Here is a 102,128-nt window from a genome sequence, read left to right as displayed (position 1 = left end):
TTCTGCGGGGGGCTCTCCCGATGGGCACGCGCCCCCGGGGGGGCGCCACCCTGTGGGGGGGCCGCGGGGGGCGTGGGCGGGGCGGGGCGGCCCGCGGGGCGGCGGGGGCGGCCCGCCGGGAGTCCCGGCGGCCGGGAGGGGCGGTACGGCTGGTGGGCGGCATGGTCTCTCCCCGTGGTCTGGTGCGGCATCCCGCACGTCGATATGCCTACTGGGCGGTAACTTCCACCCCGGTTTCTACTGGGCCGCCCGCCGGGCGGCAACGACCACCGGGCGGTGGCGGCGGACTCCGTGTGTTTCACCTGTCCGATGGAGAATCCGCCGGGGCTTGACGGCAGGGGCCGCTGACCTGCGCCGTCGTCCGATGTGGGCGAGCGGGGCGGAACGGGGCCGGGGGAATCCGGCGCGCGGGAGCCGCCGTATGCTGTCGGGGCACCCGGAGCGGCCTTACACGAAAGTGGTGGCGATGCGCGTCTATGTCCCCCTCACCCTGCCCGGCCTGGCGGCCGCGCACCGGGCGGGCGAGCTCGGCCCCGGCCCGCTGACCGCCTACGCGGTCACCCCCGGGCTGCGCGAGTGGTACGTCTCGGACGACGTCGAGGAGCTGGAGTACGCCGCGCTCGGCCGCGCCGCGCAGGCCTCGCTGCGGCTCCTGGCCGTCGCCCCGGACGCCCCGCGCCGCCGGGTCGTGGTCGCCCTCGACGTGCCCGACCGCGAGGCCGTGGCCGATCCGGACCGCGGTCTGGACCCGGCCGCGCTGGGCGAGGTGCGCATCGAGCGGGCCGTACCGCTGGACCGGGCCGCCGCCGTGCACGTGGACGGGGACGAGGCGGAGGCGGACGTCGCCGCGGCGGCACAGGCGCTGGGCGCGGCCGACCAGGGAGACGACGACGCCCGCTTCACGGTGGACGGTGCGGACGACCACGAGCTGCTGTGGTACGCCACCCAGGAGATCGGCGACATCGTGGAGAAGCCGGCCTGAGCCCGCTCCCGGCCGGCGCCCCGGCCCGGTCCCGGGGCCCGGGCGCACCGGCCGCGCCTGTCGCCTGTCACACCCACCCCTTACCGTCGTGGGTATGGACTCGGGCACGGGGAGAGCCCACATCGTGTGGGACTGGAACGGCACACTGCTGCACGACATCGACGCGGTCATCGCCGCGACCAACGCGGCCTTCGCCGAGATAGGGCTGCCGCCCATCACACTGGAGCGCTACCGGGAGCTGTACTGCGTACCGGTGCCGCGCTTCTACGAGCGGCTGATGGGGAGGCTGCCCACCGACGAGGAGTGGGCCGGGATGGACGAGGTCTTCCACCGGCACTACTTCGCGCGCGTCGAGCAGGTGGGGCTTGCCGACGGCGCGGCGGAACTGCTCGCCGCGCGGCGGGAGGCCGGGCTGACCCAGTCGCTGTGCTCCCTGGCCCCGCACGACCACCTGGTGCCGCTGGTGCGCAGACACGGCATCGAGGAGCACTTCGTCCGGGTCGACGGGAACCTCGGGGGCGGCAGCGGGTCGAGCACCGGCAAGGCCCGGCAGATGGCGGCGCACGTGGCGGCGCTCGACGGATTCGATCCCCGCCGCACAGTGGTGGTCGGCGACGCGGTGGACGACGCGGTGGCGGCCGCCGCCGTGGGCGCGCGGGCCGTGCTGTACACCGGCGGCTCGCACAGCAGGAGCAGCCTTCGGGCGGCCGGGGTGCCGGTGGTGGACAGTCTCGCCGAGGCGGTGGAGGTGGCCGAGCACGTGATCGGGGGGCAGTGACCCCGCCGGACAGCGCCCGGCGCCGTGCCCTCCGAGGCCTGCCGGATGCTGTCCACAACGTCCAACTCCGACCCCTGGTTTTGTACACATACTGGCCATGACGGGGTCCGGCCGGAGAGGGGTAGCCTAGCCGCGTGATCAGCGAGACACCCGCGGGAGGCAGTGCCGCCTCCGACCCCGGGCACCCGTGCGGCGCTGCCGGGGCCGGGGATGCCGCGGATCACACCGCCTCCGGGCATGACGCCCCGCTCCGGCGGACACTTGGTGTGCCGGCGTCAGACCCCCAGAACCCTCAACGCCTTGACGTCACGCAACGGCGCGCGACAGGAGCCAGACGACATGCAGACCAAGCTGGACGAAGCAAAGGCCGAGCTGCTCGAACGAGCCGCCCGGGTGGCCGATAGCGGTCCCGCCGGCAGCCAACCCGTACCGGGGCTGGACGCCGGGGCCCTCGGCCCGTACCTCCAGCGCTACTACCTGCACACCGCTCCCGAGGACCTCACCGACCGCGACCCGGTCGACGTCTACGGGGCCGCGGTCTCTCACTGCCGGCTGGCCCAGCAGCGCCCGCAGGGCACCGCGAACGTCCGCGTCCACACCCCGTCCGTCGAGGAGAACGGCTGGACGTGCACCCACAGCGTCGTGGAGGTCGTCACCGACGACATGCCCTTCCTGGTGGACTCGGTCACCAACGAGCTGACCAGGCAGGGGCGCGGCATCCACCTGGTGGTCCACCCCCAGGTCACCGTCCGCCGAGACGTCACCGGCCGGCTGCTCCAGGTCCTGGACTCGGGCGCCCGGCCCGGGAAGGAGCTGCCGGACGACGCGCTCACCGAGTCCTGGATCCACGTCGAGATCGACCGCGAGACCGACCGCGAGGACCTCGGGCGGATCACCGCCGACCTGCGGCGCGTCCTGTCGGACGTGCGCGAGGCCGTCGAGGACTGGCAGAAGATGCGGAACGCCGCGCTGCGGATCGCCGACGGCCTGCCCGACGAGCCGCTCGCCGGCGATCTGCCCGAACAGGAGGTGGAGGAGGCGCGCGAGCTGCTGCGCTGGCTCGCGGACGACCACTTCACCTTCCTGGGCTACCGCGAGTACGAGCTGACCACCGAGACCGTGGACGGGACCGAGGAGCTGCTGCTCAGCGCCGTCCCGGGCACCGGCCTGGGCATCCTGCGCTCCGACCCCCACCACGAGGACCGGGGCGGCGGGGACCCGGGCGGGGAGCCGGACGGCGCCTCCGCACCTCCCCACGCGCCCGCCCACACCCACGCCCACCCGGTCTCGCCCTCCTTCAACCGCCTCCCGGCCGGTGTCCGCGCCAAGGCCCGCGAGCACCGGCTGCTGGTGCTCACCAAGGCCAACAGCCGGGCCACCGTCCACCGCCCCTCCTACCTCGACTACATCGGGGTGAAGAAGTTCGACGAGGGGGGCAACGTGGTGGGGGAGCGCCGCTTCCTCGGACTGTTCTCGTCGGCCGCGTACACCGAGTCGGTGCGCCGGGTGCCCGTCATCCGCCGCAAGGTCGGGGAGGTGATCGGATCCACCGGCTTCGTCCCCGACAGCCACGACGGCCGCGACCTGCTCCAGATCCTGGAGACGTACCCGCGCGACGAGCTCTTCCAGATCCCGGCCGACGAGCTGCGCGAGATCGCCACCTCCGTGCTGTACCTCCAGGAGCGCCGCAAGCTCCGGCTCTACCTGCGGCAGGACGAGTACGGCCGCTACTACTCCGCGCTGGTCTACCTGCCGCGCGACCGCTACACCACCGCCGTGCGGCTGCGGATGACCGACATCCTCATGGAGGAACTGGGCGGCACCAACGTCGACTTCACCGCCTGGAACACCGAGTCCGTCCTCGCCCGGCTGCACTTCGTCGTCCGTGTCCCGCAGGGCACCGGGCTGGTGCAGCTGACCCACGCCGACGCCGAGCGCATCGAGACCCGGCTGGTGGAGGCCGCCCGCTCCTGGGCCGACGGCTTCTCCGAGGCGCTGGTCGCCGAGGTCGGCGAGGAGCGGGCGGCCCGGCTCGCCCACCGCTACGGCGGCGCCTTCCCCGAGGGCTACAAGGCCGACTTCCCGCCCCGCACCGCCGTCGCCGACCTCCAGTACATCCAGGGCCTGGAACGGGGCGAGGGTGTCAGCGACTTCGCGCTCAGCCTGTACGAGCCGGTCGGGGCCGGCCCCGGCGAGCGCCGCTTCAAGATCTACCGCACCGGCGAGCCCGTCTCGCTCTCCGCGGTGCTGCCGATCCTCCAGGCCATGGGCGTCGAGGTCGTCGACGAGCGCCCCTACGAACTGCGCTGCGCCGACCGCTCCCCGGCATGGATCTACGACTTCGGGCTCCGGCTGCCGGCGAACCACGCGCAGAACCTGGAGGGCGACGCCCGCGAGCGCTTCCAGGACGCCTTCGCCGCCGTCTGGAGCGGCGAGGCCGAGAGCGACGGCTTCAACGCGCTGGTGCTGTCGGCCGGACTGACCTGGCGGCAGGCGATGGTGCTGCGCGCCTACGCCAAGTACCTGCGGCAGGCCGGCTCGCCCTTCAGCCAGGACTACATGGAGGACACCCTCCGCCGCAACGTCCACACCACCCGGCTGCTGGTCAGCCTCTTCGAGGCCCGCCTCTCCCCGGACCGCACGGGTGCCGGCCACGAGCTGACCGACGGCCTGCTGGAGGAGCTGGACGGGGCGCTGGACCAGGTCGCCTCGCTGGACGAGGACCGCATCCTGCGCTCCTTCCTCACCCTCATCAGGGCCACCCTGCGCACGAACTACTTCCAGCCGCGCGACGAGGAGTCGGGCCGGCCGCACGCGTACGTGTCGATGAAGTTCGACCCGCAGGCAATCCCGGACCTGCCCGCGCCCCGCCCGGCGTACGAGATCTGGGTGTACTCCCCGCGGGTGGAGGGCGTGCACCTGCGCTTCGGCAAGGTCGCCCGCGGTGGCCTGCGCTGGTCCGACCGGCGCGAGGACTTCCGCACCGAGATCCTGGGTCTGGTCAAGGCGCAGGAGGTCAAGAACACGGTGATCGTGCCGGTGGGGGCCAAGGGCGGCTTCGTCGGCAAGCGGCTGCCCGATCCCTCGGCGGACCGCGACGCGTGGCTGGCCGAGGGCGTCGCCTGCTACAAGACCTTCATCTCCGGCATGCTCGACATCACCGACAACCTCGTGGGCGGCCAGGTCGTACCGCCCGAGCGCGTGGTGCGGCACGACGGTGACGACACCTACCTGGTCGTCGCCGCCGACAAGGGCACCGCCTCCTTCTCCGACACCGCCAACGAGGTCGCCACCGCCTACGGCTTCTGGCTCGGCGACGCCTTCGCCTCCGGCGGCTCGGCCGGCTACGACCACAAGGCCATGGGCATCACCGCCCGCGGCGCCTGGGAGTCGGTCAAGCGGCACTTCCGCGAGCTCGGCCACGACACCCAGACCGAGGACTTCACGGTCGTCGGCATCGGCGACATGTCCGGGGACGTGTTCGGCAACGGCATGCTGCTGAGCGAGCACATCCGGCTGGTGGCCGCCTTCGACCACCGCCACATCTTCCTCGACCCGGACCCGGACGCGGCCACCTCCTACGCCGAACGCCGCCGGCTGTTCGAGCTGCCGCGCTCCTCCTGGGCCGACTACGACACCTCGCTGCTGTCGCCCGGCGGCGGCGTCCACCCCCGCAGCGCCAAGTCCATCCCCATCGGCGCGCAGGTGCGCCAGGCCCTGGGCATCGAGGACGGCGTCACCAAGATGACCCCGGCCGAGCTGATGAGGGCCATCCTCAAGGCCCCGGTGGACCTGCTGTGGAACGGCGGTATCGGCACCTACGTCAAGGCCTCCACCGAGACCGACGCCGACGTCGGCGACAAGGCCAACGACGCGATCCGCGTCAACGGCCGGGACCTGCGGGTGCGGGTCGTCGGGGAGGGCGGCAACCTGGGCCTGACCCAGCTCGGCCGCATCGAGTTCGCGCACGAGGGCGGCCGGATCAACACCGACGCCATCGACAACAGCGCGGGCGTGGACTCCTCCGACCACGAGGTCAACATCAAGATCCTGCTCAACTCGGTCGTCTCCGACGGGGACATGACCGTCAAGCAGCGCAACAGACTCCTGGCGGAGATGACCGACGAGGTCGCCGAGCTGGTGCTGCGCAACAACTACGCGCAGAACGTGGCGCTGGCCAACGCGATGCGGCAGGCGCCCGACCTGCTCCACGCCCAGCAGCGCCTCATGCGCAGCCTGTCCCGCCAGGGACGGCTGGACCGGCAGCTGGAGTTCCTGCCGGCCGACCGGCAGATCCGCGAACGGCTGGCGCACGGCCGCGGACTGACCCAGCCCGAGATGGCGGTGCTGCTGGCTTACGCCAAGATCACCGTCACCGAGGAGCTGGCCGACACCGATCTGGCGGACGACCCGTACCTGCAGCGGCTGGCGCACGCGTACTTCCCCAGCGCACTGCGCGAACGCTTCCCCGAGCAGATCGAGCGCCACGCCCTGCGGCGCGAGATCGTCACGACCCTCCTGGTCAACGACACGGTCAACACCGGCGGTTCGACCCTGGTGCACCGGATGAAGGAGGAGTCGGGCGCCTCGGCGGAGGAGATCGTGCGGGCGCACACCGCCGCCCGGGAGATCTTCGGCCTGGCCCGGGTCTGGGACGAGGTCGAGGAACTGGACAACACCGTTGCCGCCGACGTCCAGACCCGGATGCGGCTGCACGCCAGGCGGCTGGTCGAGCGGGGCACCCGCTGGCTGCTGAACAACCGGCCGCAGCCGCTGAAGCTCGCCGAGACCATCGAGGTCTTCCGGGAGCGGGTGGAGGTGGTCTGGTCCCAGCTGCCCAAGCTGCTCAGGGGCGCCGACCTGGGCTGGCACCAGAGCGTCGAGGACGAGCTGACCGGCGCCGGGGTCCCCGGCGACCTGGCACTGCGGGTGGCGGGCTTCTCCTCCGTCTTCCCCGCGCTGGACGTGGTGGCCGTCGCCGACCGCACCGGCCGCGAACTGCTGGACGTCGCCGAGGTCTACTACGACCTGGCCGACCGGCTGGGCATCACCGAGCTCCAGGACAGGGTGAGCGAGCTGCCGCGCTCCGACCGCTGGCAGTCGATGGCCCGCGCGGCGATCCGCGAGGACCTCTACGCCGCCCACCAGCTCCTCACCGCGGACGTACTGGCCTCCGGGGACGGCAGCGCCACGCCCGAGCAGCGCTTCGCGGCGTGGGAGGAGAAGAGCGCCGCCGTCCTGGGACGGGCCAGGGCCACGCTGGAGGAGATCCGCGAGTCGGACACCTTCGACCTGGCGAACCTGTCGGTGGCGATGCGCACGATGCGCACACTGCTGCGCAGCAACCGCTGACGCGCCGCGGCGCGGGAAGCACGGTGAGGGGGGTGGCCGGCCGGCCGCCCCCCTCACCGTGTGCGGCGCCCGGCCGGCCCTACTTCACCGCGCCGGCCATCACACCCGAGACGAACTGCCGCTGGAAGGCGAAGAACACCACCAGCGGGATCACCATCGACACGAACGCGCCCGAGGCCAGCACGTCGATGTTGTTGCCGAACTGGCGCACCTGCTGCTGGAGCGCGACCGTGACCGGCGGATCGCCCGCGTCGGCGAAGATCAGCGCCACCAGCATGTCGTTCCACACCCACAGGAACTGGAAGATGCCCAGGCTCGCGATCGCCGGGCCGCCCAGCGGCAGTACGACACGGGTGAACAGCCGCACCTCGCCGGCGCCGTCCAGCCGAGCGGCCTCCAGCAGTTCACGCGGGATCTCGGCGAAGAAGTTGCGCAGCAGGAAGATCGCGAACGGCAGGCCGAACGCCGTGTGGAAGACCACCACGCCGACGGTGGTCTCGAAGATCCCCAGGGTGTTGAAGAGTTTCGCCACCGGGATCAGAGCCACCTGCACCGGCACCACCAGCAGCCCGACGACGACCAGGAACCACCAGTCCCGGCCGGGGAAGTCCAGCCAGGCGAAGGCGTATCCGGCCAGTGAACCGATCACCACGACCAGCACCGTGGAGGGCACGGTGATGACCAGGGTGGTCAGCAGGGAGCCGGTGATGGCGTCGTTCTCCAGCAGGGAGCGGTAGTTGGAGGCCGTCAGCTGGGACCAGTCGCCCAGCGCCGTCCACCAGCCGGAGGATGAGACGTCGGAAGGATCCCGGAGGGAGGACAGCAGCAGCCCGGTGGTCGGCAGCAGCCACAGCAGGGCGACCACGACCAGGACGAAGCGCACCGCCCAGTGCCCGGTGAACGCGGCGATCCGCGCGCCGAGCGGCTGCCGGGTCCGCCCGTCCGGCTCTGGCCGTACGGGCGCGGGGGCGGGCCCGGGCGCCGGCTCGGGGCCGGACGCCGCCTTGGAGAGAGTGCTCACCGTCGGTTCTCCCTCCTCAGCCGCCTGATGTTGAAGACCATCACCGGCACCACCAGCAGCAGCAACAGCACCGCGATGGCGCTGCCCACGCCCTGGTCCGCACCCGTGCCGAAGGAGGACAGGTACAGCTGGAGCGCCAGTACGTTCGCGTCGGACTGGGTGGCGCCCGGGGCGATGATGTAGACGAGGTCGAAGATCTTCAGCACGTTGATCATCAGAGTGACCAGGACCACCGCGAGGACGGGGGCCAGCACCGGCACCGTGACTCTGCGGAAGACCTGCCACTCGTTCGCGCCGTCGACCCGCGCCGCCTCGAGCAGTTCGCGCGGCACCCCCGCCAGGCCCGCCGCGATCAGCACCATCGCGAAGCCCGCCCACATCCAGACGTAGGACGCGATGATGGCCGGGGTGATCAGTGACGGTCCGAGCCAGTCGACCCCGTTGTAGGCCTCGGTGAAGTTGGAGGCGGGCAGCCGCAGACGGGCGCCGTCCGCCTCGGCGGGCAGGGCGAAGACGCCGTCCTCGCCGGTGGTGGCGGTGGCCACCACCCTGCCGTCCCGCACGGCCTCGACCACCACCCCGGCCAGGGCCTTCTCGCCCGGGTCGACGACGTTCGGCTCGCCCCCGCCGCCCTTGGCGAAGTCCACCCAGACCGTGCCGGTGACCTTGCCGTCGCCCGCCGGCCGTGCGGGCGACGCCTCGGCGGCGTCGGCCAGGTCCTGGGGAGGCACGCCCACCAGCGGCAGGTTCGCCGGATCCGCGGCGTCCACCGCGGACCTCGTGGTGTACGAGCCGCCGCCGGCCTTCTCCAGCCCTCCGTCCGGCCGCGGGCGGGCGCCGGGCCAGGCGGAGGCCTCGTCGAAGGTGTCGTGGACCGAGACCCAGACGGCGTTGGCCACCCCGCGGTCCGGGTCCTGCTCGTACACCAGGCGGAAGATGATGCCCGCGGCGAGCATCGAGATGGCCATGGGCATGAAGACGATCAGCTTGAACGCGGTGCCCCAGCGCACCCGTTCGGTCAGCACCGCGAAGATCAGCCCGAGGGCGGTGCAGACGGTCGGGGCGACGATCACCCAGACCGTGTTGTTCCTGATCGCCGTCAGGGTGTCGCCGTCGGTGAACAGCTCGATGTAGTTGCCCAGGCCGACGAATCCGGTGCCGGAGGCGTCGAAGAGGCTCCGGTGGACCGAGTAGACGATGGGATAGACCACCAGCGCGCCCAGCAGTACCAGGGCCGGCAGCAGGAAGCAGACCGCGGCCCAGGGCCGGGTGCGGACGATGGAGGAGCGGCGGGTCACGGGGGCGGGCGGGCCCGGCGGGCCGGGGGCCGCCGGGCCGCCCGCTGTGGCGGTCGACATGGCAGTCGTGCCTCCGTCCCGGCCCGTCAGTCGCCGTACGCCTTGGCCGCGGCGGCCTCCAGCTCCCGCTGGGCGCCGGCCACGTCCCCGGGGTCGGCCAGGAAGTCCTGGAGCGCCTTCCACTCGCCCTCGCCCTTGGTGCCGCCGAAGGCGGCCGGGGCCTGGTCGGACATGTCGAAGCGGAAGTCGTCGCCCGCGGCGATCAGCGCCTCGGCGATGTCGCGCTGCACGTCGTCGGGGTAGACGGCGAGGTCCAGTTCCTTGTTGGGCGAGATGAAGCCGCCCTGCTCCGCCCAGATCGCGGCGGCGTCGGTGGAGGCCAGGAAGGTGAGCAGGGCGTGGGCGCCCTCGCTGTCCTTCAGCGCCACCGCCGCGTCGCCCGCGCTGACCACGGGGGAGTCCTCACCGACGGCGGGGAAGGGGAAGACCTTGGCGTCCCGGCCGATCTCCGCCTCGGTGTCGCCGATGTTGACGGCGACGAAGTCGCCCTCGTAGACCATCGCGGCCTGGGGCTCCTGGACGTCGGCGAAGACCTGGGTGACGGACTTGGGGAACTCCGTGCGCAGCGCGCCCTGGTTGCCGCCCGCCAGCAGCTCCTTCCTGCCGAACAGCTCGCCGAGGGTGGTCAGCGCCTCCTTGACGGAGGGATCGGTCCACTTGATCTCGTGCCTGGCGAGCTGGTCGTACTTCTCGGGCCCGGCCTGGGAGAGGTAGACGTTCTCGAACCAGTCGGTGAGCGTCCAGCCGTCCGCGCCGCCGACCGAGACCGGTGGCACACCGGAGTCGGAGAGGGTCTGGGCCGTCTCGAGGAACTCGTCCCAGGTCTTCGGCTCGCTCACGCCCGCGTTCTCGAAGGCGGTGGTGTTGTACCAGACCAGGGACTTGTTGGCGGCCTTGAAGTAGACGCCGTACTGCTCGCCGTCGTGGGCCCCCAGATCCCGCCAGCCCTGGGAGAAGTTCTTCTCCAGCTGCTCGCGCGTCCCGTCCTTGAGCGGTTTGATCCAGCCCTTCTCGGCGAACTGGTGGAGCACGCCGACCTGCGGCAGCATCGCCACGTCCGGCGGCGCGCCGCCCTCGATCTTGGAGCCGACGAAGGTCGCCACGTTGTCACCGGTCGGCACGGAACCGACCTCGGCGCCCGTGCGCTTCTCGAACTCGTCGAGGACCCTGCGGAAGTTCTTCTGCTCCGGGCCGGTCCACACGGCCGCCACCTGGAGCTTCTGCCCCTTCAGGTCCGGTAGCTCGACGGTGGCCTCCCGTCCGTCGCCCGCCCCGTTCCCGGAGCCACCGGACTTGTCGCCCCCGCCGTCACCTCCGCCGCAGGCGGCCGTCAGCGACAGTGCCAGCGCCGCGGCCAGCGCGATACCCGCTCTGCGGGCCCGCGATCGAGTTGTACGGACAGAAGTGCGCATAGCTCACCGTCCCCACTGTGGGCACAGCCGGTCGTCGGACGGCCGCGCCGTACGTCCCGTTCGGTCAGTCCTACGCCTGAACACATTGCCCGGCAACAGGGCTTCACATGTCAACTCGCCGTTCGTGACGGGCTCGTGACCTTGTGTCCGCGACTCCTCGTTCGGAAAGGGCTGTTGATGTCACATCCGATGTCACATCAGCGGGGCGGGGGCGGGGGCGCCGGCCTCGCGGGCCGCGCGCTCGACCGCGCTGGCGAGCAGCGCCAGATCGGTCGGGCCGTTGCCCAGCTCGCGTACGGGCCGGCGGGTGGGGGGATCCCCGGCGCGCGCCCAGTCCAACGGGACCACCGTCGGCCGCAGAGTCGCCGTGCGGGGTATGCGGCCCGACACCCGGCCCGCCTGGAAGGCGGTCACCGAGCCGTCCGGCCGGTGCAGCGTCCCCCGCCCCGGCAGCGGCCCCTCCGCGGAGCCGCCCGGATCCTCCGGGCCGCCCGGAACGCCGGAGCCCAGAAAGGCCCGCAGGGCCGCTCCCTGCCCGGTGGCCGTCCGTCCGGTGTGCTCCGGCCGCCCGGTGGCGGCCACCAGATGCACCCCCAGCCGCGCTCCGTCCCGCGCCACGGCCTCCAGCGCCCTGACCACCGAACCGGCCGCCGGACGGCCGGGGTTGCCCAGGGCGGGGGCGACCAGCGTGTCGAAATCGTCGACGAGGACCACCAGCCTGGGCAGCGCTCCCGGCCCCGGCTCCGGTCGCGCGGCGCCGGCGGCCTCGGCGGGACCGGTCTCCCCCGGGGCCCGCAGCTTGAGGGCGCCGGACTCGGGGCCCGTGCCGGAAACCGTGCCCGGGACCGTGCTCGCCAGGGGAGCACCCGGGGCCCGGCGCTGGGCGACCACCCGGGCGGCGGGGCCGCCTGCGGCTCCACCGGCGGCATGGTGCCGCGCCTGCGACACCTCCGCCGCGTACGCCTCGTACGTGCGGTCGCCGAGCAGTTCCGCGCGGCGCTTCAGCTCGCCGCCCAGTGCCTGGGCGAACTCCCGCATCCGCACCGGGTCCCCCGCGGCCAGGTACGTCGTGGCGTGCGGCAGGTCCCCGCAGACCCGCAGCCCGTCCCCGTCCCCGTCCACCAGGACCAGGGCCAGCCGGTCCGGCCGCTCCCCGGCCGCCAGCGAGGCGGCCGCCGAGCGCAGCAGCTCGGTCTTGCCGGAACCGGCCGGACCGGAGACCAGGAAGGGGCCGTGGCCGGCGGCGAGATCGGCGGTGACCGGGCCGTGCCGGCCCGCGCCCAGCACGGCCTCGGCCCGCGGGCCGGCGGGTGCGCCGGGTCCGGCGGGATCGTCGGCCCAGCGGGCCAGCAGCGCGGCGGGAGTGGCCCGGGCCAGGCCCAGCTCCTCCAGCAGCCGGGAACTCGGCGGCAGCGGCACGGGACGGTCCGGGGACGGGCCCCTGGCCGCGTCCGCCTCGCGCAGCGGCGCCAGTGCCCGGGCGAAGCGCTCGGCCCAGGCCGAGGACACCCCGTCCACGGTCGCGACCGGGGCGTTCGCCGGATCCGTGCCGCGCGCCACCACCCGTATCGCCGTGGCGACGGCGCCGCTGAGAAGGCCGACGGCACCGCAGAAGCGGAAGGCGGGGGAGGCGGTGGCCGCCGCCTCCAGGGTCACGGCGAGCGGGGAGGTGGGGGTCGCGGCCGAGGTCTCGGCCAGGCACAGCAGATGGACGCCCGCGGCCGGTCCGTGCGCCGCCAGCCGGGCCACGGCGTCGCGCAGCTCGGCCGGGCCCGGGTCGCCGTCGACCACGGCGACCGTCAGCGGGCCGCGGCGCGCGCCCGCACCCGCGCCCGGCTCCGGTCCGTCCAGTCGCCTCAGCAGCTCCTCGGTGCGGGCGGCGGCCTGCTCGCGGTCGTACGCCAGCAGCAGGCGGCAGTCCTGGCCGTGGGCCGGGCGCAGGTGCGGCAGCCAGCCCAGCCAGGACCAGTCGCCGCCCTCCGCCGCGTCGTGCGCGCCGCCGCGGGGCGCTCGGCCCGGAGCGATCAGCACGATCTCCAGGGTGCCCGGCCCGTGCAGCGCGGTGAGCTGGGCGAGGACCGAACGCACCAGCGGCAGCAGCCGGGCCCGGGGGCCGGCCAGCCCCAGCGAACCCGTGCGCCGCAGATCCACCGTCACCGGCTCGACGGCCCCGGCCGCGCCGCGGACCGAGCCGAGCCGGACGGTCAGCGCGTCGGGGTGGCCGGTGCCGCGCTCCCACAGCCGGGGGCCGGGGCCCAGCGCGGTGAGCAGGATCTCCGACGGATCGGGCCGGCGCTCCTCGCCCGGCGCGGCCGCCGCTGTGGGCACGGCGGGCGGGGTGGGCCGCGCACGCCCCGCCCCGTCGGCGTCCGCGCCGCCGTCCTCCGGCCGTCCTCCGGTGAGCCGCCGGGCCCAGGCGCCCAGACCGCCGCGCCGGGGCCGCCCGGCGGCGGGGCCGCCGCCCGGGGGCGCGATCCCGGCTCCGTGGGTGCCGCCGCCGGAGGGGAAGGGGTGGTCGGCGCGGCCGTGTTCGATCTCCTCGGCGTCCCCCGGGCCGCCGGGGACGTAGGGGGTGGCCGCCGCGCCGGGGCCGCCCGGTCCGCCGTCGCCGGGCCCGTAGGGCGGGAGCGTCGCGCGGCCCAGCCCGCTGACCGTCTCGGCGGTGGGAGCGGCGGGGCCCGCGGGCGCGCCGGGCGGGGCGGGAGCGGCCGAGGGCGCCCGGCCCTGCTCCGGCAGCAGCCCGGCCGTGCCGGGACCGCCCGCGCGGACCCGCAGATGCCCCTCCCCGTCCGGAAGCGCGGGCACGCCCGGCAGCTCCTCCGCCCCGGCCCGCAGCCGTATGGCGGACTCGCCCAGCCGCAGCGTCGCGCCCGGCGGCAGCGGCACGGGGCGGTCGTGGACCGCGGCGCCGTCGACCGTCGTGCCGTTGGTGGAGGCCAGGTCGGTGACCGTCACCACCCCCGACTCCGCCACGGTGACGGTGCAGTGCAGCCGGGAGACGTCCGGATCGTCCAGCGGCACGTCCGCCTCGGCGGAGCGGCCCACTCGCACCTGCCCGCCGCGCAGCAGATGGACCCCGCCCGCGTCCGGCCCGGCGACGACGTGCAGCCGGGCGCGCGTACCGGCGGGGGCCAGGCCGTGGCCCCAGGGCGCGGTCGGCCCGTACAGGGAGACCACCGCGCCGTCCACCAGCGGTGGCACACCCAGCATCTGGCGCCCGGCGTCCAGCCGCTGCGCGCCGGCGAACACCGCCACCGCCTCCCCGGAGCCGGCGGCGGGCGCGGCGCCGGCGGAGGCGGCCGCCGCGGCGAGCGCACCGGTCACCGCCGAGAGGGTGGTGCCGGCGGGGGCGGTCACCAGCACGTCGCAACCGCCGGTGCTCTGCTCCGCGTGACCGCCGCGCGGTCCGAGGACGGTCAGCCGGATCTGCATCGACATCGGCCCCTTCAGTCCCGTGATGCTGGATGCATCCTCGCACCGACCACTGTCACAGCGCCCACGATCCTCCGTCGAATGATCTTGATTGGTCTGCTGTGCACGCAAATGTGGCCGGTAATTGCCCGTCCCCCCGTGCGTTTCGCTCCGATGCGAAACCCCGGGCGGCCGCTCACCGGCAACCGTCCGCCCGCGCGGCGCGTCCGACAGGAAGCAGGGGACGGAGCACGGACGGCGGGGAGGAGGAGGCGCGGGGCGGTGCGCGGAGAACAGGGCGGGGAACGGGCCGGACGGACGGAAGGCCGACCGGGCGGAACGGCCCGGACAGGCGCCCGCGCACACCCGTGCCCCGTCGTACACGGCACTACAGTGAGCCGCCGGAGCGCCGTACAGTGGCGGCTTGGGCAGTTCGGACGAACCAGGGAGCGCATGACGTGCGGCCGGTAGGCAGCAAGTACCTGCTCGAGGAGCCGCTCGGGCGCGGCGCCACGGGCACCGTCTGGCGCGCGCGCCAGAAGGAGACGGCGGGCGCCGAGGCGGCCGTGGCCGGGCATCCCGGCGAGACCGTGGCCATCAAGGTCCTCAAGGAGGAGCTGGCGAGCGACCCGGACGTGGTGATGCGCTTCCTGCGCGAGCGCTCCGTCCTGCTCCGCCTGACCCATCCCAACATCGTCCGCACCCGCGACCTGGTGGTCGAGGGCGAACTCCTCGCCCTCGTCATGGACCTGATCGACGGCCCCGACCTGGACCGCTACCTGCGGCAGAACGGCCCCTTCTCGCCGGTCGCCGCCGCGCTGCTGACCGCCCAGATCGCCGACGCGCTGGCCGCCAGCCACGCCGACGAGGTCGTCCACCGCGACCTCAAGCCCGCCAACGTGCTGCTCGCCGGCTCCGAGGACGACCCGGCGGGCCTGCGCCCGATGCTCACCGACTTCGGCATCGCGCGCCTGGCCGACTCCCCGGGTCTGACCCGCACCCACGAGTTCGTCGGCACCCCCGCCTACGTCGCGCCCGAGTCCGCCGAGGGCCGGCCGCAGACCTCCGCCGTGGACGTCTACGGCGCGGGCATCCTGCTGTACGAGCTGGTCACCGGCCGTCCCCCCTTCGGCGGCGGCACCGCGCTGGAACTCCTCCAGCGCCATCTGACCGAGGAGCCGCAGCGCCCCGGCAACGTGCCCCTGCCGCTGTGGACGGTCATCGAGCGCTGCCTGCGCAAGAACCCCGGGGAGCGGCCCGGCGCCGAGAACCTGGCCCGCGCGCTGCGGACGGTCGCCGAGGGGATCGGGGTGCACGCCACGCCCGCGCAGGCCGAGGCCGCGATGGGCGTCGCCGCGCTGCTGGACCCCGACCCCTCGCCCGCCCCGGTGCCGGGGCAGACCCCGGCCGGCGCCTCGGACGCCACCCAGGTGCTGCCGACCACGGGCCGGCCCGGCGACGGCGCCCCCGCGTACGACCCCGACGCCGCCACCAGCTTCCTGCCGCACGCCGGCGCCGCCGGCCCGTCAGGCCCCGGCGCGGGCGGTTCCGACGAGGGCGCCACCCAGGTCATGCCGCCCATGCCCCCGGGTGCGCCCGCCGGCGGGGACGGTCCGGGCCCCGAGGATCCGCATCCCTGGCAGACCCAGCTGCGCGCCGCCCGGGACCGCAACGAGCAGACCCAGATCCAGCCGCTCGACCCGGAGCACGATCCGCTGCGCCGCCGCCCCCGGCGCCGCGTCGCCCCGCAGCAGTACCAGCAGTCCGAGTACCAGCAGCCCCCGCACCAGCAGCAGCCCCAGCCGCAGCGGCGCGAGCGGCCGCAGCAGCCGTACGCCCCCGCGCCGCAGCACCGGCCGGAGCCGCAGCCGCAGCGGTACGAGCCCCCGCGCCCGCCCGCGCCCCGGCGCGAGCCCCGCCCGCCGCGGCAGCGCACCTCCAGCCCCATGCGCATCCCGGGGCTCGGCTGCCTCAAGGGCTGCCTGTTCATGGTGCTGATCTTCGCGTTGATCTGCGTGCTGGTCTGGAACTTCACCCCGCTGCCCGAGTGGTGGGACCAGGGCCGGCAGTTCTGGGAGGACACCAAGGACTGGGTGGGCGAGGCCTGGACGTGGATGACGGAGTTCGGCAACGCGGCCGAGGAGCTGCCCACCGAACTCCCCTCCGACGTTCCCACGGAACTGCCCGTGAACAACTGACGGACGGCCGGAGGCGGCGACCCGGTCACTTTGTCGACTTTCGGGGCGGATTTCCGCCCCGGAGGTGGTGGTTGCCGCCATCCGGGGGGCGCGGCGGCCCCGCGGAAGCGTAGCTTTGTCGCCATGTCACGGAAGATCGGCAGTCGGTACACCGCCCATCGGATCCTGGGCCGGGGCAGCGCCGGCACGGTGTGGCTGGGTGTGGGGCCGAAGGGCAGCCCCGTCGCCGTCAAGCTGCTGCGCGAGGACCTGGCCTCGGACCAGGAGCTGGTGGGCCGCTTCGTGCAGGAGCGCACCGCGCTGCTCGCCCTCGACCACCCGCGCGTGGTCAAGGTGCGCGATCTGGTGGTCGACGGCAACGACCTCGCCCTCGTCATGGACCTCGTGCGCGGCACCGACCTGCGCACCCGGCTGGAGCGCGAGCGCCGCCTGGCCCCGGAGGTGGCCGTGGCCGTGGCCGCCGACGTCGCCGACGCGCTGGCCGCCGCCCACGCGGCCGGGATCGTCCACCGCGACGTCAAGCCCGAGAACATCCTGCTCGACGTCCACGGCCCGGCCGGGCCCGGCGGCGCCCCGCCCGCGCTGCTCACCGACTTCGGCATCGCCAAGCTGATCGACGCGCCCAGCCGGGGCGGCGGCAGCAAGGTCGTCGGCACCCCCGACTACGTCGCCCCCGAGATCGTCGAGGGCCTGCCGCCGCGCGCCTCCGTCGACGTCTACGCCCTGGCCACGGTGCTGTACGAGCTGCTGGCCGGTTTCACGCCCTTCGGCGGAGGCCACCCCGGGGCCGTGCTGCGCCGCCACGTCACCGAGCGCGTCGCCCCGCTGCCCGGCATCCCCGACGAGCTGTGGCAGCTGATCAACCAGTGCCTGGCCAAGGCCCCGGCCTCCCGGCTGCGCGCCTCCGAGACGGCCGCGCGGCTGCGGGAGATCCTGCCGGCCCTGGCGGGACTGCCGCCGCTCGACATCGACGAGCCCGAGCCGGAGACCGGCGCCCACGGCGGCGGGCGGCAGGGCGCCTACGGGCACCACGACGGCCCCGCGTACGACGACGGGGGGTACGGGGCCGGTGCGGACACCGACCCGTACGGCGCGCCCGCCCGCGGAGCCGTACCGCTCGTCCACGGCGGTCCCGCTCCCGACTCCACCCGCGACACCCACACCAGCATGCGCGTCCCCGGCGCGGACGAGCTGGCGGGGGGCGCCCACGGCACCGCCCGCGCCCCCCGTGCCCCGGGCAGCCCGCGAGCCGGCTCGGCCCGCCACCGGGCGGCCGAGCGCCGCCGCAGGGTCAGGCAGGGCGTCACGGCCACGGCCGTCGCCGCCGTGCTCGGCATCGGCGGCTGGCTGGTCCTGTCCGGGGGCGGCGAGGAGGGCGGCGGCCCCGCGGTCCCCTCGCACGGTGAGGAGGACCGCCCGCGGGAGCCCTGAGGAGCGGCCAGCGGGGAGCGGCCCCCCGGCAAGCCCGGGGCGGGCGGGCCCGGCGCCGGGCGGCCGCCCCCCGTCCGACGGGGCGGCGGCAAAGGTCCCGGCAACCGTTAGTCTGGAGGGCGTGGCAGTCGTCGACGTATCCGAAGCACTGAAGTCCCTCACCTCGACCATGGAGTCGATCGAGGCCGTCCTGGACCTCGAGAAGCTGAGGGCCGAGATCGCCGTGCTCGAAGAGCAGGCGGCGGACCCGGCCCTGTGGAGCGACACCGAGAACGCCCAGCGGGTGACCAGCAAGCTGTCCCTGCTCCAGGCGCAGGTCCGCAAGGTGGAGGAGCTGCACGGCCGGATCGACGACCTCGGGGTCCTGTTCGAGCTGGCCGAGGCCGAGGACGACGCGGACACGCGCACCGAGGCCGAGAGCGAGCTCCAGGCCGTCCAGAAGGCCGTGGACGAACTGGAGGTCCGCACCCTCCTGTCCGGCGAGTACGACCCCCGCGAGGCGATGATCAGCGTTCGCGCGGAGGCCGGCGGCGTGGACGCCGCCGACTTCGCCGAGCAGCTCATGCGCATGTACCTGCGCTGGGCCGAGCGCAAGGGCTACCCGACCGAGGTCCTGGACACCTCGTACGCCGAGGAGGCGGGCATCAAGTCCGCCACCTTCTCCGTCAAGGCCCCCTACGCCTACGGCACCCTCTCCGTGGAGCAGGGCACCCACCGCATGGTGCGCATCTCGCCCTACGACAACCAGGGCCGCCGCCAGACGTCCTTCGCGGGCGTCGAGGTGATGCCGGTGGTCGAGCAGACCGACCACATCGAGATCCCCGAGAACGAGATCCGCGTCGACGTCTTCCGCTCCTCCGGTCCCGGCGGCCAGTCGGTCAACACCACCGACTCCGCGGTCCGGATGACGCACATCCCGACCGGCATCGTCGTCTCCTGCCAGAACGAGAAGTCCCAGATCCAGAACCGCGCCGCCGCCATGCGCGTCCTCCAGGCACGCCTTCTGGCGCACCGCCGGGCGGAGGAGCAGGCCAAGATGGACGCCCTCAAGAGCGACGGCGGCAACTCCTGGGGCAACCAGATGCGTTCGTACGTCCTGCAGCCGTACCAGATGGTCAAGGACCTGCGCACCGAGCACGAGGTCGGCAACCCCCAGTCCGTCCTCGACGGCGACATCGACGGCTTCCTGGAGGCCGGTATCCGCTGGCGCAAGCAGCAGGAGCAGCAGAACGCCGGCTGACCCGCGGCGGGCCCGCCGGGTCGGGCTCTCCCCGGAAGATCCCCCTCCTGTGTGTCGGTTCTGTCACAACCCGGTCCGCCGGAGTCCCAACTACCCGCCCAGCGTGGACATTTCGGGTTGGCCCGGCTTGACGGCGGTGTCGGGCCTGGGAAAGCATTCTGGCCGGCACGCGCGTGTTCGGGGCGCGTAGGTACGGGGGTGGACAGAGCCCGACCGCTGATCGGTCGCCGGCTCGGCACGACGGACCCCGGCACGCAGGAAGCTCCGCACGGCTGCCCCATTGACGAAGACCACTACTGGGGGTAGTTGGCATATGACAAATTCCAGGACGCGAGTGCGCGTCGCGCGGGTCGCCGCCGGTGCGGTGTTCCTCGCGGGTGTGTCGCTGACGGCCGTCGGCACGGCCTCGGCCGTCACCGGCGACGCCGACGGAGGCCAGACCCAGGGTCAGACCGAAGGCCAGACCGAGGGCGGCGGGAACGGCGGCGGTGACACCGACGGCGCCAACGGCGGTGGCGATGACGAGGGAGTCATCCAGGGAGTCGTCGAGGGCCTGACCGAGGGTTCGACCTCGGAGGGCGCCACCTCCGAGGGGGCGACCAGCGAGGGTGCCACGAGTGAGGGTGGCACCTCCGAGGGAGCGACCAGCGAGGGTTCGACCTCGGAGGGCGCCACCTCCGAGGGCGGCACCTCCGAGGGTTCCACCAGCGAGGGCGCCACCTCCGAGGGCTCCACCAGCGAGGGCGGCACCAGCAACGGTTCCACGAGTGGCAACGGCGGCTCGACCGGCGGCACCGGCGGTTCCGCCGGTGGCCCGGGCACCGCCACCACCGGCGGCACCGGCGGCGAGGACGGTGGCCCGAACACCTGCATCCTCGACGAGTCCACCGTGGACTGCGGCCCCGACACCGACTCCGTCGGCACCAGGCCGATCAGCCAGGAGAAGCCGAAGGAGGAGCTGGCCGAGACCGGCGCCGCCGAGACGACCTTCCTGCTGGTCGGCGCGGCCACGATGATCGCCGGTGGTATCGGCTTCCGCCTGATGCCGCGCATGGTGAACCGCAACACCGTCGCCTGAGCGAACGGCGCGGCGCCGCACACGCGTAACGGCGTGTGACGGCATACGGGAACAGCGCACACGAGGAGCCCGGGACGCATCCGGCGTCCCGGGCTCCTCGTACGTCTCGGGTGCCCAGCAGGCCTCGTGGGCCACGCGGTGGCGTACGCGCCCGCGCGCGGCGCCGCGACGCGCCCTACACGGCGGCCTGGCGGGCCAGCAGGGCCACGGCGATCAGGGTCAGCAGCAGCGCCGCCAGCGCGGCCGGGGAAAGGGAACCCAGGGAGAACGGCCCGTTCTCCCGGTGCAGCCGCTCACGGTGCGCGCGGCACACCGGGCAACGGCCCTCGCTCACCGGCCCTGCGCAGTTGGCGCACACCAGTCGGTCGCACGTCATGCGATGTCCTCCTCATGGAACACCAACGACACCGGGCGGTCCTCTGTTCCCGCTTCCGCCTCCGCGGGCCGGAAGCTCTGCCTCCACTGTGCCAGCACCGGGGCCGGAGCGCAGAAAGTCGTGGCCAATGCCTGGTTTGCGCCTGATGCGCAGCCGGACAAAACCCCCAACCGCGGACGCGGACTGCGGCCCTCGCGCGGATTCGCGTAGGGTCACCACACCGACGGGGATCCACTCCGCGGTTTCCGCTGCCCCTACCCAGGTCGACGTGGTGTAAATCCGTGATCCGATTCGACAACGTCTCGAAGTTCTACCCCAAGCAGAACCGCCCCGCCCTCCGCGACGTGTCGCTGGAGGTCGAACGCGGCGAGTTCGTCTTCCTGGTGGGCTCCTCCGGCTCCGGCAAGTCCACCTTCCTGCGGCTGATCCTGCGGGAGGAGCGCACCAGCCACGGGCAGGTGCACGTCCTCGGCAAGGACCTCGCCCGCCTGTCCAACTGGAAGGTGCCGCACATGCGCCGCCAGATCGGCACGGTCTTCCAGGACTTCCGGCTGCTCCCCAACAAGACGGTGGGGGAGAACGTCGCCTTCGCCCTGGAGGTGATCGGCCGGTCGCGCGGCGACATCCGCAAGTCCGTTCCCCAGGTGCTCGATCTGGTCGGTCTGGCGGGCAAGGAGGACCGGATGCCCGGCGAGCTGTCCGGCGGTGAGCAGCAGCGGGTGGCCATCGCCCGCGCGTTCGTCAACAAGCCGAAGCTGCTGATCGCCGACGAGCCCACCGGCAACCTCGACCCGCAGACCTCGGTCGGCATCATGAAGCTGCTGGACCGGATCAACCGCACCGGGGCGACCGTGGTCATGGCCACCCACGACCAGCAGATCGTCGACCAGATGCGCAAGCGCGTGATCGAACTAGAAAAGGGCCGTCTCGTGCGCGACCAGTCGCGCGGTGTCTACGGCTACCAGCACTGAAAGGACGCCATGCGCGCCCAGTTCGTACTGTCGGAGATCGGCGTCGGTCTCCGCCGCAACCTCACGATGACCTTCGCGGTGATCGTCTCCGTCGCCCTGTCGCTGGCCCTGCTCGGCGGTGCGCTGCTCGCCCGTGAACAGGTGAACAGCATGAAGGGGTTCTGGTACGACAAGGTCCAGGTGTCGATCTACCTCTGCAACGAGAACGACGCCGACTCCGACCCCAACTGCGCCAAGGGAGCGGTCACCGCGCAGCAGAAGCGCCAGATCAAGGCGGACCTCGACAAGCTGGACATAGTCGAGACGGTCTACCACGAGTCCGCCGAGCAGGCGTACAAGCACTACCGGGAGCAGTTCAAGGACTCCCCGCTGGCCGACTCGCTGACCCCGGACCAGATGCAGGAGTCCTACCGGGTCAAGCTGAAGGACCCGACCAAGTTCGAGGTCATCAGCACCGCCTTCTCCGGCCGCGACGGCGTCCAGGAGGTCCAGGACCAGCGGAACCTGCTGGAGAACCTCTTCCGGATGCTGGAGGGCATGAACTTCGCGGCGCTCGGGCTGATGGGGCTGATGCTGGTCGTGGCCCTGCTGCTGATCGTCAACACCGTGCGGGTGGCGGCGTTCAGCAGGCGCAGGGAGACGGGGATCATGAGACTGGTGGGCGCGTCCAGTTTCTACATCCAGATGCCGTTCATCGCGGAGGCCGCGTTCGCCGGGCTGCTGGGCGCGGTCGGCGCCACGGTGCTGCTGGTGGTCGGCCGTTACTTCCTCATCGACGCCGGCCTGTCGCTGGCCGAGCAGATGCCGCTGATCGACTTCATCGGCTGGGAGGCGCTGCTCAAGGTGCTCCCGCTGGTGTTCGTGGTCGGTGTGCTGATGCCGGCGCTGGCCGCCTTCATCACGCTGCGTAAGTATCTGAAGGTGTGATGTGACCGCGTTCCGGGAGCGCCCGGGGGCCGTTCAAACGCCCCCGGGCGCGCTCGGTGTGTGACGAAGGACGCCGCGGCCGTTCGTGCGACCTCCCGTGCGGCGCCCGCCCGTGTCCTAGACTCCGCAGCATGTCGGGTACGTCGAAGTTCGTCCCCCACGGTTCCGCCAGGGCCGCGGCCCCGGCCCTGGAAGGCGGGCGCCGTTCCCGGCGCATCCTCCGGGGGACGGGGCTGACCCTGGTCTTCGTGGCCGTACTGGGGGCCGGGGCCGTCACCGAATCATGGGGAGACGTCACCGAGGGTGACACATCGTCCGCGAGCCCGGAACCGGTCGGTGAGGGGGCGGAGAGAGGGGCCCCGCCGCACGACACCGCACACGGCGCCGCGCACGACGCCGAGGAACTGGTCAGCCGCAGCGGGGACCGCTGGGCCGCCGCGTACACCGCCCGCGAGTACGAGGGCCTGAGGCAGTCCCTGGACGGCCGGTACGTCGGCGTGGGCGTCTCCGTGCGCCGTACGGGTGCCGACCGGATCGAGATCGCCCGCGTCCAGCCCGGCAGCCCCGCCGCGGAGGCGGGCGTACGCGCCGGGGACCGGCTGGTCACCGTCGACGGCACCAGCGCCGAGGGCCGCCCCGTCACCGATGTGGTGGCCCTGCTGCGCGGCGGCGCGCCGGGGGAGGGCGCCCCGCCCGGCAGCCGTGTCGTCCTCGGCCTGAGCCGCGGGAGCCTGCGCTGGGAGGAGGGGCTGGAGCGGGCCCGGCTCAGCGTCGAGACCGTCACCGTCACCACTGTGGGCGCGGGCGCCTCCGGCGCGCCGGAGGAGCCGGGCGATCCGGCCGCCGGCGCCGCCCGCGTCAGGATCGACTCGTTCACCCGGGGCACGGGGGAGCAGTTGCGGCGCGCGGTGGAGGACCTTCCCCCGGGTGGGGGGATCCTGCTCGACCTGCGCGGCAACTCCGGCGGTCTGGTCGCCGAGGCCGCCGAGGCCGCCTCCGTCTTCCTCGACGGCGGTCTGGTGGCCACCTACGGGGACGGCGAGACCGAGCGCGCGCTGTACGCCGAGCCCGGGGGGAACACCGCGTCCCCCCTGGTGGTGCTGGTCGACGGCGGCACGATGAGCGCCGCCGAACTCCTGGCCGGCGCCCTCCAGGACCGAGGCCGGGCGGTCGTCGTCGGCACCCGCACCTTCGGCAAGGGCTCGGTCCAGGAGCCGAGGGAGCAGCCGGACGGCTCGGTCGCCGAGCTGACCGTCGGCCACTACACCACCCCCGGCGGACGGACCTTCGAGGAGGAGGGGCTGCGGCCGGACCTGGAGGTGCTGCCGGGGCAGGACGCGCAGGAGGAGGCCCGCACGGTATTGAGTGGCCTCGCCACCCGGTCGTAGTGGAACAATGGCGGTGCTATGGCTAAAGAGACGGGGCGCAAACTCATCGCGCAGAACAAGAAGGCGCGGCACGACTACCTCATCCTCGACACCTACGAGTGCGGGCTGGTGCTGACCGGCACCGAGGTGAAGTCGCTGCGGCAGGGGCGGGCGTCTCTGGTGGACGGCTTCGCCCAGCTCGACGGCGGTGAGGCGTGGCTGCACAACGTGCACATCCCCGAGTACAGCCAGGGGACGTGGACCAACCACAGCGCGCGGCGCAGGCGGAAGCTGCTGATGCACCGCGCCGAGATCGACAAGCTGATCGGCAAGCTCCAGGAGTCGGGCCTGACGCTGGTCCCGCTCCAGCTGTACTTCAAGGACGGCCGCGCCAAGGTCGAGATCGCGCTGGCGCGCGGCAAGAAGGAGTACGACAAGCGGCAGACGCTGCGGGAGAAGCAGGACCGCCGCGAGGCCGAGCGCGCGGTCTCGGCGGCCCGCCGGCGCCGGCGGGCCTGACGGCCGCCGCCCGGGCCGGGGCGGCCGGGCCGTCCGGGGGCCGTCGGGGAACAACCCCGGCCGGGGCGCTGTTGGACCGCGTGTACGGGATGTACGGGGACCGCGTGGTCCGGTCGGCGGCTCCCCGCCGGGGAATACGCTGGCAGCCCTGCGCGTTGACCCGTACAATGGCACCAGCGCCGCCCGGTTCAGGCCGGGCGAGCTTGTCAAATGAACATGGGGATGATCGGTTTCGACAGCGGCTGTTGAAGCAGGGGAAGCGAGCCGAGGAACGCGGCAATGATCTCGTTAACCATGTGCCGCAAAAAAATAATCGCCAACACCAAGCGCGATTCCTTCGCCCTCGCTGCCTGATCAGCGACTCGCGAAGTGTCAGCCCAGGGGCGTTCCCGCCCTGGATCCTGGCATCAGCTAGGGAACTTCACCGTTAACCCCGGTCACGGGGGTTGGCGGGACATCAAACAGTGACTGGGCCCGTCGGCGGCTTGTCCGCGTGACCGCCGGGGCCGAGAAAATCACAGTGGACTGCGCTCGGAGAAGCCCTGGTTCTGCACCGTTGGACGCGGGTTCGATTCCCGCCATCTCCACTCACCCCATGTGGGCCGAAGGCCCCGCCGTCCCAGGACGGCGGGGCCTTCGGCATGTCCCGGGCCGGGCGGGCGGCCGGGCGGATGGACCACGGTTCAGCGCTTTCCGGCCGCCGTGGCCGCCGTGGCCGCCGTGGTGGTCGCGGTCATCGCGGTCAGAGCCACGACGGTCGCGACGGTGGCCGCCGCCGGGAGTACCGCGTACCCCCACGAGCCGCCCAGGTGCTCCGCCGCCCAGCCGCCCACCGCCGAACCGGCGGCCACACCGCCCAGCAGGGCGGTGACGGCCAGGGTCATGCCCTCGTTCAGCCGTCCGGGCGGGGTCAGCCGCTGGACCAGGGTCATGCCTGTGACCATCGCGGGGGCCGTCGCCATCCCGGCGACCAGCAGCGCGGGGGCCAGCACCAGCAGGCTGCCGGTGGTCGAGGCGAGCAGCGGCAGCGTCATCAGAACGGCCATCGAGCCCACGCAGACCGCGAAGCGCCGCCCCGGCGGTCCCGTCGGGCGCAGGGCGCCGAAGGCGAGTCCGGCCGCGCCCGAGCCCAGGGCCTGGAGGGCGAGTACGGCGCCCGCCGCGCCCTTGTGGCCCAGCTCGTCGGCGTACGCCACGGTCACCACCTCCAGGGCGCCGAAGACGGCCCCGGTGGCGAGGAAGACGGCCAGCAGCCTCGGCAGGCCCGGGGTGCGCAGCAGGGCGGTCGCACGGGCGGCGCCGTCGTGCGGTGCGACGGGCGGCTCGGTGCGGCGCTGGGCGGCGAACAGCAGGACGCCGCCCAGCAGCAGGACGGTGGCGGTCAGGGTGCCGGCCTCGGGGAAGAGCGAGACGCACAGGAAGGTGGCCAGCACCGGGCCGAGCATGAAGCACAGCTCGTCCAGGGCCTGTTCGAAGGAGTTGGCGGTGTGCCGCGCGGCCTCGGCCTCCGGCGAGGCGCCGCGGTACAGGTGCGCCCAGCGGGCCCGGGCCATGCCGCCGGTGTTGGGGGCGGTGGAGCCGGCCGCGTAGGCGGCGAACAGCGTCCAGTCGGGGGCGTCGTACCGCACGCACAGCAGCAGCGTCAGCGAGGCGGCCGCGGACAGGCAGACCGCGGGGACGGCGATCCGGGCCTGCCCGTGGCGGTCCACCAGCCGTGCGACCAGCGGCGCCAGGACGGCGGTGGCGACCAGCCCGGTGGCGGTGACGGCTCCGGCCAGGGCGTACGAGCCGCGGGTGGTGGCGATCATGATGACCGCGCTGATGCTCAGCATTCCCATCGGCAGCCGGGCGAGGAAGCCGGCGAGGGCGAACGCCCGTGTCCCCGTGGGCGTGAACAGTTTCGTGTAGGGCGTGAACCAGTGGGTGCGCGCGGGGCGGTCCCCGCGCTCGGCGGGCCTGCCGCGCAAGGCGGCGGCCGGCTCGCCGAGCTCCGCCGCGGGCGGTGGGACGGGCGCGGGTCCGGTGGGCGAGTTCGGCATGTACACACCCTGGGCCGGGCGTCTGTGAGGTGTCCAACACTTTGTGGCTGGTCATTGACGCGTCTGTGTTGTCACCATGGGGCGTGCCCCGAGACACCGACCCCCGGCTGCTGCGTGCCTTCGTCGCCGTCGCCGACGAGCTGAACTTCACCCGTGCCGCCGCCCGGGTGTTCGTCGCCCAGCAGTCCCTGAGCCGCGACATAAGGCGGCTGGAGGAACAGCTCGGCACCGTGCTGTTCGTCCGTACGACCCGGCGGGTGTCCCTGACCCCGGAGGGGGAGCGGCTGCTGCCGTACGCCCAGCGCGTGCTGGCGGCGCACGACGAGCTGAACGCCGCGGCCGTACGCGAGGAGCGCCCCCTGATCGTCGACGTGGGCGCCCCGGCCTCCACCGGGCAGCGGGTGCTGGACGAGGCCCGGCGGCTGGCGCCCGACCTGGAGTTCGTCGCCCGCTACCACAGCGGACTGATCGGAGCCGCCGCGGAGATCTCCGGCGGACGGCTGGACGTCTCCTTCGGCCGGGTCGCCGGGCTGGACCCGGCCGCGCTGGGCGGGCTCGACCACCGTCTGATCCGCTACGAGAAGGTGGCCGTGCTGCTGCCGGAGGGGCACCGGCTGGCCCGGCTGCCCAGGGTGCCGCTGGACGCGCTGGCGGGGGAGGTCCTGTACGCGGGGGCCGGCAACCCCGAGACCGCGGAGTGGACCGACTACGCCCGCCGCCTCTTCGCGGGCCGCGGGATAGAGCTCGCCGCTCCCTTTCCCAAGATCGAGGGGGAGGCGGAGTTCGGCCGGGTCGTCCGCAGGCGCGGCTGGTCGGTGCTGGCCAGCGAGGTCTTCGCCACGGTGCCGGGCATGGTGCTGCGTCCGCTGGTGGATCCCGTGCCGCTCTCCCCGGTCTCGATGGTCTGGCGGCGCGGCCTGCGTCACCCGGGAGCGGACGCGCTCCGGGCGGCGGCGCGGCGGCTGGCGGAGGCGGGGCGCTGGCGGGAGCGGCCCCACGGCTCCTGGCTGCCGGAGCCGGACGCGCGTGTGCTGGGGGTGGCCGCACCGTCCGTGCGCTGATCCCGCCACGGTGCCCGGCCGGGTACCGGAGCGGAGCGGACGGTCGTCCCACCGGAGTACCGGAGCGCCGTCGGGGTCTCCTGTGAGCGGGTGAAACCGTACCGGGGCGGCGGCGGCCCGGCACGGCCGGGTGCAGCCGGTCACTCCCGAACTCCCCTCGCGCACGGCCCTGTTGAGCGCCGCTGGGCGGCGCGGGCGAGGGGCGGCGCCACCCGCGCCGCCCAGGCCCCGGATTCCTCCCCCCGACCCTTGGTCAGCATTTGTCCGTTTATGGGATATTTTCTTGGCGAGGGGTGCCGGGGAAGAACGGAGCACGGCCGGTGTCATGCACCGGCCCTTTCGCATGTGGTGCCCGGCGCGCGTGAAGAACCAGAGGAGGTGTTCCTGAATGGCGTGTGCTGACCCAGTGGCCGGCGGCCACCGCGGGAGACCGGTCTTCGTGGACGCGACCGGCAGACGCGGGCGCGTGCTGCGGCTCCTCGGCTGGTCGTTCGGAACCCTGTGCGGAGGCTGCGTGGCCGTACTGGCCGTCGCCCTGACGGGAGGCAGCCCCGCGGTCGCCGACAGGCCCGCGCCCGGCGGTGCCACCGCGGAGGCCGGGCTCCCCGCCCTCCTGGCCGACACCCAGGGCTTCGGCGCACGGAGGCACTGGGGCGGCCACGAAGGCCCGGCCATGCGCTGGACCGGGAGCGGGGGAGCCGCCATCGACTGGTCGGTGGGAACCGTGAGCGACACCGCGACGACCGCCCCGCTTCCCGCCGGGGGGACCTCTCCATGACCCTGGAGGGACACCGGCGCGGTCTTCCGCGCCCGCGCCGGCGCGGAAGACCGCGCAGGCTGCTGGTCCTGCCGCTGCTGCTGACCGCCTTCACCGTGCTGATGCTGCGCGGCTACGTGCACAGCGAGTTCCTCGCGGACCACCGGGTACGGCCCGAGGCCCCCTCCGACCGGGTCCCCGGAGAGGTCCGCGAGGGCGGCCCGGTCGTGGACGCCGCCGGCCCGCGCCCGGCCGGTCACCGGGTGCCCGACCACATGATCGTGCTCACCTTCGACGACGGCCCGGACCCGGTGTGGACGCCGAAGGTGCTGGACAAACTGGCCGAGCACGACGCGCGCGCGGTCTTCTTCGTGACCGGCGCCATGGCCGCCCGCCACCCCGGGCTGGTCAGGCGGATGGTGGCGGAGGGCCACGAGATCGGCCTGCACACCTTCAACCACCCCGACCTGTCCTACCAGTCGGAGTCCCGCATCGACTGGGAGCTGGCGCAGAACCAGCTGGCCCTGGCCGGCGCGGCCGGGGTGCGGACCTACCTGTTCCGGCCGCCGTACTCCTCGCACGCGCACGCCCTGGACAACGAGTCCTGGCCGGTCGTCCGGTACGTCGGCGGCCGCGGCTACATCACCGTCCTCAACGACACCGACAGCAAGGACTGGGCGCGCCCGGGAGTGGACGAGATCGTCCGCCGGGCCGTTCCGGAGGAGGCCGGCGCCGGCGCCGTGGTGCTGATGCACGACGCCGGCGGCGACCGCTCGCAGACCGTGGCCGCCCTGGACCGGCTGCTGCCGGAGCTGAAAGCGCGCGGCTACGCGTTCACCAACCTCACCGAGGCGCTGAGGGCCCCCAGCGCCCTCACCCCCGTCAGCGGTCCCGAACTGTGGAAGGGCAGGTTCTTCGTCTTCGCCGTCGGCGTCGCGGAGCGGGCGACGTCCCTGTTCATCGGGGCGCTGACGGTGGTCGGCCTCCTGGTCTTCGCCCGCCTCGGGCTGATGCTGCTCCTGGCCAGGGTGCACGGCCGCGCCGCGCGCCGGAGAGCCGCCCTGGCCCCGGAGCCGGTCACCCGGCCCGTCAGCGTGGTGGTCCCGGCGTACAACGAGGCCGAGTGCATCGCGGGCACCGTGCGCTCCCTGGTCGCCGGGGAACACCGGATGGAGGTCGTCGTCGTCGACGACGGCTCCCGCGACGCGACGGCCGACATCGTCGAGGGCCTGCGGCTGCCGGACGTACGGGTGGTCAGGCAGGCCAACGCGGGCAAGCCCGCCGCCCTCAACAACGGCATCGCCCACGCCTCGCACGACATCATCGTGATGGTGGACGGCGACACCGTCTTCGAGCCCTCCACCATCCGCGAACTGGTGCAGCCCTTCGCCGACCCGGCGGTCGGGGCCGTCGCCGGCAACGCCAAGGTCGGCAACCGCGACACCCTCATCGGGGCCTGGCAGCACATCGAGTACGTGATGGGCTTCAGCCTGGAGCGGCGGATGTACGACGTGCTGCGCTGCATGCCCACGGTCCCCGGAGCGGTGGGCGCCTTCCGCCGCGAGGCGCTGGAGCGCGTCGGCGGCGTCAGCGACGACACCCTCGCGGAGGACACCGACCTCACCATGGCCGTCCACCGCGACGGCTGGCGGGTGGTCTACGCGGAGAACGCCCGCGCCTGGACCGAGGCGCCCGAAACCGTCCGGCAGCTGTGGTCCCAGCGCTACCGCTGGAGCTACGGCACCATGCAGGCGATGTGGAAGCACCGCCGGGCGGTGCTGGAGCGCGGCCCCTCGGGACGCTTCGGCCGTGTCGGACTGCTGTTCATCTCGCTGTTCACCGTCCTGATGCCGCTGCTCGCCCCGCTGATCGACGTGTTCCTCCTCTACGGCCTGCTCTTCGGGCCGGCGCAGCGGACGGCGGCGGTCTGGCTGGGCGTCCTGGCCGTCCAGGCGGCGTGCGCCGCGTACGCCTTCCGGCTGGACCGCGAACCCCTGACCCATCTGGTCTCGCTGCCGCTGCAGCAGATCCTCCACCGGCAGCTGATGTACCTGGTACTGCTGCGCTCCTGGGCCACCGCGCTCACCGGCGGCCGGCTGCGCTGGCAGAAACTGCGCCGCACCGGCGCCGTCGACTCCGCCCCCGTGGGCATCGCGAAACCCCGTCACACGCAAGGGAGCACCACCGTATGACCGAGACGGCGACCCCCTCCCCGGCACAGCCCCCGGGCGCGGGCACGGGCGCGGGAAGCCGTGCGCCGGGAGCCGGGCGCGACCGCTACCTCGACCTGCTGCGCACCCTCGCGCTGCTGCGCGTGGTGCTCTACCACACCTTCGCCTGGGGCTGGCTGACGTTCCTCTTCCCGTCGATGGGCGTGATGTTCGCGCTGGCCGGCGCGCTGATGGCCCGCTCCCTGGCACGCCCCGGATCCGCCCTCGGGGTGCTGCGCGGCAGGATCCGGCGCCTGCTGCTGCCGCTGTGGCTGTACGGCCTGGTGGTCCTCGGCGTGCTGTTCGCGCAGGAATGGCGGCCGGCCAGAGGGGAGGAGGCCGCCCTGTGGTGGCTGAAGCTCGCCTTCTGGGTGGTGCCCGTGGGCACCCCGCCCTTCCCGATGCGCATCGGCGAGGACGGCGGGATGCTGGACGCGGGCTGGGCCCAGCAGGCAGCCGGCCCCCTGTGGTACCTGCGCGCCTACTTCTGGTTCGTGCTGCTCTCCCCGCTGCTGCTGAAGGCGTTCCGCGCACTGCCGTGGGCCACCCTGCTCGCCCCGCTCGGCCTGACCGCCGTCGTCGGCACGGGCCTGGTGGAGATCCCCGGCGCCACGGGCGAGGCGGTGCGGGACTTCGCGGTCTACGGCGCCTGCTGGGTGCTCGGCTTCGCCCACCACGACGGGGTGCTCTACCGCATCCCCAGGTACTTCGCGCCCTCGGTCGGCCCGGTCTTCATGGGTGTGGGCCTGTGGTGGAGCGCCCGTCACCCGGGCCCGGACGGCTGGAACCTGGGCGACATCCCCCTGGGCCAGGCCCTGTGGTCCTTCGGGTACTGCGTCCTGCTGTTCCAGGTCAGCCCCGCCTGGCGGCGGCTGCCCGAACGGCTCCGGCGCTTCGACGGCACGATCACGCTGGCCAACAACCGGGCGGTGTCGGTCTACCTGTGGCACGAGATCGCCCTGATCGCCACCGTGCCCCTGATCGACCTGCTGTGGAGGATCCCGGCCGTATGGCGCTCCCCCGCCCTCTCCGGGCTGCTGGAGAACTTCTACCCGGTGCTGATGTTCCTGCTCGTCTGGCCGCTGCTCGCCGTGCTCGTGGCGGCCTTCGGCTGGGCCGAGGACCTCGCCGCCCGGCGCCGGCCCCGGCTGTGGCCCTACGGCCCGTACCGCCGGGAGGGCGCGGGCCGTAAGGAGGACGCGGGCCGTAAGGAGGGCGGCGTGAGGGCGGTCCCGGGCGCGCGCGGGGCGGTCGGCGAGGGCTCACACAGGCCCTGATCCCCGGGTGAGAGCAAGGTTGCGCGGAGGTCACCTGGCGGCACCGGGGTGAAACGCGCCGTCCATAGCGTCGGGAGCCGACACCCGAGGCTGTGGAGGCGCCATGACCGCTCCGACGACCGCTCCGAAGACCGCACCCGAAGTCCCCGAAGTCCCCGGGGTGTCCGATGCGTCGGACGGGTCCGGGGCGTCCGGGAGGGGGCGCTGGATCGAGCACTGGGACCCGGAGGACGAGGGCTTCTGGGAGAGGACGGGCCGCCGCGTCGCCCGCCGCAACCTCGTGCTGTCGGTGGTCTCCGAACACATCGGCTTCTCCGTGTGGAGCATGTTCTCGGTCCTCGCCCTGTTCATGGGCCCCGAGTACGGCATCGACCCGGCGGGGAAGTTCTTCCTGGTCGCCGTCGCCTCACTGGTCGGCGCCGCGCTGCGGGTGCCCTACGGCTTCGCGGTCGCCCGTTTCGGCGGCCGCAACTGGACGGTGGTCAGCGCCGCGATGCTGCTGGCGCCCACCACCGCCCTGCTGGTGGTCATGGAACCGGGCACCTCGTACACCACCTTCATGCTGGTGGCGATCCTCACCGGGGTCGGCGGCGCCAACTTCGCCTCCTCCATGACCAACATCAACAGCTTCTACCCGCTGCGCCTGAAAGGCTGGGCCCTGGGAATGAACGCGGGCGGCGGCAACATCGGCGTCGCCGTCGTCCAGCTCGCCGGCCTGCTGACCATCGCCGTCGCCGGAGCCGAGCGGCCCAGGCTGCTGCTCGCCGCCTATCTGCCGCTGATCGTCGTCGCCACCGTGCTCAGCGCGCGGCACATGGACAACCTCACGTCCGTGCGGAACGACACGGGCGCGGCGAGGGAGGCGGCACGCGACCGCCACACCTGGATCATGTCGTTCCTCTACATCGGCACCTTCGGCTCCTTCATCGGCTACGGCTTCGCCTTCGGCCTGGTGCTCCAGAGCCAGTTCGGCCGCACCCCCCTCCAGGCCGCCTCGCTCACCTTCATCGGCCCGCTGCTGGGCTCGCTGGTCCGCCCCGTCGGCGGCCGGCTCGCCGACCGGCTGGGCGGCGCGCGGGTCACCCTGTGGAACTTCGGGGCCATGACGGGCGCGGCCGGCATCGTCGTGGCCGCGTCGGTGCGGGAGTCGCTGCCGCTGTTCATCACGGGCTTCGTCGTCCTGTTCGTCCTCACCGGACTGGGCAACGGCTCGGCCTTCAAGATGATCCCGGGGATCTTCCGGGCCAGGGCCCGTGAGGCGGGCCTGACGGGGGAGGCGGCCGTCGTCCGAGCCCGGCGGCTGTCGGGCGCGTCCATGGCGCTGATCGGGGCGGTCGGCGGGTTCGGCGGGGTGGGCATCAACATGGCCCTGCGCCAGTCCTTCGTCGAGTCCGGCACCGGCACCGGGGCCTTCGCCGTCTTCCTCGGCTACTACGTGGTGTGTGCGGTGGTCACCTGGGCCGTATACATGCGGCGGGGGGTGAGGGTCTGAGGGGGCGGGTGCGGGTGCGTGCGGGGGGCGGGGCCGGTCCGGGGCGGACGTTCCGGACGGCATGATTTACGGGCCTGGACGTGCACCGCTCTCTGGAACTCCCATTGCCCGCAAATCACTCCCCTGGCCTCCGGCATGGGGGACCCCAGAGTGTCCGGAACATCCGCCCCTCCCCGTCCCCTCCCGCCGTCGCCCGGCTGCGGGTGGGCAGCTTCTGCCCGGTTTTCTTCCGCCGTCGTCCGGGTGCGGGTCAGGTCCCGGGTGTGGGAGGGGCCGCTCCCGGCCGCGGGTGCGGAGCTGGGGTGTAACACCGGGGAAACCGGGGGGAACCGGGAGCGTCATGCATTCTTGTCAGGCTCGGTTTCCCACAACGACTGCGGACGAGGAGCCCATGCACCGGGTCGGACCACTGGAAGGCTTCACCGTCGGTGTCACCGCGGCCCGGCGCGCCGACGAACTGGGCGCCCTGCTGGAGCGGCGCGGCGCGGCGGTGGTGCACGCGCCGGCCCTGCGCATCGTGCCGCTGGCCGACGACGGCGAGCTGCTCGGTGCCACCGAGGCGCTGATCGGCCGCGCCCCCGACACGGTGGTGGCCACCACCGCCATCGGCTTCCGCGGCTGGGTGGAGGCGGCCGAGGGCTGGGGGCTGGGGGAGGAGCTGCGGAGTGTGCTGGGCGGGGTGGAACTGCTCGCCCGCGGCCCCAAGGTGCGCGGCGCGGTACGGGCCGCCGGGCTGACCGAGGCGTGGTCGCCGCCGTCGGAGTCGCTGGCCGAGGTCCTGGACCGGCTGCTGGCCGAGGGCGTCGCCGGGCGGCGGATCGCCGTCCAGCTCCACGGCGAGCCGCTGCCCGGCTTCGTCGAGGCGTTGTCCGAGGCGGGGGCGGAGGTCGTCGGCGTGCCCGTCTACCGGTGGCTGCCGCCGGAGGACATCGCCCCGCTGGACCGGCTGACCGACGCCGTGCGGGCCCGCTCGGTGGACGCGGTCACCTTCACCTCCGCCCCCGCCGCCGCCTCGCTGCTGGAGCGCGCGGAACGGCGGGGGGTGCGGGAGGGGGTGCTGGAGGCGCTGCGGGGGGATGTGCTGGTCGCCTGCGTGGGGCCGGTCACCGCACTGCCGCTGGCCGCGCACGACGTGCCGGTGGTGCGGCCCGAGCGCTTCCGGATCGGGCCGCTCGTCCAGCTGCTGTGCCGCGAGCTGCCCGCCCGCGCGCGGGTTCTGCCCGTGGCCGGGCGGCGGCTGGAGATCCGCGGCCACGCGGCGGTCGTGGACGGCGAGCTGCGGCCCGTACCGCCGGCCGGGATGGCGCTGCTGCGGGCCCTGGCCCGGCGGCCCGGCTGGGTGGTCTCCCGCGCCGACCTGCTGCGCGCCCTGCCCGGCGCGGGGCGTGACGAGCACGCGGTGGAGACGGCGGTGGCACGGCTGCGTTCGGCGCTGGGCGCGCCCCGGATGATCCAGACGGTGGTCAAGCGCGGCTACCGGCTCGCCTTCGATCCGGCGGAGGGGAGGTCCGAGTCGTGAGGCGGGAGCGCCGGGGGCGTGTTGCCGGGAGCCGGGACAGGGGGAGGGGGACGCCGCGCGCTCGCCCGCGCCGTCCGCCGGGTGGCGGCCGACTGTGAGGGCCCGGCGGCGTGCGCGCCGCGATCCTCTGGCGTACGGTTGACGGCTGCCCTGAGTACAGCAGAAGGGGGCCGTGCGTTGGGAGCGCAGGAGACAGTGCCGTCGGTTCCGGGGACCGCCGCCGCCGGCGGCGCCGGCGACGGGCACGAGGTGCACGACGGCGTACGGGAGCGGGAGATCCGCGGGGAGCAGGAGCATCTCGACCGGGTCTACCGGCGCCTCGGGGAGAAGATCCACGAGGCGGAGTTCCTCATGGCGGACGCCGCCAAACGCGCCCAGGTCGGCACGCCGGGGGCGCTCGCCGAGCGGGACGCGCAGGTCTTCCGTGCCGGTGTGCACCTCAACCGGCTCAACAGCGAGTTCGAGGACTTCCTCTTCGGCCGGATCGACCTGCTGCGGGGCAAGGACGGCGTACGCGGACCCGACGGCGCGTACACCTCCGTCGAACCGGCCGACGACGCCGTGCGCGACGGCGGCGCCCTCGCCGACATCGCCGAGACCCTGCACATCGGCCGGCTCGGCGTGCTCGACGCCGACTACACCCCGCTGGTCATCGACTGGCGCGCCCCGGCCGCCGCGCCCTTCTACCGGGCCACTCCGGTGGCGCCGGGCCGGGTGGTGCGGCGGCGGGTGATCCGCAGCCGGGGCCGCCGTGTACTGGGTGTGGAGGACGACCTGCTGCGCCCGGAGCTGACGGCGTACCTGGACGGCGAGGAACTGGCCGTGGTCGGCGACGGGGCCCTGATGGCGGCGCTGGGCCGCTCCCGCGGCCACACCATGCGCGACATCGTCGCCTCCATCCAGGCGGAGCAGGACGAGGTGATCCGGGCCCCCGCCGTCTCCGTCACCGAGGTCGAGGGCGGCCCCGGCACGGGCAAGACGGCCGTCGCGCTGCACCGCGCCGCGTACCTGCTCTACCAGGACCGGCGGCGCTACGCCGGGGGCATCCTCGTCGTCAGCCCCACCCCGCTGCTGGTGTCCTACACCGAGGGTGTGCTGCCGTCGCTGGGCGAGGAGGGCCAGGTGGCCGTCCGCGCGCTGGGCTCGCTGTTGGAGGGCGCCGAGGCGGGCACCTACGACGAGCAGGCCGTCGCCCGCGTCAAGGGCTCCTCCCGCATGGTGCGGGTGCTGCGCAGGGCGGCGCGCGGCACGCTGGAGCTCGGTGCGCCGGGCTCCGCGGGGGTGCCCGGCCGGCTGCGGGTGGTCGCCCTCGGCACCCGCCTGGAGCTGGACGCCGACGACCTGCGCCGGATCCGCGAGCAGGCCCTCGGCGGCACCGCGCCCGTCAACCTGCTGCGCCCGCGCGCCCGGCGGCTGCTGCTGGACGCGCTGTGGGAGCGCTCGGGGGCGGGCCGCCGCCACACCGACCCGGAGCTGGCGGCCGAAGCCCGCCAGGGGTTCGACGAGGACGTCTCCACCGAGACCGACTTCACCGGCTTCCTGGACGCCTGGTGGCCCGAGCTGACCCCGCGCCGCGTACTGGCGGCCATGGCGGACGAGAAGAGGCTGTCGCGCTGGGCGCGCCGTGTGCTCCAGCCCAGGGAGGTACGGCGGCTGGCACGCTCGCTGGCCCGGCTGGACGCCGGCGGGTCCGGCCCGCTGTCCGTCCACGACGTCGCGCTCCTGGACGAGCTGCGGGTCCTGCTGGGCACCCCCGCCCGCCCGCGCAGGCGGGAGATGGACCCGCTGGACCAGCTCACCGGCCTGGAGGAGCTGAGCACCTACGCCGACCGCCTCGCCGGCCGCGCCGCCCGCGCCGAGCGCCGGGAGGAGGAGGAACGCACCGACTACGCGCACGTCATCGTCGACGAGGCGCAGGACCTCACACCGATGCAGTGGCGGATGGTGGGCCGGCGCGGCCGCCAGGCGACGTGGACGGTGGTCGGCGACCCGGCGCAGAGCTCCTGGTCGGACCAGGAGGAGGCCGCCGCCGCCCGCGACGAGGCGCTGGGCACCCGCCCGCGCCGCCGCTTCGAGCTGACGGTCAACTACCGCAACCCGGCCGAGATCGCCGAGCTGTCCGCCCGGGTACTGGCCCTGGCCATGCCGGGGGTGCGCCCGCCCCGCGCGGTCCGCGCCACGGGCCTGGTGCCGCGCTTCGCCACGGTGACGGGCGGAGCGGGCGGCGCGGACGAGGCGGTGGAGCGGGCGGTGCGCACGGAGGCCGAGCGGCTGCTGGCGGAGGTGGAGGGAACCGTCGGCGTCGTGGTGGCGATGGGCCGCCGCGAGCAGGCCCGCGCCTGGCTGGCCGGACTCGGCGACCGGGTGGTGCCGCTGGGCAGCCTGGAGGCCAAGGGCCTGGAGTACGACGCGACGCTCGTGGTCTCACCCGCGGAGATCGCCGACGAGTCCCCGGCGGGCCTGCGGGTGCTGTACGTGGCGCTGACCCGGGCCACACAGCGGCTGACGATCCTGTCGCGGGAGAAGGACCTGCCGGACGCGGAGGGGGTCCCGGACCTGCTGCGGGAGTGAGGCCCGCGGGTTTCTCCGATCGCCGGGGCCGAACGGAATCACCTTCGCCGATCGTTTGTTAGCCTGGCTGTGGCACCGGCCCGATCCAAGCCCCCGGGCCCAACCTTCGTCGCTTCGAGCGACCACTTGCCGCGAGGCGAGCATGGCGGGTCGGTGTCACAGACGTGGATCCGAGGGGTCCGCACCGCCGGAAGGCGGTGCGGACCCCTCGTCCGTGCGCGCGGGGCCCGGCGCCCGCCGCGTGCGGCGTGTCACACGGTGGACCGCGCCGCGCGGTCCATGGCGGAAACGCTTTCCGACCTCCGGAACCGGTTACCTGCTACCGGTCGGTAGGTGCGACGATCGGGTGACGCGATCCGGCGATGAGGCCGGATGCGCGGCACAGCACCACGGAAAGCAGAGGAACCCGGCCATGGCAACGGCGCCCAGCGTCTCGTACTCGATGACCATCCGCCTGGAGGTGCCCGCCGGAGGCGCGGCGGTCAGCCAGCTCACCACGGCCGTGGAGTCCTCCGGCGGCTCGGTCATCGGCCTCGACGTCACCGCCTCCGGCCACGAGCGGCTGCGCATCGACGTCACGATCGCGGCCTCCTCCACCGCGCACGCCGACGAGATCGTCGCCAAGCTGCGGGAGGTCGAGGGCATCGCCATCGGCAAGGTCTCCGACCGGACTTTCCTGATGCACCTGGGCGGCAAGATCGAGATGGCCTCCAAGCACCCCATTCGCAACCGTGACGACCTCTCCATGATCTACACGCCCGGTGTGGCCCGGGTCTGCACCCAGATCGCGGCCAACCCCGAGGACGCCCGCCGGCTGACCATCAAGCGCAACTCCGTCGCCGTCGTCACCGACGGCTCGGCCGTGCTGGGCCTGGGCAACATCGGGCCCAAGGCCGCGCTGCCGGTCATGGAGGGCAAGGCGGCCCTCTTCAAGCGCTTCGCCGGCATCGACGCCTGGCCGCTGTGCCTGGACACCCAGGACACGGACGCCATCGTCGAGATCGTCAAGGCCGTCGCCCCCGGCTTCGCGGGCATCAACCTGGAGGACATCTCCGCGCCCCGCTGCTTCGAGATCGAGGCGCGGCTGCGCGAGGCGCTGGACATCCCCGTCTTCCACGACGACCAGCACGGCACCGCCATCGTGGTACTGGCCGCGCTGACCAACGCGCTGCGCGTCGTCGGCAAGCACGTCGAGGACGTGCGGGTGGTGATGTCCGGCGCCGGGGCCGCCGGCACGGCCATCCTCAAACTGCTGCTGGCCGCCGGAGTGAAGCACGCGGTGGTCGCCGACATCCACGGCGTGGTGCACTCCGGGCGCGCGGACCTGGTGGACGCCGCCCCCGACTCGCCGCTGTGCTGGATCGCCGACAACACCAACCCCGAGGGCGTCACCGGCACGCTGAAGGAGGCCGTCGTCGGCGCCGACGTCTTCATCGGCGTCTCCGCCCCGGACGTCCTCGGCGCCGAGGACGTGGCGGCGATGGCCGACGGCGCCATCGTCTTCGCGCTCGCCAACCCCGACCCGGAGGTGGACCCGGCGGTCGCCCGCCGGACCGCCGCGGTGGTGGCCACCGGCCGTTCGGACTTCCCCAACCAGATCAACAACGTGCTGGTCTTCCCCGGCGTCTTCCGGGGCCTGCTCGACGCCCAGTCGCGCACGGTCAACGAGGAGATGATGCTGGCCGCGGCGCGGGCGCTGGCCGACGTGGTGCACGAGGACGAACTGAACGCGAACTACATCATCCCGAGCGTCTTCAACGACAGGGTCGCGGGCGCGGTCGCCGGAGCGGTGCGGGAGGCCGCCATCGCGGCCGGTGAGTCTGTGACGACCGCCACGGTGCCCTGACCGCATGGGACCGGCGCGTCGGGGGCATCCCACCCGGATGGCCCCTTAGGGTGGCGAAAGCCGCACCAAGGGTGGCTACGGAGTGTGATCGTAGCGTGTCACGGGCGTCCCCCGGGTGATGCCGCAGGGCGCCGGATTGGCATTACCACCGCAGGTGGGGGCAGGATGCTCCCCCGAGGGCTGCGTCCTGGGGGCGCCCCCGCGGACGCAGAAGGTCTGGCAGCAGACCCGGGTCCGGGGACTGTCCGAGGGCCCTGGCAGCATCGGCTTCGATCTCATGCCTCACAGGCAAGAAAAACACGGGAGTACGAATTATGAACCGCAGTGAGCTGGTGGCAGCGCTGTCCGAGCGCGCCCAGGTGACCCGCAAGGACGCCGACGCTGTGCTGGCCGCGTTCGCCGAGACCGTCGGCGAGGTCGTCGCCAAGGGCGACGAGAAGGTCACCATCCCCGGCTTCCTGACCTTCGAGCGCACCCACCGTGCCGCTCGCACCGCGCGCAACCCGCAGACCGGCGACCCGATCGAGATCCCCGCCGGTTACAGCGTGAAGGTCTCCGCGGGCTCCAAGCTGAAGGAGGCCGCCAAGGGCAAGTGAGCCCTGGCGCGGCACCACACAGGCGCATGCACGAGGGCGGTCACCCCGAAAGGGGTGACCGCCCTCCGCGTTGCCCGGGCCCGGCCCGCGAGCCGGGGGCCGGTGGGGGTCAGGCGGGCAGTTCCACGCGCGCGCCCAGCGCCGGCAGCTTCTCCATGCTGTGCTGTCCCGGGGGACCACCCCCGGACCCCCGGCCGGGGGCCGATGGGGGTCAGGCGGGCAGTTCCACACGCGCGCCCAGCGCCGGCAGCTTCTCCATGAAGTTCTCGTAGCCCCGGTTGATCAGGTCTATCCCGTGGACCCTGGAGGTCCCCTGGGCCGCCAGGGCGGCGATCAGGTACGAGAAGCCGCCGCGGAGGTCCGGGATGACCAGATCGGCCCCCTGGAGCTTCGTGGGGCCGGACACGACCGCCGAGTGGAGGAAGTTGCGCTGGCCGAAGCGGCACGGCATGCCGCCCAGGCACTCGCGGTAGAGCTGGATGTGCGCACCCATCTGGTTGAGGGCGGAGGTGAAGCCCAGCCGCGACTCGTACACCGTCTCGTGGACGATCGACAGGCCCGACGCCTGGGTCAGGGCCACCACCAGCGGCTGCTGCCAGTCGGTCTGGAAACCGGGGTGGACGTCCGTCTCCAGGGCGATGGCCTTGAGCGCGCCGCCGGGGTGCCAGAAGCGGATGCCGTCGTCGGCGACCTCGAACTCGCCGCCCACCTTGCGGTAGGTGTTGAGGAACGTCATCATCTCGCGCTGGCTGGCGCCGCGCACGTACACGCTGCCCTCGGTCGCCAGCGCCGCGCTCGCCCAGGAGGCGGCCTCCAGGCGGTCGGGCAGGGCACGGTGGTTGTAGCCGCCGAGCTTGTCCACACCGGTGATGCGGATCGTCCGGTCGGTGTCCATGGAGATGATCGCGCCCATCTTCTGCAGTACGCAGATGAGGTCCTCGATCTCCGGCTCCACGGCGGCGTTGGAGAGTTCGGTCACGCCCTCGGCCAGCACGGCCGTCAGCAGGACCTGCTCGGTGGAGCCGACCGACGGGTACGGCAGCTTGATCTTGCAGCCGCGCAGCCGCTGCGGGGCCTCCAGGTACTGGCCGTCGGCGCGCTTCTCGATCGTCGCGCCGAACTCGCGCAGCACGTCGAAGTGGAAGTTCACCGGGCGTCCGCCGATGTCGCAGCCGCCCAGGCCGGGGATGAAGGCATGGCCCAGACGGTGCAGCAGGGGGCCGCAGAAGAGGATCGGGATGCGGGAGGAGCCCGCGTGGGCGTCGATGTCGGCGACGTTGGCGCTCTCCACGTGGGAGGGGTCGAGCACCAGCTCACCGGATTCCTCGCCCTTGCTCACGGTGACGCCGTGAAGTTCGAGCAGGCCCCGGACGACCCGCACGTCGCGGATCTCGGGGACGTTGCGCAGCCGGCTCGGTTCGCTGCCGAGCAGTGCGGCGACCATGGCCTTGGGCACGAGGTTCTTCGCGCCCCGGACTCTGATCTCGCCCTCCAGCGGTGTGCCGCCGTGGACAAGGAGTACGTCGTCGGTGCCGGTCATGGGCCTCGCGTTCCAGGATGAAGAAGAGCAGGGGCACAGGGAATGGTAATGGCCCCGCACCCGGGCCGTATCCGTCCGTCCGGGGTGCGGACGGGGCCGGGGGCCGGCGGGCGCCTCCCGCACCGGCGCCGGGCCGCGTCCGATCGCACACCGTTTCCGGGCCGCTGCGCGGTGTTGTCCGGGATTCGGGCCCCCGTCCGGGCCCGGAGTGGGGGATCATTGGGACATGACCGAGGTGACCTCGCTCACCGGGCGGCTGCTCGTCGCGACGCCGGCGCTGACCGACCCGAACTTCGACCGTGCGGTGGTGCTGCTCCTCGACCACGACGAGGAGGGCTCGCTCGGCATCGTCCTCAACCGGCCGACACCCGTGGACGTCGGCGACGTGCTGGAGCCCTGGGCCGCGCTGGCGGGTGAGCCGGGGGTGGTCTTCCAGGGCGGACCCGTCTCGCTGGACGCGGCGCTCGGGGTGGCCGTCATACCGGGGAGCGAGGGCCCGCTGGGGTGGCGGCGGGTGCACGGGGCCATCGGCCTGGTGGACCTGGAGGCGCCGCCCGAGCTGCTGGCCGCGGAGCTGGGCTCGCTGCGGATCTTCGCCGGCTACGCCGGCTGGGGGCCGGGCCAGCTGGAGAACGAGCTGGAGGAGGGCGCCTGGTACGTGGTGGAGTCCGAGCCCGGCGACGTCTTCGCGCCCGAGCCGGAGCGGCTGTGGCGGTCCGTGCTGCGCCGCCAGCGCAGCGAGCTGGCGATGGTGGCCACCTATCCCGACGATCCCTCGCTGAACTAGCGGCCCGGCCCGCTGCTCCGGGCGGGGCGGGTCCGGGTGCCCGCGGGGGCGGTCGCAGTACCCTTGGGGCCCATGAGCACTCCTGAGCCCGAGCGCGGGACGGGCACCGGCACCCTCGTCGAGCCCACCCCGCAGGTGTCCCACGGCGATGGCGACCACGAGCGCTTCGCCCACTACGTCCAGAAGGACAAGATCATGGCCAGCGCGCTCGACGGGACCCCCGTCGTCGCGCTCTGCGGCAAGGTCTGGGTCCCGGGGCGCGACCCCAAGAAGTACCCGGTCTGCCCCATGTGCAAGGAGATCTACGAGTCCATGGGAGCCGGCGGCGACAAGGGCAAGGACGGCGGCGGCAAGAAGTGACGCCGCCCTCCGTCGGCCCCGCCTCCTGCCCCGTCCGGCCCTGATCCGCCCCGCACAGGGTCCGTCACTCCTCCAGCGGCCCCCGGAACGCACCCCGGTGCGTTCCGGGGGCCGCCGTGCGTCACGGGCAGGTGTCGGGGACCGGCCGGGGCGTCTTGTCGGCCGCCCCGGGTTGCCCTACCCTCCTGCGCAGTTGTGCATGACGAAACGGGTGTTGCGCAGAATGCAACGCCACTTCTTCAAGGCCGCCCGGGAGCGGGACGCCGAGGACGAGGGCACGCGCCGACGGCTCGCGCGGCCCGCGGAACACACGAGGAGAACCGGGCATGTACGAGCCCGATCTGGTCCCCCTGCCGCGCTCCGTCGAGGACGGCGGCGGACAACTGGCGCTCGACGAGCGGACGGCGCTCGACGCCGGCCCCGGCACCGGGCGGGCCGCCCACTGGCTGCGCACCGTCCTCGCCGCGGCCACCGGCCTGCCCCTGCCACCGGCGGGCCGGGACGGCGGAGGCGGCGGGGAGGGCGCGGGCGGTGGCCGCGGCGCCGTCGTGAGGCTGCGCGTGGACGAGGCGGTCGCCGCCGAACTCGGCCCCGAGGGCTACCGGCTGGACGTGACCGGCGGCGGCGCCGAGATCCGCGGCGGCGCGGCCCCCGGCGTCTTCTGGGGCGCCCAGACGCTGCGGCAGCTCCTCGGCCCCGCCGCGTACCGCCGCGCGCCGCTGCCCGGCCGCACCTGGTCGCTGCCCCGCGTCCGGGTGGCCGACGCGCCCCGCTTCGCCTGGCGCGGCTTCATGCTGGACACCGCCCGGCACTTCACGCCCAAGGAGGGCGTACTGCGCTGGATCGACCTGCTGGCCGCGCACAAACTCAACGTGCTGCACCTGCATCTGACGGACGACCAGGGATGGCGCCTGGAGATCGGGCGCTTCCCCCGGCTCACCGAGGTCGGCGCATGGCGCCGGCGCACGAGGCTGGGGCACCGGGCCTCCCCGCTGTGGGACATGCGCCCGCACGGCGGCTTCTACACCCACGACGACATCCGGGAGATCGTCGCCCACGCCGCCGGGCGGCACATCACCGTCGTCCCCGAGATCGATCTGCCCGGCCACTCGCAGGCGGCGATCGCCGCCTACCCGGAGCTGGGCAACGCCGACGCCCGGGAGGGGGCTCCCGGGGTGTGGGACGACTGGGGCGTCAGCCCCGAGGTCCTGGCCCCCACCGAGGACGTACTCCGCTTCTACGAGGGGGTGTTCGAGGAGGTGCTGGAGCTGTTCCCGGGCGAGTTCGTGCACATCGGCGGCGACGAGTGCCCCGCGGACCAGTGGCGGCGCTCGCCGGCCGCGCGGGCGCGGGCCGAACTGCTCGGCCTGGACGGTGTGGACGCCCTCCACGGCTGGTTCGTGAGGCACTTCGACCGCTGGCTGGCCGAACGCGGGCGCCGCCTGGTGGGGTGGGACGAGATCCTGGGCGCCGGCGCGGACGGCGAGAACGGCGCGGACCGCACCGGCGGCACGGCCGGCGCGGGCACCGGGCTCGGCCCCGGCGCGGTGGTCTCCTCCTGGCGGGGCCGCGCGGGCGCGGTCGCCGCCGCACGGGCCGGGCGCGACGTGGTGATGTGCCCCGAGCAGGAGGTCTACCTCGACCACCGGCAGGACGGCGGCGAGGACGAGCCGGTGCCCATCGGGTACGTGCGCACCCTGCGCGACGTGTACGGCTTTGACCCCGTGCCGCCCGAACTCGCCGGCACCGGCGCGGCGGAGCACGTCCTCGGCGCGCAGGCCAACCTGTGGACGGAGGTCGTGGACGACCAGCGGCGCGCCGACTACCAGGCCTTCCCGCGCCTGGCCGCCTTCGCCGAGGCGGTGTGGTCGGGGCCGGCAGCCCGGGACGGGGCGGACGGCCCCGGGGGCTTCGGGAGGCGGTTCGGGGACTTCGAGCGGCGGATGGCCACCGCCCACTACGCACGCCTCGACGCGCTGGGCGTGGCCTACCGGCCGCCGTCCGGGCCGCACCCGTGGCAGCGCCGCCCCGGCATCGCGGGACGGCCGTTCCAGGAGCCGCCGCGGATGTCCTGAGGGACGGCCACCGAGCATCCCCGGCCCACCCCGCCCGGACTTCCGGGCCGAGCCCCGGACCACTCCAAGGCGGTGCCCGAAACGGTCCTTATAAAGTAGTACAAGGTCTCCCAGGAGTGGCAAGGCACCTGTGTCGGTGACAACCGCCGAAAGCGGGCCATCGGCCAGGTCAGGGACGGATGGTCCCTTCACGGACCCCGGCTCCGGCGGCCCCCCGGAATGTGCCAGAGTTGCCACGTCCGGGTTCCCAGCGCGTACGGTACGGCTGGGCAGCCGGGACGACCGGGGAAGGGGCGCTGGATTGAGCACGCACGCACCGCACGCACCACGGGCGGCGCAGCCGGTCATGCTGCCGGCCACGCTCGACGAGGCCGTGGCCGCTCTCGCCGCCACGCCGGCCGCCGTGCCCGTCGCGGGCGGCACCGATCTGATGTCCGGGGTGAACTCCGGGCTGCTGAGGCCCGCCGCGCTGGTCGGCCTGGGCCGGATCAGCGAGATCCGCGGCTGGGAGTACCAGGACGGCCACGCGCTGCTCGGTGCCGGCCTCACCCACGCCCGGATGGGACGCCCCGACTTCGCGGCCCTCATCCCCGCCCTGGCCGCCGCCGCCCGCGCCGCCGGACCGCCGCAGATCCGCAACGCCGGGACGCTCGGCGGCAACATCGTCACCGCCGCGCCCACCGGCGACTCCCTGCCCGTCCTGGCCGCGCTGGAGGCCACGGTGCTGATCGCGGGCTCGGGCGGCGCGCTGCGCGAGGTCCCCGTCAGCCATCTGCTGACCGGCATGGAGATGCTGCGGCCCGGCGAGATCGTCGGCTATGTGCGCGTGCCGCTGCTGCACGCCCCGCAGACCTTCCTCAAGGCCACCGGGCGCACCGGCCCCGGACGCGCGCTGGCCTCGGTCGCCGTCGTGCTCGACCCCGTCCGCCGAGGGGTGCGCTGCGCGGTCGGCGCCGTCGCGCCGATGCCGCTGCGCCCGGTGGAGGCCGAGCGGTGGGTGGCATCGCTCATCGACTGGGACGGACGACGGGCCCTGGCCCCCGAGGTGCTGGCCGCGTTCGGCGACTACGTCGCCATGGCCTGCATCCCCGATCCCCCCGCCCCGGAGGGCGGGGGAGAGGCCCCCGTACTTCCGCCCGCGGCACTGCACGTACGGCGTACGGTGGCGACACTGGCCCGACGCGGGCTCGGGAGGGCACTCGCATGAGCAACGACCAGCAGGAGCCGTTCCGGCAGGACGGCCGGCCCGTGCCTCCCGCGGCGCCCGAGGGCGGCTGGGGAGGCGAGTACGACGGCGACTCCACCGCCTTCATACAGCTTCCCGAGAACCTGCCGGGCCCGTACCAGTACGGGCCCGCCGACGGGCCCGCCGACGGGCCCGGCGGCATGCCCGAGCCGCTCGCCGCGCCGGGCACCGGACACGGCTGGGAGCCGCCCGCCATCGACCCCGGCGCCCATCCGCCGCCGCGGGTCCAGGCGCCGCTGACCCCGGAGGCCACCACCGACCCGGCGGCCCCGGTGCAGTGGACCATGCCGTTCGCCGGAAGCCGGGCGGAGCCCGCGGACCCCGCCTCCTCCGGGGAGCCCCCGCGCCCCGCGCGGGAGCAGACCCCGGAGCCGGGCGCGGCCGCCGCCATGGGGCAGGGCGCCGCGGCGGCCCTGGCCGGCTCGCACGAGGCACGGCAGCAGCGCCGTCCGCAGGAGGACGGCGCCCATCAGGCGCAGACACAGGGGCCGGCGGAAGGTTCCGGCGGCGACTGGAGCGCGGTGCCCGCGCCCGGCGCGACCGGCCAGTGGTCGGTCCCGTTCGCGGCGGCGGGCAGCCCCGACGACTCCGGCGAGTACCTGGCCGCCGCGGCGGCCGGGCGGGTACCCGAGCCGCCGCCGGTCCGCGAGCCGGAGGAGACGCACGAGCCGGAGACGGCGGAGACCGCGGAGCCGGGCCCCGAGAACGCCCCGGAGGCCGAGGACGCGCCGGACGGGCCCGACGCCTCCGGCGCCGCGGAGCCGCCGGCCGGCCGGCCCGCCGACCCCTCCGCGCCGCGCGCCGCCGAGGTCGACAGCGAGCACCCGCACGTCTCCTACGTCCTGCGCGTCAACGGGACCGAGCGTCCCGTGACCGACGCCTGGATCGGCGAGTCCCTGCTCTACGTGCTGCGCGAGCGCCTGGGCCTGGCGGGCGCCAAGGACGGCTGCTCGCAGGGGGAGTGCGGAGCCTGCTCCGTCCAGGTCGACGGGCGTCTGGTCGCCTCCTGCCTGGTGCCCGCCGCGACCACCGCCGGATCCGAGGTCCGCACCGTCGAGGGGCTGGCCCGGGGCGGCACACCGTGCGACGTGCAGCGGGCGCTGGCCGCGTGCGGCGCCGTGCAGTGCGGCTTCTGCGTGCCCGGCATGGCGATGACCCTGCACGACCTCCTCGAGGGCAACCACGACCCGACGGAGCTGGAGACCCGCCAGGCCGTCAGCGGCAACCTCTGCCGCTGCTCCGGCTACCGGGGCGTGCTCGACGCCGTCCGCACGGTCGTCGCCGAGCGCGAGGCCGCGGCCGCCGCGCTCGCCGAGGCCCGTGAGGCCGAGGCCGCGGGCCGCACCGGCGACGGTGGGGAGCGGGGCGACGGCTCCCGCATCCACATCCCGCACCAGGCCGGACCGGCCTCGCCCCGCACCCACCACGACCCGCCGCAGGACGGAGGCGCGCAGTGAGCAGTGACGCGGTGACCGCCACCCCGGCCCAGGGAGTGCCCCTCACCGGTACGGCCGGGGGAGGGGAGAACGAGCAGGCGCGGTACGGACTCGGGGCCTCGCTCCAGCCCGCCGACGCGCTCGCCAAGGTCCAGGGGACCTTCCCCTACGCCGCCGACCTGTGGGCCGAAGGACTGCTGTGGGCCGCCGTGCTGCGCTCCCCGCACCCGCACGCCCGCATCGTCTCCATCGACACCGCGCCGGCCGCCGGGATGCCCGGGGTGCGGGCCGTCATCACACACGAGGACGTGCCCGGCGACGCCACCCACGGCCGCCGGGTCGCCGACCGGCCCGCCTTCGCCCGGGACACGGTGCGCCACTACGGCGAGCCCATCGCCGCCGTCGCCGCCGACCACCCCGACACCGCGCGCCTGGCCGCCGCCGCCATCGCGGTCGAGTACGAGGTCCTGGAGCCGGTCACCGACCCGGAGAAGGCCTTCGAGGCCGAGCCCATCCACCCCGACGGCAACCTGATCCGGCACATCCCCCTGCGCTACGGCGACGAGTCCGCCACCGGAGAGGTGGTCGTCGAGGGCCTGTACCGCATCGGCCGCCAGGACCCGGCCCCCATCGGCGCCGAGGCCGCGCTCGCCGTGCCGCGCACCGACGGCGGAGTGGAGATCTACACCGCCTCCACCGACCCGCACACCGACCGCGACCTGGCCGCCGCCTGCTTCGGGCTCCGCCCCGAGCAGGTCAAGGTCGTCGTCACCGGTGTCCCCGGAGCCATGGCCGACCGCGAGGACCTGAGCGTGCAGCTCCCGCTGGGCCTGCTGGCGATGAGGACGGGCTGCCCGGTCAAGCTCGCGGCCGGCCGCGAGGAGTCCTTCCTCGGCCACGCCCACCGCCACCCCACCCTGCTGCGCTACCGCCACCACGCCGACTCCGAGGGCCGGCTGGTCAAGGTCGAGGCGCAGATACTGCTGGACGCCGGAGCCTACGCCGACGACTCGGCCGACGCGCTGGCCGCCGCCGTCTCCTTCGCCGCCGGCCCGTACGTGGTGCCGCACGCCGCGATCGACGGCTGGGCCGTGCGCACCAACAACCCCCCGTCGGGCCATGTGCGCGGCGAGGGCGCGATGCAGGTGTGCGCCGCGTACGAGGGCCAGATGGACAAGCTCGCCGCCAGGCTGGGCATGGACCCGGTCGAACTGCGGATGCGCAACGCCATGGCCACCGGCGACCTGCTGCCCACCGGCCAGACCGTCACCTGCCCCGCGCCCGTGGCCGAACTGCTGAGCGCGGTGCGCCAGGCGCCCCTGCCGCCGCTGCCCGCCGACGGCGCGGACGGCGCCCCGGGCCCGGAGGAGTGGCTGCTGCCCGGCGGTCCCGAGGGAGCGGGCGATCCGGGCGCGGTGCGGCGCGGCATCGGCTTCGCGCTGGGCATGGTCCACATGCTGGGGGCGGAGGGCACCGACGAGGTGTCCACGGCCACGGTGAAGGTCGACGGGCCCGTCGCCACGGTGATGTGCGCGGCCGTGGAGACCGGACAGGGCTTCTCCACCCTCGCCCGGCAGATCGTCCAGGAGGTCCTCGGCGTCGAGGAGGTGCGCGTCGTCGCCGTCGACACCGACCAGCCCCCGGCCGGGCCGGGCGCGCGCGGACGCCACACCTGGGTCTCGGGCGGCGCGGTGGAACGGGCCGCGAAGATGGTCCGCACCCAGCTCCTCCAGCCGCTGGCCGCGAAGTTCGGGATGTCCACCGAGCTGCTGACCATCGCCGACGGCAAGATCACCTCCTACGACGGGGTGCTCAGCACCACCGTCGCCGAGGCGCTGGAGGGCAAGGAGCTGTGGGCCACCGCCCAGTGCCGCCCCCACCCCACCGAGCCGCTGGACGACACCGGCCAGGGCGACGCCTTCGTCAGCCTGGCCTTCGCCGCCATCCGGGCCGTGGTGGACGTGGACGTGGAGCTGGGCACGGTCCGGGTGGTGGAGATGGCCGTGGCCCAGGACGTGGGCCGGGTCCTCAACCCCCAGCAGCTGCGCGCCCGGATCGAGGCGGGTGTCACCCAGGGCGTCGGCGCGGCCCTCACCGAGCATCTGCGGGTCTCGCGCGGCGTGGTGCGCCACCCCGACCTGACCGCCTATCCGCTGCCGACCGCGCTGGACGCCCCGGACATCCGGATCGTGAAGCTGGTCGAGGAACGGGACGTGGTCGCGCCCTTCGGCGCGAAGTCGGTCAGCGCGGTGCCTGTGGTGGTCTCCCCGGCGGCGGTGGCGGCGGCGGTGCGCGCGGCGACCGGCCGCCCGGTCAACAGGCTGCCGATCCGCCCGCAGGCCGCGGTGGCCGACCCCTGACCCTCCGCCGGCCTCCCGCCCGGGCGGGAGGCCCGGTCCGGGTCCGGTCCAGGCCGGGCATCACCCCTCTCCGTCCCGCGCCGCGCTCCCCGGCGGGGCCTGTGAAGCGCCCCGTGCCGAGGCCCTGGGACGCGGCGCGTGGGCGGCGACGGCGAGACCGGCCGCCACCAGCACCACGTTCTTGAGCACGTACTGCCCGGCCATGGTGGGGAAGGCGATGCTCCCGTGCCACATCTCGGCCGGCAGGACGGCCAGGGCCGTGAACGTCCCGGCCATGTGGACGAAGAAGGCCAGCAGCGTCAGCCGCAGCAGCAGTCCGGTGACCAGGCCGGCCCCGATCAGTATCTCCGCCGTCGCCAGCAGCGGCCGGGACAGGTCCACCGGTAAACGGCCGGAGGTCAGCTCGCTCATCACCCGGGTGGCCATGTCCTCGGCGGGGCTGGCTCCCGGCATGAGCTTGAGCGTCCCGAACCACAGGAACAGCAGCCCGACGGAGACCCTCAGCACCGTGAAGCTGTGCCGCCGGCAGAGAGCGGCCAGGGCGGCCGGGGAGACCAGGGCGCGCGGGCCGCGCGGGAGGCGGATGTCCGGGTGACCGGGCCCGCTCACGGCCGCCGCCGACGCCGACGCCGCCCTTCCCGGTCCGGCGGGCCGGGGACTCCCGCGGTGGGTCTCCTCGTGTGCGGGGGGACGCAGGTCGGAACTCGTGTGTGCCTCCGTGGGGGGAAAGGCGGCGGCCGATCGTGGGAGCGCTCCCACGCACCGTTGCGCGGACTGTACGGTCGTGCTCGGATACCTGGCAAGACACCCCGCGCGGCGGTTTTCGGCCTTTCGGCGGCACTCTCCGCCCACCCACGGGGCCGCCGGTCCACGGACCCCGCCGGACCCGGGTTCCACCGGGGCCGGGCACGGCGGTGCTCAGCTCCGGGGGCGGGGGAACAGGGAGGGGGAGGCCTGGGTGAGGCTGGCGCCGGTCTGCGCGTCGCGGCGCGCCGGCTCGGGGCCGTACCAGTCCAGGCACATCACGGTCGCGTCGTCCTTCAGCTCGCCTCTGTTGGCGTCCAGGACCGCCATGGTCAGGATCTGGGTCGCCTCGCGCGGATGGAGCTCCTGGGTGTCCTTGAGCAGCGCGGGCAGGTCGACGAGCCGGGAGCGGCGGTCCAGCATCCCGTCGGTGAGGATGACCAGCCGGTCGCCCGGCCGCAGCTCCATCCCCTGCACCTCGTACGGGCGCTGCGGCTGGACCCCGAAGGGCAGGTTGACCTTCAGCCCGACCTCCTCCACCCTGCCGTCCCGCAGCAGCAGGGGCCAGGGGTGACCCGCGTTGACGAGCAAGACCCGCCCGTCGCGCAGGCCCACCCGCAGCAGCAGCCCCGTCGCCATGGCACCGCCGCTGTGGTCGACCATGGCCCGGTGGGCCCGCAGCGCCTGCTCGGCCAGGTCGCGCCCCGCGCGGCGTGCGCCCCGCAGGGCGCCGACCAGCAGGGTGGCCAGCATGGCGGCGTTCACCTCGTGGCCCATGGCGTCGGTGACGGACAGGTGCAGGGTGTCGCGGTCCAGGGCGTAGTCGAAGGTGTCGCCGCCGACGTTGCCCGCCGGCTCCAGCGCTCCGGCCACCGCGAACTGCGCGGCCTCGCACGACAGTGAGGAGGGCAGCAGATTGTGCTGGATCTCGGCCGCCAGGCTGAGCGGGGCCGTCCGCTGCCCCCACTGGTAGAGGTCGGTGAAGCGCTGGTTGGCGATGACGATGTAGGCCAGCGTGTGGGCGGCCCGGCTGATCTCCCGCAGCGTCCTGCGGTCCGGACCGGCCGGAACGCGCACCTCCAGCACACCGATGGAGTCCCCGCGGTTGGTGACCGGGGCGATCACCCGCTGCCCGCCGTCCCCGTCGACGGCCTCCGCCAGCCGCAGCCGCTGGGTGCGGATCACATCGCCGTAGACGGTGCCGAACAGCGGGACGGCCTCCATGCTCTCGCCCGTGCCCACCTCGCCCGCCGTGCTCATCCGCACCACCGACTGCCGTGCCAGGTCGGTGATGAGGAACGACACCGAGGTCGCGCCGAAGCGCCGCTTGAGTTCCCGGGCCACCACGTCGACGGAGTCCACCGGCGAGGCTGCCTCCGCCGCCGCCAGGATCCCCGTATGGGTGCCCCGCTCGGTGTCGTACTCGACCGTCATCGTCAACTCCCCTCGCCGGAACACGCTCGTTCCGGGCCGTAGTCGGCGCGCCCCGGCCCTCCACCCCGGATGCCGCGCCCGTCAAGATCCGCCGCCGTGCCTTCTGTGGTCCGTATGCCCCGGCTTTCCGTTTCAGTGCCTGCGGCCGTGCGGCGCGGCCCCGCGACCGGTCGCGCGGCGGCCGTACGGGCGCCGCCGGAGCGGGGCGAAGCGCCCGGGGCGCGCTCTCCAGGGACTGGGGAGGACCTCCTCCCGGCCCCCCTCCCAGGGCTCCTTCCCAGGACCTGGGTCCGAAGGACGAGCCGGTCACCGACCTGTGACAGGTGCCAGTGTCGGAGACGGGCCTTACTCTGAGCGCATGACCGCACTCGACGACGAGCTCGACGGTCCCCAGGGCGGGGACCTCGGCACAGTGGCCCCCGTCACCCCCGTCCTCACCCCGGTGCCCACACCGGAGGCGGACGGCGGGGTGCTCGGCCGCACCTACCGGGCGCTGACCCTGGGCATCGTCTCCGTCGTCCTCCTCATCGCCTTCGAGGCGACGGCCGTCGGCACGGCCATGCCCGTCGCCGCCGACCGGCTCGACGGGGTGTCGCTGTACGCCTTCGCCTTCTCCGCCTACTTCACCACCAGCCTGCTGGGCATGGTCGCAGCCGGCCAGTGGTGCGACCGCAGCGGGCCGCTGGCGTCGCTGGCCGCCGGGATCGGGTCCTTCGCCGTCGGGCTGCTGCTGTCGGGCACGGCGGCGCAGATGTGGGTCTTCGTCCTCGGCCGCGCGGTACAGGGCATCGGCGGCGGGCTGGTGATCGTCGCGCTGTACGTCACCGTCGGCCGCGCCTACCCCGAGCGGCTGCGGCCCACGGTGATGGCCGCCTTCGCGGCGTCCTGGGTGATCCCGGCCGTCGTCGGGCCGCTGATCGCCGGGACGGTCACCGAGCAGCTCGGCTGGCGCTGGGTGTTCCTGGGCATCCCCGCCCTGGTCGTCCTGCCCATAGCGGTCATGCTGCCGCCCCTGCGGCGGGCCGCCGCGGGGCCGCCGCCCGGCGGGGCGAGGCCGCTGGACCGCCGGCTGATGCGGCTGGCGGTGGCGGTGTCCCTGGGGGCCGGGCTGCTCCAGTACGCCGGTCAGGACCTGCGCTGGCTCTCCCTGGCCCCGGCCGCGGTCGGCGCGGCCCTGATGGTCCCGGCCGCGCTCGGACTGCTGCCGCGCGGCACGTTCCGCGCCGCGCGCGGGCTGCCGACGGTGGTGCTGATGCGCGGTGTCGCGGCGGGCTCGTTCATCGTCGCCGAGAGCTTCGTTCCGCTGATGCTGGTGAGCCAGCGCGGGCTGTCGGTGACGATGGCCGGCCTCTCCCTCGCGGCGGGCGGCGCGACCTGGGCGCTGGGCTCCTTCCTCCAGTCCCGGCCGTTCGCCGAGGCGCACCGGGAGCGGCTGGTGCGGTACTGCATGGTGCTGGTGACGGCGGGGATCGCGGCCACGCCGCTGGTGCTGCTGGAGTCCGTGCCGGTGTGGACGGCGGCGGTCGCGCAGGCGGTGGGCTGCTTCGGGATGGGCGTGGTGATCTCGTCCACGAGCGTGCTGCTGCTGAAGCTGTCGAAGCCGGAGGAGGCGGGCGCCAACTCCGCCGCCCTCCAGCTGAGCGACGGGCTCTCCAACATCGTGCTGCTCGCCGCCTGCGGCGCGCTCTTCGCGGGTCTGGGCGGCGGCGCGGTGTCGGTGGGGCACGGCGCGGGGGAGGCGGCGGGTGCCGCCTCGGCCTCCCACCCGGCGGCGTTCGTGGCGGTCTACCTCCCGGCGGCGGCGGTCGCCCTGGTGGGCGCCCTGGTGGCGGGGCGGCTGCGGACGGGGAAATAGTTGGTACCGCGATGGGGTCACTAGTGGTACCGTTCTGGTATGGCTATGAACCTGCGCATGCCCGATGAGCTCCAGGAGGCACTCAAGCAGCGTGCCGAGGAGGAGGGGAGAAGCATGCACGCCATAGCGATCCAGGCCATCGAGCGCTATCTGGTGGAAGAGGCGGACCGGGCGACAGTCCGCAAGCTGGGGGCCAAGTACGCGGCCAAGCACGCGGACCTGCTGCGGAGGCTGGGGGAGTAAGTGAAGTACCTGTCGGTCCAGTTCGCGCTGGACCTGGCCGAGCTCGCCTGCGGGGGGCAGGAGATCGCGGTCCGCGATCTGGGGCTGCTCGACTCCGCTCTGCTCCGCCCTCAGTCGCAGATGTTCGGCATCGAGGCGTATCCCGGTCTCTTCGAGAAGGCGGCCGCGCTGCTGCACTCACTGGTCTCGAATCATCCGCTGGTGGACGGCAACAAGCGCCTGGCATGGATGTGCACCGCCGTCTTCCTTGACATGAACGGGGTGGACATGGCGGACATCGACCAGGACCGCGCGTACGACCTCGTGGTCGACATCGCCGCGGGCAAGCTGGAGGACGTGTCGCTCATCGCGGATTTCCTGCGGGCGCTGCGCGGCGGCCTGTGACATGGACCGCACCCCGGTCCGCTTCCCGGGATGTCACCCGGATGGCGGACCGGGCGCCCCGGTAGTCTGACGCGGTTGCCGATCGCCGACCCAGTTCAGCGGAGACCGTGACTACCACGACCACGTCCCACCACCTCTCGCCCGCGTTCCCCGGCCGTGCCCCCTGGGGCACGGCGGGCAAGCTGCGTGCCTGGCAGCAGGCCGCGATGGACTCGTACATCGAGAAGCAGCCGCGCGACTTCCTCGCCGTCGCGACCCCGGGTGCGGGAAAGACGACCTTCGCCCTCACCCTGGCCTCCTGGCTGCTGCACCACCACGTCGTGCAGCAGGTGACGGTCGTCGCGCCGACCGAGCACCTGAAGAAGCAGTGGGCCGAGGCGGCGGCGAGAGTGGGCATCAAACTGGACCCGGAGTACAGCGCGGGCCCGCTGGGCCGGGAGTACCACGGGGTGGCGGTGACGTACGCCGGTGTCGGGGTGCGCCCGATGCTGCACCGCAACCGCTGCGAGCAGCGCAAGACGCTGGTCATCCTGGACGAGATCCACCACGCCGGCGACACCCGGTCCTGGGGCGAGGCGTGCTTCGAGGCGTTCGAGCCCGCCACCCGCCGCCTGGCCCTGACCGGTACGCCCTTCCGCTCGGACACCAACCCCATCCCGTTCGTCGCCTACGCCGAGGACGGCGAGGGGATCCGCCGCTCGGTGGCCGACTACACCTACGGCTACGGCAAGGCTCTCGCCGACGGCGTCGTGCGCCCGGTGATCTTCCTGTCCTACAGCGGCAACATGCGCTGGCGCAGCAAGGCGGGCGACGAGCTGGAGGCCAGGCTCGGCGAGCCGATGACCAAGGACGCCATCTCCCAGGCCTGGCGTACCGCGCTCGACCCGCGCGGCGACTGGATGCCCAGCGTGCTGCGCGCGGCCGACACCCGGCTGTCGGAGGTCCGCAAGGCGATCCCGGACGCGGGCGGGCTGGTGATCGCCGCCGACCAGGACTCGGCGCGCGCCTACGCCAAGCTGATCCGCGAGATCACCGGCAGCCCCGCGACCGTCGTGCTCTCCGACGACGCCGGGGCGTCCAGCCGGATCGAGGAGTTCAGCGGCTCCGACGACCGCTGGATGGTGGCGGTGCGCATGGTGTCCGAGGGTGTGGACGTTCCCCGCCTGGCGGTCGGGGTGTACGCCACGACCATCTCCACGCCGCTGTTCTTCGCCCAGGCCGTCGGCCGCTTCGTGCGCTCCCGGCGGCGCGGTGAGACGGCGTCGGTCTTCCTGCCGACCATCCCCATGCTGCTGGGCTTCGCGCACGAGATGGAGGTCGAGCGCGACCACGTCCTGGACAGGCCCAAGAAGGGCGGGGAGGACGCGGACCCGTACGCGGAGGAGGCCGACCTCCTGGAGGAGGCCGAGCGGCAGCAGGACGAGGACACCGGCGAGCAGGACCAACTGCCCTTCGAGGCACTGGAGTCGGACGCGGTCTTCGACCGGGTGATGTACGACGGCGCCGAGTTCGGGATGCAGGCCCACCCCGGCAGCGAGGAGGAGCAGGACTACCTGGGGATCCCCGGGCTGCTGGAGCCGGACCAGGTGCAGATGCTGCTCCAGAAGCGGCAGGCGCGGCAGATCGCGCACAGCCGCCGCAAGCCGGACGCCGAGGCCGACCTGCTGGAGACGCCCGCCGAGAAGCGCCCGGTGGTCACGCACAAGGAGATGCTGGAGATGCGCAGGCAGCTCAACTCGCTGGTCGGTGCGTACTCGCACCAGAGCGGCAAGCCGCACGGCGTGATCCACACCGAGCTGCGCCGGGTCTGCGGCGGACCGCCCACCGCCGAGGCGACGGCCGGACAGCTCCAGCAGCGGATCGCCAAGGTGCGCGAATGGGCCACCCGGATGCGGTGACGCCGACGGGCCGCGGACAAGGGGCCGGGGGCGGAGGACGAGACGCGAAGGGCGCGGACCCGACCGGGGCCGCGCCCTCTCCGCCCGACCCGCACAACCCGCGCACCCCGTGCCGCCCGGTGGACGCCACGAGCGCGGTCGTGTGCGTCCGTGCGCCGCGCGCATGGAAGTGGGAGCGCGTCCAGGTCCGCGCCGGGCCGCTGTGACCTGCTGCTGTACGCAATGCGGATAAACCATGCCAGCCGCGCCCGGATTCTGGACAGAGTCTTCCGGACGGCGGACGGGATCGCTAGGTTTCGCGTCACGCACACGCCCCGTGGCAGCGCCGCCTCGGAGCGCAGCCGGTGCGGCCCGCCAAGCGACCGGCGGCTCGCCGGGGACAGCACGCGCGCCGCCGACGGGACCGGCGGCGCATCTCCCGGGGCAAGTCGTCGGCACACAACCGAGGAGGGGGCGTCGTGACCGCGGAGACATCTCAGACGCTCGACCGGGGACTGCGCGTCCTCAAACTGCTCGCCGACACCGACCACGGCCTGACCGTCACCGAGCTCTCCAGCAAGCTCGGGGTCAACCGGACGGTCGTCTACCGCCTGCTCGCCACACTGGAACAGCATTCCCTGGTGCGCCGGGACCTGGGCGGCCGGGCCCGCGTCGGGCTCGGGGTGCTGCGGCTGGGACGGCAGGTCCATCCGCTGGTGCGCGAGGCGGCCCTGCCGGCGCTGCGGGCGCTGGCCGAGGACGTGGGCGCCACCGCGCACCTGACGCTGGTCGACGGCAACGAGGCCCTGGCCGTCGCGGTCGTCGAGCCGACCTGGACCGACTACCACGTCGCCTACCGCACCGGCTTCCGCCACCCGCTCGACAAGGGCGCGGCGGGTCGCGCGATCCTCGCCGGCCGCCGCCCGGACCGGGACCTGGAGGACGGCTACGTCCTGACCCGCGGCGAGCTGGAGGCCGGGGCCTGCGGCGCCGCCGCACCGCTGCTGGGGGTGAACGGGATCGAGGGCAGCGTCGGCGTGGTGATGCTGTCGGAGTCGGTGCCGCAGAAGGTGGGGCCCCGCGTGGTGCAGGCGGCGCAGGAGGTCGCCGACTTCCTCCGCTAGCGCGCCCGGCCCCGGGACGCCGGAACCGCCCGGCCGCACCGCCCGGCCGGCGCACGCGGAGCGGCGGTGAACTAGATTCACCTCCATGCCGGCTCTGTCCTCCCGTGTGTCCTCCCGTGCCCTGGTCCTCGCGATCTGCGGGACGCTCGTCGCGGCGCTGTTCGCGGTCGCCGCGCTCGCTCCGCTGCCGTTCTCGGTCGCCCAGCCCGGGATCACCGCGGACGTCCTGGGCGAGTACCGGGGCAGGCAGGTCATCACCGTCGACGGGGCCGGGGACCCCGGCGGCGGCGACCCCGGGGCGGACGGGTCGCAGGGGCGGCTGCTGGCGACCACCATCGCGGCCACGGCGCCGGACACGACCGTGCGGCTGGCCGACGTGGTGGACGCCTGGTTCGACACCGAACGCGCGGTGATGCCGCGCGACTCGGTCTACCCGGTCGGCGACGACGCCGAGGAGATCGAGGAGCACACCACCGCCCAGATGGAGCAGTCGCAGACGGAGGCGGTGACGGCCGCGCTGCGCCAGCTGGGCATGTCCGAGGACGAGGTGGAGGTGGAGCTGCGGCTCGCGGACGTCGGTGGCCCCAGCGCCGGACTGGTGTTCGCCCTCGGAGTCGTCGACGAGATCGACGACGGCGACCTCACCGGCGGCCGTACGATCGCCGGCACCGGCACCATCACCGCACGCGGCGAGGTCGGACCGGTCGGCGGCGTCCCGCTCAAGACGCAGGCGGCGGCGCGCGACGGCGCCACCGTCTTCCTGGTCCCCGAGGCGGAGTGCGACGACGCGCGAACCGAACTCCCCGAGGACCTGCGCCTGGTGCCCGTCACCACCCTGGAGGGCGCGCTGGACGCGTTGAGGGCGCTGCGGGACGGCGGCCGCGTACCGGGCTGCTGAGTCCGGGGAGCCGGCGCGAAGCCCCTCCCACCCGCGTGCGGAACCCGCCGCGGACGCCGCCGGCCTGCGAAGATTCCGCCCGAACCGGGACGGTGGGCGCCGTGCGCGGGGAGCCGCGGTGACGGTGTGCGGAGCCGGCGTGGAGATTCCCCCGGCGATCTTGTTCCTTACTCGTCGGTAAGTGACCCTCCTCACGGCGGGAGCGCGGAGGACGGCCCGCCGGTCTGCGGGTCCGCGCAGGCCTTTCCCGACGACGAGGAGGATCCCGCGTGAAGGCAGTGAGGAGAACGGCCCGCGGCCGTACGGCGATGGGCCTGGCCGCGGCCGTGGTCGCCGCGGCCCTGGGGCTCGGCTGCGCGGCACCGGCCGGCGCCGCGCAGCAGTCCCGGCAGGAGGCCGGCTACATGGTCATACTCAAGGGCGCGCCGGGCGCCCTGACCCCGACCTCCGCGAAGGACCGGAACAAGGACCTGGCCGAGCGCTACGGAGCCGCGCTCGGCCGCACCTTCACCACCGTGCTCAACGGCTTCTCGGCCCGGATGACCCCGGCCGAGGCCGCGCGCCTGGCGGACGACCCCTCCGTCGCGTCCGTGGCCCCGGACCGCGAGGTGACCATCGCCTCCACCCAGACCGATCCGCCCTCCTGGGGCCTGGACCGCATCGACCAGCCCGACCTGCCGCTCGACGACGTCTACGACCACCCGGACGCGGCCGGCCGCGGGGTCACCGCGTACGTCATCGACACCGGCGTCCGCATCAGCCACGCCGACTTCGGCGGGCGCGCCTCCTACGGCTACGACGCCGTCGACGGCGACACCACCGCCGGCGACGGCCACGGGCACGGCACCCATGTGGCGGGCACCCTGGCCGGATCCTCCTACGGCGTGGCCAAGGAGGCCGACATCGTCGCCGTCCGCGTCCTGGACGACAGCGGTGCCGGCACCACCTCGCAGGTCGTGGCCGGCATCGAGTGGGTCACGAAGAACGCGCGCAAGCCCGCGGTGGCGAACATGAGCCTGGGCGGCCTGATCGACCCCGCGATCGACACCGCCGTGCGCAACTCCATCGCCTCCGGCGTCACCTACGCCGTCGCGGCGGGCAACTCCAGCGCGCCGGTGTTCCTGCACTCGCCCGCCCGGGTCTCCGAGGCCATCACCGTGGGCGCCACCGACAGCGGCGACGCGATGGCGACCTACTCCAACTACGGCCTGGGCGTGGACATCCTGGCCCCCGGCTCCTCGATCACCTCCGCCTGGAACACCGGCGACTCGGCGGCCAACACCATCTCCGGCACCTCGATGGCCACCCCGCACGTGGCCGGCGCCGCCGCGCTCCACCTCGCCGAGAACCCCTCGGCCACCCCGGCCCAGGTCTCGGACGCGCTGGTCTCGGCCGCGGCCCGCAACCGGATCAGCGGCAACCTGCTCTCCCCCGACCGGCTCCTGCAGGTCGCGGACTGACGGAGCGTCAACTACCCGTGGGGCGGGGGGCGGTTTGGCGGCGGGTGCGGGCGCTGCTTGGATACCGGCCATGAGCCACCCGACGCCTCCGCCTCCCCACACGCCCCCTCACACAGCCCCGCACGACCCCTTCGGACAGCCCGGCCCCTCCGGGCCGTACGCCTACGCGCCCCCGCCGTACGCGTACGCGCCGCCGCCGCTGCCGGGCCCGCCGCCGGAGCTGGTGGCCCCGCTGGGCAGGCGCTTCCTGGCGAAGCTGGTGGACGCACTGGTCATGGCGGCGATCGTGGCCGGAATCACCGTGCCGTGCGCCATACACCTGGACACCGACCCCGAGGGGGTGACGGAGGGGCTGGCGATCACCGGCATCGTCTTCTCGCTCCTGTTCGCCTTCCTCCTCTACGACCCCGCCCTCACCGCCACCGGCGGCACCGTGGGGAAGCGGCTGTGCGGGCTGAAGGTGGCGCGCATCGAGACCGGCGAGCAGGTGGGCTTCGGAGCCGCGCTGGGACGCCATCTGATGGCCGGGCTGATCAACAACGCGATGTGCGTGCCGCTCGCCTACCTGTGGTGCACCTGGGACAAGCCCTTCCACCAGGGGCTGCACGACAAGATCGTGCGCACCGTGGTGGTCCGCACCAGGTGACGGGTCCGGCGGCGAGGCGCGGGGCCGCGCCCGGGGACGGGCCGCGGCCCCGCCGTCAGGAAGGCGGGGCCGCGGGGATGTGCGCGCGCCGCGCGCGGCACGGGGAGCGGAAGGCGGCGGCTCAGAGGTTGCCGCGCCGCTCCTGCTCGCGCTCGATGGCCTCGAACAGGGCCTTGAAGTTGCCCTTGCCGAAGCCCATGGAGCCGTGGCGCTCGATCATCTCGAAGAACACCGTCGGACGGTCCTGGACCGGCTTGGTGAAGATCTGCAGCAGGTAGCCGTCCTCGTCGCGGTCGGCGAGGATCTTCAGCTCGCGCAGCTCCTCGATCGGCACCCGGGTCTCGCCGACCCACTCGCCCAGGGTGTCGTAGTAGGAGTCGGGGGTGTCCAGGAACTCCACACCGGCGGCGCGCATGGCCCGCACGGTGGCGACGATGTCGTTGGTGGCGAGCGCGATGTGCTGTACGCCCGGGCCGCCGTAGAACTCCAGGTACTCGTCGATCTGCGACTTCTTCTTCGCGATCGCGGGCTCGTTGAGCGGGAACTTCACCTTGCGCTTCCCGTCGGCCACGACCTTGGACATCAGCGCGGAGTACTCGGTGGCGATGTCGTCGCCCACGAACTCCTTCATGTTGGTGAAGCCCATGACCTTGTTGTAGAAGGCCACCCACTCGTCCATCTTCCCCAGCTCGACGTTGCCGACGCAGTGGTCGATGGCCTGGAAGAAGCGGGGGCCGGGCTCGGTGATCGGCTTCGCCGCGGTGAAACCGGGCAGGTAGGGGCCGTCGTAGCCGGAGCGCTCCACCAGGGTGTGGCGGGTCTCGCCGTAGGTGGCGATGGCGGCCAGCACCACGGTGCCGTGCTCGTCCTTGACCTCGTGGGGCTCCTCCAGGCCGGTGGCGCCGTGCTCGATCGCGTAGGCGTACGCGGCCCGCGCGTCCGGCACCTCGATGGCCAGGTCGATCACGCCGTCGCCGTGCGCGGCGACGTGCTCGGCGAGGAACCGGCCGCGCTCGGTGGCCGGCTTGATGACTGACGTGAGGACGAAGCGGGCGGAGCCCGACTCCAGGACGTAGGAGGCGGTCTCGCGGTTGCCGGTCTCGGGGCCGGAGTAGGCCACGAGCTTCATGCCGAAGGCCGTGGAGTAGTAGTGCGCGGCCTGCTTGGCGTTGCCCACGGCGAAGACGACCGCGTCCATCCCCTTCACCGGGAAGGGATCGGCCTGCCGGGCGGTGCTGGGGGCGTTGTGCATGGTCTCAGTCATGGCCGCAGGCTCCCGCTGTTCCACAAGGTGCGCAATAGTTCCTGCGAACACTGAGCAATCTGTACAGTGACTACCCCGTCAGCCCGGGCGATCTGTACAGGATGACCACCAGGGAGGCAGGCCATGGGCATCGATGAGCTGGACGGCCGGCTGCTGGAGCTGCTCGCCGCCGAGCCGCGCATCGGCGTGCTGGAGGCGTCCCGCCGCCTGGGGGTGGCCCGGGGCACCGTGCAGGCGCGGCTGGACCGGCTGCAGGGCGGCGGGGTGATCCGCGGCTTCGGACCCGACGTCGACCCCGCGGCCATCGGCTACCCGGTCACCGCCTTCGCCACGCTGGAGATCCGGCAGGGGCAGGGCCGCGACGTACGGGCGCATCTGGCGACCGTCCCGGAGGTGCTGGAGCTGCACACCATCACCGGCCGCGGCGACATGCTCTGCCGCCTGGTGGCCCGCTCCAACGCCGACCTCCAGCGGGTGATCGACAAGGTGGTCGGGTTCGAGGGCATCGTGCGGGCCTCCACGGCCATCGTCATGGAGAACCCGGTGCCGCTGCGGATCGTCCCGCTGGTGCGCCAGGCGGCCAGGGACGCCGGACGGTCCGCGCCCTGACGGCCTGTCACCGGCCAGGGCGCGCGGGAGACGAGAGGGTGTTCGGTGTCGCTGGATGGGGGTGGGGTGGCCGATGGCCGGGGCGAGGGGCGCCCCGTCTCTGGTAGATGTGGAGCCAGCGCTCTCCGGCCCGCGTCGCCGGACGGGGAGCGGCACACGCCACAGCGACGGCCGAGCAGATACGGGACCGGACACATGAGCGCCCCTCCGTCAGCATCCGCCAGCGGCAGCCCGGGCCCGGGCTACTACCCCGATCCGTCCATTCCGGGGTACATCCGCTACTGGAACGGCGCCGCGTGGGTGCCGGGAACGAGCCGCCCCGAACCCCGGGAGGGTGAACCGATGCCCGCCGCGCCCCCGGGAGCGGCGGTACAGGCCCCGTCCCCGCCCGCCGCCCCCGCGACCGGCTCCCCGGCGCCGGCCGAGTCCCCGCAGGAGGAGACGGGACCGGTCTTCCTGGACGAGGAGGAGAGCGCCGGCGCCGGGGGCCGGGCCGGCATCCCCGCCCCCGCTCCGGGCGACTCCCTGCCGCAACTGCGCGGGCGCGGCGAGGTGGAGATCCGCCCGGGGGAGCGGGCGGCCGCCTGGAGAGACCCCTCCCGGCCGCACGGCGGGCCCGAGCCCGCGTCCGCCTGGCAGGCCGACGCCGCCCGGCAGACGGGCTTCGACGGAGAGCGGGACGGCCGCGTCTCCTGGGGCACGGGCGGTCCGGTTGGTCCGGGTGGTCCGGGCGGGGGAGCGGCCCCGGCCGCCCCGGCGCTGGGCGCGGGCCGTGCCCCGCAGGCGCTGGGACCGGGCCCGGCCCCGGACCCGCGAGGCGGCCCCGGCCGCGCCGACGCCGCCGGGCCGGTGGACGGCGGGAACGCGCAGCCGCGCGACGACGGCACCGTGCGGATGCGGCCCGTACGTCCGGAGGGCACCGCCCCGGCGGCGGGCGGACGGACCGTCGGGCCCGGGGACACCGTGGGGCTGCGGCGTACGCAGGTGCCCGGGACGGGAGCCGTGCCCCCACCGGCGCGGGGAGCGTCCGCCGTACCCGCGCCCGCGGTGCCCGCGCCCGCGGCGCCCGCCGCCGGTCCGGCGGGCCCCGCCGCTCCCGTCCCGCCCGCCGGCCCCGCCTCCGGGCAGCCCTCCTGGACACGGCAGGTGCACGAACTGGCCCAGCGCGCCCCCGCGTCCGCCGGAGCGGCCCCCGCACCGCACACCCCCGCACCGCACGCTTCCGCCCCCGCCGTACCGCAGCAGCAGTCGCCGGCCGGGCGGCCCGGCGGACCGGAGCAGGTCGTGCCCTGGCGCCCTCCGGCCGACGACCCCTTCCTGCGGGCCGCCCGGCGGCAGGCCCGCCCCGCCGGGCTCGGACGCCGGCTGGGCGCCCGTGTGGTGGACGGCGTCCTCACCGCGGCGGTGGCCGCGGCGGTGGCCCTCCCGTTCGCCGGTCCCAGCGCCGAGCACTTCCGCGAGCAGGTGGAGGCGGCCGAACAGGCCGGTGAGACAAGGCAGATCTGGCTGGTCGACGGCACCACCGGCGTCTACCTGGCGATCGTGCTCGGTGCCCTGCTGGTGTTCGGCCTCCTCTACGAGGTGCTGCCCACCGCCAGGTGGGGCCGCACACTCGGCAAGAAGCTGTTCGGCGTCCGGGTGCTCGACATCGAGGAGCAGGACACCCCCTCCTTCGGCGCCGCGCTGCGCCGCTGGCTGGTGTACGGGCTGCTGGCGCCGCTGGGCGTCGGAGTGGTGAACGTCCTGTGGTGCCTGTTCGACCGGCCGTGGCGGCAGTGCTGGCACGACAAGGCGGCGCGCACCTTCGTGGCGCGCGGCACCGAGGAGCCCGGCCCGCTCGGGTGACGCCCGGGCCCGAAGCGCCCGGGTCCCCCGAACGGCCCGCCCCTGATGCGGGGTACGCCCCGGCGCGGTCGACTCGGAGCATGAGAACACGGAGGCCGTGCCGGATACGGAGGCCGCACCGCCTCAAGGAGGGCGGTGCGGGCGGAACGCCCGGCGGGGAAGACGGCCGTAGGGCGGGTGCGCGGGGCCCGGTGGCCCGAGCACCGGCCGGATCAGCGGCGCGAGGAGGTCTCCGCCAGGCGCCGGCCGCCGTCGGCGCTCTCCGCGCCGCGCTGCGCGGGCACCGCGCCGGTCGCCGGGCGCGGGGCCCCTGAGGCGCGGCGGCCGGGCACCCTGACCGCGACGAGCAGCCCGAGCGCGAGTGCCGCACTCGCGACGACCGCGATCCCGGCTCCCGAACGTGCCTGCGACACCAGCAGCATGGCGAGAGCCGAGATGACGACGGTGGCCGAACCGTAGGCGAGCTGTGCGGGATTCGGACGCGGCATGACGGAATCCGTCCTCCGGGATCGGTGGTTGACCGGGGGCGAGGCCGCCGGACGGCGAACGTGGTCCGTCGAACGACTCTACGATGCCGGATGCCCGTACACAGTCGCGGGTAAGCGCGAACCGGTCCACCGCCACCGACACGCCGATGCACGGGGGGCGCACGGAGTCACGCCGTGGCCGTACCCTCATCGACCGCTACCGTCCGGTCTCCGGACTCCGCAACTGGCTAGCCGGACAACGTACTTGCGTGGCGTGTTCAAATCAAGGGCTGTTTTTTCGGCCGCCGCTCATGTCGAATGCCTCCACACGTGTGCACACACGTGCCATGGCCATGCATGGGGAGGGCAATACCTAGTGAAGAGCCAACGGAGGACGATCAGATCCGCCGCCCTGGCCACGACGGTCGCCGTCATAGGGGCGACCTTTCTGACCGCCGGAACCGCCTACGCCCACGAGGGCACCGCACCCGACGGCCGCGACCCGGCCGCCGCGGAGCACGGCGACCACGCCAAGGACGGGCACAAGCACGGCAAGGGCAAGGACGGCAAGCACGTCGACCACGACCTGCCCGGCCCGCTCACCAAGAAGCAGCGCTCCCAGCGCCTCGCGGCCCTCGAGCGGCTCGCCTCCGGCCAGAAGCCCGTGACCAAGAACGGCTCCAAGGTCATGAAGCTCGGCGACGACAAGTACGTCGAGGTGGAGCAGACCAAGACCGACAAGATCTTCACCATCCTGCTGGAGTTCGGTGACAAGATCGACCCCAGGTTCGGCGGGACCCCCGGTCCGCTGCACAACCAGATCGCCGAGCCCGACCGCAAGCAGGACAACACCACCCTGTGGAAGGAGGACTTCAGCCAGGAGCACTTCGAGGAGATCTACTTCGGAGACGGCGAGGGCTCGCTCAAGACGTACTACGAGACCCAGTCCTCCGGTAAGTACTCCGTCGACGGCATGGTCTCCGACTGGGTCAAGGTCGACTACAACGAGGCCCGCTACGGCAACAACGCCTGTGGCCAGAGCACCTGCAACACCGTCTGGGACGCCGTCCGCGACGGTGTGAACCAGTGGGTCGCCGACCAGAAGGCCGCCGGCAGCACCACCGAGGAGATCAAGGCCCAGCTGGCCGAGTACGACCAGTGGGACCGCTACGACTTCGACGGTGACGGCGACTTCAACGAGCCCGACGGCTACCTGGACCACTTCCAGTTCGTCCACGCCGGCGAGGACGAGTCGGCCGGCGGAGGCGAGCAGGGCGAGGACGCCATCTGGGCCCACCGCTGGTACGCCTACGGCACCGACTACGGCAGGACCGGTCCCGAGTTCAACAAGGCCGGCGGCACCGAGATCGGCGACACCGGCATCTGGGTCGGCGACTACACCGTGCAGCCCGAGAACGGCGGCCTGGGCGTCTTCGCCCACGAGTACGGTCACGACCTCGGCCTGCCGGACCTGTACGACACCGCCGGCGGCGAGAACTCCACCGCCTTCTGGACCCTGATGTCGTCCGGTTCCTGGCTGAACAACGGCACGGACGCCATCGGTGACTGGGCCGGCGAGATGACCGCCTGGGACAAGCTGTCCCTGGGCTGGCTGGACTACGAGACGGCCAAGGCCGCCACCAGGTCCACCCACAAGCTGGGCGTCTCCGCCCACCAGGGCAAGAACCCGCAGGCGCTGATCGTGGAGCTCCCCGAGAAGGAGGTCACGACCGAGGTCGTCGAGCCCGCGGCGGGCGAGAAGCAGTGGTGGAGCGGCAGCGGTGACGACCTGCGCAACTCCCTGACCCGTACCGTCGACCTGACCGGGGCCTCCTCCGCGTCGCTCGACCTCAAGGGCTGGTGGGAGATCGAGGAAGGCTACGACTACCTCTACACCCAGGTCTCCACCGACGGCGGCGCCACCTGGACCGCCCTGGACGGCACCCGCAACGGCGAGCCGCTCGGCAAGGACGCCTCCGGCGCCCCCGCCCTCGACGGCTTCTCCGGCGGCTGGGAGGACCTCTCCTTCCCGCTGGACGCCTACGCCGGCAAGAAGGTCGACCTCCGCTTCCACTACCGCACCGACGGCGGTGTGGCGGAGAAGGGCTTCACCGCCGACGAGATCACCATCACCGCCGACGGCCAGGCGATCGTCACCGACGGCGCCGAGGGCGACGACAACGGGTGGACGGCGAGCGGCTTCTCCCGCATCGGGGGCTCGTTCACCAACTCCTACCCGCAGTTCTACATCGCCGAGAACCGTCAGTACGTCTCGTACGACAAGACGCTGAAGACCGGCCCGTACAACTTCGGCTGGCTGGACAGCCGCCCGGACTGGGTCGAGCGCTACGCGTACCAGAAGGGCCTGCTGATCTGGCTGTGGGACACCTCGCAGCTGGACAACAACACCAGCGCCCACCCGGGTGAGGGTCTGGTCCTCCCGATCGACGCCCACCCCAAGGCCGAGAAGTGGGCCGACGGGACGCTGATGCGCAACCGCATCCAGTCGTACGACTCCACCTTCAGCTGGTACCCGACGCGCGGCATGACCCTGCACAAGAACGGCGAGGCCGCCAAGGTCAGCTGGAAGCTGGGCAAGCCGTACTTCGACGACCGCAAGGGTACGTACTGGGACGAGTCCAACCCGACCGCGAGTGTGAAGGTGCCCGACACCAACACCCGCATCTCGATCGTCCACCAGCCGCTCAACGGCAAGACGATGACCGTCCGGGTCGGACCCTCCACCAAGTGACATCTGCATGACAACCGCATGACACCGGTTGGCGCTGCGTTCTCGCAGGTCGCCGTGGTGAGGCAGTGAACGATCGGCCGTCGCCCCCTAGCGGGCGGCGGCCGATCGTGCTGAGAATGCGCGTACCGCCCGAGGGCGGGTCGCCGTTGTTGACGTGGTGTATAACGGGGGAGTGGTGAAGATGGCAGGCGGTGGCTGGACCAGGCTGCCGGACGGCAGCGTGGTCGTGGCGCTCTCCGTGCCCCGGCCGGGGCACGCCGGGCAGCGTGCCCGCTTCCTGGTGCACGCGGCCAACCGCGCCCGCGCCCTGACCCGGCTGAGGAACCTCGGCCTGCGCGCGGTCTACCTGCGCGGCAACACCGAGCCGCCCACACCCGACGAGATCAGCGCGGTACTGCACCACCCCGACGGCCTGGTCTGGCGCCCGGCCCCGCAGCACGCCGCCGGCGCGCCGGCGGGCGAGGGGGCACACGCGGAGGGCGGCTTCTGGCGGCCCGTAGGAGCCCTGCGCCGCGCCGCGGCGGGCTGAGCGGCCGGCGTGAGGGCCCCGGCGCCCGACCGGGACGCCGGGGCGCCGGGCTCAGGAGGTGCGGACCACGGGCTCGCCCGACAGCTCCACACCCGCTCCGCGCATCTCCTCCAGCGCCAGCCCGGTGGTCGGCGCCGCCACTCCGGCCGTCATGCCGAGCAGCACCCGGGTGCGGAAGCCCTCGCGGGCCGCGTCCAGCGCGGTGGCGCGCACGCAGTGGTCGGTGGCGATGCCCACCACATCCACCTCCGTCACATCACGGGAGCGCAGCCAGTCGGCGAGCGGGACGCCGTTCTCGTCCTTCCCCTCGAAGCCGCTGTAGGCGGCGGCGTACGCGCCCTTGTCGAAGACCGCGTCGATCGAGCCGGAGGCGACGGCCGGGGCGAAGTTCGGGTGGAAGCCCACGCCCTCGGTCCCGGCCACGCAGTGCGCGGGCCAGGAGTGGCGGAAGTCGGGGTGGTCGGAGAAGTGGTCGCCGGGGGAGACGTGGTGGTCGCGGGTGGCCACCACGTGGCGGTATCCGGCGGTGCTCTGCCCGACGAGGTCGGTGATGGCCGCGGCCACGTCGGCACCCCCCGCCACCGCGAGGCTGCCGCCCTCACAGAAGTCGTTCTGGACGTCTACGACGATCAGGGCCCGGTGCATGGTGCACACCTTTCGGCTGGAGTGGCCGCGGCCGGCTGGACCGGCCGCTGCCGTGACGGGTCGCGGACCACGGCCGGCGCGGTCCGCGGGGGACGGGGACGGGGGCGGGGACGTGTCCGACCTTAGACACTCGGCGTCCGCCGCGGGAGTACGTGGGTGCCGCGCCTCACCCCCCGGCGTACTCGGTGGGCAGGACCGGCTCGCCGCGCGAGAGCTGCGTCGCCGACAGCGGCAGCCCGTCGAGGGCCCGCAGGTGCCGCTCGCGGGCCGCGTCCAGCCGCTCGCGCGCCACGATCTCGCCGCCGCGGACCAGGTCCACCGTCAGCAGGTGCTCCGCCAGGTGCGCGGGCACCTCGCCGGTGCCGACGACCTCGGCCTCGGCCACGCCGTCCGCGTCCGGCCGCCGGGCGGCCCACTTCACGCCCCCGACCGACAGCTTCCCGCCCATGGACTTCTTCGCCACCGGGCGCAGCGGCGCGCCGGGCCCGGAGGAGTCGGCGCGGGCCACCAGCTTGTAGACCATCGAGGCCGTGGGGTGCCCGCTGCCGGTGACCAGCTGGGTGCCCACCCCGTAGGCGTCCACCGGGGCGGCGGCCAGCGAGGCGATGGCGTACTCGTCCAGATCGCTGGTCACGACGATCCTGGTGTCCCGTGCCCCCAGCTCGTCGAGCTGCTGCCGCACCCGGTGGGCGAGCAGCAGCAGGTCGCCGGAGTCGATGCGCACCGCGCCCAGCCCGGTGCCCGCCACCTCCACGGCGGTGCGGACGGCCTCGGCCACGTCGTAGGTGTCCACCAGGAGCGTGGTGCCGCTGCCCATGGACTCCACCTGGGCGGTGAAGGCGTCCCGCTCGGTGTCGTGCAGCAGGGTGAAGGCGTGGGCGCTGGTGCCGGCGGTGGGGATGCCGTAGCGGAAGCCGGCGGCCAGGTCGGATGTGGTGGAGAAGCCGCCGACGTACGCCGCCCGGGCCGCGGCCACGGCCGACAGCTCGTGGGTGCGGCGCGCGCCCATCTCGATCAGCGGGCGCCCCCGGGCCGCCACGGCCATCCGGGACGCGGCGGCGGCCACGGCCGAGTCGTGGTTGAGGATCGACAGGATCACCGTCTCCAGCAGCACGCACTCGGCGAAGGTGCCCTCCACCCGCATGACCGGCGAGCCGGGGAAGTAGACCTCGCCCTCCGGGTAGCCGCTGATGTCGCCGCGGAAGCGGTAGCCGGCCAGCCAGTCCAGGGTGGGCTCGTCCACCACGTCCCGCTCGCGCAGGAACTCCAGGATCTCCGGCTCGAAGCGGAAGTTGGCCACCGCGTCCAGGACCCTTCCGGTGCCCGCCACCACGCCGTAGCGGCGGCCCTCGGGCAGGCGGCGGGCGAAGACCTCGAAGACGGAGCGCCGGTCGGCGGTCCCGCCGCGCAACGCCGCCTGCACCATGGTGAGTTCGTAGTGGTCGGTGAAGAGGGCGGTGGACGGCACGGCGACCGGCAGGCCCAGGTCTGCGGTGTTCATGGAACGGATGCTACCCCCAATCTCGTCACTTTGACGATATTCGGTTCCGGGGGGACGCCCCGCGGTCCGCGGAACCCCCGTTTGCACCGCCGCCCGGTCGCAGTGGCAGCATGGGAACCGTGAGCGACGACACACACCGGACGACACCGTCTGCCGCCGCGGCCGTGCGGCCGCCCGCCGCGGACCGCGTACCCGGCCCGCGCGGCGCCCATGTGGCGTGGCTGTCGGTCGCCCCCGCCGAGATCACCCGCCCCGCCTCCGAGGAGGCTCCCGGGGTGGTGTCCGAGCCGGACGTCCCGTGGGTGACGGTCGTCCACAACGACCCGGTGAACCTGATGAGTTACGTGACCTACGTGTTCCAGAGCTACTTCGGGTACCCGAAGGAGAAGGCCAGGAAGCTGATGATGGACGTCCACCACAAGGGCCGCGCGGTCGTCTCCAGCGGCACCCGCGAGGAGATGGAGCGCGACGTGCAGGCCATGCACGGCTACGGCCTGTGGGCGACCCTCCAGCAGGACCGCTGATGGCCGGGCTCTTCCAGCCCGCGGCCGGCGTGCCCGGAGGCGCCGCCGTCGCGCTCGACGAGGTGGAGATCTCCATCCTGCGCAGCCTCGCCGTCCAGCTCCTGGAGCTCATCGGACCCGGCCCGGGCGCGGACGGGGCCGGCGGCGAGCAGGACCCGCTCGCCGCGCTGATGGCCGACGGCCCCACCGAGCCGCCCTCCGACCCGGCGCTGGCCAGGCTCTTCCCCGACGCCTACGGAGGCCCCGGGGCCGAGGGGGACGAGAAGACGCGCGAGGCCGCCGCGGAGTTCCGGCGCTACACCGAGAACGACCTGCGCGCCCGCAAGCGCGAGGACGGTCTGGCCGTCGTGCGCACCCTGGACTCCCTCACCCCCGCCGGCGAGGGGGGAGCGGTGCTCACCCTCACCCCCGGGCAGTCGCGCCAGTGGCTCGGCGCGCTCAACGACCTGCGGCTGGCCATCGGCGCGCGCCTGGAGATCACCGACGACGAGGACGGCGACGAGCTGTACGCGCTGCCGGACGGCGACCCGCGCAAGCCGATGGTGATGGCATACCTGTGGCTGGGAGCGCTCCAGGAGTCCCTGGTGGAGACCCTGGCGCCCTGACGGGTCGGCCCGGGCCCGGGCCGGGAGCGGCGGGGCGCGGTGGAGGGCGACCGGAACGGCGACTTCCGGTGCGCCGATGACTTCCGGCATTTATTTGTGCCATACATTAAAAAGTCGCTGCGAGCCCGCCGTGTCGCACAGGGTCACTAAAACTCTCCGTTAATCGGATGCGACGCCTCTTCGAGCGGAGCGGCTGCCCGTTTTATCCCCTGATTCCCTTGTGTGATCCGACCGTAATATGAGCATGTGATCCAGGTCACACCGGTGCGGTAGCGCAGCGTGATAGGAACTCCCAACCGATTTTTATCCGGGTCCTACAACCCGGAGAACTTCGGAGGAAGCCGCGCTCGAGACCGGACGCCGAGGTTGGTCCGTTCGCCGTATCACCGGCAACCACAGTCGCACCCGCCCCCACACGTCCCGCAGTCGCTACAGCCAGAGGGAATCCATGGCAAACGAAACCTGGACGACAAGGCTCGACGAATCCATCACCGAATTCGTCGATCCGATCGCCACGAAAATCAGCGAGATCGTCTTCTACACCATCCCCGTCGGGGACACCGAGTTCCCCTGGATCGTCGGCTGGCTGGTGGTCGCGGGACTGGTGTTCACCGGATACTTCGGCTTCGCCCAGGTCCGCCACCTGCCCAAGGCCCTCAAACTGGTCCGCGGCAAGTACGACCAGAAGGACGCCCCCGGTGAGGTGAACCACTTCCAGGCCCTCACCTCCGCCGTCTCCGGCACCGTCGGCCTCGGCAACATCGCCGGTGTGGCCATCGCGGTCACCATCGGCGGCCCCGGCGCCACCTTCTGGATGATCGTCTGCGGTCTGCTGGGCATGGCGACCAAGTTCGTCGAGTGCACCCTCGGAGTGAAGTACCGCGAGGTCCACGCCGACGGCACCGTCTCCGGCGGCCCGATGCACTACCTGCGCAAGGGCATGGCCGAGCGCGGCCTGGGCGGCCTGGGCAAGGTGCTCGCCATCGGCTCCGCCGTCGCCCTGCTGTTCTTCACCTTCTTCGGCGGCAACCTCTTCCAGGTCAACCAGAGCCTCGAGCAGCTCCAGTCCGTCACAGGCGGCGAGGACAGCCTCTTCAGCAGCTCCGGCGGCGCCCTCTTCTTCGGCATCTTCATCGCCGCCCTGGTCGCCCTGGTCCTCATCGGCGGCATTCGCTCCATCGGCGCCGTCACCAGCCGGCTGGTCCCCGCGATGGCGATCATCTACGTCATCGCCTGCCTCTTCGTCATCCTGTCCAACCTCACCGCCGTGCCCGAGGCCGTCTCCGACATCATCGTGGGCGCCTTCGCCCCCGAGGGCGTGGCCGGCGGCCTCATCGGCGCCCTGATCGTCGGCTTCCAGCGCGCCGCCTTCTCCAACGAGGCGGGCATCGGCTCGGCCCCCATCGCCCACTCCGCGGTGAAGACCAAGCGCCCCGCCACCGAGGGCCTGGTCGCGATGATCGAGCCGTTCATCGACACCGTCGTCATCTGCACCATGACCGCGCTGACCATCGCCATCGCCCGCACCCCGAGCTGGGAGGCGGCCCGCGAGGCCAGCGCCAACGGCGAGCCGATCGCCTCCGGCGTCTCGCTGACCTCGGACGCCTTCGAGAGCGCGATCTCCTGGTTCCCCTACGTCCTGGCCGTCGCGGTCCTGCTCTTCGCCTTCTCCACGATCATCACCTGGAGCTACTACGGCATGAAGGCGTGGACCTACCTCTTCGGCCGCACCAGGACCAGCGAGAACGTCTACAAGGTGCTCTTCAGCCTCATCGTCGTCACCGGTGCGCTGATGTCGCTGTCCTCCCTGGTCTCCCTGGCCGACTCCTTCCTCTTCCTCGCCGCGGTGTTCAACATCATCGGCCTCTACCTGCTGGCGCCCGTCGTCAGGCGGGAGCTCAACCGCGTCGTGGACTACATCCGCCGGCGCGACGCCGGTGAGAGCGACGAGCAGATCGAGGCCTCCGAGGCCACCGGCCCCGGTGAGGCCACCACGCTCGCCAAGTGACACCCGCCCCTCCGGGGGCGGCGGAGCACCGCGGGGCCCCGCCCGTACCGCACACCGGTACGGGCGGGGCCCCGCCCGCGCGTCCTGCCTATGCTGTCGCCCATGCTGACCATCACCCAGGAGCTGCACGACAAGATCGTGGCCCACGCCCGCCAGGACCACCCCGACGAGGCGTGCGGCATCATCGCGGGCCCGGCCGGCAGCGGACGCCCCGAGCGCTTCATCCCCATGCTGAACGCCGCCCGCTCGCCCACGTTCTACGAGTTCGACTCCGCGGACCTGCTGAAGCTCTACCGCGAGATGGACGACCGCGACGAGGAGCCGGTGGTCGTCTACCACTCCCACACCGCCACCGAGGCGTACCCCTCGCGCACCGACGTCGCCTACGCCGGCGAGCCCGGCGCCCACTACGTGCTGGTCTCCACCGCCGAGTGCGGCAACGACGAAGGGCCCTTCTCCTTCCGCTCCTTCCGCATCGTCGACGGCGAGATCACCGAGGAGGAGGTCAGGATCGTCCCCGCCTACGAGGACTGATCCCCGCACCCCTGACGACAGGTGAGACGGCAGGGTCCGAATCATGGAACAGGTATCCGGTTCCGGAGGCGGGAATCGTTACGATGAGCCCATGGTTAACCACGACGTGAGCGATACCCACCCGGGTAAGTCCCCGGGCGCGCTGCTCGTGGCGCGCCTGCACGTCGACCTGTGCCGCCTCGCCAGCGCCCTGGGGTCCCCCCGGCGCCGCGCGGCCGACCGCGCCTGACCCGGACGGCCACCCCCCGCGCGGCCCGCCCGGCCCGCACCTCGCCCACGCGCACGAGCCAAGGCCCACAAGCTTCCCGCCCTCTCCCACAGGAGTACACCCATGGCCATCGAGGTCCGCATCCCGACCATCCTCCGCACCTACACCGACGGGCAGAAGGCCGTCGAGGGCGACGGCGGCACCCTCGCCGAGCTCATCGAGGACCTGGAGACCCGCCACAGCGGCATCCGGGAGCGGCTGGTCGAGGGCGGCGAGCTGCGCCGCTTCGTCAACGTCTACCTCAACGACGAGGACGTCCGCTTCCTGGACGGGATCTCCACCAAGCTGAGCGACGGCGACAACGTGACGATCCTCCCCGCCGTGGCCGGGGGCATGCGCTGATGCGCTACGACTCACCGATCGCCGCGGTGGGCAACACCCCCCTGGTGCGCCTGCCGCGGCTCTCGCCGTCCGAGGACGTCCGCATCTGGGCCAAGCTGGAGGACCGCAACCCCACCGGCTCGATCAAGGACCGCCCGGCCCTGTACATGATCGAGCAGGCCGAGAAGGACGGCCGGCTCACCCCCGGCCGCACCATCCTGGAGCCCACCTCCGGCAACACCGGCATCTCACTGGCCATGGCGGCCAGGCTCAAGGGCTACCGCATCGTCTGCGTCATGCCCGAGAACACCAGCGCCGAGCGCCGCCAGCTGCTGGCCATGTGGGGCGCCGAGATCATCTCCTCCCCGGCCGCCGGCGGCTCCAACACCGCGGTGCGCGTCGCCAAGGAGATCGCCGCCGAGCACCCCGACTGGGTCATGCTCTACCAGTACGGCAACCCCGACAACGCCGGCGCCCACTACGCCGGCACCGGCCCCGAGATCTACGCCGACCTGCCCTCGATCACCCACTTCGTCGCAGGGCTGGGCACCACCGGCACCCTGATGGGCGCCGGCCGCTACCTGCGCGAGAAGGTCCCCGGCATCCAGATCGTCGCCGCCGAACCGCGCTACGACGACCTCGTCTACGGCCTGCGCAACCTCGACGAGGGCTTCGTCCCCGAGCTGTACGACGAGACCGTCCTCACCACCCGCTACTCGGTCGGCTCCGAGGACGCCGTCACCCGCACCCGCGAACTCCTCGCACAGGAAGGCATCTTCGCCGGAGTCTCCACCGGCGCCGCCCTCCACGCCGCCATCGGGGTCGGCCGCAAGGCCGTACGCGCGGGACAGAGCGCCGACATCGTCTTCGTCGTCGCCGACGGCGGCTGGAAGTACCTGTCCACCGGCATCTACACCGCCCCCACCACCGAGGCCGCGGTCGAGGCCCTCCAGGGACAGCTCTGGGCCTGAGCCCGCCCCGCACGTCCGGCGCGACACCCGCCCGCCGCGTCCCCGCGCCCCCCTGGGAAGCCGGGAACGGCGGTGCGGGGGCGCCCGCCGCCGGGGCCGCGCGCCACCTGGGGCACGCACACCGCACCGTCCGCCCCCGCGCCGCCCCCGCACCACCCCCGCCCTGGTGATTCCGCCCACAACGGGGCACTGCGAAGGACCCACCGGCCCCCGTGCGCCTTACGCTCAGGTAACCCCTCTTCCCGGGCCACGGAGGTTCCTTCCCCTATGAAGCTCACCGTCGTCGGCTGCTCGGGATCGTTCCCGTCCGCGGAATCGGCCTGCTCCAGCTACCTCGTAGAGGCCGACGGCTACCGGCTCCTGCTCGACATGGGCAACGGCGCCCTGGGCGAGCTGCAACGCCACTGCGGCCTCTACGACCTCGACGCCATCGCCCTCAGCCACCTCCACGCGGACCACTGCATCGACATGTGCGCGTACTTCGTGGCCCGGTACTACCGGCACGAGGGAGGCCGCTGCGAGGCCATCCCGGTGTACGGCCCCGCGGGCACCGAGCAGCGGCTGACCACCGCCTACGCCGACACCCCGTCCGAGAAGTCGATGAGCGAGGTCTTCGACTTCCGTGACCTCACCCCCCGCAGCACCTTCCGGCTCGGACCGCTGACCATCACCGCCGACCGGGTGCGGCACCCCGTGGAGACCTACGGCTTCCGCGTCGAGCACGAGGGCAGGACCCTCGTCTACTCCGGCGACACCGGCCCCTGCGACGCCCTGTGCGACCTGGCCCGAGGCGCCGACCTCTTCCTGTGCGAGGCATCCTTCACCGACGGCAAGGAGGACATCCCCGAACTCCACCTCAACGGGCGGCAGGCCGGGGAGTGCGCACAGCGGGCGGACGCCCGGCGCCTGGTCCTCACCCACATCCCCCCGTGGACGGACCCCCGGCACAACCTGCGCGACGCACAGACCGCCTTCTCCGGTCCCGTGGAGATGGCCCGCCCCGGCGCCGTCTACGAGATCTGACCGGCCGCCGGCCGGGCCCGCGGCTCACGGGCCCGGCCGCCGAGGGCCGTACCTGCTCGGAACCGGACCGCGCCCGGAACCGGCGGACCGCGCCCGCCGCTCACGCCCGGTACTGCGCCCCCTCCTGCTCGGCGATCTCCTCGTCCGACTCCCGGCCCGGCGTCGGCAGATCGAACCGCGTGATCGCGAACCGGAAGACCGCGTAGTACACCACCGCGAAACACAGCCCCAGCACCACCAGCAGCCACGGCCTGGACGCGATCCCCAGATTCAGCAGGAAGTCGATCGCCCCGGCGGAGAAACCGAAACCGTCCCGCGCCCCCAGCGCCCAGCTCAACGCCATCGACACCCCCGTCAGCACCGCATGGACCGCGTACAGCAGCGGCGCCACGAAGACGAACGTGAACTCGATCGGCTCGGTCACCCCGGTGACGAAGGCGGTCAGCGCGATGGAGAACATCATCCCGCCCACCACCTTGCGGCGCTCGGGCCGCGCGCAGTGGTACATCGCCAGACAGGCCGCCGGAAGGGCGAACATCATGATGGGGAAGAACCCGGTCATGAACTGACCCGCCGTCGGGTCCCCGTGCAGGAAACGCGCGATGTCCCCCTCGTACCGCACCCCGCCGTCCTCGTGGGAACCCGCCTGGAACCACGGGAACGAGTTCAGCAGATGGTGCATCCCCACCGGGATCAACGCCCGGTTGGCCACCCCGAACACCCCCGCCCCCAGCGCGCCCGACCCCACCAGCCACTCGCCGAAACCGTGGATGGCGGCCCCCAGCACCGGCCAGGCGTAACCGAAGACCACCCCCAGCAGCAGGCCCGCGAACGACGCCAGGATCGGCACCAGCCGGCGGCCACCGAAGAAACCGAGCCAGTCCGGCAGCCTCCTGCGGTGGTAGCGCTGGTAGAGCACGGCGGTGACCAGCCCCATCACCACACCGCCCAGCACACCGGCGTCCGCGGGCCGGGCGACGCCCTCCTCAGGAGGCAGATTGGGATCGCTGAAGGTGGCCATCACCTGCTGGAAGACCAGATAGCCCACGACGGCCGCCAGCCCCGTGGAGCCATCCGCCCGCCTGGCGAAACCGACCGCGATGCCCACCGCGAACAGCAGCGGCAGATTGTCCAGCAGCGCCCCGCCACCCGCCGCCAGGAACTCGGCGATCCGGTTGACGAAGCCCGGGAAGCCCTCCCGGCCCAGCATGTCCTCGTAACCCAGCCGGACCATCAGAGCCGCCGCGGGCAGCACGGCGATCGGCAGCATCAGACTGCGGCCGATGCGCTGGGCCACCGCCATCACGCCCGCGCCGCGCCTCCTCCCGCCCCCGCCGCCCCCTCTGCCGCCGCTCCCGTCGCCTCCGTCGTCGGATGTCCTGGCAGTGGCCGTGGTCATCGGCTTCCTCCCGTGGGGCCGTGCGGTCCACACCGCACATCCGCATCGCAAACATCACATGGGCAACAGAGCGCCTAAGTCACCTTGTAACACGAACAAAGACTCCGAAAGCGCCCAGACGGGCAAGAGGGCCGACGGAACGGAGGACAGTGCCGCAATGCAGTACCCGGAACACACCCGGGCCGCCCCGGGGCCCGCACCCCCTTCCCCGCCGGACCGGGAAGCGGTAAGGAGCCGATGAGGCGCCCTCGCGCAGGTGTGCATAACGTGGGTTAATGTGCCAATCCGGCCCACAGGGGACACCGGACACAGGACGGGCCGAGACGGCCGGCGACAACCGGCGGGAAGGCGGAGAACATGCCCGGCAAAGCGGAGAACATCGTCGCCGGCCTCGGCGGCATCGACAACATCGTCGAGATCGAGGGCTGCATCACCCGCCTGCGCACCGAAGTCGAGGACCCGGGCCTCATCGACGAAGCCGCACTCAAGGCCGCCGGCGCACACGGAGTCGTGAAGATGGGCTCCGCCATCCAGGTCGTCATCGGCACCGACGCCGACCCCATCGCCGCCGAGATCGAGGACATGATGTGACCACCCCACCCCCGCGGCCCGCGCCCACCCGGCCACCAGGGCGTTCACCCGAACGGCCGCCCCGCCCGGGGCACTAGGCTCGCACCCATGTCACGCATCGACGGCCGCACAGCCGAACAACTCCGCCCCGTCACCATCGAACGCGGCTGGAGCAAGCACGCCGAGGGCTCCGTCCTCGTCTCCTTCGGCGACACCCGCGTCCTCTGCACCGCCAGCGTCACCGAAGGCGTGCCCCGCTGGCGCAAGGGCAGCGGCGAAGGCTGGATCACCGCCGAGTACGCCATGCTCCCCCGCTCCACCAACACCCGCGGCGACCGCGAATCCGTCCGCGGCAGGATCGGCGGCCGCACCCACGAGATCTCCCGCCTCATCGGCCGCTCACTGCGCGCCGTCGTCGACCTCAAGGCCCTCGGCGAGAACACCGTCGTCCTCGACTGCGACGTCCTCCAGGCCGACGGCGGCACCCGCACCGCCGCCATCACCGGCGCCTACGTCGCCCTCGCCGACGCCCTCGCCTGGGCCCGCGACAACAAACTCGTCCGCGCCAAGGCCCAGCCGCTGACCGGCACCGTCTCCGCCGTCAGCGTCGGCATCGTCGACGGCACCCCCCTGCTCGACCTCTGCTACGAGGAGGACGTCCGCGCCGAGACCGACATGAACGTCGTCTGCACCGGCGACGGCCGCTTCGTCGAAGTCCAGGGCACCGCCGAGGGAGTTCCCTTCGCCCGCACCGAACTCGACGCCCTCCTCGACCTCGCCGTCGCCGGCTGCGCCCAACTCGACGGCGCCCAGCGGCACGCACTGGACACCGGAGCGCTGCCCCCGGCCTGAGCCCGGTCCGGGCCCCGGCCCCCGCCGCGGCCACCCAGGGCCCTCCGGCCCTTCCGGGCCGTCCGGACCCTCCCGGCGACACCCCGTGAGAACGCGGACGGGACGCGGAACTTTGCGAGTGCTTTACGCGTCCTACAGGGCACGGGCCGTACGGGTCGAGCCGTACGGCCCGTCCAGACACAGGAGACCACGCCGCATGCGCAGACGGACCGCCCTCGCCGCCCTCGCCCCCGTCCTCCTCGCCCTCCCCCTGACGGGCTGCGGCGCCGTCCAGAACGCACTGGACTGCGCCAACACCGCCGTCGTCGTGGTGGACAGCGCCAACGCCCTCCAGCAGGCCGTCGCCGACGGCGTCGAGAACCCGGCCGAGGTGGACCGGTCCCTGAACCGCATCAACGAGAACCTCGACAAGATCATCGAGAACACGGACAACGCCGACATCACCCGGGTCGCCGAGAACATGCGGCAGGCCGCCGACAACGTCCGCGAGTCCGTCGAGCAGGGCAAGGCCCCCGACGCCGGCCCCGTCGTCGACGCCGCCGACGAACTGACCCAGGTCTGCACCCCCGGCTGACGGACCCCGGCCGACAGGCTCCGGGGTGCCGGGGTGCCGGGCTGACCGACTGCGAGCCGCCGGAACCCGGGCCCGGCCCCCGATCCCCGGCCCGCCCGGCGGTTCCGGCCGCCGCGGCGGGATAATCGGTCTCCATGAGCCAGCGCCTGATCCTCGCCACCCGCAACGCCCACAAGGTCCGAGAGCTGGAGGCCATCCTCTCCGCGGCCGGACTGGACCTCACCCTGGTCGGCGCCGACGCCTACCCCGAGGTCCCGGACGTCAAGGAGACCGGCCTCACCTTCGCCGAGAACGCACTCCTCAAGGCCCGCACCCTGGCCAGGGCCACCGCGGTGCCCGCCGTCGCCGACGACTCCGGCCTGTGCGTCGACGTCCTCGGCGGAGCCCCCGGCATCTTCTCCGCCCGCTGGGCCGGACGCCACGGCGACGACCGGGCCAACCTCGACCTGCTCCTCGCCCAGCTCTCCGACATCGACGACCCCCACCGCACCGCGCACTTCGCCTGCGCGGCCGCCCTGGCCCTGCCCGACGGCACCGAACGCGTCGTCGAGGGCCGCCTGGCCGGCACCCTCCGCCGCGAGCCCGCCGGCGCCGGCGGCTTCGGCTACGACCCGATCCTTCAGCCCGAGGGCGAGACCCGCACCTGCGCGGAGCTGAGCCCGGACGAGAAGAACGCCATCAGCCACCGCGGCCAGGCCTTCCGCGCCCTCGCCCCGGTCGTCCGCGAACTCCTGGGCTGACGGCCCGTCCCGCAGGGCGGCTTCCGCCGACAACGCCGAAGGCCCGGCTCAACGAGCCGGGCCTTCGAATGAAAGGTCTGTGCGGCCGGAGGGACTCGAACCCTCAAGGGATTTCTCCCACAGCATCCTAAGTGCTGCGCGTAGGCCAATTCCGCCACGGCCGCGGGTCGTACGCCATCGTATCGGTCCAGGGTGCCGGGCGCAGAAGGACATGTGTCAGCCGCTGGCGGCGTGCCCTCTTCGCTTCCGGCCTCCTCGGCACCAGGTGGCCGTGACCGCATGGCAGTTCGGGCAGAGGAGACGGAGGTTTCCCGGACGGTCATCACTCCAGTCGCCATTGATGTGGTCGATCTCAAGCGTCATCGGACGCCCGCACCACGTGGAGCCCGTGCCGCACTCGGCACACCGGTCCGGTACGCCGGTCTCGCACAGCGCGCGACGGAGCAGTGCTGTCTTCGTACGGCGCTCCCCGTTGTGCTTCACCAGGATCTCCTCCGGTCGCCTGGCAGCTGTCGTACTCTTCCTGCCGCGTTGGTGCGCTTGGCCGAGGAAGTGAGAGGTGTCAACTCCGGCTTGTGAGGTCCATAAGCGGAATGCGGTACGGGAGCTTGTGTTGTCCGGTCGCCCGAGCCGTCTCAGGGCGCCGGCGATGGATGTGGACTCCGTCACGGCTCGGCGCAGTTCGTCGGCTGATGGAGGCTCGTCCCGGTGCCTCGTCCGTCGTGCCACAGGGAAGTGGGACACGTCGATGCCGAAATGTGCGAGACGCCGGAGGAGATGGCGCCGGAGTTGGTGGTAGGGCCGGACACCGAGGTGGGCGATGACCTCGTCGATGTCGGAGCACTTCTCGGCCGCTTCGGCCAGTGCTTCCCGCGTGTAGCGAGTGCCACTCACCGCACCGTCTCCGTCCGGCGTTTGCCGCGGCCGCGGTAGGTGTCCGTTGTGGAGTGGCAGTTGGGACAGACCAGCCGGAGGTTGCAGATGCGGTTGTCCCGCCAGTCACCGTTGATGTGATCCACCTCAAGCGGCAGCGGATGGCCCCGCCAGAAGGGCGAGGTTCCGCACAGCGCACAGGACTCCGGGATGCCGAGCTCCAGCAGGTGCCGTTTGAGGCGACTGCTGGGAACGCGCCTGACATGAGGCCCGTCTGCCTTGACCAGTACTTCCTGTGCCGTACGACGCCTTCGGCGGTTGGGTGAACCGGACTGGGAGACGAAGTGGGAGGTGTCGATGCCGAAGTCTCGAATCCTCCGGCTGATGTACGTGTGGTAGCCGCCGACGACATCGAGGCCAAGGTGGCGCAGGACGCCGTACACGCTTGTCGATGCCCTGACGGCTTCCTCCAGAACCTCCTGTGTCCAGCGCGCCCCTTCCCGCTGGAAATGTGAGATATCGATCCCCATCGACTTCATACGCCCGTGGACGTACCGTCGCGTTCCACTTCTCGGATCGGCTCCGAGCTTGACGAGTGCCTCGGTGAGCGTCGTCGAGGACGCCGCAGCATGGGCAAGGCGTTCGCGGGTGTACGGACTGGCCATGGTTCCTCCCCCTGTGGACCGTCCGCGCCGTGGTCGTTCGGTCTTCTGTCGCGGACTCGCACTGGTCAACGAACGGCGTGCCGGGAGGTCACGCAGGGGGAGGGGCCGGGCAGTGACGGGGCCCGGTGGCCTCAGAGGGAGAGGTCCCGGATGAGCTTGGCGACGTGGCCGGTGGCCCTGACGTTGTACAGTGCCCGCTCGACCTTCCCCTCCTCGTCGACGACCACCGTGGAGCGGATGACGCCGGTGACGGTCCTGCCGTACATCTTCTTCTCCCCGAAGGCGCCGTAGGCCTCGAGCACCTTCTTCTCGGGGTCGCCGACGAGGGTGACCCTCAGGTTCTCCTTCTCGCGGAACTTCGCGAGCTTCTCCGGCTTGTCGGGGGAGACGCCGATCACGTCGTAGCCCGCGCCGGCGAGGAGGTCGAGGTTGTCGGTGAAGTCGCAGGCCTGCTTGGTGCAGCCGGGGGTGAGGGCGGCGGGGTAGAAGTAGACGATCACCTTGCGTCCGGCGCGGTCGGAGAGCGAGACGGGGTTGCCGTCGGCGTCGGGCAGGGTGAAGGCCGGGGCGGTGTCGCCGGGTTGCAGTCGCTCGCTCATCGGTACTCCTCGGGCGGGGCTCGCGGTCTTGTGGTCGGGACCGTCATCGGTGCCGTTATCGGTTCGAAAGCCTAGCCACGGGGTGTGACGGGGGTGGCGCGGGGCATCGGAGGTGAGGGAGCTGCCAGACTGTCCGGTGGCCGGGCTCCCCGCACAGGGCGGCCCGGGTGGGGCGGATGAGACGGATGAGACGACGGAGGCAGTGCGGTGTCGGAAGCCAGGACCCCCGCGGAGATCGAGGCGGAGATCGTCCGCAGGCGGCAGGAGCTCGCCGAGACGCTGGACGAGCTGGCGGTGCGGGTGCACCCGAAGACGATCGCCGACGGTGTGCGGGCGCGGGCGGCGTCGGCGGTGGACCGCACCGCGGGCCGGGCGTATGTCGCGGTGAACCACGCGCTGTCGGACGTGCGGGACCGGTTCACGGACGAGGAGGGCCGGCCCCGGGCGGCGCGTGTCGTGCCGGTGGCGCTGGTGGTCGTGGGGGTGGCGGGGCTGCTGGTGGTGTCGTCCCGGCGCCGCCGCCGCCGCTGAGCGGCGCGGAGGCGGGCTGGGATACGGTTCTGCCGTGAGCTCCAAGACGTCCCACCACGACAAGCTGCCCATCCGGATGCTGCACGACCGGGTGCTGGTGCGTACCGACATTCCCGAGGGCGAGCGCCGGTCCTCCGGCGGCATCGTGATTCCCGCGACGGCGGCGGTCGGCCGCAGGCTCAACTGGGCCGAGGTGGTCGCCGTCGGGCAGAACGTGCGCACGGTGGAGCCCGGCGACCGCGTGCTGTTCGACCCGGCCGACCGGGCCGAGGTGGAGGTGCGCGGGGTCGCGTACGTGCTGATGCGCGAGCGTGATCTGCACGCGGTGGCGGCCGAGCGGCTGCAGGGGTCGGAGGACTCCACCGGGCTGTATCTGTAGAGCCGGGTTCACGGAGCCGCGCCCGCGGGAGGGCGGCGGCCGTACGGGCGGGCCCCGCGGACGTACCGCGGGGCCCGTCGTGACGTCCGTTCCGGCCGTTCGGTCTCAGGGCCGGGGCGTGGCGGAGGCTTCGGAGGGTTCCCCGGGTGAGGCCTTGGTCCCGGGGGTGGGGGAGGCGGCTTCGCCGGGGTTCTTGCCGTCCGCCGTTTCGCCGGAGGGCCTGGCGGGTTTCCCGGGCTGCTTCTCGTCGTCCCCGGTCTTCTTCCCGCGGTCGTGTTCCTGGGCGTCCCCGGTCTCCGCGCTGTCCTTCTCGCGGTTCTTCTCGCGCTCCTTCTCGGTCTTTCCGGGCTTCTTCGGGGCGCGTTCGCCGTTGGCGCCGTCGTCCCCGCCGTCTCCGCCGCCTCCGGTGTTCTCGGCGTCGTCCCGGCCGGAGGCGGAGTTGTCCGGGCTCTCCTCGGCGTCGTCCACCTGGGTGGGTTCCTCGTCGGGGGCGTCCGGGCCGCCGGACGGGTCGGCGCTGCCGGAGGGGCTGGGGGATGCCTTGGGGACGCGGTTCTTGCCGGGTTTGAGGTCGAAGTCCCTGGCCGGTGTGCCGCGCAGCGCCTCGGCGGTGTAGGCGGCCCAGATCCGTGCGGGGATGCCGCCGCCGTTGACGCGCGCGAGTCCGGCGGCGCCGTAGAGGGATTTGTGGGCGCCGGTCTCGGGGTCCTGGCCCATGACGGCGACGATGGTGACGAGGTCGGGGGTGTAGCCGGCGAACCAGGCGGCGCGGTCCTCCTCGGCGGTGCCGGTCTTGCCGGCGGCGGGGCGTCCGGCGGCCTTGGCGGCGGTCGCGGTGCCGCTCTTGACGACGCCGCGCAGGACGGCGGTGGTGGCGTCGGCGGTGGAGCGGGAGACGGCCCTCAGGGTGGCCGGTTCGGGGACGCGGATCCGCTCGCCGCCGTGCCGGATCTCCTTGACGAGGGTGTGCTCGACGCGTTCGCCGTGGTTGGCGAGGGTGGCGTAGGCCTGGGCCATGTCGAGGGTGCTGGGGGTGGTGGTGCCCAGGGAGATGGAGCCCTGGGCCTCGGCCATGCCGGGGGTGGTGTCGGGGAGGCCGAGGCGGGCGGCGGTCTCCTTGACCTTGGCGGGGCCGACGTCCACGCCCATCTGGGCGAAGACGGCGTTGACGGACTTGTTCATGGCGGTGGTGACGGGGATGTCGCCGTAGTCGACCTGGTCCTCGTTCTCGGGTTTCCAGGTGGTGGGTCCGTCGGGGCCGACGACGGTGCGCCCGCTGTCGCCGTTGTAGGTGGTGCCGGGGCCGATGGGGTCGCCGTCGCGGGTCTTCGCGCGGTGTTCGAGGGCGGCGGCGTAGACGAAGGGCTTGAAGGTGGAGCCGGGCTGGTAGTCGCGGCGGGTGGCGTTGTTGACGAACTGCCTGGTGTAGTCGACACCGCCGTACATGGCGACGATCTCGCCGGTTTCGGGGTCGATGGAGGTGCCGCCGGCGCGGACGTGGCGGTCGATCTCGCGTTCCTCGCTGAGCTGGGAGAGCAGTTCGCGTTCGACGGCCTTGACGAGGGCCTCCTGTTTGCGGCGGTCGATGGTGGTGGTGATGCGGAGGCCGCCCTGTGCCAGGCGTTCCTCGCCGAGGATGTCGCGGGCGGCGAGGTGCTGTTTGACGGCTTCGACGATGTAGCCGCGCTGGCCGGACAGGCCGGTGGGGGGCTTGGCGGGGTCGGGCCGGGGGAATTTCGCGGCCGCGCGCTCGCGGGGGGTGAGCCAGCCCTCCTTGACCATGCCGTCGAGGACGTACTTCCAGCGGGCGACGGCGCGTTCCCTGTTCTCGGGGTGGGCGGCGACGTCGTAGAGGTTGGGGGAGTTGAGGAGGGCGGCGAGGTAGGCGCCCTCGGCGGTGGTCAGGTCGCCGGCGTCCTTGCCGTAGTAGGCCTGGGCGGCGGCCTGGACGCCGTAGGCGTGGCGGCCGAAGTAGCTGGTGTTGAGGTAGCCGGCGAGGATCTCGTCCTTGCTGGCCTCGCGGTCGAGTTTGAGGGCGATGAAGAACTCCTTGGTCTTGCGGGTCAGGGTCTGTTCCTGGCCGAGGTAGTAGTTCTTCACGTACTGCTGGGTGATGGTGGAGCCGGACTGCTTCCCCTCGCCCCGGAGCATGTTCCAGCCCGCGCGGGCCATGGCCACCACGTCGACGGCGGGCTGGTGGTAGAAGTCCCGGTCCTCGGCGGCCAGTACGGCGTGCCGGGTGCTCTCGGGGATGGCGTCGAGCTCGACGTTCTGGCGGTTGATGTCGCCGTCGCGGGCGAGCTGGGTGCCGTCGGAGTAGAGGTAGACGTTGTTCTGCGCGGCGGCCGCGGAGTTGGGTGCGGGGATCTCCACGAGCATGTAGCCGGTGATCAGGGCGCCCGCGCCGGCCAGGAGGGCCACCGTGGCGGCTGCCAGGAGTTTCTTCCGGGTGGGCAGCAGGCGCCGCGGGCCGGTGCGCCGCGGCCGGGGTTTCTGGTCGCCGTTGGGCTCCTCGGGCTCCTCGCTCATGACCGCAGGGCTCCTTGTCGGTATGGGAATTTCGTACCGTTTCCTGTGGATTGCCCCGTAGGACACTGTGGCATCATCCGCGCCGACGGGCGAGGCAGGTTCACACCGCTGGCCCTGCGCGGTGCGGTGTGACGATGCGAACGACAGTGCGATCCGTTCGGTCGCCGGCCCGTCGGCGGCTGGCCGGCGGCGGCGCGGGGGCGGCCGGGAGTTCACGCTCCGCCATCACCCGGAAGGGATCGCCCGGGAGAGTGCCGGACGGCGGCCGCGAGCCGGCTGCCGGAGCGGATACGGGCCGGCCGCGGGCGCGGGGGCCGCGCGGGGTCGCCGGGACCGTGCCGGGGTCAGAGCCTGGCCGGCGAGGAGCCCTTGAGGAGGTCCAGGTCCAGGGCTCCGGCCATCGCGCGGTAGCCGCTGTCGCTGGGGTGGAGGTGGTCGCCCGAGTCGTGGACGGGCAGGAGCCGGTGAGGGGCGGCCGGGTCGCGCAGGGCCGCGTCGAAGTCGACGACCGCGTCGAAGACGCCGCCGCGGCGGATCTGCTCGTTGACCTGCTGCCGCACGGCCTCCAGGCGCGCGTTGTGCTTGCGGTGCCCGCCGAACGGCGTCAGGGTCGCCCCGATCACCCGCATTCCGCGCCGGTGGGCGTGCTGGGTGATCCGCTCCAGGCCGTCCACGATCCTGTGGGGGTCGGTCTGCTGGGGCGTCTTGATGAGGTCGTTGATGCCGAGCTGGACGACCAGGACCTCGGCACCGGTGCGGGAGAGCACGTCCCGCTCCAGCCGGTTCAGGGCGCTGGGGCCGTTCCTGGGGTCGGCGGGGGAGGCGTCGAGGAGGACCCGGTTTCCGCTGATGCCCTGGTTGAGGACGCTGTAGCGGGGGGCGCCGCGTTCGGTGCGCAGCCGGTCGGCGAGGAAGTCGGTCCAGCGGTGGTTGGCGCCGGGGCTGGAGGTGATGCCGTCGGTGATGGAGTCGCCGAGGGCCACGACGGCGGCCTCGGTCTCGTTCGTCCACACGTCCACGGCCGTCACGTGCCGCCAGTAGGTGGTCTGCTCGGTGTAGGGGGCGCCGGTGGTGTCGGCGGCCCGGTCGCCGCGGGCCAGGTAGCTGGTCTGGCGCGCGTGGGGGTGGTGGGTGACGGCGCCGGAGCCGGTGGGCGAGTAGAGGGTGACGAGCAGGTCGGCGGCCGGGGGCACGTTCAGCCGCACCGCGTCGCTGGTGACTGCGGAGCCGACCGGGACGGTCACCTCGTTCCGCTCGCCGAAGGTCAGCCTGCGCATGCTGCCGGGCGCGGCGGCGGGGCTGCTGGGCTCGGCGGCCAGGGCGAGGGTGGCGTGGGTGATGGTCAGCGGGCGGGTGCCGAAGAGGTTGGAGAAGCGGACACGGGCGGCGCTGCCGCCGACGGAGGTGTGCACCACGTTCCGCAGGGAGGCGTCCGGGTGTCCGTCCGGGGCGTTCGGCTCGGCGGAGGCGGGGGAGGCGGACCAGGTGCCCACCCAGGCGCCGGAGGAGGCCGGCGCGGCGCTCTCCCCGCCCCGGGGGGCGGCGGTGTCCGGGGCCGCGCCCCTGACGCCGGCGCCGACGAACACGGCGCCGGAGACCAGGACCACGACGGCCGCGAGCCCTGCCAGCAGGGCGTATCCCATGTTCTTGCTCACGGGCGGCAGCCTCGCTCGTACACGGAAAGAGTCCCCCCTCGGGCGGTGCGGGCCCAGGTGTGCGAAGTGATCGGCGGTTCCCTCATGATCCCACGGGGGCGGGCGTGTTCCCGCCGGGTGGCCCCGCCTGTTACGCGATCGATGAGAGGGCGTGAGGCGGTCGGGCCCCGCGGGCCGCCGCGTTCGCGGTGCGGGACGCGGGCGGGGCGTTCGGCGTTCGGTGCCGTCGGTGCGGCGGCCGCTTGCGACAATTGCGGCCGGGACGGCGCAGACGGGTGGAGACGATGGAGCGTACGACGACGGACGGGAAGAACACCCGGGGCTCCGGGGCGGCCGGGGTGGCCGGGGCGGCGTTCGACCCGGTGGCCTTCACGGCGGCCGACGAGGAGAAGCGGCGCGGGGTGCGCCGGATGAAGGCCATCGCGACCGGTGCGCTGCTGCTGGCGGCGCTGGTGTTCGCGCTGGCCACCTGGGCGGAGCGGGCGGGGGCGGGGGCCTGGGCCGGTTATGTGGCGGCCGCCGCCGAGGCGGGCATGGTGGGCGCGCTGGCGGACTGGTTCGCGGTGACCGCGCTGTTCAAGCGGCCGATGGGGCTGCCGATCCCGCACACCGCGATCATCCCGAACAAGAAGGACCAACTGGGGCGCAGTCTGGGCGACTTCGTCGGCGATAACTTCCTGTCCGAGGATGTGGTGCGGCGGAAGCTGCGCTCGGTGGGCATCGGCGGCCGGCTGGGCGCCTGGCTGGCCAGGCCGGCCAACGCCGACCGGGTGACGGCCGAGCTGTCCACCGCGCTGCGCGGGGCGCTGGCCGTGCTGCGGGACAACGATGTGCAGGCGGTGGTGGGCGAGGCGATCACCCGGCGCGCCCACGCGCAGGAGATCGCGCCGGGCCTGGGCCGGATGCTGTCGCGGATCGTCGCCGACGGCGGTCACACCCGGGTCGTGGATCTGGTGGTCTCGCGGGCCCACGACTGGCTGGTGTGGCACAGCGACTCGGTGATGGACGCGGTGGCGGGCGGGGCGCCGGGGTGGACGCCGCGCTTCGTGGACCGCAAGGTCGGTGAGCGCGTCTACCGGGAGCTGCTGCGCTTCGTCTCGGAGATGCGGGACATGCCCGACCACCCGGCGCGCGAGGCGCTGGACCGCTTCCTGCGGGACTTCGCCGCCGACCTGCAGTCCGACGACGAGACCCGGGCGCGGGTGGAGCGGCTGAAGTCGGAGATCCTGGACCGCGACGAGGTGCAGGAGCTGATCTCCTCGGCCTGGTCGGCGGTGCGGTCCATGGTGGTGGCGGCGGCCGAGGACGAGCGCAGCCAGCTGAGGCTGCGGGCGCGTGCCTCACTGCTGTCGCTGGGTGCGAAGCTGTCGGGGGACGGCGGGCTGCGGGAGAAGGTCGACGGCTGGATCGAGGGGGCGGCGTCGCACGTCGTCACCACCTACCGGAGCGAGATCACCTCCCTGATCACCGAGACGGTCGAGAGCTGGGACGCCGAGCACACCTCCCGCAAGATCGAGGCGCACATCGGCCGCGACCTGCAGTTCATCCGGATCAACGGCACGGTGGTGGGCGCGCTGGCGGGTCTGGCGATCCACACCGTCGCCCACGCGCTGGGCGGCTGAGGCCGAGCCCGCCCGCCGTGCCGTCCCGTCAGCCGAGCCGTACGGTGCGGCCCTCGGCCGCCGAGGTGCGGGCCGCCTCCAGCACCCGCAGCGCCTCGGCCGCCTCCCGTGCGGTGACCGGGGGCTCGCCCCCCTCGCGCAGGGCGGCGGCGACGGCGGCGTAGTAGGCGGGGTAGTCGCCGTTCCGGGAGGGCACGGGCCGTACGTCGTCCGCCGCGCCCAGGGTGCCCCAGGCGGACTCGGCCTCCGCGCCCCAGGGCTCGCCGGGGGTGGGGCGGGCGCCGGCGCGCAGGGCGTCCTCCTGGGGGTCGAGACCGTACTTGACGTAGGCGGCCCGGCTGCCCAGCACCCGGAAGCGGGGGCCGAGGGCGGCGGCGGTGGAGCTGACCCACAGGTGGGAGCGGGTGCCCGAGGCGTGGTGGAGGGCGATGAAGGTGTCGTCGTCGGCCTCGGCGCCAAGGCGGCGCGCATCGGACTCGGCGTGGACGGAGACCACCGGGCCGAAGAGGGTGAGCGCCTGGTCCACCACATGGCTGCCCAGGTCGTACAGCAGTCCGCCGAGCTCGGCGGGGTCGCCGGACTCGCGCCAGCCGCCCTTGAGGTCGGGGCGCCACCGCTCGAAGCGGGACTCGAAGCGCCACACCTCGCCCAGCGCGCCCTCGGCCAGCAGGTCGCGCAGGGTGAGGAAGTCGCCGTCCCAGCGGCGGTTCTGGAATACCGACAGCAGCAGTCCGCGGCGTTCGGCGAGGCCGGCCAGCGCCTCTGCCTCGGCGGCGCCGGCCGCCAGGGGCTTGTCGACGACGACGGCCAGTCCGGCCTCCAGCGCCCGGGTGGCCAGCTCGACGTGGGTGCGGTTGGGGGAGGCGACGACGACGAGGTCGAGTTCGCCGGCGCGCGCGAACAGTTCGCCGGCGCTGGCGGCGGTGCGCAACTCCTCGCCGTGCTCGGCACGGGCCTGCCGCCGCCGCTCGGGGGAGGAGGTGACGACGGTGTCCAGCACGAGGCCGTCGGTGGCGGCGATCAGCGGCGCGTGGAAGACGGAGCCGGCCAGGCCGTAACCGATCAGTCCGACGCGCAGGGGGTGGGGGACCGGGGAGGCGGGGGAGGCGGCGTTCATGGCGCCCACTTTGGCAACAGCGTTTCCAAAGTGCAAGCGGGCGCGACAATGGACCCGTGATCCCCGCCTCCCCCGATACCGGCCCCGCCCCCGCCGCTTCCCCCGGCCCCCTCCCCGCCGCCGCCTCGGCGGCCGCGAACCTGCCGGCCTTGCGCGGCCACAACGCCGCACTCGTCCTGGACCTGCTGCGCGCGGCGGGCGAGGCGGGCGCGAGCAGGCCCGAACTGGCCGAGGCCACGGGGCTGACGCCGCAGGCCGTCAGCAAGATCACCGCCCGGCTGCGGGAGGCGGGCCTGGTGGCGCAGGCCGGGCGCCGCCCCTCCACCGGCGGCAAGCCGCGCACCCTGTGGCGCCTGGTGCGCGACGCGCGCCACGCGGTGGGCCTGCACCTGGACCGCGACGAGATCACCGCCGTCCTGGTGGACCTGCAGGGCGGCGTGGTCGCGGCCCACCGGGCCTCCTTCGACCTGGGCGCGCCCCGCGAGGCGGTGCTGGACGCGGCGGCCGGTGCGGTGCGGGCCCTGCCGGCCGGCGCCGGACGCGGCCGTCCGCTGGGCGTCGGGGCGGCGTGTCCGGGCCCGCTGGACCACCGCACGGGGGTGCTGCGGCGGGTGACCGGCTTCCCCCACTGGGACGGCCATCCGCTGCGGGAGGCGCTGTCCTGGCGGCTGGGGCTGCCCGTCGCGCTGGACAAGGACACCAACGCCGCGGCACTCGGCCTCGCCCTGTGCGGCGGACAGGGCGGCGGCGCGTCGTTCGCGTATCTGCACCTGGGCACCGGGCTGGGCGCCGGGCTCGTACTGGGCGGGGCGCTGTACCGGGGGACGCGCACCGGCGCCGGCGAGTTCGGCCACCAGGTGGTGCTGCTCGACGGCCCGGAGTGCGGGTGCGGCGACCGCGGTTGCCTGGAGGCGCTGTGCCTGGCGGCCGCCGCCCGGGGCGACACCGCCGAGGCCGCCCGCGTACTGGGCACCGGGGCGGCGGGGCTGGCCGGGCTGCTGGACGTCGACCGCGTGGTGCTCGGCGGCCGGACCGTACTGGCCGACCCGGAGGCCTACCGCGCGGGCGTGGACCGGGTGCTGGCGGCCCGGGCCGCGCGCACCGACGGCCGGGCCGTGCCGGTGTCCGTCGCCCCCGGCGGTGCGTCCCTGGTCGCCCGCGGCGCGGCGCATCTGGTCCTCGCGCCGCTCTTCGGCCGGCTGGAACCGGGAACGAGAGCGGAAGGCCCCGGCCGGGGCGGTGCCGGGGGCGGCCCCGGAGGCGGCCCCGGAAAGACGGGGTCGCCTCCGGCGGACAGTGGCTAGTCTGAGGGCGTCGGCGCAGCACAGCGTGGTGCCGCCGCCACGCCCGATGTGCGTTATGACAGGCAGGAGTGACCAATGGCGGAGCGCAAGCCGATCGAGTCGTGGCTGACCGACATGGACGGCGTCCTCGTCCACGAGGGGGTGCCGATCCCGGGGGCCGACGACTTCCTCAAGCGGCTGAGGGAGTCGGGCAAGCCGTTCTTGGTGCTGACCAACAACTCGATCTACACGCCCCGCGATCTGCACGCCCGGCTGAAGCGGATGGGCCTGGACGTCCCGGTGGAGAACATCTGGACCTCCGCCCTGGCCACCGCCAAGTTCCTGGAGGACCAGCGCCCGGAGGGCACCGCGTACGTCATCGGCGAGGCCGGGCTGACCACCGCGCTGCACGACATCGGCTACATCCTCACCGACACCGACCCCGACTACGTGGTGCTCGGCGAGACGCGCACCTACAGCTTCGAGGCGCTCACCAAGGCGATCCGGCTGATCAACGACGGCGCGCGGTTCATCGCCACCAACCCCGACGAGACCGGCCCGTCCGCCGAGGGCGCGCTGCCGGCCACCGGGTCGGTCGCGGCGCTGATCACCAAGGCGACCGGGCGCGAGCCGTACTTCGTCGGCAAGCCCAACCCGCTGATGATGCGGGCCGGGCTCAACGTCATCGGCGCCCACTCCGAGTCCAGCGCGATGATCGGCGACCGGATGGACACCGATGTGCTGGCCGGGCTGGAGGCCGGGATGGAGACCTTCCTCGTCCTCACCGGGCTGACGCGGCCGGCCGACGTGGACCGCTTCCCGTTCCGGCCCTCGACGGTCGCCGACTCGATCGCGGACCTCGTCGAACGGATCTGACCGGTCCCGGCGCCGCGCCGCCCCGCGTTCGCCTCCGTGCTCACCCCCGCCCCGCCCGCGGCCGGGCGCGCTCGAACGGAGCAGCGCGGGGCGGCGCCGGGATGCGGGGCGGGGCGGCGCGACGGATCTTCGGGAGTACCGACCCGGAGGTTCGACATGGGCATCTTCCGCACCGTACGACCCGCTCCGAGCGTCCTCGCCGCGGCGCTCGCCGTCTGCACCGCGGCGGCCCCTCCCGCGGGCCTCGCCACTCTCACGGCCCTCGCCGCCCCCGCGGCGGCCGCCGAGAGCCCCGGGGCCGAGAGCCCCGGCACCCCCCGCCCGTCCGCTCCCGGGACCCCCGGCGCCGGGCGGTCCGGCTCGCCGGAGGTGTCGGTGCGGGTGAGCCCGGCCGAGGTCCGCCCCGGCACCGAGATCGAGCTGTGGGCCGTCGCCTGCGAGGGGACCGTCGCCACCGCCCGCTCCGAGGCGTTCGTCGCCGACGCGCTGCTGGCCCCCGGCGCCGACCGCGGCGGGCTGCGCGGCGAGGCGGTCATCCGCTCGGACGCCGAGCCCAGGGAGTACCGGATCACGGTGGAGTGCATGGGCGTGAAGGTCACCGGTCGGGTGACCGTGCGGCACTCCGGGTCCGGCCCGGCCTCCGAAGGCCCCTCCCATCACGCCGGTGACCCGGCCGTGAGCCCGGTCGCCCCCGTGCCGGCCGGCGGCGGCGGCACCGCGAAGGCGGCCGGCGACGAGGGCGGGGAAGCCGGACCGAGCGCCCTCCACACCGCCCTGGGCGCCGGGCTGGCGGGCACCGCCACCCTGGTCGTCCTCTGGCGGGCCGCGGCGCTGCGCCGCCGGTCCCGCTCCGAATCCGACCGCTGAGCCGGCCGGCGACGACGGCCGTGTACGACGACGTCCCGGGCGGGGAGCCGCGCACGGGCTGTGCCTCGCGGCTGGCGGTGGGAGCGGTGTGGGCGGTGCTGCTGCTCGGACTGTGGCTGTGGGGGAGGGAGCTGACCGACCCCGCCGGACCGCCACCGGAGCGGGCGCGGGCGGGAGCCCCGGAGTCCGGCCGGGCGCCGGGGCCCGGCTCCGGTCACGCCCCGCTGCCCGGCGCCGACCCCCGGCGCATCGGCATCGACGGCATCGGCCTCGACGCGCGGATCATCGAGCGGGGGCTCGACCGAGAGGGCGCCGTGGAGCCCCCGCCGATGGACTCCGCCGACGCCGTCGGCTGGTTCGCCGACGGCCCGGCGCCCGGATCGGAGGGGGTGGCGGTGCTGGTGGGCCACCTGGACACCGACACCGGGGGGGCGGTCTTCCAGCGCCTGCCCTCGGTGCGCCCCGGGGACCGGGTGCACGTCGCGCGCGACGACGGCAGGACCGCGGAGTTCACCGTCGAGGACGTCGCGATCGCCGAGCGGGCCGACTTCGACCCGCACGAGGTCTACGGCGCCCGCCGCCCCGGACGCGCCGAGCTCCGGCTGATCACCTGCACCGGCGCCTTCGACAGGGCCAGCGGCTCCTACACGGCCAACCTGGTGGTCTCGGCGTATCTGACCGGCGTCCGGCACGGGAGCGGGGCGGACGCCGCCCGAAGCGGCGGCGGGGGCCGGGCGCGGTGAGCGGTCCGGTGCGAGGCGAGCCGTGTGCGCAACCGCCGCCCGGCCCGGTCGTTGTCGTCACCGGGGTGAACCTCCGGCCGGAACCGGTTGCGTTCCCCGCCCGCCCGGGATTGAAGACAGGGGGACGCGGTACTCGGACGCCGAGCCCCCAGGACACGGAAGGCTGCCGCTGCGCCATGTACGACACAGCTGAACCGGAAGCCGACGCCCCGCCCGCCGCGACGCGGGCCCTCGACGAGCTGCCGGCCTCACCGCCCCCACTGCTGCGCCTCGCCGGGGACGGTGACGACGACGAGTGCGAGCCGCACATCTGCCGGGGCATCGACTGAGGAGCGGGCGCGGGGGGAACGCGCCGGGAGACACGTCCGGGCCCCACCGCGCAGGGCGGTGGGGCCCGGATCGAAGAGGTACGCCGCCAGGGACTCGAACCCCGGACCCGCTGATTAAGAGTCAGCTGCTCTAACCAACTGAGCTAGCGGCGCCCGCAGGGGCGGTGATCCGCACGGTATGTGCCGATCGGTGCCGAACTGCGGGAACCAGCATACCCGACGCCGCGCGGTGCTCCGTCCGGGCCGGGGCCGGACCCGCCGCGCCGGGACCCGGGGGTCCGCGGGGGCCGTGGGGGTCCGCGGGGATAGGTTTCCGGTCATGCGAACCGGTGAGCTGATGGACCGGGCCTGGCGGCTGACGGCCCGGGCGAGGGGCGGGCGGGCCGTGCTCGGCCTGGCGGGGCCGCCCGGCGCGGGCAAGTCCACCCTGGCCGAGGCCCTGGTGGCGGGGCTGCGGAGGCGGCACGGGGCGGACGCGGCGGCGTACGTCCCGCTGGACGGCTTCCACCTGTCCAACGCCCAGCTCGACCGGCTGGGCCTGGCCGCCCGCAAGGGCTCGCCCCCCACCTTCGACGTCCACGGGTACGCCGCCCTGCTGCGGCGCCTGGCCCCGGAGCCGGACCACGACGTCTACGTGCCCGACTTCGACCGGACGCTGGACGAGCCGGTGGCGGCCCGCCATGTGGTGCGCCCCGGGGTCCGGCTGGTGGTGACGGAGGGGAACTACCTGGCCTGCGACCTGCCCGGCTGGCCGGACGCGCGCGGGTCGATCGACGAGCTGTGGTACGTGGAGGCGTCCCCGGAGGAGCGCCGCCGCAGGCTGGTGGAGCGGCAGCTGGCGGGGGGCCGCGCCGCCGGGGAGGCCCGGGAGTGGGTCCGGTCCAACGACATGCCCAACGCGGAGATCGTGGAGGCGTCGAGGACGTCGGCGTGCGTGAAGCTGTCGTTCCGCTGGTCGGGACGCGAATGAGGAGAAGGGCCCCTCGCGCGGGGCGAGGGGCCCTTCTCCTTCCGTACGCCGCCAGGGACTCGAACCCCGGACCCGCTGATTAAGAGTCAGCTGCTCTAACCAACTGAGCTAGCGGCGCATACGGGCAGCGACTCCGGTGATGCCGTGAAGATCCCGGCGATCTCGTGGAGCGCGCTGTCGGGAACCATACTACCCGCTCCCCGAGGTGCTCCCGACCACGCGCCCCGGCCGCGCACCCCGGCGCGTCTCACAGGGACAGCGGGATCAGCACCCCGGCGGCCTGCTCGCCCGGCGCCCCGGGGCCCGCCGCAGCCGGGCGCGGGGTGCGGGGGCTGCGCGGACGGGCGGTGCCCCCGGTCCGGGCGGTGCTCCGGGAGCGGCTCGGGGCAGGGGTCCCCGGGGGAGTGCGGCAGCGCCACGGTGCCCCCTCGGGCGGGTGACCGCTCGCGGTGCGACACCCGCCCGGGGGTCACCGGGTCCTCGGATGCGTGGCGGCCGGCGGCCGTACGCCGTCCCCGCACAGAGCACCGGCCTCCCGTCCGCTCCCCGAAGCATGTTCGAAGGCGGACGGGAGGGACGGGCGCGGCGGCGCGCCCCGGAGGATCCTCCTCACAGGATCGCGCTCAGGAACTCCCTGGTGCGCTCGTGGTCGGGGTCGTTGAAGATCTTCTCCGGCGGACCGGACTCGATCACCTTGCCCTCGTTGAACATCAGCACGTCGTCGGAGATGTCCCGGGCGAAGTTCATCTCGTGGGTGACCACCAGCATGGTGATGTCGGTGGTGTGCGCGATGTCCCGCAGGACGTCCAGCACCCCGGCGACCAGCTCCGGGTCGAGCGCGGAGGTGACCTCGTCCAGGAGCAGCACCTTCGGGCGCATGGCCAGCGCGCGGGCGATGGCCACGCGCTGCTGCTGGCCGCCGGAGAGCTGGGTGGGGTACTTGTCGATGTGCTCGGTCAGCCCCACCATCTCCAGCAGCTCGCGCGCCCGCTGCTCGGCCTCGTCCTTGCCCATGCCCAGCACGTGGACGGGTGCCTCGGTGATGTTGCGCAGCACCTTCATGTTGGGGAAGAGGTTGAACTGCTGGAAGACCATGCCGATCTTCTTGCGGACCTCGCGGGTGTGCTTCTCGCCCGCGGGAACGAGCCGGCCGCCCCTCTCCTCGTGGGTGAGGTAGTCGCCGTCGACGGTGATGGTGCCCTCGTCGGGCCTGAGCAGGGTCATCAGCAGCCGCAGGATCGTGGTCTTGCCCGACCCGGAGGGGCCGATGAGGGTGACGTGCTTCCCGGCGGAGACGTCGAACTCCAGCTGGTCCAGGACGACGTGGTCGCCGAAGCGCTTGGTCACCTTGTCGAAGCGGATCAGTTCGCGGCCGTCCGCGGCGGTACTCGTGGTGGCGTTCTCACGCGGGGTGTCAGCGGACAAGACGACGCTCCAGGGCTCGGATGAGGAGGGAAGCCGGGTAGGCGATGAGGATGAAGGCGATGCCGACGACGGTGATCGGCTCCAGGAACCGGAAGGTCTCGGAGCCGTAGGCGCGTGCCTCGCCGAGCATCTCGAAGGCGCCGATGATCGCGATCAGCGGCGAGTCCTTCAGCATGGCGATGACGTAGTTGCCCAGCGCGGGCACCACGCGGCGGATCGCCTGCGGCAGGATCACGGCCGTCCAGGTGCGCACCGGCGGCAGGCTGAGCGCGGTGGCCGCCTCCCACTGCCCCTTGGGCACACCGTCGATGCCGGCCCGGTAGACCTCGGCGGTGTAGGTCGAGTAGTGCAGACCGAGGCCGATCACACCCGTCGTCAGCGGGGACATGGCCGGCCCCCACTCGGGCACCACGTAGAAGAGGAAGAACAGCTGCACCAGCAGCGGGGTGTTGCGGATGAACTCGGTGACCGCGGTCACCGGTGTCCGGACCCACACCTTGGAGGAGCGCTGCGCGACGGCCCACACCAGACCGAGGGTGAAGGCCAGCAGGGACCCCAGCACCAGCGCCTGGAGGGTGACGAGCACCCCGTCCCAGAAGCGCGGCATGAAGTCCTCGACGACGTTCCAGTCCCAGTTCACTGATTACCCCCCGGGGTGCCCGCGGCGGCCGTCCCGGTGACGGGGTCGGCGGTCTTCGTCCGGCGGCGCAGGCCGCCCAGCAGCCCGCCGCCCGGCGGCGGCGCCTGCCCGATCCCGGCCTTGGCCTTCCGCTCCACCAGCCGCATGACGCGGGTGATGAGGAAGGCGAGCACGAAGTACATCACCAGCAGGAGTGTGTAGATCGGCGCGCTCTCGTTGGTGGTGAAGCGGATCAGGTTCGCCGCGAAGGTCATGTCGGCCACGCTGATGACCGAGACCAGCGCGGTGCCCTTCAGCAGCTCGATGGCGAGGTTGTTGAAGGGCGGGACCATCTCCGGCCACGCCTGGGGCAGTTCGATGCGCCGCAGCCGCTGCATACGGGTGAAGCTCAGCGCGATGCCCGCCTCGCGCTGGGCGGGGGAGACCGCCGCCAGCGCGCCGCGTACGACCTCCGAACCGTACGCGCCGTAGGTCAGGCCCAGCGCCAGCACACCCGCCCACATCGGGACCAGCTGCCAGCCGAAGGCGATCGGCAGGGCGAAGAACAGCCAGAACATGAACACCAGCGCCGAGGCTCCGCGGAAGATCTCGAAGTAGACGCCGGACAGGAAGCGGACGATCCACAGCGGTGAGGACCGCAGGATCCCGACGGTGAAGGAGACGGCCGCGGCCAGCGCGGCGCTGTACACCGTCACCTGGATGGTGATCCAGATGCCGGGCAGCATGTAGGACTCCCAAAGGCCCCAGGTCATGATGCGCACAGCTCCTTCGCGGTCAGGTCGGTCATCTCGTCCTCGGTGAAACCGAAGGGCCGCATGATCTCCAGCAGCTCACCGCTCTCCTTGAGCTTGCGCAGCTCACGGTTGAACGCGTCGCGCAGCACGGTGCCGCTGGGCCGGAAGGCGAAGCCGCCCGCGCCGATCGCCGGCTCGCCGTCCACCATGGGCTGGAAGGGCTCGGTGGACTCGGCCCGGTTGCTGCGCTCCGTCACCTGGCGGACGGTCAGCGAGGTGCCCGCGAAGACGTCGGCGCGGCCCTGCTCGACGGCCGCCAGTCCGGCGACCTGGTCGGGCAGGATCAGCATCTCGTCCCGGGGGACGCCGGCCGCGACCGCGTAGTCGATCTCGGCGTACGCGGTGCCGGTGGCCATCCTGGCGCCGGTGCGGACGATGTCCTCGTAATTGTTCAGCCCTTTCGGATTGCCCTTGGGGACGATGAACGCGTCGAGCATCACGTACTCGGGATCGGCGAAGATCACCTGTTCGCAGCGCTGGGGATTGATGTACATGCCCGCGGAGACCACATCGAACTGCTGCGAGCGGAGTCCCGGAATCAGCGAACCGAACTCGGTCGGAACGGGGACGACGTTCTCCACCCCCAGCCGATTGAAGATGACCTTCGCGATCTCCGGCGCCTCACCGGTCAACTCGCCCTGGTCGTTGATGTACCCGTAGGGGACCTCGCCGGCGATGCCCACCCGCACGGTGTTCTGGGCGCGGATGCGCTCCAGCAGGTTGCCCTCGCCGGCCTTCCCGGCGTCGGGTACCCGGCTGCATCCGGCCACGCCGATCGTGCCCGCCGCGCCCAGCGCGCCCAGGCCCGCCAGCATCGCGCGGCGGCTTATCCCCCGGACGGGTCTCGTCCGGTTACCGAGGCTGTCGCCTGTGCCTGATTTTCCTGTCTCGTTCCCTTGTGGTGGAGCCATGGGCGCGCCACTACCCCGATCAACGAAAAATATGCCCACCGTTTCCAGCCCTTGATGCGGCCGTTGCGGTGTTGACGGCCGGGCCCGGCCGCTGCGTCAGTATTGGGAGGGAAATCGACGGACAGGAGCCGAAATGGCAGACCGTTTCATCGAAGTATCACTCGACAAGCGAGGAGTGAGCTGCACGGCGAAACTGCTCGACGACCGCGCGCCCATCACCTGCGAGGCGGTGTGGAACGCCCTTCCGCTGGGCGGCGACGTCTACCACGCCAAGTACGCGCGCAACGAGATCTACACACTCCTGCCCACGTTCGCCCCGGCCGAGCCGCCGCTGGAGAACCCCACCATCACGCCCATCCCCGGCGACCTGTGCTACTTCACCTTCACCGACGTCCAGCTCGGCACCTCCTCCTACGGCTACGAGGCGGAGGCGGGGCACCGGGGCAGGCCGACCGTGGTGGACCTGGCCCTGTTCTACGAGCGCAACAACCTGCTGATCAACGGCGACGCCGGCTGGGTCCCCGGGATCGTGTGGGGGGCGGTGGTGGACGGGCTGGACCGGATGGCCGACGCCTGCCAGGACCTGTGGCGGGCCGGGGCCCTGGGCGAGAGTCTCAGCTTCCGGCGGGCCTAGGACACCAGGCCGGGCGCGGAACCGGAAGCCGGGCCGGACGCTGAACCGGACGCGGAACCGGAAGCCGGGCCGGACGCGAGCGCCGGGGGCGGCGGGACGTCGGCGGCCCCCGCCTCGTACAGCGCGTGCGCGGCGCGCAGCACCAGCGCGTCCGCGTGCCGCGCGCCCACCAGCTGCACCCCGATCGGCAGCCCGCCGCCGTCCACCCCGCAGGGCAGGGACGCCGCGGGCTGCTGGGTCATGTTGAACGGGTAGGTGAACGGCGTCCAGCCCGTCCAGCGGGTGTACGGCGAGCCCGGCGGCACCTCGCCGCCCAGTTCGAAGGCGGTGACCGGCAGCGTCGGGGTGACCAGCAGGTCGTACTCCGTGTGGAAGGCGCCCATCAGCCGGCCCATCGACATCCGCACGTCCACCGCCGCCAGGTACTCCAGCGCGCTGCGGGCCGCGCCCTGCTCGCACACCTCCCGCAGGCCCGGGTCCAGCAGCGCGCGCCGCTCGGGGTCCAGATGCTGGGTCACCCGGGCGGCACCGCTGAACCACAGGGTGTGGAAGGCCTCCAGGCAGTCGGGCAGGCCCGGGTCGCGCTCCTCCACCCGCGCGCCCAGCCCCTCCAGCGCCTCCGCGGCCCGCCGTACCGCCGCCGCGACCTCGCGGTCCACCTCCACCCGGCCGCCGAGGTCGGGGGAGTAGGCCACCCGCAGGCCGGCGACCCCGCCCTCCAGGCCGTCGCGGAAGCTGCCCGGCACCGGCCCGAGCTGCGACCAGTCGCGGGCGTCCGGTCCGGTGATCACATCCATCAGCAGCGCCGCGTCCCGCGCGTCACGGGTCATCGGACCGACGTGCGCGAGCGTTCCGTAGGCGCTGGCCGGGTACAGCGGCACCCGCCCGTACGTCGGCTTCAGCGCGAAGATCCCGCAGAAGGAGGCCGGGATGCGCACCGAGCCGCCGCCGTCGGTGCCCAGGCTCAGCGGCCCGGCCCCCAGCGCCACCGCGGCCGCGCTGCCGCCGCTGGAGCCGCCCGCGGTGTGCCCCGGGGCGTACGGGTTTCCCGTCGCGCCGTGCCGCGGGCTGTCGGTGACGCCCTTCCAGCCGAACTCCGGTGTCGTGGTCTTGCCCGTGAACACCGCCCCGTGCTCGCGCAGCCGTGCCACCGAGGGGGCGTCCTCCTCCCAGGGGCCGTCGGCGGAGACCGTCCACGAGCCGCGCAGTGTCGGGCCGCCGCGCAGCAGCAGGATGTCCTTCACCGACACCGGCACCCCGTCCAGCAGACCGGCCGGCTCCCCGCGCCGCCACCGGTCGGCGGACCGCCGCGCCTGCTCCATCGCCGCCCCGGCGTCGATCCGGACGAACGCGTTCACCGCCGGCTGGATGCGCTCTGTCCGCTCCAGCACGGCGCGGGTCACCTCCACGGGGGTGAACTCCCCGCGGGCGTAACCCTCCACCAGCCGGGCGGCGGTCAGGTCCGTGAGCCCGCCCGGATCCGCGGGGCCGTTCGGGCGGGTCGGGCCGGTGAGGCCGGCCGGGTCGGTGGTGCCGGTCATGGCGCGCTCCTGTCCGGGACGTAACCGAGCTTCTTGTCCACGACGTTGAACAGGGGCTCGCCCGCCGTCCAACGGTCGAAGTTGTCGCAGAACTGCCGGGCGAGGTCGTCGCGCCAGCCGACGGTGTCGCCGCTCATGTGCGGCGAGACCAGCAGGCCGGGGACGTCCCACAGCGGGCTGTCGGAGGGCAGCGGCTCGTCGGCGAAGACGTCCAGCGCCGCCGCCGCGATCCGGTGCGAGAGCAGCGCCTCGACCAGGTCCTCCTGCACCACGTGGGCGCCGCGTCCGACGTTGACGAAACGGGCCGTCGGCTTCATCCGGGCGAAGGCGGCGGCGTCGAACATCCCCGCGGTCGACTCGGTCAGGGGCGCCGCGCACACGACCCAGTCGGCCGAGGGGAGGAGGGCGCCGAGCTTTCCACTGGCGTGAATTCGGCCGAATTCCGGATCCGAGGGCCGTTCCCTGCGCCCCACGAGTTCCACTTCGACACCCAGTGCCATGAGTGTGCGGCCGATTGCCCGGCCGATTGGGCCCGAACCTACGACAATCGCGTGAGTTCCGGCCAGCCGCATTGTCTCCCGGTGCCGCCAGCGCCGCTGCCGCTGCAATTCCCAACTGCCGTGAAAATCCTTGGCCAAAGCCAGGACGAGACCTGCCACGTATTCGGCGATGGGCTGGTCGAAGACCCCCCGCGCATTGGTGATCACCGTTTCGGAACCGGCCAGTTCCGGACAGCTCAGCAGCCGGTCGACCCCGGCGCTCGCGGTGTGCACCCAGCCCGGCCGCGGGCCCGGGCCGGGCCAGGCGCGGTGTACGGCGTCGGAGGTGAAATCCCAGACCAGCAGTGCGTCCACGGCCGGCAGCAGGGCGGCCAGGGACGCCTCGT

84 protein-coding genes, 3 tRNA genes, 1 other RNA gene and 1 pseudogene (1 of these 89 only partly in view) are annotated in these 102,128 nt (G+C 73.4%); 61 read left to right on the top strand and 28 right to left on the bottom strand.

Going from position 1 to position 102,128, the window contains the following annotated elements:
• Nucleotides 1–466 precede the first annotated feature (466 nt).
• From ACW69E_RS01875 to ACW69E_RS01865, 3 genes are all read left to right on the top strand, one after another.
• The gene (locus ACW69E_RS01875; protein WP_457496387.1) at nucleotides 467–982 is read left to right on the top strand and encodes a DUF6912 family protein; all 516 of its coding nucleotides are present in this window, start codon (nucleotides 467–469) and stop codon (nucleotides 980–982) included.
• A gap of 94 nt (nucleotides 983–1,076) precedes the next feature.
• Nucleotides 1,077–1,760, top strand: coding sequence for an HAD family hydrolase (locus ACW69E_RS01870; protein WP_457496386.1), 684 nt, complete (start codon nucleotides 1,077–1,079; stop codon nucleotides 1,758–1,760).
• 339 nt (nucleotides 1,761–2,099) lie between these two features.
• Entirely contained in the window at nucleotides 2,100–7,112 is a 5,013-nt protein-coding gene (locus ACW69E_RS01865; protein WP_457496385.1) for an NAD-glutamate dehydrogenase, read from the top strand.
• 79 nt (nucleotides 7,113–7,191) lie between these two features.
• On the opposite strand, the gene ACW69E_RS01860 is transcribed toward ACW69E_RS01865, so the two are convergent.
• The 4 genes from ACW69E_RS01860 to ACW69E_RS01845 form a co-directional block, all read right to left on the bottom strand.
• Nucleotides 7,192–8,133 (bottom strand): carbohydrate ABC transporter permease, encoded by a 942-nt coding sequence (locus tag ACW69E_RS01860; RefSeq protein ID WP_457496384.1) that lies wholly within the window; start codon nucleotides 8,131–8,133, stop codon nucleotides 7,192–7,194.
• Nucleotides 8,130–9,491, bottom strand: a complete 1,362-nt coding sequence (locus ACW69E_RS01855) for a carbohydrate ABC transporter permease (protein WP_457496383.1) — start codon at nucleotides 9,489–9,491, stop codon at nucleotides 8,130–8,132. The genes ACW69E_RS01860 and ACW69E_RS01855 overlap by 4 nt, the downstream gene beginning before the upstream one ends.
• A 26-nt stretch (nucleotides 9,492–9,517) precedes the next feature.
• On the bottom strand, nucleotides 9,518–10,903 hold the full coding sequence (locus ACW69E_RS01850; protein WP_457496382.1) for an ABC transporter substrate-binding protein: 1,386 nt from the start codon (nucleotides 10,901–10,903) through the stop codon (nucleotides 9,518–9,520).
• Nucleotides 10,904–11,095: 192 nt separating this feature from the next.
• Entirely contained in the window at nucleotides 11,096–14,335 is a 3,240-nt protein-coding gene (locus ACW69E_RS01845) for an FHA domain-containing protein (RefSeq protein WP_457496405.1), read from the bottom strand.
• Between the two features lie 437 nt (nucleotides 14,336–14,772).
• Here ACW69E_RS01845 and ACW69E_RS01840 point away from each other — a divergent pair, with 437 nt between their 5' ends.
• The 4 genes from ACW69E_RS01840 (at nucleotide 14,773) to ACW69E_RS01825 (ending at nucleotide 20,261) form a co-directional block, all read left to right on the top strand.
• Complete coding sequence (locus ACW69E_RS01840) at nucleotides 14,773–16,512, top strand: serine/threonine-protein kinase (RefSeq protein WP_457496381.1); 1,740 nt, start codon at nucleotides 14,773–14,775, stop codon at nucleotides 16,510–16,512.
• A gap of 123 nt (nucleotides 16,513–16,635) precedes the next feature.
• Nucleotides 16,636–17,943: a serine/threonine-protein kinase gene (locus ACW69E_RS01835; RefSeq protein ID WP_457496380.1), complete on the top strand. Its 1,308-nt coding sequence runs from the start codon at nucleotides 16,636–16,638 to the stop codon at nucleotides 17,941–17,943.
• Between the two features lie 121 nt (nucleotides 17,944–18,064).
• Nucleotides 18,065–19,183 carry a peptide chain release factor 2 gene (gene prfB, locus ACW69E_RS01830; RefSeq protein WP_457496379.1) on the top strand — a complete coding sequence of 373 codons (1,119 nt, stop codon included), beginning with the start codon at nucleotides 18,065–18,067 and terminating at the stop codon, nucleotides 19,181–19,183.
• Nucleotides 19,184–19,496: 313 nt separating this feature from the next.
• Nucleotides 19,497–20,261 (top strand): hypothetical protein, encoded by a 765-nt coding sequence (locus ACW69E_RS01825; RefSeq protein ID WP_457496378.1) that lies wholly within the window; start codon nucleotides 19,497–19,499, stop codon nucleotides 20,259–20,261.
• Nucleotides 20,262–20,436: 175 nt separating this feature from the next.
• Here ACW69E_RS01825 and ACW69E_RS01820 read toward each other — a convergent pair whose 3' ends face one another.
• Entirely contained in the window at nucleotides 20,437–20,637 is a 201-nt protein-coding gene (locus ACW69E_RS01820; RefSeq protein ID WP_206348324.1) for a hypothetical protein, read from the bottom strand.
• Nucleotides 20,638–20,918: 281 nt separating this feature from the next.
• Here ACW69E_RS01820 and ftsE point away from each other — a divergent pair, with 281 nt between their 5' ends.
• The 5 genes from ftsE (at nucleotide 20,919) to ssrA (ending at nucleotide 25,011) form a co-directional block, all read left to right on the top strand.
• Nucleotides 20,919–21,608: a cell division ATP-binding protein FtsE gene (gene ftsE, locus ACW69E_RS01815; RefSeq protein ID WP_457496377.1), complete on the top strand. Its 690-nt coding sequence runs from the start codon at nucleotides 20,919–20,921 to the stop codon at nucleotides 21,606–21,608.
• Between the two features lie 9 nt (nucleotides 21,609–21,617).
• Entirely contained in the window at nucleotides 21,618–22,535 is a 918-nt protein-coding gene (gene ftsX / locus ACW69E_RS01810; protein ID WP_237879715.1) for a permease-like cell division protein FtsX, read from the top strand.
• Nucleotides 22,536–22,666: 131 nt separating this feature from the next.
• Nucleotides 22,667–23,923 carry a S41 family peptidase gene (locus ACW69E_RS01805; RefSeq protein ID WP_457496376.1) on the top strand — a complete coding sequence of 419 codons (1,257 nt, stop codon included), beginning with the start codon at nucleotides 22,667–22,669 and terminating at the stop codon, nucleotides 23,921–23,923.
• Between the two features lie 18 nt (nucleotides 23,924–23,941).
• Nucleotides 23,942–24,421: an SsrA-binding protein SmpB gene (smpB, locus tag ACW69E_RS01800; protein ID WP_457496375.1), complete on the top strand. Its 480-nt coding sequence runs from the start codon at nucleotides 23,942–23,944 to the stop codon at nucleotides 24,419–24,421.
• A 218-nt stretch (nucleotides 24,422–24,639) separates the two neighbouring features.
• Nucleotides 24,640–25,011, top strand: a transfer-messenger RNA (tmRNA) gene (gene ssrA, locus ACW69E_RS01795).
• 93 nt (nucleotides 25,012–25,104) lie between these two features.
• Here the strand turns inward: ssrA and ACW69E_RS01790 are convergent.
• Nucleotides 25,105–26,460, bottom strand: coding sequence for an MFS transporter (locus tag ACW69E_RS01790; protein WP_457496374.1), 1,356 nt, complete (start codon nucleotides 26,458–26,460; stop codon nucleotides 25,105–25,107).
• Nucleotides 26,461–26,543: 83 nt separating this feature from the next.
• On the opposite strand from ACW69E_RS01790, the gene ACW69E_RS01785 reads away from it, so the two are divergent.
• From ACW69E_RS01785 to ACW69E_RS01745, 9 genes are all read left to right on the top strand, one after another.
• A complete protein-coding gene (locus ACW69E_RS01785) occupies nucleotides 26,544–27,521 on the top strand; it encodes a LysR family transcriptional regulator (protein WP_457496373.1) in 978 nt (325 codons plus the stop codon).
• A gap of 388 nt (nucleotides 27,522–27,909) precedes the next feature.
• Nucleotides 27,910–28,299 carry a hypothetical protein gene (locus ACW69E_RS01780; protein WP_457496372.1) on the top strand — a complete coding sequence of 130 codons (390 nt, stop codon included), beginning with the start codon at nucleotides 27,910–27,912 and terminating at the stop codon, nucleotides 28,297–28,299.
• Nucleotides 28,296–30,470, top strand: coding sequence for a glycosyltransferase (locus tag ACW69E_RS01775; RefSeq protein ID WP_457496371.1), 2,175 nt, complete (start codon nucleotides 28,296–28,298; stop codon nucleotides 30,468–30,470). The genes ACW69E_RS01780 and ACW69E_RS01775 overlap by 4 nt, the downstream gene beginning before the upstream one ends.
• On the top strand, nucleotides 30,467–31,765 hold the full coding sequence (locus ACW69E_RS01770; RefSeq protein ID WP_457496370.1) for an acyltransferase family protein: 1,299 nt from the start codon (nucleotides 30,467–30,469) through the stop codon (nucleotides 31,763–31,765). Before ACW69E_RS01775 ends, ACW69E_RS01770 begins: the two co-directional genes overlap by 4 nt.
• 103 nt (nucleotides 31,766–31,868) lie before the next feature.
• Nucleotides 31,869–33,257: a nitrate/nitrite transporter gene (locus tag ACW69E_RS01765; RefSeq protein WP_457496369.1), complete on the top strand. Its 1,389-nt coding sequence runs from the start codon at nucleotides 31,869–31,871 to the stop codon at nucleotides 33,255–33,257.
• Between the two features lie 391 nt (nucleotides 33,258–33,648).
• Complete coding sequence (locus ACW69E_RS01760) at nucleotides 33,649–34,776, top strand: uroporphyrinogen-III synthase (RefSeq protein ID WP_457496368.1); 1,128 nt, start codon at nucleotides 33,649–33,651, stop codon at nucleotides 34,774–34,776.
• 195 nt (nucleotides 34,777–34,971) lie between these two features.
• Nucleotides 34,972–37,347 carry a HelD family protein gene (locus tag ACW69E_RS01755; protein ID WP_457496404.1) on the top strand — a complete coding sequence of 792 codons (2,376 nt, stop codon included), beginning with the start codon at nucleotides 34,972–34,974 and terminating at the stop codon, nucleotides 37,345–37,347.
• Between the two features lie 412 nt (nucleotides 37,348–37,759).
• A complete protein-coding gene (locus tag ACW69E_RS01750) occupies nucleotides 37,760–39,193 on the top strand; it encodes a malic enzyme-like NAD(P)-binding protein (protein WP_457496367.1) in 1,434 nt (477 codons plus the stop codon).
• Between the two features lie 314 nt (nucleotides 39,194–39,507).
• On the top strand, nucleotides 39,508–39,789 hold the full coding sequence (locus ACW69E_RS01745; RefSeq protein WP_093654109.1) for an HU family DNA-binding protein: 282 nt from the start codon (nucleotides 39,508–39,510) through the stop codon (nucleotides 39,787–39,789).
• 211 nt (nucleotides 39,790–40,000) lie between these two features.
• Here the strand turns inward: ACW69E_RS01745 and murA are convergent, their stop codons facing one another.
• On the bottom strand, nucleotides 40,001–41,329 hold the full coding sequence (gene murA / locus ACW69E_RS01740; protein ID WP_457496366.1) for a UDP-N-acetylglucosamine 1-carboxyvinyltransferase: 1,329 nt from the start codon (nucleotides 41,327–41,329) through the stop codon (nucleotides 40,001–40,003).
• Between the two features lie 226 nt (nucleotides 41,330–41,555).
• On the opposite strand from murA, the gene ACW69E_RS01735 reads away from it, so the two are divergent.
• From ACW69E_RS01735 to ACW69E_RS01710, 6 genes are all read left to right on the top strand, one after another.
• Nucleotides 41,556–42,116, top strand: a complete 561-nt coding sequence (locus ACW69E_RS01735; RefSeq protein ID WP_206348337.1) for a YqgE/AlgH family protein — start codon at nucleotides 41,556–41,558, stop codon at nucleotides 42,114–42,116.
• Between the two features lie 72 nt (nucleotides 42,117–42,188).
• Complete coding sequence (locus ACW69E_RS01730; RefSeq protein ID WP_093654114.1) at nucleotides 42,189–42,476, top strand: DUF3039 domain-containing protein; 288 nt, start codon at nucleotides 42,189–42,191, stop codon at nucleotides 42,474–42,476.
• A gap of 326 nt (nucleotides 42,477–42,802) precedes the next feature.
• Entirely contained in the window at nucleotides 42,803–44,551 is a 1,749-nt protein-coding gene (locus tag ACW69E_RS01725; protein ID WP_457496365.1) for a beta-N-acetylhexosaminidase, read from the top strand.
• A 346-nt stretch (nucleotides 44,552–44,897) separates the two neighbouring features.
• The gene (locus ACW69E_RS01720) at nucleotides 44,898–45,758 is read left to right on the top strand and encodes an FAD binding domain-containing protein (protein WP_457496403.1); all 861 of its coding nucleotides are present in this window, start codon (nucleotides 44,898–44,900) and stop codon (nucleotides 45,756–45,758) included.
• Nucleotides 45,755–47,254, top strand: coding sequence for a 2Fe-2S iron-sulfur cluster-binding protein (locus tag ACW69E_RS01715; protein WP_457496364.1), 1,500 nt, complete (start codon nucleotides 45,755–45,757; stop codon nucleotides 47,252–47,254). The genes ACW69E_RS01720 and ACW69E_RS01715 overlap by 4 nt, the downstream gene beginning before the upstream one ends.
• Nucleotides 47,251–49,593 (top strand): xanthine dehydrogenase family protein molybdopterin-binding subunit, encoded by a 2,343-nt coding sequence (locus tag ACW69E_RS01710; protein WP_457496363.1) that lies wholly within the window; start codon nucleotides 47,251–47,253, stop codon nucleotides 49,591–49,593. The genes ACW69E_RS01715 and ACW69E_RS01710 overlap by 4 nt, the downstream gene beginning before the upstream one ends.
• A gap of 60 nt (nucleotides 49,594–49,653) precedes the next feature.
• On the opposite strand, the gene ACW69E_RS01705 is transcribed toward ACW69E_RS01710, so the two are convergent.
• Together ACW69E_RS01705 and ACW69E_RS01700 are read right to left on the bottom strand one after the other, a co-directional pair.
• Nucleotides 49,654–50,202, bottom strand: coding sequence for a DoxX family membrane protein (locus ACW69E_RS01705; protein ID WP_457496362.1), 549 nt, complete (start codon nucleotides 50,200–50,202; stop codon nucleotides 49,654–49,656).
• A 309-nt stretch (nucleotides 50,203–50,511) separates the two neighbouring features.
• Nucleotides 50,512–51,771: a PP2C family protein-serine/threonine phosphatase gene (locus ACW69E_RS01700; protein WP_457496361.1), complete on the bottom strand. Its 1,260-nt coding sequence runs from the start codon at nucleotides 51,769–51,771 to the stop codon at nucleotides 50,512–50,514.
• Between the two features lie 358 nt (nucleotides 51,772–52,129).
• On the opposite strand from ACW69E_RS01700, the gene ACW69E_RS01695 reads away from it, so the two are divergent.
• The 8 genes from ACW69E_RS01695 to ACW69E_RS01660 all read left to right on the top strand — a co-directional run bounded on the left by ACW69E_RS01695 (nucleotide 52,130) and on the right by ACW69E_RS01660 (nucleotide 60,258).
• The gene (locus tag ACW69E_RS01695) at nucleotides 52,130–53,626 is read left to right on the top strand and encodes an MFS transporter (RefSeq protein ID WP_457496360.1); all 1,497 of its coding nucleotides are present in this window, start codon (nucleotides 52,130–52,132) and stop codon (nucleotides 53,624–53,626) included.
• A 45-nt stretch (nucleotides 53,627–53,671) separates the two neighbouring features.
• On the top strand, nucleotides 53,672–53,869 hold the full coding sequence (locus ACW69E_RS01690) for an Arc family DNA-binding protein (protein ID WP_412719931.1): 198 nt from the start codon (nucleotides 53,672–53,674) through the stop codon (nucleotides 53,867–53,869).
• Entirely contained in the window at nucleotides 53,870–54,253 is a 384-nt protein-coding gene (locus tag ACW69E_RS01685; RefSeq protein ID WP_457496359.1) for a type II toxin-antitoxin system death-on-curing family toxin, read from the top strand.
• Between the two features lie 107 nt (nucleotides 54,254–54,360).
• Nucleotides 54,361–56,151, top strand: a complete 1,791-nt coding sequence (locus tag ACW69E_RS01680) for a DEAD/DEAH box helicase (RefSeq protein WP_457496358.1) — start codon at nucleotides 54,361–54,363, stop codon at nucleotides 56,149–56,151.
• 458 nt (nucleotides 56,152–56,609) lie between these two features.
• Nucleotides 56,610–57,254, top strand: a complete 645-nt coding sequence (locus ACW69E_RS01675; protein WP_237877610.1) for an IclR family transcriptional regulator — start codon at nucleotides 56,610–56,612, stop codon at nucleotides 57,252–57,254.
• An 85-nt stretch (nucleotides 57,255–57,339) separates the two neighbouring features.
• Nucleotides 57,340–58,152 (top strand): S16 family serine protease, encoded by an 813-nt coding sequence (locus tag ACW69E_RS01670; protein WP_457496357.1) that lies wholly within the window; start codon nucleotides 57,340–57,342, stop codon nucleotides 58,150–58,152.
• Between the two features lie 269 nt (nucleotides 58,153–58,421).
• Nucleotides 58,422–59,612: a S8 family peptidase gene (locus tag ACW69E_RS01665; protein ID WP_457496356.1), complete on the top strand. Its 1,191-nt coding sequence runs from the start codon at nucleotides 58,422–58,424 to the stop codon at nucleotides 59,610–59,612.
• Nucleotides 59,613–59,682: 70 nt separating this feature from the next.
• The gene (locus ACW69E_RS01660; protein WP_457496355.1) at nucleotides 59,683–60,258 is read left to right on the top strand and encodes an RDD family protein; all 576 of its coding nucleotides are present in this window, start codon (nucleotides 59,683–59,685) and stop codon (nucleotides 60,256–60,258) included.
• Nucleotides 60,259–60,379: 121 nt separating this feature from the next.
• Here ACW69E_RS01660 and hppD read toward each other — a convergent pair whose 3' ends face one another.
• Nucleotides 60,380–61,522: a 4-hydroxyphenylpyruvate dioxygenase gene (gene hppD, locus ACW69E_RS01655; protein WP_457496354.1), complete on the bottom strand. Its 1,143-nt coding sequence runs from the start codon at nucleotides 61,520–61,522 to the stop codon at nucleotides 60,380–60,382.
• A 123-nt stretch (nucleotides 61,523–61,645) separates the two neighbouring features.
• Here hppD and ACW69E_RS01650 point away from each other — a divergent pair, with 123 nt between their 5' ends.
• On the top strand, nucleotides 61,646–62,131 hold the full coding sequence (locus ACW69E_RS01650; protein WP_457496353.1) for an Lrp/AsnC family transcriptional regulator: 486 nt from the start codon (nucleotides 61,646–61,648) through the stop codon (nucleotides 62,129–62,131).
• A 195-nt stretch (nucleotides 62,132–62,326) separates the two neighbouring features.
• On the top strand, nucleotides 62,327–63,976 hold the full coding sequence (locus ACW69E_RS01645) for an RDD family protein (RefSeq protein WP_457496352.1): 1,650 nt from the start codon (nucleotides 62,327–62,329) through the stop codon (nucleotides 63,974–63,976).
• 212 nt (nucleotides 63,977–64,188) lie between these two features.
• Here ACW69E_RS01645 and ACW69E_RS01640 read toward each other — a convergent pair whose 3' ends face one another.
• On the bottom strand, nucleotides 64,189–64,464 hold the full coding sequence (locus ACW69E_RS01640; RefSeq protein ID WP_457496351.1) for a hypothetical protein: 276 nt from the start codon (nucleotides 64,462–64,464) through the stop codon (nucleotides 64,189–64,191).
• Nucleotides 64,465–64,819: 355 nt separating this feature from the next.
• Here ACW69E_RS01640 and ACW69E_RS01635 point away from each other — a divergent pair, with 355 nt between their 5' ends.
• Nucleotides 64,820–67,195: an immune inhibitor A domain-containing protein gene (locus ACW69E_RS01635; protein WP_457496350.1), complete on the top strand. Its 2,376-nt coding sequence runs from the start codon at nucleotides 64,820–64,822 to the stop codon at nucleotides 67,193–67,195.
• A gap of 181 nt (nucleotides 67,196–67,376) precedes the next feature.
• Nucleotides 67,377–67,724, top strand: coding sequence for a hypothetical protein (locus ACW69E_RS01630; RefSeq protein ID WP_457496402.1), 348 nt, complete (start codon nucleotides 67,377–67,379; stop codon nucleotides 67,722–67,724).
• A gap of 51 nt (nucleotides 67,725–67,775) precedes the next feature.
• Here ACW69E_RS01630 and ACW69E_RS01625 read toward each other — a convergent pair whose 3' ends face one another.
• Together ACW69E_RS01625 and ACW69E_RS01620 are read right to left on the bottom strand one after the other, a co-directional pair.
• Nucleotides 67,776–68,369, bottom strand: coding sequence for an isochorismatase family protein (locus ACW69E_RS01625; protein WP_457496349.1), 594 nt, complete (start codon nucleotides 68,367–68,369; stop codon nucleotides 67,776–67,778).
• A 166-nt stretch (nucleotides 68,370–68,535) separates the two neighbouring features.
• The gene (locus ACW69E_RS01620; RefSeq protein ID WP_457496348.1) at nucleotides 68,536–69,870 is read right to left on the bottom strand and encodes a nicotinate phosphoribosyltransferase; all 1,335 of its coding nucleotides are present in this window, start codon (nucleotides 69,868–69,870) and stop codon (nucleotides 68,536–68,538) included.
• Between the two features lie 221 nt (nucleotides 69,871–70,091).
• On the opposite strand from ACW69E_RS01620, the gene clpS reads away from it, so the two are divergent.
• The 8 genes from clpS to ACW69E_RS01580 all read left to right on the top strand — a co-directional run bounded on the left by clpS (nucleotide 70,092) and on the right by ACW69E_RS01580 (nucleotide 76,124).
• The gene (gene clpS / locus ACW69E_RS01615; RefSeq protein WP_457496401.1) at nucleotides 70,092–70,394 is read left to right on the top strand and encodes an ATP-dependent Clp protease adapter ClpS; all 303 of its coding nucleotides are present in this window, start codon (nucleotides 70,092–70,094) and stop codon (nucleotides 70,392–70,394) included.
• Nucleotides 70,394–70,999: a DUF2017 domain-containing protein gene (locus ACW69E_RS01610; RefSeq protein ID WP_457496347.1), complete on the top strand. Its 606-nt coding sequence runs from the start codon at nucleotides 70,394–70,396 to the stop codon at nucleotides 70,997–70,999. The genes clpS and ACW69E_RS01610 overlap by 1 nt, the downstream gene beginning before the upstream one ends.
• A gap of 448 nt (nucleotides 71,000–71,447) precedes the next feature.
• Entirely contained in the window at nucleotides 71,448–73,007 is a 1,560-nt protein-coding gene (locus tag ACW69E_RS01605) for an alanine/glycine:cation symporter family protein (protein ID WP_457496346.1), read from the top strand.
• A 102-nt stretch (nucleotides 73,008–73,109) separates the two neighbouring features.
• The gene (locus ACW69E_RS01600; protein WP_093655606.1) at nucleotides 73,110–73,541 is read left to right on the top strand and encodes a Mov34/MPN/PAD-1 family protein; all 432 of its coding nucleotides are present in this window, start codon (nucleotides 73,110–73,112) and stop codon (nucleotides 73,539–73,541) included.
• Nucleotides 73,542–73,632: 91 nt separating this feature from the next.
• Complete coding sequence (locus tag ACW69E_RS01595) at nucleotides 73,633–73,770, top strand: putative leader peptide (protein ID WP_341829718.1); 138 nt, start codon at nucleotides 73,633–73,635, stop codon at nucleotides 73,768–73,770.
• A gap of 102 nt (nucleotides 73,771–73,872) precedes the next feature.
• On the top strand, nucleotides 73,873–74,151 hold the full coding sequence (locus ACW69E_RS01590; protein WP_093654152.1) for a MoaD/ThiS family protein: 279 nt from the start codon (nucleotides 73,873–73,875) through the stop codon (nucleotides 74,149–74,151).
• Complete coding sequence (locus tag ACW69E_RS01585; RefSeq protein WP_457496345.1) at nucleotides 74,151–75,101, top strand: PLP-dependent cysteine synthase family protein; 951 nt, start codon at nucleotides 74,151–74,153, stop codon at nucleotides 75,099–75,101. The genes ACW69E_RS01590 and ACW69E_RS01585 overlap by 1 nt, the downstream gene beginning before the upstream one ends.
• A gap of 267 nt (nucleotides 75,102–75,368) precedes the next feature.
• The gene (locus tag ACW69E_RS01580) at nucleotides 75,369–76,124 is read left to right on the top strand and encodes an MBL fold metallo-hydrolase (protein ID WP_457496344.1); all 756 of its coding nucleotides are present in this window, start codon (nucleotides 75,369–75,371) and stop codon (nucleotides 76,122–76,124) included.
• 100 nt (nucleotides 76,125–76,224) lie between these two features.
• Here the strand turns inward: ACW69E_RS01580 and ACW69E_RS01575 are convergent, their stop codons facing one another.
• Nucleotides 76,225–77,427, bottom strand: coding sequence for a PTS transporter subunit EIIC (locus ACW69E_RS01575; protein WP_457496400.1), 1,203 nt, complete (start codon nucleotides 77,425–77,427; stop codon nucleotides 76,225–76,227).
• A 441-nt stretch (nucleotides 77,428–77,868) separates the two neighbouring features.
• On the opposite strand from ACW69E_RS01575, the pseudogene ACW69E_RS01570 reads away from it, so the two are divergent.
• From ACW69E_RS01570 to rdgB, 4 genes and pseudogenes are all read left to right on the top strand, one after another.
• A pseudogene (locus tag ACW69E_RS01570) lies at nucleotides 77,869–78,114 on the top strand (glucose PTS transporter subunit EIIB); the annotation flags it as partial.
• Nucleotides 78,115–78,201: 87 nt separating this feature from the next.
• Nucleotides 78,202–78,945, top strand: a complete 744-nt coding sequence (rph, locus tag ACW69E_RS01565) for a ribonuclease PH (protein ID WP_457496343.1) — start codon at nucleotides 78,202–78,204, stop codon at nucleotides 78,943–78,945.
• 196 nt (nucleotides 78,946–79,141) lie between these two features.
• The gene (locus tag ACW69E_RS01560) at nucleotides 79,142–79,519 is read left to right on the top strand and encodes a hypothetical protein (protein WP_457496342.1); all 378 of its coding nucleotides are present in this window, start codon (nucleotides 79,142–79,144) and stop codon (nucleotides 79,517–79,519) included.
• A 134-nt stretch (nucleotides 79,520–79,653) separates the two neighbouring features.
• Nucleotides 79,654–80,259: an RdgB/HAM1 family non-canonical purine NTP pyrophosphatase gene (gene rdgB / locus ACW69E_RS01555; RefSeq protein ID WP_457496341.1), complete on the top strand. Its 606-nt coding sequence runs from the start codon at nucleotides 79,654–79,656 to the stop codon at nucleotides 80,257–80,259.
• Between the two features lie 80 nt (nucleotides 80,260–80,339).
• On the opposite strand, the gene ACW69E_RS01550 is transcribed toward rdgB, so the two are convergent.
• The 3 genes from ACW69E_RS01550 to bcp form a co-directional block, all read right to left on the bottom strand.
• Nucleotides 80,340–80,423: transfer RNA gene (locus tag ACW69E_RS01550), tRNA-Leu, on the bottom strand.
• 726 nt (nucleotides 80,424–81,149) lie between these two features.
• On the bottom strand, nucleotides 81,150–81,797 hold the full coding sequence (locus ACW69E_RS01545) for an HNH endonuclease (protein WP_457496340.1): 648 nt from the start codon (nucleotides 81,795–81,797) through the stop codon (nucleotides 81,150–81,152).
• A gap of 131 nt (nucleotides 81,798–81,928) precedes the next feature.
• Complete coding sequence (gene bcp / locus ACW69E_RS01540) at nucleotides 81,929–82,396, bottom strand: thioredoxin-dependent thiol peroxidase (RefSeq protein WP_237883210.1); 468 nt, start codon at nucleotides 82,394–82,396, stop codon at nucleotides 81,929–81,931.
• A gap of 207 nt (nucleotides 82,397–82,603) precedes the next feature.
• Between bcp and ACW69E_RS01535 the strand changes: the two genes are divergently transcribed.
• Nucleotides 82,604–82,927 (top strand): DUF3618 domain-containing protein, encoded by a 324-nt coding sequence (locus ACW69E_RS01535; RefSeq protein WP_457496339.1) that lies wholly within the window; start codon nucleotides 82,604–82,606, stop codon nucleotides 82,925–82,927.
• A 76-nt stretch (nucleotides 82,928–83,003) separates the two neighbouring features.
• Nucleotides 83,004–83,306: a GroES family chaperonin gene (locus ACW69E_RS01530; protein WP_093655608.1), complete on the top strand. Its 303-nt coding sequence runs from the start codon at nucleotides 83,004–83,006 to the stop codon at nucleotides 83,304–83,306.
• A gap of 105 nt (nucleotides 83,307–83,411) precedes the next feature.
• Here ACW69E_RS01530 and ACW69E_RS01525 read toward each other — a convergent pair whose 3' ends face one another.
• Together ACW69E_RS01525 and ACW69E_RS01520 are read right to left on the bottom strand one after the other, a co-directional pair.
• Nucleotides 83,412–85,835 carry a transglycosylase domain-containing protein gene (locus ACW69E_RS01525; protein WP_457496338.1) on the bottom strand — a complete coding sequence of 808 codons (2,424 nt, stop codon included), beginning with the start codon at nucleotides 85,833–85,835 and terminating at the stop codon, nucleotides 83,412–83,414.
• Between the two features lie 344 nt (nucleotides 85,836–86,179).
• On the bottom strand, nucleotides 86,180–87,478 hold the full coding sequence (locus ACW69E_RS01520; protein WP_457496399.1) for an SGNH/GDSL hydrolase family protein: 1,299 nt from the start codon (nucleotides 87,476–87,478) through the stop codon (nucleotides 86,180–86,182).
• Between the two features lie 296 nt (nucleotides 87,479–87,774).
• On the opposite strand from ACW69E_RS01520, the gene ACW69E_RS01515 reads away from it, so the two are divergent.
• The gene (locus tag ACW69E_RS01515) at nucleotides 87,775–89,112 is read left to right on the top strand and encodes a DUF445 domain-containing protein (protein ID WP_457496337.1); all 1,338 of its coding nucleotides are present in this window, start codon (nucleotides 87,775–87,777) and stop codon (nucleotides 89,110–89,112) included.
• Nucleotides 89,113–89,140: 28 nt separating this feature from the next.
• Here the strand turns inward: ACW69E_RS01515 and ACW69E_RS01510 are convergent, their stop codons facing one another.
• Nucleotides 89,141–90,229, bottom strand: coding sequence for a Gfo/Idh/MocA family oxidoreductase (locus ACW69E_RS01510; protein WP_457496336.1), 1,089 nt, complete (start codon nucleotides 90,227–90,229; stop codon nucleotides 89,141–89,143).
• A 140-nt stretch (nucleotides 90,230–90,369) separates the two neighbouring features.
• Here ACW69E_RS01510 and ACW69E_RS01505 point away from each other — a divergent pair, with 140 nt between their 5' ends.
• The 5 genes from ACW69E_RS01505 to ACW69E_RS01485 all read left to right on the top strand — a co-directional run bounded on the left by ACW69E_RS01505 (nucleotide 90,370) and on the right by ACW69E_RS01485 (nucleotide 94,327).
• The gene (locus ACW69E_RS01505) at nucleotides 90,370–91,533 is read left to right on the top strand and encodes an ROK family transcriptional regulator (protein ID WP_457496398.1); all 1,164 of its coding nucleotides are present in this window, start codon (nucleotides 90,370–90,372) and stop codon (nucleotides 91,531–91,533) included.
• Between the two features lie 75 nt (nucleotides 91,534–91,608).
• Nucleotides 91,609–92,388 (top strand): HAD-IIA family hydrolase, encoded by a 780-nt coding sequence (locus ACW69E_RS01500; protein ID WP_237883894.1) that lies wholly within the window; start codon nucleotides 91,609–91,611, stop codon nucleotides 92,386–92,388.
• A gap of 156 nt (nucleotides 92,389–92,544) precedes the next feature.
• Nucleotides 92,545–93,255: a hypothetical protein gene (locus ACW69E_RS01495; RefSeq protein WP_457496335.1), complete on the top strand. Its 711-nt coding sequence runs from the start codon at nucleotides 92,545–92,547 to the stop codon at nucleotides 93,253–93,255.
• A gap of 20 nt (nucleotides 93,256–93,275) precedes the next feature.
• Complete coding sequence (locus ACW69E_RS01490) at nucleotides 93,276–93,998, top strand: class F sortase (protein ID WP_457496334.1); 723 nt, start codon at nucleotides 93,276–93,278, stop codon at nucleotides 93,996–93,998.
• A 176-nt stretch (nucleotides 93,999–94,174) separates the two neighbouring features.
• A complete protein-coding gene (locus ACW69E_RS01485; protein ID WP_237883949.1) occupies nucleotides 94,175–94,327 on the top strand; it encodes a hypothetical protein in 153 nt (50 codons plus the stop codon).
• A 79-nt stretch (nucleotides 94,328–94,406) separates the two neighbouring features.
• Here ACW69E_RS01485 and ACW69E_RS01480 read toward each other — a convergent pair.
• Nucleotides 94,407–94,480: transfer RNA gene (locus ACW69E_RS01480), tRNA-Lys, on the bottom strand.
• A 166-nt stretch (nucleotides 94,481–94,646) separates the two neighbouring features.
• Between ACW69E_RS01480 and ACW69E_RS01475 the strand changes: the two genes are divergently transcribed.
• Entirely contained in the window at nucleotides 94,647–95,297 is a 651-nt protein-coding gene (locus tag ACW69E_RS01475) for a nucleoside/nucleotide kinase family protein (RefSeq protein ID WP_457496333.1), read from the top strand.
• Between the two features lie 44 nt (nucleotides 95,298–95,341).
• Here the strand turns inward: ACW69E_RS01475 and ACW69E_RS01470 are convergent.
• From ACW69E_RS01470 to ehuB, 5 genes are all read right to left on the bottom strand, one after another.
• Nucleotides 95,342–95,415: transfer RNA gene (locus ACW69E_RS01470), tRNA-Lys, on the bottom strand.
• A 491-nt stretch (nucleotides 95,416–95,906) separates the two neighbouring features.
• On the bottom strand, nucleotides 95,907–96,722 hold the full coding sequence (gene ehuA / locus ACW69E_RS01465; protein ID WP_457496332.1) for an ectoine/hydroxyectoine ABC transporter ATP-binding protein EhuA: 816 nt from the start codon (nucleotides 96,720–96,722) through the stop codon (nucleotides 95,907–95,909).
• Nucleotides 96,712–97,362 carry an ectoine/hydroxyectoine ABC transporter permease subunit EhuD gene (gene ehuD, locus ACW69E_RS01460; protein WP_457496331.1) on the bottom strand — a complete coding sequence of 217 codons (651 nt, stop codon included), beginning with the start codon at nucleotides 97,360–97,362 and terminating at the stop codon, nucleotides 96,712–96,714. Before ehuD ends, ehuA begins: the two co-directional genes overlap by 11 nt.
• Nucleotides 97,359–98,114 carry an ectoine/hydroxyectoine ABC transporter permease subunit EhuC gene (gene ehuC / locus ACW69E_RS01455; protein ID WP_457496330.1) on the bottom strand — a complete coding sequence of 252 codons (756 nt, stop codon included), beginning with the start codon at nucleotides 98,112–98,114 and terminating at the stop codon, nucleotides 97,359–97,361. The genes ehuD and ehuC overlap by 4 nt, the downstream gene beginning before the upstream one ends.
• Nucleotides 98,111–99,067, bottom strand: a complete 957-nt coding sequence (gene ehuB, locus ACW69E_RS01450) for an ectoine/hydroxyectoine ABC transporter substrate-binding protein EhuB (protein ID WP_457496329.1) — start codon at nucleotides 99,065–99,067, stop codon at nucleotides 98,111–98,113. The genes ehuC and ehuB overlap by 4 nt, the downstream gene beginning before the upstream one ends.
• Nucleotides 99,068–99,200: 133 nt before the next feature.
• Between ehuB and ACW69E_RS01445 the strand changes: the two genes are divergently transcribed.
• Nucleotides 99,201–99,701, top strand: a complete 501-nt coding sequence (locus ACW69E_RS01445; protein ID WP_237876782.1) for a DUF3830 family protein — start codon at nucleotides 99,201–99,203, stop codon at nucleotides 99,699–99,701.
• Here the strand turns inward: ACW69E_RS01445 and ACW69E_RS01440 are convergent.
• Complete coding sequence (locus ACW69E_RS01440; RefSeq protein ID WP_457496328.1) at nucleotides 99,698–101,242, bottom strand: amidase; 1,545 nt, start codon at nucleotides 101,240–101,242, stop codon at nucleotides 99,698–99,700. The two genes, ACW69E_RS01445 and ACW69E_RS01440, sit on opposite strands and share 4 nt — an antisense overlap.
• Nucleotides 101,239–102,128 carry the 3' portion of a D-2-hydroxyacid dehydrogenase gene (locus tag ACW69E_RS01435; RefSeq protein WP_457496327.1) on the bottom strand. Its footprint extends 115 nt past the window's final position, so 890 of the gene's 1,005 nt are visible here — the last part of the coding sequence; its start codon lies off the right edge, out of view; it ends in the stop codon at nucleotides 101,239–101,241. Before ACW69E_RS01435 ends, ACW69E_RS01440 begins: the two co-directional genes overlap by 4 nt.

It is taken from the genome of Streptomyces sp. SS8, assembly GCF_054072955.1.
The sequence above is the reverse complement of the archived record's forward strand: the minus strand, read 5'-3'. Positions and strand labels throughout refer to the sequence as shown.

Excerpts from the sequence above, each read along its gene's own strand:
- ACW69E_RS01825 (WP_457496378.1), top strand. The coding sequence starts at position 19,497 with ATGACAAATTCCAGGACGCGAGTGCGCGTCGCGCGGGTCGCCGCCGGT.
- ehuB (WP_457496329.1), bottom strand. The coding sequence starts at position 99,067 with ATGGCTCCACCACAAGGGAACGAGACAGGAAAATCAGGCACAGGCGAC.
- ACW69E_RS01760 (WP_457496368.1), top strand. The coding sequence starts at position 33,649 with ATGCACCGGGTCGGACCACTGGAAGGCTTCACCGTCGGTGTCACCGCG.
- ACW69E_RS01870 (WP_457496386.1), top strand. The coding sequence starts at position 1,077 with ATGGACTCGGGCACGGGGAGAGCCCACATCGTGTGGGACTGGAACGGC.
- ACW69E_RS01855 (WP_457496383.1), bottom strand. The coding sequence starts at position 9,491 with ATGTCGACCGCCACAGCGGGCGGCCCGGCGGCCCCCGGCCCGCCGGGC.
- ACW69E_RS01620 (WP_457496348.1), bottom strand. The coding sequence starts at position 69,870 with ATGAACACCGCAGACCTGGGCCTGCCGGTCGCCGTGCCGTCCACCGCC.
- ACW69E_RS01835 (WP_457496380.1), top strand. The coding sequence starts at position 16,636 with ATGTCACGGAAGATCGGCAGTCGGTACACCGCCCATCGGATCCTGGGC.
- ACW69E_RS01525 (WP_457496338.1), bottom strand. The coding sequence starts at position 85,835 with ATGAGCGAGGAGCCCGAGGAGCCCAACGGCGACCAGAAACCCCGGCCG.
- ACW69E_RS01660 (WP_457496355.1), top strand. The coding sequence starts at position 59,683 with ATGAGCCACCCGACGCCTCCGCCTCCCCACACGCCCCCTCACACAGCC.
- ACW69E_RS01495 (WP_457496335.1), top strand. The coding sequence starts at position 92,545 with ATGGGCATCTTCCGCACCGTACGACCCGCTCCGAGCGTCCTCGCCGCG.
- ACW69E_RS01845 (WP_457496405.1), bottom strand. The coding sequence starts at position 14,335 with ATGCAGATCCGGCTGACCGTCCTCGGACCGCGCGGCGGTCACGCGGAG.
- ACW69E_RS01630 (WP_457496402.1), top strand. The coding sequence starts at position 67,377 with ATGGCAGGCGGTGGCTGGACCAGGCTGCCGGACGGCAGCGTGGTCGTG.
- ACW69E_RS01650 (WP_457496353.1), top strand. The coding sequence starts at position 61,646 with ATGGGCATCGATGAGCTGGACGGCCGGCTGCTGGAGCTGCTCGCCGCC.
- bcp (WP_237883210.1), bottom strand. The coding sequence starts at position 82,396 with ATGAGCGAGCGACTGCAACCCGGCGACACCGCCCCGGCCTTCACCCTG.
- ACW69E_RS01805 (WP_457496376.1), top strand. The coding sequence starts at position 22,667 with ATGTCGGGTACGTCGAAGTTCGTCCCCCACGGTTCCGCCAGGGCCGCG.
- ACW69E_RS01770 (WP_457496370.1), top strand. The coding sequence starts at position 30,467 with ATGACCGAGACGGCGACCCCCTCCCCGGCACAGCCCCCGGGCGCGGGC.
- ACW69E_RS01725 (WP_457496365.1), top strand. The coding sequence starts at position 42,803 with ATGTACGAGCCCGATCTGGTCCCCCTGCCGCGCTCCGTCGAGGACGGC.
- ACW69E_RS01700 (WP_457496361.1), bottom strand. The coding sequence starts at position 51,771 with ATGACGGTCGAGTACGACACCGAGCGGGGCACCCATACGGGGATCCTG.
- ACW69E_RS01560 (WP_457496342.1), top strand. The coding sequence starts at position 79,142 with ATGCGCAGACGGACCGCCCTCGCCGCCCTCGCCCCCGTCCTCCTCGCC.
- hppD (WP_457496354.1), bottom strand. The coding sequence starts at position 61,522 with ATGACTGAGACCATGCACAACGCCCCCAGCACCGCCCGGCAGGCCGAT.
- ACW69E_RS01765 (WP_457496369.1), top strand. The coding sequence starts at position 31,869 with ATGACCGCTCCGACGACCGCTCCGAAGACCGCACCCGAAGTCCCCGAA.
- ACW69E_RS01695 (WP_457496360.1), top strand. The coding sequence starts at position 52,130 with ATGACCGCACTCGACGACGAGCTCGACGGTCCCCAGGGCGGGGACCTC.
- ACW69E_RS01530 (WP_093655608.1), top strand. The coding sequence starts at position 83,004 with ATGCTGCACGACCGGGTGCTGGTGCGTACCGACATTCCCGAGGGCGAG.
- ACW69E_RS01515 (WP_457496337.1), top strand. The coding sequence starts at position 87,775 with ATGGAGCGTACGACGACGGACGGGAAGAACACCCGGGGCTCCGGGGCG.
- ACW69E_RS01720 (WP_457496403.1), top strand. The coding sequence starts at position 44,898 with ATGCTGCCGGCCACGCTCGACGAGGCCGTGGCCGCTCTCGCCGCCACG.
- ACW69E_RS01440 (WP_457496328.1), bottom strand. The coding sequence starts at position 101,242 with ATGACCGGCACCACCGACCCGGCCGGCCTCACCGGCCCGACCCGCCCG.
- murA (WP_457496366.1), bottom strand. The coding sequence starts at position 41,329 with ATGACCGGCACCGACGACGTACTCCTTGTCCACGGCGGCACACCGCTG.
- ACW69E_RS01485 (WP_237883949.1), top strand. The coding sequence starts at position 94,175 with ATGTACGACACAGCTGAACCGGAAGCCGACGCCCCGCCCGCCGCGACG.
- ACW69E_RS01775 (WP_457496371.1), top strand. The coding sequence starts at position 28,296 with ATGACCCTGGAGGGACACCGGCGCGGTCTTCCGCGCCCGCGCCGGCGC.
- ACW69E_RS01590 (WP_093654152.1), top strand. The coding sequence starts at position 73,873 with ATGGCCATCGAGGTCCGCATCCCGACCATCCTCCGCACCTACACCGAC.
- ACW69E_RS01670 (WP_457496357.1), top strand. The coding sequence starts at position 57,340 with ATGCCGGCTCTGTCCTCCCGTGTGTCCTCCCGTGCCCTGGTCCTCGCG.
- ACW69E_RS01645 (WP_457496352.1), top strand. The coding sequence starts at position 62,327 with ATGAGCGCCCCTCCGTCAGCATCCGCCAGCGGCAGCCCGGGCCCGGGC.
- ACW69E_RS01745 (WP_093654109.1), top strand. The coding sequence starts at position 39,508 with ATGAACCGCAGTGAGCTGGTGGCAGCGCTGTCCGAGCGCGCCCAGGTG.
- ACW69E_RS01780 (WP_457496372.1), top strand. The coding sequence starts at position 27,910 with ATGGCGTGTGCTGACCCAGTGGCCGGCGGCCACCGCGGGAGACCGGTC.
- ACW69E_RS01715 (WP_457496364.1), top strand. The coding sequence starts at position 45,755 with ATGAGCAACGACCAGCAGGAGCCGTTCCGGCAGGACGGCCGGCCCGTG.
- ACW69E_RS01820 (WP_206348324.1), bottom strand. The coding sequence starts at position 20,637 with ATGACGTGCGACCGACTGGTGTGCGCCAACTGCGCAGGGCCGGTGAGC.
- ACW69E_RS01500 (WP_237883894.1), top strand. The coding sequence starts at position 91,609 with ATGGCGGAGCGCAAGCCGATCGAGTCGTGGCTGACCGACATGGACGGC.
- smpB (WP_457496375.1), top strand. The coding sequence starts at position 23,942 with ATGGCTAAAGAGACGGGGCGCAAACTCATCGCGCAGAACAAGAAGGCG.
- ACW69E_RS01640 (WP_457496351.1), bottom strand. The coding sequence starts at position 64,464 with ATGCCGCGTCCGAATCCCGCACAGCTCGCCTACGGTTCGGCCACCGTC.
- ehuC (WP_457496330.1), bottom strand. The coding sequence starts at position 98,114 with ATGACCTGGGGCCTTTGGGAGTCCTACATGCTGCCCGGCATCTGGATC.
- ACW69E_RS01865 (WP_457496385.1), top strand. The coding sequence starts at position 2,100 with ATGCAGACCAAGCTGGACGAAGCAAAGGCCGAGCTGCTCGAACGAGCC.
- ACW69E_RS01595 (WP_341829718.1), top strand. The coding sequence starts at position 73,633 with ATGGTTAACCACGACGTGAGCGATACCCACCCGGGTAAGTCCCCGGGC.
- ACW69E_RS01790 (WP_457496374.1), bottom strand. The coding sequence starts at position 26,460 with ATGCCGAACTCGCCCACCGGACCCGCGCCCGTCCCACCGCCCGCGGCG.
- ACW69E_RS01875 (WP_457496387.1), top strand. The coding sequence starts at position 467 with ATGCGCGTCTATGTCCCCCTCACCCTGCCCGGCCTGGCGGCCGCGCAC.
- rph (WP_457496343.1), top strand. The coding sequence starts at position 78,202 with ATGTCACGCATCGACGGCCGCACAGCCGAACAACTCCGCCCCGTCACC.
- ftsX (WP_237879715.1), top strand. The coding sequence starts at position 21,618 with ATGCGCGCCCAGTTCGTACTGTCGGAGATCGGCGTCGGTCTCCGCCGC.
- ACW69E_RS01475 (WP_457496333.1), top strand. The coding sequence starts at position 94,647 with ATGCGAACCGGTGAGCTGATGGACCGGGCCTGGCGGCTGACGGCCCGG.
- ACW69E_RS01585 (WP_457496345.1), top strand. The coding sequence starts at position 74,151 with ATGCGCTACGACTCACCGATCGCCGCGGTGGGCAACACCCCCCTGGTG.
- ACW69E_RS01600 (WP_093655606.1), top strand. The coding sequence starts at position 73,110 with ATGCTGACCATCACCCAGGAGCTGCACGACAAGATCGTGGCCCACGCC.
- ACW69E_RS01730 (WP_093654114.1), top strand. The coding sequence starts at position 42,189 with ATGAGCACTCCTGAGCCCGAGCGCGGGACGGGCACCGGCACCCTCGTC.
- ACW69E_RS01690 (WP_412719931.1), top strand. The coding sequence starts at position 53,672 with ATGAACCTGCGCATGCCCGATGAGCTCCAGGAGGCACTCAAGCAGCGT.
- ACW69E_RS01445 (WP_237876782.1), top strand. The coding sequence starts at position 99,201 with ATGGCAGACCGTTTCATCGAAGTATCACTCGACAAGCGAGGAGTGAGC.
- ACW69E_RS01545 (WP_457496340.1), bottom strand. The coding sequence starts at position 81,797 with ATGGCCAGTCCGTACACCCGCGAACGCCTTGCCCATGCTGCGGCGTCC.
- ACW69E_RS01575 (WP_457496400.1), bottom strand. The coding sequence starts at position 77,427 with ATGGCGGTGGCCCAGCGCATCGGCCGCAGTCTGATGCTGCCGATCGCC.
- ACW69E_RS01610 (WP_457496347.1), top strand. The coding sequence starts at position 70,394 with ATGGCCGGGCTCTTCCAGCCCGCGGCCGGCGTGCCCGGAGGCGCCGCC.
- ACW69E_RS01580 (WP_457496344.1), top strand. The coding sequence starts at position 75,369 with ATGAAGCTCACCGTCGTCGGCTGCTCGGGATCGTTCCCGTCCGCGGAA.
- ACW69E_RS01510 (WP_457496336.1), bottom strand. The coding sequence starts at position 90,229 with ATGAACGCCGCCTCCCCCGCCTCCCCGGTCCCCCACCCCCTGCGCGTC.
- ACW69E_RS01625 (WP_457496349.1), bottom strand. The coding sequence starts at position 68,369 with ATGCACCGGGCCCTGATCGTCGTAGACGTCCAGAACGACTTCTGTGAG.
- ACW69E_RS01605 (WP_457496346.1), top strand. The coding sequence starts at position 71,448 with ATGGCAAACGAAACCTGGACGACAAGGCTCGACGAATCCATCACCGAA.
- ACW69E_RS01520 (WP_457496399.1), bottom strand. The coding sequence starts at position 87,478 with ATGGGATACGCCCTGCTGGCAGGGCTCGCGGCCGTCGTGGTCCTGGTC.
- rdgB (WP_457496341.1), top strand. The coding sequence starts at position 79,654 with ATGAGCCAGCGCCTGATCCTCGCCACCCGCAACGCCCACAAGGTCCGA.
- ACW69E_RS01850 (WP_457496382.1), bottom strand. The coding sequence starts at position 10,903 with ATGCGCACTTCTGTCCGTACAACTCGATCGCGGGCCCGCAGAGCGGGT.
- ACW69E_RS01750 (WP_457496367.1), top strand. The coding sequence starts at position 37,760 with ATGGCAACGGCGCCCAGCGTCTCGTACTCGATGACCATCCGCCTGGAG.
- ACW69E_RS01735 (WP_206348337.1), top strand. The coding sequence starts at position 41,556 with ATGACCGAGGTGACCTCGCTCACCGGGCGGCTGCTCGTCGCGACGCCG.